This is a genomic window from Streptomyces eurocidicus (assembly GCF_002891295.1).
GTDB classification, from domain to species: domain Bacteria; phylum Actinomycetota; class Actinomycetes; order Streptomycetales; family Streptomycetaceae; genus Streptomyces; species Streptomyces eurocidicus.
Genome location: NZ_LGUI01000006.1, coordinates 1 through 115343, shown reverse-complemented (window position 1 = coordinate 115343; position 115343 = coordinate 1). Strand labels below are relative to the sequence as shown.

Here is a 115343-nt window from a genome sequence, read left to right as displayed (position 1 = left end):
CCGTCCCACGGACTCCTCGCTCTCCGTCGTGGTGGCCGCGGCGGTCTGACGGGGCGCCGGGCCGCGACGCCGGATCCCATCGTCCGTACGACATATGGCGCTGTGCGGCGGGCGATTCGGGGGAGACCCGGCCGTGCGCGCATATCTGCTGGTATGGCCACGGGGGGAAAGGGGGAAGACACGAGGTCTGGGCCCGGATCGAGGCCGTGGCCTCTACAGTTCCCGGGGATGGGTTGTGGCACCGGCCGGAAGGATGTGCGCTGTGAGTGAGCCTGTTCGGGGTTGCGTGCTGCTGTTGGACGGCACACCCGACCGGTCCCGGGGGGCGGTGCCGAACCCCACGGCGCACGCGCTGGCGGGCGCGGACCCCCGCCGCTTCCTCGCGACCCCGTCCGTCGACGTCGTGCAGCTGCCCGGGATCTCCGGCCCGCAGAGCGTGCTCGCCTATCTCCAGCACGCCGCGGCCGGTCCGGGCCCCTTGCTGGTCTGGGTGACCGGACGGCTGATGGTGCCGTCGCGCCGCGCCAAGGAGCTGCACCTGGGGCTCTCGGGCAGCACCCCGGGCTCGGTCCGTTACACGGGCCTGCCCTGGGCGTGGCTCACGCGGACGCTGCGCGCCCACCCGGGACCCCTGGTGGTGCTGGCCGACATCGAGGCGGACACCGCCGCCTGGCCCGAGGTGGCCGCCGCCGCGAGCGGCGGGCAACTGGCCGACGGGGTGCCCCTGTTCGGCGTCGTCACGCCCGCCCCGGCCACGCCGTTCCGCGAAGCGGGCCCGTACACCTCCGCGTTCCTCGACGTCCTGCGCGCCGGCGACCCCGGCGGGGGGCCCGTGCTCGACGTGGCGGCGGTGCACCGGCAGGCGCTGGACCTGGCGGCGCCGGGGGAGCGGACCCTGACCCTCCAGTACGGCCCCGTGGGCCCCTTGCTGGCCAACCCGGCCGCCGCACCGGCCCCGGTGACCGCGCCCGCACCGATGCCGGTGTCCACGCCCGTACCCCTGGCCGTGCCGGCGCGGGAGCCCGCCCCGGCACCCGCGCGCGTGCCCGAGCAGCCCGTGCGGGACAGGGAACCCGCGCGGGACCCGGGCAGGGTGCGGGCCCCGGAGCCCGCACGCGACGCGGAGCCGGTGCACGGACCGGATTCCGTACGCGCCACCGAGCCGGTACGGGCCACCGGGTCCGTACGCGCTTCCGGGCCCCCGCGCACGGCGAACCCCGTACCCGCCGCCCCCGCGCCGGCGGCCGCGGTGCCGGCGCGGGACGATCTGCTGCCCGGCATCCTGGCCGCCGCCCGCGCCGGACGGCACAACGAGGCCGCGGCGATGGCCGCCGCCTGGGAGCAGCAGGCCCTCCGCACATACGGCCCGGACAGCCCCGAGGCCGGTCTGTGGACCGAGGTCCGCGCCGACCTCGCCCGGCTCGCCGGGGACCACGGCCGGGCCGCGGGGCTGTGGATGTCCGCCGCACGGGCCCGGCTGGCCCGCGGCGGCCCGGCGGACGGCGAGGCGCTCGCCGCGGTGAAGCGGGCGCACTACTGCTGGCAGCACAGCGGAGGGCAGGCGCCCGGCCTGGCCACCGACCTGCTCGCGCTCTGGGAGCAGGTCCCCGGGGGCCGGGACGCCGCCGAGGACGTCCGCACGCGCCTGCGGGCCCTGCGGGAGGCGCCGCCCGCCGCCGCCCGCTGACCGGGCGGACCGCTACGCCCCGGCGGGCTCCAGACCGTAGACGCGCCGCGCGTTGCCCGAGGCGATCAGGTCCGCCACGCGCCGGGCGTCCCCTGCGGTCCAGGCGCCGTCGTCCACCCAGCCCGACAGCAGGCGGCCGAGGGCCCGGCCGAAAAGGCGGGTCGCGGTGAGATAGAGCTCGGGCAGGCCGTAGGCGTCGGACGAGAACATCAGCTTCCCGAACGGCGCCAGTTCGAGGGTCTCGGCCAGGACGTCGAGGGCGCGGGCCCCGACGTGCGGGACGGCGAGGCCGATGTCGGTGTGGACATGGGCGTAGGCGTGGCTGAGATAGGCGGCGTTGCGGTGGTAGGGGTAAGTGTGCAGGAGGACCACCGGGCAGCCGGTGGGGCGCACGGCGCGCAGGAAGTCGGTGAGGAGCAGGGGGTCGCAGCGGTGCAGCCGTAGGTCGGGGTCGCCGAACCCGGTGTGGAACTGGAGCGGGCGGCCCGTGGCGACGGCGGTCCAGAGCAGGTGGCGCAGCAGGACCGGGTCGGTCAGCCGGCCGCCCGGCCGTCGGCCGGCGAGCCAGCGGTCCGCGGCCCGGCGGACCTCCTGGTCGGTGGGTGGTTCCGGCGCGAAGTCCAGTCCGTGGCGGTAGCCGATCACCGACTTGAAGGCGATGGCGGTGCCGGCCGCGTCATGGACCCCGGAGGCCAGCAGGGTGACGAGCTCCTGGGCGCTGCCGGCCGCGTCGGCGGCGGCCTCCGCGAGGGTCTCCAGCCGTACGATCTCGTGGGCGCGCGCACCGGAGACGGTGGCGAGCCGGGCCGGTGTGGTCAGCCCGCCGGACAGGCCCGTGTCGACGAGGAGATCCGTGATGCCGGTGGCGCGGAGCAGCCGCCGGGTCGTCTCGTCCGTGCCCAGCTCGGTGCGCCGGGCCAGGTAGTCGGCCGCCGGGCAGTGGGCGGGGAGCCCGAGCGCGGGCGGGCACCAGCGGCGCAGCGCGAACCCCAGCTGGGTGTCGAAGAAGGTGGTGCCGGGGGCCGCCGGAGCGTCGGACTCGGTGAGGTAGGAGGCGAACCGCGCCTCCGTCAGGGCATGGCGCGCGACGCCGTGGCAGTGGTGGTCCACCAGGCGGGCGGGGGCTTCGATCGTGTCCATCGGTGCCGTCCTTTCGCGTCTCCGGTCCTTCTCGCCTGCTCTCTCAGGTGCCCTCCTACCCCGGCGGCCCCCTCAGTAGCGGCCGCGGAGGGCGTCCGCGAGCGCCTGCGGGTCCTTGCCCTCGGTCAGCGCGTGCTCGCCCCGGCGGATGGCGAGGAGCGCCTCGAAGAGGGGAGTGCCGAGCGCGTCGCGCAGCAGGGCGGAGCGGGTGAAGTGGCCGAGCGCCTCGGGCAGGGAGGTGGGCAGGCGCGGAGCGGAGCCGGTGGTACCGGGATTCCCGGCGACCGGGGCCGGGAGCGCCAGACCGTCGTCGAGCCCGGCGAGGCCGGCGGCGATGACGCTCCCGATGACCAGATAGGGGTTGGCGGCCGGGTCGAAGCACTTGATCTCGGCGTTGGCCGCGTCGGGGTCGTGCGGCGGTCCCGGGATGAACCGCAGCGCCGCCTCGCGGTTCTCCACGCCCCAGCAGTGATGGGCGCCGGCCCACCGCGAGGGGGTGAGCCGCAGATAGCTCGCGGGCAGCGGCGCGCCCAGGGCCAGCAGGGCGGGCAGCTCCCGGAGGATCCCGGCGAGGAACGACTCGCACACGGTGGTCATGGCCTGGGGGCCCGCGCCGCCCCGGCACAGGTTCACGCCGTCCCGCCACAGACTCAGGTGCAGATGGGCGCCGTTGCCGACCGTTCCCGCCCGTGTGACGGGCGCGAAGGAAGCCCTCAGCGCGTGCCGGGCGGAGACGGCGCGGACGGTCTCGCGGACGAGGACGGTGTGATCGGCGGCGGTCACCGGATCGGTGGCGGCGGTGGAGACCTCGAACTGGCCCGGGGCGTACTCGGGGTGGAGCTGGAGCACCTCGATGTCCTGGGCGGCCAGCGCCTGGAGGATGTCGTCGAGGTAGTCGGAGAGCTCCACCAGACGCGTCATGCCGTAGGCGGGGCCGGGCCCCGCGTACGGCTCCTCTTCGCCCGCGGCCGTGCCCGTACGGGTGGTGACGGTCCATTCGGTCTCGATGCCCATGCGCAGGTGCAGGCCGTGGGCGGTCGCGCGGGCGGTCATGCGCCGGGCGAACTGGCGCTGGCACGCGGTGTAGGGGGTGCCGTCCTGTTCGTAGCGGTCCGTGGGGGCCCAGGCCCAGCCGGGCTGCGCCGCGAGCGGGGTGAGGAGGGAGAGGTCGGGGAAGATCCGCAGATCGCCGTCGGGGCCGCCGAGGTGGGGGCTGGTGACGGCGGAGTCGTCGGAGAGGAAGACGTCGAAGACGGGGGAGGCTCCGGCGCCCCAGCGCGCGGTGTGCGGGAGCCGGGCGGTGGGGATGGTCTTGACGCGGGTGATCCCGGAGTTGTCGACCCAGGTGAGGGCGATGCCGTGGATGTTCCGCGCGGTCAGGCGCGCCGCTTCCTGGCGGGCCGCCGAGGCGGCTCTCTCCCGCTCCCGGCGCTGTTCCTCCCCTCGGTCCCGGCCCTGCTCCTGGCTCTGGTTCCGTACCTGGTCCGGCTCGTGCACGGCTGCTCCTCGCTGCCCGCGTTCCCGGCCGGGCGGACGGTGCTGCTCGGCACCGTCCGCCCGGCGGTCGTCACTCCTGCTCTGTCACCCTTCCCGCATTCCCGCGTTCCTGATCACCTTCCTGATCAGGGAGCTGCGGCCGGCCGGGAACCCCGGGCATACCGGGGTGCGGGTGCGATCGGGGTGGTGGCGGGCGAGCCGGGTGCTGCCGGGTGTGGTCAGGTGTGTCCGGGGAGCGGGTGGGATCGACGGTGTACCGGGGTGGAGCAGCCCGGGCACCAGTAGCCGTCGCCGTGGACATAGGCCCAGCCGAGCTCCTTGATGTGGGGAGTGGCGGTGTGGGCGTGGTGGAGGAGGTACCCCCACAGATCGTCGTCGCGGGAGGGGCCGGGGTCGGGGATGACGAGGTCGAAGGTGGTCCGGGCGTCGCAGCCGCGGTGGTCGCAAGCCAGGTAGAACCGGACGGGCCCGGGGGTTTTCCCTGCGGTGGTCAAGCTCATGCGGTCAACTCTCGGGGCACTTCCCGGGCGGCAGGGGGGTGATCGGGAAAAGTCTCCCCCGCATCGGTGATGCCAGGTGTGAGCCGGGTGCCGGACGGGTAGCCCCATTCGTCCCGGTGCGTGCGGTACGGGGGGTACAGACGGTTTGGAGGGGCATATGGCGCCCGGAAAGGCCGACTTGACGAGGGGTCACCGACTCAGTCCGTCAGGAAGAGGTCACCGTCGAGGGGGATCTGGGGCAGGCGGTTGTTGCTCACCACCGCGAGCCGGTGGCCGTGTTCGGTGGGCTGCCATTGACCGCCGGCGAGCGGCAGCAGGGCGATGCCGGGGGCGGGCCCGGTGGTGAAGTCCAGATCGCCGGCGACGGTGGACAGTTTGGTGCGGCCGAGGGCCTCGGCCACGGCACGCCGGTCGGTGGGGTCCGCCGCGGTGCCGAGGGCGTGCGTGGCGACCTCCAGCAGGGCGTGGGCCAGGCCGAGAGGCTGGAGCCAGGCGCGGCCGGTCGCCGACCGGTAGGCGTCGGCGAGCTGGGCGGCGGTGCTGCCGTCGAGGGAGGAGCGGTAGGGGTGCCGGGGTGTCCAGTAGACCAGTGTGGCCACTTGCTCGGAGGGGCCGGAGGGGCTCGGCGGCCCGGAGTGGGGTGCCGGGGGCACGGCGCGGGGCGCCGTGGCCGCCCGGCGGGTATCGGGTGGGTAGGCGAGCCATCGGGAGCAGGTGACCAGCCGGGGCCTTAGCCCGGCGGTGTGCGCCTGGCGGAGGAAGAGCGTGAGGTCGGCGCCGGTGGCGGCGCTGGTGACGATGTCCGTCCCCGCCTCGTGGAACCGCCGGACGTGCTCCGCGAAGCCGCCGCCCGGTTCGGCGTAGCCGCCGGGGTCGACCAGGGTGTGGCCGCGGGCGTGCGCGGCGGGCGCGAAGCCGTGCCGGGGGTGGCGCAGCAGCCGTCCCTGCCGGCCGTCGTTCCACAGGCAGCCGACGGTCCGCGCGGTTCCGGCGTGTTCCCACATGTCGGCGAAGACGTCCGCGATGTCGTCCAGCCCCCACGCGAAGTGGTACGTCCAGCCGGGTGCCCGGCCCCGGTCGCCGCCCTGGGTGAGGACGTACGCCTGCCAGGGGAAGGTGGTGGACAGGCAGGGCACCCCGATGTCCCGGCAGGCGGTGGCCACGGCCGGCAGCACCTGGGTGCCGGCCATGGTCACCACGATGCGGGCCCCGTCCCGCGCGACGAGTTCGGCGACCGCCCGGCGGGCCCGGCCGGGCTCGGAGCGGCTGTCGCGCACGGCGAGCCGCAGGGGGTACGCGCGGCCGTCGTGGGTGAGGCGGGTGAGGCGTGGGGCGAGGTGCTCCAGGACGAAGGCGAGGGGGTGCCCCAGGCTCCCGAGCCGCCCGGTGAGCGGCACCACGGCCCCGACGCACAGCTCCTTCCCGTCCCGCGGTCCACCCGCCCCGGTGCGCGGTCCGTCCTTCTCGCGCGGTCCACCCATGGGCGTCAACCTCCCGGTGCCGTAACCTTTTTGCGGCCAGGGTCCTCCATGCGGAGGCCGTCGCGGCGGGCGCCGGGCGAGACCTTGCTCGTACGAGTGACGGGGCCGGGAGCCGTGGGGCGGGTGGTCACCGAGGGCCGTCCCGGAGGGCCGGGTTCAGTGGCGTACGGTCCAGTGGTCGTTGGCGCCCGCCTGGAGGAAGCGCAGGGGCGGGCAGAGGAAGTCGCGGCCGTCCGGGCGGGCGTCGGTCCAGGGCGAGTCGGCCGGCCGGGCGGGCCGCCAGACGCCCTTGCCGCGCAGCTGGACGGCGCTGCTGTCGAAGACGGTGTCGCGTGCCTCGGTGCAGTAATAGCCCGTGCCCGTCGCGGGGTTGACGCTCGCGTAGACCTCGAACATGTCCCAGCCGTGGTCGAGCTCGCTGAGGTCCTTGCCGGACTGGCGGAAGAGGAGCTCCCAGGCGGCGGTGCGATGGTTGAAGAGGTAGGCCGACCAGCGGTTGGCGGCGGGGTCGTCCTGGACCAGCTGCACGCTGTACGCGGGGCGGCCCGTGGCGGTGGTGGTGTAGGCGGCGAGGAACGCCTGGTCCACGGTGAGGACCTTGGCGGGGCCGCCGGGGCTGGAGCACCAGTCCCAGGCCCAGATCTCGGTGCCGGTGTTCCAGTAGGCGGTGACCACTTCCATGCAGGACCGCCCGCCCTTGGTGGTGGGCGCGTAGGTGAAGTTGTCGGCGTCGGTGACGTGGTAGCCGGGGTCGACGCTGTGGGTGGCCGTCACGCCGTCGTGGGTGCCGGGCTGCGGGAAGACGCCCCACCAGTTGTGGGTGAGACCGGCCGCCGCCGACGTGCCGGTGGTCAGCCGCGGGTGGTGGGTGAAGGGGGCCGCGCCGTCCGCCGTCCGCGCCTGTGCCCGGCGTCCTTCGGCGAAGGTGCGGACGGCCCGGTCGCGGCCGGCCGACGGCCGGCGGGCGGGGTCGCGCGCGAGGGTGACGGTGCCTCGGTGCGGGGCGTCGGGGGAGGGTCCGGCGGATGCGGCGGCCGGGGTGGGTGCCGGCGTCCCGGCCGCGGTGGGGGCGGCGGTGAGCGCGGTGACGGTGAGTGTGGCGCAGGCGGTGAGCAGGGCGGCGGCCAGGCGGTTGCGGCGTCTGTTCATGGGGGGCTCCTCCGGTGCCGGATTCCAGCGCCGAAAATGTCCATGACAACTCTTGAGAAGTCAAGAAGCACGGACCGCCACGGAAGGCACGGGGGTCACGAGGGGGACGACGCGCACGCGCCCCGGGCCGCCGCACGCTCGTGACGCGCGGCCACCCGGGGCGCGGGTGGAGAGGCGGGGGCGCCGGGTCAGCCGGCGGTCGCGTACACCCGGGACGCGAACTCGGCGATCTGCTCGTCGGTGAGGTTCTTCGCGAGGTCCGCTTCCGTGATCATGCCGCACAGGCGGTGCCCGTTCCGGACGTCGATCACCGGCAGGCGCTTGATCTGGTGCCGCTCCATGGTCTCCAGGGCCTCGGTCGCGTCGGCCTCGGCGTCCACCCAGTGCAGCGCCCCGGCCAGCTCGCCCGCCCGCACCTCGGAAGCCTTACGGTCCTCGGCCACGCACCGTACGACGATGTCGCGGTCGGTGATGACGCCCTTGAGGCGCTTGTCGTCCCCGCAGATGGGCAGGCAGCCGACCTTGAGGTCGCGCATCATCCGCGAGGCGTCCAGCAGTGACTCGTGCTCGCCCACGCACTGCACGCCCTTGGTGGACATGATGTCGCGGGCCATGAGCTTCTTCCTCGTAGCCATGATCGCTCCAGTCTTCCGTCGCACGGGATCCCCGGTCCTTCCTCCATCGCAACACGGATGGAGCAGCCCCGCCACGCGCGTTCCGCACCGTGCCCGGGCGGGGCGTCCGCTCGGGCCGGCGGGTCACGGAGCACCCGGAGATCACCGTGACGGCCGGGGACCCCCCTCCGCGTACGAGCGGACAATCGGTCTCGCGAAGGCCCTCATCACTCTTTCGTGGCTACCGGCGGCGGCCGCCGATTTCTCGCGGCGGGCAGGGAAGGCTCCTCGTGACAGCCGGTGACAACACGGAGGGCGCGCATGGGCCGTTCGGCGGTCGGGAGCGGACGCGAGGTGGCGATCACAGGGGCAGGCCGCCGCCTCCCCGGCGGCTTCGGCTCCCGCACGGCCACCGAGCCGGTCGTCACCCCCCGGCGCGAACTCGCCCGTGAACTCACCCGCGAGGTCCCCGTGATGGACGCCGTCGACGATCCCGCCGACCGCTTCCCGACCCCGCCCGGCGCCCGCACCGGCGGCCCATGACCCTCATGGACCCCGAGCGACCCGCGCCCCGCGACGCCCCGCCGGACGGCGGAACCCGGTGGCCACGCACGGCCTCCACCGTCCTCTGCCTGGGATTCTTCGTCCTGGGCGTGGACGTGACCGTCCTCAACGTCGCCGTCCCCGCCCTCCAGCGCGACCTGGACGCCACCCTGGCCCAGGTCCAGTGGATCGCCCTCGGCTACGCCCTCGCCCTCGGCACCGCCGTCCTCCCGGCCGGGGCCGTGACCGACCGGATCGGCCGGCGGCGCTCCTTCGTCGCCGGCCTCGCCGTCTGCGGGGCGGCCTCCGCCCTCGGCGCCCTCGCCCGGCACCCCGGGCAACTGATCGCCGCACGCTGCGGCATGGGCCTCGGCGCCGCCCTGCTGCTGCCCGCGGCGCTCTCCCTCGTCGGCGACCTCCACCCCGCCGCCGCGTCCCGGCGCCGGGCGATCGCCGCCGGGGCCGCCGCCGGGGCCTTCGGCGGTCTGACCGGGCCGGTCATCGGGGGCTTCCTGGTCGAGGAGTTCTCCTGGCGCGCCGGTCTCTGGGCCAACGTCCCGCTGACGGCCGCCGCCCTCGCCCTCGCGCCCGCCCTGGTCCCCGGACCCCGCGCCGCCCCCGGCGCGGCGCGCGCCGACGTCGGCGGACTCGCCCTGTCCGCCACCGGGTTCCTCGCCCTCGTCTGGGCGGTCGTCGAGAGCCCCGGCCGGGGGTGGACCGACCCGGCCGTGCTGACCGGTTACGGCGCCGCGGCCGTCCTGCTGATCTGCTTCGTCGGTTGGGAGCGGCGGAGCCGGCACCCCATGCTCCCGCTGTCCCCGCTGCGGGACGTCCGGGTGGGCACGGGCGCGGCGTGCCTGGCCCTGATGTCCCTGGCCCTGTTCGGCGCGCTGTTCGTCCTGACCCTCTATCTGCAAGGGGTGCAGGGATGTTCGCCCTGGCAGGCGGGGGTGCGCGTGCTGCCGCTGCCCGCCGCCCTGGCCGTGGGCGCGGGCGCCGCGCTGCCGCTCCTCGCCCGCTTCGGCGAGCGCCTCCCCGTGGTCCTCGGCCTCACCCTCGTCACCTGCGCCTTCGCCGTCCAGGCCGGCACCCGCCCCGGGTCCGGCTACGGCCGGGTCGTCACCTTCGAGCTCGTCGCGGGCCTCGGCGCGGGGCTGGTCGCCCGCGCGGCCGCCGAGGCCGTCATGGGCGCGGTCCCCCGCGAGCGGGCCGGCCTCGGCTCGGCCGTCAACGACGCCACGCGTCAGCTGGGGGCGGCGCTGGGCGTGGCGGTGCAGGGGTCGGTGCTGTCGGCGGTCTACACGTCGCGGCTGGGCGAGGGGGACGGCGGCGTGGTGCCATTGCCCGTCGCGGGAGCGTCCGGGGGGCCGCCGGCCGTCGCGCGGGAGGCGTTCGTGGCCGCGGTGACCACGACGGCGGTGACCGCCGCGGTCGTCTCCCTGGCGGCGACCACGGCGGCCTGGTACTGGCTGCCGGCGGGGGCGCCGGACGCCGCGGACTGAGCGCGCGGCCCGCCGGCCGGTGGTCGGCGGTCAGTCCCCGGACGGGCTGAGCTGGTGGCGCTCCAACGCGTCCCGGTACGCCCGCGCCGCCGGTGAACGGTACGCCGCCGCGACCCGCAGCAGCCCGTTGATCTCCTCCGCCAGATCGTCCGCCCCGGCGCCCGTCAGGTCCGCCGCCTGGGCCCGTGGCTCCTCGCCCGCGCGCCGGGCGTGGAGGGCGGCCGTCAGCCAGCAGGCCGTCACATGCGCCTCGACGAGCTGTTCGGGCACCGCGTGCTCGCGGACGTGGCGGCGTACGACGCCGAGCGTGGCGGGCGGGACGTAGTCGCGCAGCACGATCATCGCGTCCCGGATCTCGATCACCCGGCGGTACAGCAGGAGTTGCAGCGGGACGGCCACCGTGCCGAGCCGGTTGCCCGGCCGGAGCACGACGTCGGGCGTGGCCGCCGTCAGGTCCTGCCAGAGGGGGTCGAGACCGCGGTACGACCTGCGGTCCGCGAGGTGGGCCCTGAGCCGCGCCGCCGCCGGCAGGGCGACGCCGAGCGCCATGAACGCCGCCTCCACGCCCGTCACCGGGGAGAACAGCGGGGCGAACACCGAGGAACGCGTGTGCAGATAGAAGAGCTTGAGGACCCAGAGCAGCGACGCCAGCAGTATGCCCGTCCCGAACAGCCGCAGCCCGTAGCGCAGCAGCCGGGGCGTGCCCGTCCTGCCGTAGCCCCAGCAGACGAAACCGCAGGTCGTGTCCGCCGCGAGGTGGAAGGCGAAGAAGACCCACCAATAGGTGTCCGGCACACCGGGGATGTCGGGCGAGGGGGCGATCCGGTTACGGGCGTGGGCGGGCGCCCCCAGGTCCAGCAGGACCAGGGCCGCCATCACGGCCGCGGCGGCGCCGAAGAGCACGCCCCCGTGCCGCCGCCTGCCCGCGGCCCCGAGGATGAACCACAGCACCGCCGCGGCGTCGACGATGCTGAACAGGTGCTTGGTCAGGTCGATCCAGTGCGGCCCCGGCACGATCCGGCCCAGGACGGCGGTGACCGGCTCCAGGTGCAGCGACATCGCGAGCGCGATCATCACCACCGCGAACCACAGCGGCCGTTGCTCGCGGTGGCGCACCCCCTGCGGCGCCCGGACGACGGCCGCCGCCCACAGCGCGGCGATCCCCGCGTCCTCTAGCCAGGTGAACACGAGGCCCCCGCCGGCCGGGCCCGCCGCAGCCCCATCGCGGACTCCAGGCCGCCGAGCATCCCCGGCAGCGGCCCCGGCCCCGGCACCCGCCCGGCGGCCTCCAGGAGCAGGGTCGCGATCATCTCGGCCTCCCGCTCCTGCTCGTCCCCGTAGCGGACGCGAGGCAGGGCGGTCCGGACCGACCGCGGGTCGGCGAGGTCGAGGTGCCGCTCAGGCCGGACGTCCTCGGCCACCGACCGGTGGCCGCAGACCAGATGCCCGATCTCGTGGACGATGATGTGCTCCTGGTGCAGGGGGCTGGTCCGCGCGTCGTAGAGGATGACGTCCTCCCGCTCCGCCGACAGCAGGAGCCCCGACGGGGTGCCGGGGACGGTCGGCGTGGGCAGCGCGAGCAGCCGCAGCGGCCGGTCGCGGCGCTCCGCGAGGCGGGCGCACAACGTGTGTACGGAGAAAGGATCCGGCACGGGGAGCGAACCGATGACCTTCCGGCACCGGCGGCGCAGGTTCCGCCAGCGCACCCCCGTCGCGTCCGCACGGGGCACGGGCGTGGGCGGGCACCTCACCAGGAAGCCGTAGGCGGTCATCGGACCGCCCCGGAGACGTCGATCGGCAGCATCACGAGCCCCCTTGTACTCGGCCTGAGGCGATGTGATCGTAGATCGTTCCGCCCGGTCCGGCTAGGGTGCCCGACGCCCCGTGCGGCCACCTTCCTGAGTGCCTGTCACCCCCTATGCGGGGTTGGTGACGGTGGTGACCGTGTGGGTGCGAGGATTCGTGTTCTGTCTGTGATTGGGAGGGTTTTTTATGTCACGTGTGGATGCCGGCATGGGTGCGGGCGCGGGGGCGGGTACGGGGCTGCTCGCGGGGAAGACGGTGCTGGTGTCGGGGGCGTCGAGCGGCATCGGCGCCGCGTCGGCCAGGGTCTTCGCACGGGAGGGCGCCCGTGTGGTGCTGGCCGCGCGCCGGGAGGAGCGGCTGGCCGCGCTGGCCGGCGAGGTGCGCGAGGCCGGCGGCGAGGCGGAGTACGTGGTGACGGATGTGTCCCGGGGCGACGACGCGCGGCGCGCGGTCGACTTCGCGGTGGACCGCTTCGGCCGGCTGGACGCCGCGTTCAACAACGCGGGGATCGGCTGGGACCAGATGCCGCTGCACCTGATGGACGACTCGGCCTATGACGCGATCATGGACACGAACGTCCGTGGCGTATGGAACCTGATGCGGTACGAACTCGCCGCCATGCTGGAGAACGGCGGGGGATCCATCGTCAACAACAGCAGCGTCGGGGGCTTCCAGGCGATCCCGGCCGCCGCCCCCTACGTGGCGTCGAAGCACGCCGTGCTGGGTCTGACGAAGGCCGCCGCCGCCGAGTACGCCTCGAAGGGCGTCCGGGTGAACGCCGTGGCGCCGGGGACGACGCGCAGCGAGATCATCGAGGGCTGGTTCGAACGGAACCCGCACCTGGAGAAGGAGCTGCACAAGGCGACGCCGCAGGGGCGCACGGCCGAGCCGGAGGAGATAGCGGAGGCCGCGGCCTGGCTGTGCAGTGACCGGTCGTCCTTCGTGACCGGGGTGACGCTGCCGGTGGACGGCGGGTACACGACGGTCTGACCCCGGTGACCGCCGTCGCCCTTGGAACGGAGCAGTCCGCTCCAGGGCGACGGCGCCCCCGGGCCGCTAAGGCTTCACCGAGTCCGTCCCCGCCCGCTCCTTCCGCCACAGCCCCCGGGTGAAGTCCGGGATCTCCTGCGGCACCCCCTTCGCCTTGATGGAGGCGGTGCTCAGCGGGACGGGCGCGGTCCAGGTGGCCGCGTCGTACACGTCGAAGTCGGGCACCAGGCCGAGCCGCATGCACTGCACCAGCCGGAACAGCATGATGTAGTCCATCCCGCCGTGCCCGCCGGGTGGGTTCGCGTGGTCCTTCCACAGCCAGTGGTCCCACTTCGCGTACTTCTCGAAGTCCCCCCACTCGTCGTTCGACATGTCCGGCTCCAGATAGATCCGGGCCGGGTAGTCCTCGAAGACGCCCTTCGTGCCGCCCAGGATGTTCACCCGGCTGTAGGGGTGGGGGTTGGAGACCGCGTGCTCCAGCCGGATCACCCGGCCCTTCGCCGTCTGGACGAGGCTGATCGACATGTCGCTCTCGATGTACGTCTCCTTCCAGCTGGGGTCGCCCGCCGGCATGTGCTGCGCGCGGTACGCGGCCAGCCCGAGGGCGGGGGAGCCGAAGGTGGTGATCCGTACGGCGCGGTCACCGCGGTTGACGTCCAGGTAGTTGGCGGCCGGGCCGAAGCCGTGGTTGGGGTAGAGGTCGCCCTTGAGCCGGGTGTGCCAGAGCCGCCGCCACGGGCCCGTGTAGTACGTGGGGGAGAACATCAGGCCGCGCAGATCGTGGATGTAGGCCCCCGCCGCGTGCAGCAGGTCCCCGAACAGGCCCTCGTGGGCCATGCGCAGCACCCGCATCTCATTCCTGCCGTAACAGCAGTTCTCCAGCTGGATGCAGTGCCGCCGGTTGCGCTCCGACAGGTCGACCAGCCGCCACAGCTGGTCCAGCTCCATGGCGATCGGGCATTCGACGCCGACGTGCTTGCCGTGCGTCAGCGCCGCCTCGGCCATCGGGAAGTGCCACTCCCAGGGCGTCGCGACATAGACGAAGTCCACGTCGCCGCGCCCGCACAGCTGCTCGTAGTCGTCCTCGCCGTTGGTGTAGAGCGCCGGTGCGGGCTGCCCCGCCGCCTTGACCTTGGCGGCGTTCTTCTCGGCTCGCTCCCTGATCTTGTCGCACAGCGCGACGATCCGGACCCCGGGGAGGGAGAGGAAGAGCTCGGTCATGTAGTCGCCCCGGTTGCCCAGGCCGACGATGCCGATCCGGAGCGTGTCCCGCCGCTCGAACGGCACACCGATCATGGTCTTGCCCTGCCGCGCCGGCCAGGCCGCCTCGTCCGCCGCCGGCCGCGCCGCACCACCGGTCGCGGCGTTCGCCGCCCCCGGCCCGCCGAGCCCCAGCCCGAGCCCGGCCCCGGCGGCTCCCGCCGTCCACAGCACGGAGCGGCGGCTGATCCCGGAATCCTCACGCTGGTCCTGCGGAGCTGACTCGTGCATCAATCCTCCAAGGGAGCTGATGATGAGCTGCGCGTGCGTGAACCTCGGCAAGGACCTTTACGGGTGGGGCACACGGAGCGCAAGAGGCAGGAAGAAGACTTCCGGGCTCGCGTGGACGCGAAACCCCGGGTGGTACGTGTGCAAGGGGGTGCGGGCACGGAAAAGGTCCGCGCCCCCGGAGGAGGGCGCGGACGTCGGAAAGGTGGTCTAGCGGCGGTCCCGTGAGGGCGGCACCACGCACCTCGGGGGGCATCTGCGGGCTTCGGCGCGGTCGCGCCGGAGCGCCGCCCAGGCCGGCGGCCCTCCTCACGGTGGACGGCGTCCTTCCAGGATCCGTCGGGGGAGGTCCCGGGCGCATGGGGCAGCGGTCTCGTTCCGGCCCCGGATCCGCTCGTCCCGTGCGCCCGGGGCGCGGCCGGCGGGCCGCCGTCAGGGGTGGAACGGACCGGTGACGGTCGTCCGGAAGACGAGCTCGCCGGCCTGGTGGCCGGAGACCTCGACCGCGAGGGTGCCGGCGCCCCGGGTGGTGCGGGCGGTGAGGTGGCAGGGCTGGTCGAACTCGACGTAGCGGTCGAACGTGGTCCGTGTGTCGGCCGGCAGAAAGGTGTGCGGAGCGGTGATGAGGGTGGCGATCTGCTGGGCGGCCTCGATGAGGGCGAGCCCGGGTACGTGGTCGACCGGGTGGTCGTAGAGGGCGGTGTCCGAGAAGTCGGTGCGCAGGACCCAGCGGTCCGGCCGGTCCGTGGCGCCGACGGCGATCTGGTGCGGACCGGTGCGGCCGAGGACGGAGGGGTCCACCGGTACGGGCGCGGGGAGCGGCGGCTGGACGTCGACGGCGCGGGCGTAGGCGCCCCGCAGCCGGCGGTAGACGGCGGGCGGGATCCATTCGAAGGCGGTGTCGGCGGTGCCGACGGCCCGGCCCGCGCTGGTGACGGTCATCCGGAGGCGGACCCCGGTCGGCCGGCCGCCGCGGTGGCCGGTCTCCTCGGCGGTCACGTCGATGTCCAGCGCCGTGGGGCGGTCCGGGGAGCCCGGCCAGGCGGGGTCGATCGCGAAGTCGAAGGTGCGGAGCAGTGTGGCGTGGGCGAGCGGCGCGCCGTATTCCGCGTGGGCGAGGAGCAGCGCCGCCTGGCGTATGGTCTGGGCGACGACGATGCCGTCGTGATGTGTGCCGTGGCCGGGACGGGGGACGCTGGTCCCCGCGGGCCACGCGGCGGTGACGGCGAAGCGGTGGGCGCCGAGGCGCTGCCTGCCGGTGCAGAGGACGGCGTCGTCGTGGCAGAGGTGGACCAGCTCCTTGGCGACCCCGAGGTGCACGGGGAAGAGGACGCGGTCGGAGACGGGGAGGACGCCGGAGTCGTGGCCGGAGACATGGGGGGTGCGGTCGGTGACGGAGGTGCCGGTGCGGTGGGTCAGGCCGGGGTTGGGGCTGAGGAGTGCGTAGGACACGGAGTTATCCCCTTTGAGACAAGCGGTACCTGGGCCACCGGTCGTCGTGCCGACCGGTGATAAGATACGTACTATCCGGTTTGGTTTTCAATCGGTTGATGGAGAGACGAACGGCGGCCCGCCCGCGCTGGTGGCCGGGGCGGTGTGCCCAGTGACAGCGACACAGGAGGTGTCCCGGTGGCGAAGCAGGCACGGGCGATCCAGACCCGCCGCATGATTCTGGAAGCGGCCGGCGCCGTCTTCGACGAGTTCGGGTACGAGTCGGCGACGATCGCCGAGATCCTCGCGCGGGCCGGTGTGACCAAGGGCGCGTTGTACTTCCACTTCGCGTCCAAGGAGGAGCTGGCCCGCGGCGTGCTGGGCGAGGCGCTGACCACGGAGGGCGTCCTGCCGCAGGAGTCCAGGCTCCAGGAGTGGGTGGACATCGGGATGGTGCTGGCCCACCGGCTGCCCAAGGAGCCCCTGCTGAGCGCGTCGATCAGACTGTCCGCGGACCGCAAGGCCCGGGACCTGTTCGGCACTTCCTGGGAAGGCTGGATCGACTTCATCGCGGCACAGCTCGCCGCGGCCAAGGACCAGGGGGAGTTGCTGCCGCACGTCGACGTCCGGCAGGGCGCGAACCTGTTCGTCGGCGCGTGGACGGGCATCGAGATCGTCTCCACCGCGCTGGAGGACGGCGAGAGCCTGGAGTCGAAGATCGCCGGCCTCTACGACTACTTCCTGCCGGCGATCGCCGTGCCCGGCGCGCTGCGCGGCCTGGACACCGCTCCCGACCGGGGTGCCCGGGTCTGGGAGGTCTACCGGACGCGGCAGGCCGAGGAGCCGGGCGAAGCGACGGCGGTCATGGGCGGGAAGTAGCCGGATCCGCCCCCGGCGGCCGTCGTCCCCCCTGCCCGCGCCCCCGGCGGGCCGGCGCCGCGTTCCGCGCCGCCGGTTCCGCCGGTCTTCCGTGCCGTCTTCCGTTCCGTGTGCCATCCGCCCCCCTCCCGCTCCGCCCCGGCCCGCCCCCGTGCCCCGCGCGTCCCCCGGGCGGTACGCCGCCCGGAGCCCCGTCAGGGGTGGGGCTGCGGACGGACGGCCAGCGGTACGTGGATGTTGACGCGCGTTCCCTCGCCGGGCGCGGTCTCCAGGGTCAACCGGCCGCCGATGTCCTCGATCCGCTCGGTCATCGAGCGCAGCCCCTGCCCCCGCCGGCCGTCGGTGGCCGTGAGGTCGAAGCCCGTTCCGTGGTCCTCGACGCGGGCGTGCGCCCAGCGGCGGGTGACGCGGGTGGTGACCTCGATCCGGCCGGGCCCGGCGTGCGTAAGGCTGTTGGCCAGGCATTCGCGCAGGGCCAGGAAGAGCTCCCGGCGGGAGGCGTCCGAGACGAGCCCCTCGTCCCCGGTGCTGGTGACCGTCACCTCGGTGTGCGCGGGCGCCGCCTCGGCGGCGAACTCCCGCAGGGCCTCCGCCAGCGGCGGCAGCGACGTCTGTTCCCGGAGGTCACCGGCGAGGGTACGGCTGTGGCCCAGGGCCTCGCGCACCAGACGGCGCGCCTGCGCCAGATCGCGCCGGGCCCCTTCGCTCCCGTCCGGGGCCTCGGCCGGTGCCGCGTGGGCGGTCCCGGCCGGTGCCTCGCCGGCGGTGCGCGGTTCGAGGTGGCGCAGGGCCCGGGAGAGCGGCGCCGCGAGCTGATCGTGCAACTCGCGGGCGAGGCGGCGCCGTTCGCGCCAGAGCTGTTCCGCCTCCGCGGCGGGGTACGGGCGGGCGGCGCCCGTACCGTCCGCCGCGCCCAGGACGCGTATCACCTGGGAGGCGCGGCGCGCCGCGAGCGCGCTGTCGCCGTGGGCGCCCTCGCGGGCCTCCCGCAGGGCGCACTCCAGCAGTACGGCCCAGGCCGCCTCGGCCGTCGGGCCCTCCTCCCGGGCTTCCCCCGGCCCGGTCGGCCCGTCCCCCGCCGACCGCCAGGAGGCCGGCGGCCGCGAGCCCGCCAGGGTGAGGCGCGCCCAGTCCAGCAGCGCGGTCCGCAGACCGGGCCGGGCGGCCGGCGAGCCGCCCAGGGCCGTCGGCAGGGCCACCGTGAAGCGGCGCAGGACGGCTTCGGCGTCCACGCCCTCGGCGTCCGTCTCCCCGGCCCCGGCCTTCGCCAGGGTGAGGGCCGGGCGCCGCTGGGCGGGAATCCTCGCCGCGCCGCCGAGGTGCCGCGCGGTGTGCGCGGGCTCCCGGGTGACCGGCAGCGACCTGCTGAGCCCGTCCCGTAGTGCCGCCATGAAGCCTTCCCCCACCATGGCTTCGAGCAGTCCGGCCCCCGACTGACCTGCGGGTCGGATAAAGGTGTCCACGATTCCCCCTCGTGAATGTGCCCGAACCCGGCTACGGGAGCCGGGTCTTCCAGGACGCGAGCGCACGCCTGCCGGAAGGTTTCGCCAACCGGGCGGTGTGCCCGGTGCGACGCTCTCCGACGCCTCGGACGTTAACAAACCGGCCAGCCTGTTTGTCAAGGGTGGTCGACGTCCCGGCGGCACACCGGGATGTGCTACCGGGAGAAGCGTGCCCGTTTTTGGGCATTGACGGAAACCGGTGCGTCGGTTTTGCTTGGGCGTGCCACCGCGCGGGGCCCGGCCGGTGGGCCGGGCGTACGCGGGAACCGGCCAGCTTGCATCCCGTGCGGAACATGACGGGGCCCCAGGGTCACGGGTCCGAATTCCCGTGGCCCTGGGGCCGTTGTGCGGATCTCGCGCGCGGTGCCGCCCGCGCCCCTCGGGGCGCCGCGGGTGCGCGGCCGCCCCTCCCTCTCGTGCGCGCCTCGGCGCACGCCACCCCCGGAAAGAGGAAGGGGCCGGCGGATCAGGTGGTCGTGGGCAGCGCTAGGCGCGCGCCGGACTCCGGCGCGCCCCCGTCCCCGGCGGCCTCGGTGACCGCCTCGGTGCCGGCGGCCTGGAGGCGCGCGAGCGCCTCGGACGTGGCCAGGGAAGGCAGCAGCGCCTGCCACAGGCCGGTGACGGTGGGCCGGGAGAGCCAGGCGCGGTCGTGCCGGGCGAGGGCCTCGAAGCCGGTGGTGGCTCCCACGATCGTCGCCGTCATGTCCTCCTGGGCGGCTCCCGGCAGGAGCGTTCCTTCGTCGGCGGCCTGCCGCAGGGCGCGGCGCACACAGACGGCCCACTGCCCGCGCAGATCGGACTCGGGCGTCTGCGGGGTGCGGCCGTTGAGCCGGAAGCCCGCCCGCACCACGATGTCCCAGCGCAGCTGCTGGGCGAAGAGGTGGGAGGCGTCGATGAGGGACTGCAGGGCGCCCGTGCTCCGGCGGTGCACGGTCCGCGCGACCGCGTGCAGCGTACGGGCGGCCTCCGCTTCGACGGCCGCGGCCATGGCCGCCTTGGTGTCGAAGTGGAAGTGCAGCGCGCCCGAACTCACGCCCGCTCCCGCGCTGATGCCCGACAGCTTCGCCCGGGTGTACCCGTGCTGGTCGAACGCCTGGGCCGCGGAGCGGATCAGCGCGTGCCGGGTGTTGATGGCCCTTTCCTGTTTGGTCACCGGGGGCTCCTGCTGCAGCTCATGACAACGATGGCGGGCCGCGCGAGGGCGGTGGCCCGCGGCCCACGCGTCCGGCGTGGGGCGAGGTGTGAGGGGTGGCACAACATCATGGAAACATGAAACCAACTAACTGGTTTTATTTCTAGTTGTGCGGGCCGACGAAAACGACTGTGTGTGGAGCGCGTGTCGCGTACGGTGCCTGTCTCCGGTGTCCGGCGCCCCCTGTGGTGGCGCCTTCGTGACGTGCGGTGACGTGGTCGTACGGGCGTCGCGACCGGACCGCTCCGGGGTCACCGACCCCCGCTGTGAGCGCTGTTGAGAGTGTCTGAAATACCTCTTGTGTGTCCGGAGGGCGCGGAAACTCAAAGCTTTGACAAACCGACAAGCCGGTTTGTAATCTCAGGTTGAACGGTCGACTCGCGGCCCAGCGCCGCGCGGACGTGCAGGAGCAGCGGATGAACCAGCAAGCCAGCAGCCTTCTCGACCCCCACATACGCGCCTCAAGAGTGCCCAGGCCGCGGACGGCGTCCCCGGCCGCGCCCGCGCCCCTCCCGCAACCCCGGCCAGGGGACGCGCTCCGGGTGCTGGTCATCGAGAGCGACGTCCGGGCGGCCGAGTCCCTCACCCAGGGGCTCCGCCGGCACGGCTACGAGACCGAGACGGTCGGCACCGGGAGCAAGGCCCTCCAGGTCTATCGCGGCGCGGACCTCGTCCTCCTCGACCTGGAACTGCCCGACCTGGACGGGCTGGAGGTCTGCCGGGCGATCAGGCTCGCCAGCGACATCCCGCTGATCGCTGTCACGGCCCGCGCCAGCGAGCTCGACCGGGTCCTGGGCCTCCAGGCGGGCGCGGACGACTACGTCGTCAAGCCCTACGGCTTCCGCGAGCTGATGGCCCGTATCGAGGCGGTCATGCGCCGGGTGCGCCCGGAGGCCCCGGCCGCCCAGGTCATCACCAGCGGCCCGCTGACGATCGACGCCGGCACCCGCGAGATCCGCCTGGACGGGCGGCCCGTCGAGGTGACCCGCAAGGAGTTCGACCTGCTCCACCTGCTCGCCTCCCGGCCCGAGAAGGTCGTCTCGCGCAAGCAGCTGATGACCCAGGTCTGGGACGACTCCTGGTCGCGGCCCGGCCGCACCATCGACACCCACGTCAGCAGCCTGCGCGGAAAGCTCGGCTCCGCCAGCTGGATCATCACCGTCCGCGGTGTCGGATTCCGTTTCGGTCACGCCTGACAGGACGCTCACGACGGCCGGGCCGTCACACCCGGAATCGCGCGTTGACGCGATTCTGACGAAGTTTCACCAAGGTCTGATGGGGGATACCTTGACGTTTCGTTTCGCGCTGAAGAAGCTTTTCGTACCACCACGAATTCCACGACCGCGGCCGCCGTCCGCCGGTGACCGGCAGGATTTTCCGCCGGTATCCCGCCCCGCACACCAGGGCGGCCCGCGCCACCGCGCCTAGGACCGCGATCGCCGCACCGGGCCGCCGCCATCGACATGTGCGCCGCCGGCCCGTACCCGGAATTCTCCGACAAACCTCCGCGAGGCGAAACTTCCATGAACGCCACCACCGCCACGGCCTCCGCCGCAACCGAAGAGGCCACCGCCGAAGAGACCCCCGCCACCCCGCTCACGGGCCCGCTGGTGCTGTCCGCCCCCGGCGAGCAGGAGCTGCGGGACCGCGCCGGGCGGCTGCGCGAGCAGCTCCTGCGCACCGGCGACGCGCCCGCCCCGGACGCCCCGGACGCGCACCGCGCCGTCGTCCTCGCCACCGACGCGGCCGAGGCCGTCCGCGCCCTGGACGCCCTGATCGAGGGCGCCCCCGCCGCCGGCACCGTCACCGGGAGCGCGGGCGAAGGCCGCCTGGCCTACCTCTTCACCGGCCAGGGCGCCCAGCGCCCCGGCATGGGCGCCGAGCTCCACCGCGCCTTCCCCGTCTACGCGGCCGCCTTCGACGAGGTCTGCGCCGCCCTCGACGCGCACCTTCCGCACCCGCTGCGCGAGGTCATCGACGACCCGGACCCGGCCCGCCTGGCCCGCACCGAGTACACCCAGCCCGCCACCTTCGCCGTCGAGGTGGCCCTCTTCCGGCTGCTGGAGAGCTTCGGGCTCCGCCCCGGCGTGCTGACCGGGCACTCCATCGGCGAGATCGCCGCCGCGCACGCCGCCGGCGTGCTGACCCTGGCCGACGCCGCCCGCCTGGTGGCCGGCCGCGGCCGGCTGATGCAGGCCCTGCCCGAGGGCGGCGTCATGGTCGCCGTCCTCGCCGCCGAGGCGGACGTCCTCCCGCTGCTCGAAGGCCGCACCGCGACCGTGGGCATCGCCGCCGTCAACGGACCCAACTCCGTCGTCCTGGCCGGCGAGCGGGCCGCCGTCGAGGAGATCGCCGCCCTGCTCAAGGCCGAGGGCCGCAAGACCCGCGCGCTGCCCGTCAGCCACGCCTTCCACTCGCCGCTGATGGAAGACGTCCTGGCCCCCTTCCACGCCCTGATCGAGGACACCGCCTTCGGCGAGCCCACGATCCCGCTGGTCTCCACCCTGACCGGCCGCCCGGTGGGCGACGAGATCCGCACCCCCGGCTACTGGGTACGGCACGTCCGCGGCGCCGTCCGCTTCGCGGACGCCGTGCGCACACTGGAGGACCAGGGCGTGACCACCTTCGTGGAGATCGGCCCCGACGCGCCCCTGACGGGGCTCGCGAAGTCCTGCCTGGCCGCCCCCGAGGAGGCCGCCCTGGTCCCCACCCTGCGCCGCGCCCGCTCCGAGGTGCGTACGCTCACGGCCGCCCTGGCCCAGGCGCACGTCCGCGGCACGGACGTCGACTGGCAGGCGTTCCGGGACGGCGGAGCCGGCCTCGCGCGGAGTTGACGCGCGCCGGTGGAAATTCACCAAAGCCTGAACCGCAACATCTTGATCCGTGGGGTCCCGGGCGAGGAACCTTTATGTCAGCGTCCCCCAAGTGCCTCTTGAGCACCGACCCCATATCCGAATCAAATCCCCGTATTCGTTGTGCCTGTGCCCACCGACGGATCACCTCTGGAGAAGAGAAACATCGTGCGTAAGGTGCTCATCGCCAACCGAGGCGAAATCGCTGTCCGCGTCGCTCGTGCGTGCCGGGACGCCGGGATCGGAAGTGTGGCGGTCTACGCCGATCCGGATCGTGACGCGTTGCATGTCCGTGCGGCCGACGAGGCGTACGCGCTGGGCGGTGACACCCCGGCGACGAGTTACCTGGATGTGGCCAAGGTCCTCGCCGCGGCCGCGGAGTCGGGTGCGGACGCTGTTCACCCGGGTTACGGATTCCTGTCGGAGAACGCTGATTTCGCGCAGGCGGTCCTGGACGCGGGGCTGACGTGGATCGGTCCGCCGCCGCAGGCGATCCGGGATCTGGGTGACAAGGTGGCGGCCCGTCATATCGCGCAGCGCGCGGGTGCCCCTTTGGTGGCCGGTACGCCGGATCCGGTGTCGGGTGCGGAGGAGGTCGTGGCCTTCGCGGAGGAGCATGGTCTGCCGATCGCGATCAAGGCCGCGTTCGGTGGTGGCGGGCGTGGTCTGAAGGTCGCCCGCACGCTTCAGGAGGTGCCTGAGCTCTACGATTCCGCGGTGCGTGAGGCGGTGGCCGCGTTCGGGCGTGGTGAGTGCTTCGTCGAGCGTTATCTGGACCGTCCCCGGCATGTGGAGACGCAGTGCCTGGCGGACAAGCACGGCAATGTGGTGGTGGTCTCCACGCGTGACTGCTCGCTGCAGCGCCGGCACCAGAAGCTGGTCGAGGAGGCTCCGGCGCCGTTCTTGTCGGCGGAGCAGAACGCGGAGCTCTACCGTGCCTCGAAGGCCATTTTGAAGGAGGCCGGGTACGAGGGTGCGGGGACGTGTGAGTTCCTGGTGGGCCAGGACGGGACGATCTCGTTCCTGGAGGTCAACACCCGTCTGCAGGTCGAGCACCCGGTGACGGAGGAGGTCACGGGTATCGATCTGGTGCGGGAGATGTTCCGTATCGCTGATGGTGAGGAGCTCGGTTACGGTGACCCGGCGGTGCGGGGGCACTCGTTCGAGTTCCGTATCAATGGTGAGGACCCGGGCCGTAACTTCCTGCCCGCTCCGGGCACGGTGACGCGTTTCGATGCTCCGTCGGGTCCGGGTGTGCGGCTGGACGCGGGGGTGGAGTCGGGTTCGGTGATCGGCCCGGCGTGGGACTCGCTGCTGGCGAAGCTGATCGTGACCGGTGCCAGCCGTGAGCAGGCGCTGCAGCGTGCGGCGCGTGCGCTGGGTGAGTTCACGGTCGAGGGTATGGCTACCGCGATCCCCTTCCACCGTGCGGTCGTGACCGAGGAGGCGTTCGTCTCCGATCCGTTCAGGGTTCACACGCGGTGGATCGAGACGGAGTTCGAGAACACGATCCCCGCGTTCGCGGGTGCGGTCGTGGAGGACGAGGAGGAGGCCCCGGGCCGGGAGACGGTCGTGGTGGAGGTGGGTGGCAAGCGGCTGGAGGTGTCGCTGCCGTCCTCGCTGGGCATGACGATCGCCCGGACGGCTGCTGCGGGTGGGGCGAAGCCGAAGCGTCGTGCGGCGAAGAAGGCGGGTTCGGCGGCGTCGGGTGACGCGCTGGCCTCGCCGATGCAGGGCACGATCGTGAAGGTCGCGGTCGAGGAGGGCCAGGAGGTCGCCGAGGGCGATCTGATCGTGGTCCTGGAAGCGATGAAGATGGAGCAGCCGCTGAACGCGCACCGCGCGGGCACGGTCAAGGGCATCACCGCCGAGGTCGGTGCCTCCGTCTCCTCCGGCGCCGTCATCTGCGAGATCAAGGACTGAACGGCCGTGTCCGTCCCCACACTCCCGGCCCCCACGGCCACGGCGCCGCCCGGCCCGTACGCGCCGCCGGTCGCGCCCTCCCCGGCGGACACGGTGCACGGCACGGTCGAGCGGTGGGCGGCCGCCTTCCCGCACCGCACCGCGGTCCGCGCCCATGACGCCACCCTGACCTACGCGGCGCTCGACCAGCGGGCCAACCACCTGGCGCACCGCCTGCGCGCCCTCGGCGTCCGGGAGGGCGACACGGTCGCGGTGTGCCTCGAACCCTCCGCCCGGCAGGTCACCGCGCTGCTGGCGGTCCTCAAGGCCGGCGGCGCCTACCTCGCCCTCGGCCCCGGGGAGCACCCCCGGGGCGGTGACCGCGCGGCGCTGCTCCACAACACCGGCGCCCGCGCCGTCATCACCCAGGAGCTGTTCGCCGGGGAGTGGAACGAACGGATCCATACCCTCCTCGTGGGCCCGTCCACGCTGCCCGCCCCGCGCGGGGCCGTGCCGCCGGCGACCGAGGTCCCGGCGCACGGACCGGCCTACGTTCTGCCCGTCACCGGTCCCGCCTCCGCGCCCTGGGGGGTGTGCGTGCCGCACAGGGCGCTCACCGCCCTGGCCGAGGACGCCCGCTTCCTGCCCGTACGCCCCGGCGACGTCGCCCTCAGCGCGTACGGGCCGGACGGCGGGTCGGCGCTGGGCCTGTGGGCGCCGCTGATGGCCGGTGCGCAGCTGCTCGTCGCCCCCCGGGGGCTCGGGCCGCGCGAACTGGCCACGCTGATACGGGAGGAGAGGGTCACGGTGGCGCGCCTGGGCGCGCCGGCCTTCCGTGAGATGGCGAAGGAGGGGCTCGTGGCGCTCAAGGGGCTGCGGTGTCTGGTGGTGACGACGGCTTCGCTGTCGAGTGAGGAATTGAGTGCGGTGCGGCGGGAGTTGCCGAAGGTTTCGCTGGTGGAGACGGTGACGCTCTGACGTCGTGGTTCCAGTCCGCCCCGGTGTCCCTTGTCCAGGGGCCGGGGCGGATTCTTTTTCCCCACCCCGCCCTTTCCCGGATCGGGGGCTGACGCCCCCGCCCCCCTTCCGCGCTTCGCGCGGTGGCCTCAAAGGCCGGCCGGGCTGACATTCAGCCCGGCCGGCCTTTGAGGTCCTGCGTCCGGGGCGCTGCCCCGGTCCGCGCGGGTTCAGCCCGCCTTGGCCGTCCCCGCGCGCGCATCCAGCGTCTCCTGGACATCCGCCTCGTGGTAGTACGTACGGCCCGACCGGCTCAGCCTCCGCCAGTCCCGCTCGCTCGCGTAGCGGTAGACGCTGCCCGGCGCGATGCCCCACAGCCGGGCGATGTCCCCGGCGCTCAGCCAGCGGACCCGCGCGGCCCCCTCGCCCCGCCGGGCCGCCGCGATGCGGCGGCCGAGCCCGAGCCACTGGCTGCCGGGCCACTGGTGCGCGGGGTCGGTGTCACAGGTGATGGCGGTGGGGCTGGTGTCCCCGGGGCGGAGCGTCGCCGTCAGGCTCCCCGGGCAGCCCGCCTCCACACAGGGGCCGACCGCGACCCGGCGGGTCGTACCGGGTTCGATCACATGACGCGCGCGCCGCACCGCCTTGGCGACCTCCCGGGAGAGGGCGTCGGCCGCCGGGTGGCCGGTCAGCCAGCCGGCGTGCAGCAGCAGGAAGCGCGTCAGCGCCGCCGGCTCGCGCGGCGGGCCGGTGCGCAGCCGCCGCTCGTCCGCCACCAGCCCCGACCAGGAGCCCAGCACGCCCAGGATCGCCGAACGGGCATCGGAAGCCGCCGCGTTGAAGGGCATGCCGGGCAGCGGGCCGCCCGAGACCTTCTCCTGGGAGCGCTCCGAGCCGCCGAGCAGCCGGCCGCACTCCTCGTACAGCCCCGGCAGCCCGGCCAGCTCCCGCACCAGGCGGGCCCGGCAGACCTCGCACAGCACCGACCCGGCCGTGACGGGCCGGGCCGCGGGCTCGCCGGTCTCCGTGGCACCGCGCCGGGCGCAGCCCGCGCCCCGGCACGGCGCGCCGATCGGTTCCCGATTCATGTTCATCTTTGTTTCCCCCATGGTTCGTTTCCGCCCGCCCTTGCCCTTCGGAAAAGGAAATGGCGGTACCGGCGAAACATAATTACGCCGGGTCGTACGGGCAAGGAAGAAGGGGCCGCTTTGTATGGACCTGATGGAATTTTCGCTTCCTTGACAGAGCTTCACACACACCTGAACATCAGGCCCTTGACGGGCGGGGGTCCGGGCGAAGAAGCTGTTGTCCAGTATCCGCAGAGCTGTCGGAAAGCCGGGCCGCAGGGCCCCAATCACCCTTCAGCTACGGATACTTGGCCGCCACCGAACTGCCGGTGCGGATCTTGCAAGGCTCTGACATTTCCTCACCAAAACCTGGATCAAGGCACCTTGACTCCGGACGGGGAAAGCGAAGAAGCTCTTTACCAGCGTCACCGAACTGTTTGCGCGGCCGGTTGCACCGGCCTTCGGGCGCTGCTTTTCATCCGGCCGCCGACGCGGCCCCCTCGAAGGAATATTCACACCCAAGGAGAGGTCCATGGACGCTGCCGTGATAATCGCGGGCGCCGGTCCGGCCGGGCTTATGCTCGCCGGTGAACTGCGGCTCGCGGGAGTGGAGGTCATCGTCCTGGAGAAGCTCCCGAAGCGCACGGGGGAGTCCCGTGGACTGGGCTTCACCGCCCGCACCATGGAGATCTTCGACCAGCGCGGGCTGCTCTCCCGCTTCGGTGACATCGAGACCAGCAACCAGGGCCACTTCGGCGGCCTGCCGGTCGACTTCGCGGTGCTGGAAGGCGCGCAGCAGGCGGCCAAGTCCATCCCGCAGTCGCACACCGAGACCGTGCTGGAGGAGTGGGTCACCGAGCTGGGCACCGACCTGCGGCGCAGCCACGAGGTGCTCTCCTTCACCGACGAGGGCGACCACGTCGCCGTCGAGGTCCGCGGCCCCGAGGGCGTCCACACCCTCACCGCCCGCTACCTGATCGGCTGTGACGGCGGCCGCAGCCTCATCCGCAAGGCGGCCGGCTTCGACTTCCCCGGCACCGCGGCCACCCTGGAGATGTTCCTCGCCGACATCCGCGGCGTCGACCTCGAACCGCGCATGATCGGCGAGACCCTGCCCGGCGGCATGGTGATGGTCGGCCCGCTGCCCGGCGGCACCACCCGCATCATCGTCTGCGAGCGCGGCACCCCGCCGCAGCGGCGCACCACGCCGCCCTCCTTCGAGGAGGTCGCCGCCGCCTGGAAGCGCCTGACCGGCACCGACATCTCGCACGGCACGGCGGAGTGGGTCTCCTCCTTCGGCGACGCGACCCGCCAGGTCACCGAGTACCGCCGCGGCCGGGTCATCCTGGCCGGCGACGCCGCGCACATCCACCTGCCCGCCGGCGGCCAGGGCATGAACACCAGCATCCAGGACGCGGTCAACCTCGGCTGGAAGCTCGCCGCCGTCGTCAGCGGCCGGTCCCCGGAGTCCCTGCTCGACACGTACCACGACGAGCGCCACCCGGTGGGTCAGCGGCTGCTGATGAACACCCGCGCCCAGGGCCTGCTCTTCCTCTCCGGCCCGGAGGTCCAGCCGCTGCGCGACGTGCTCAACGAGCTCATCGCCTACGAGCCGGTCAGCCGCCACCTGGCCGGCATGGTCAGCGGCCTGGAGATCAGCTACCACGTCGGCCGCGGCGACCACCCCCTCCTGGGCAAGCGCATGCCGCGCCTGGAGCTGGTCACCCCCGACCGCAAGACGTCCAGCACCGAGCTCCTGCACGCCGGCCGCGGCCTGCTGCTCGACCTGGAGGACAACGCCACGCTGCGCGCCCGCGCCGCGGGCTTCTCCGACCGCATCGACATCGTCACCGCCGCCCCGCACGGCGTGCCGGCCGGGCACCCGCTGGAGGGCACCGCCGCCGTCCTGGTGCGCCCCGACGGCTACGTCGCCTGGGCCGCGCCGGGCAGCCACCACGACCTGCCCATGGCTCTGGAGCGCTGGTTCGGCGCGGCCCGCGTCTGACGCGTCCGTAACCCGAGCACCCGCCCCGCACCCCCGGAGACCGCCATGACGCCCACCCCCGACGCGACCCCCGACGCGCCCGCCGCCGTACCCACGGCAGCGGAGCGGCAGGCCGTCGCACGGGCAGCCCGCGCCCTCCTCGCCCGCCAGGGCTGGCAGCGCACCACGGCCGAGGCGATCGCCGCGTCCGCCGGGGTGAGCCGGGACGAGGTCCGCGCCTGGGCCGGGGACACCGGGCAACTGCTGCTCTCCGTCCTGCTGGACTCCTCGGCCTCCGTCGCCGCCCACCTGGCCGACGTGGCCGTCGCCCGGCCCGGCCCGGGGGAGTCGGTCGACCTGGGCACCGAGCTCACCGACCTCGCCCACGCCTGGCTGTCCGCCCTGGACGCCTTCCCCGAGCACTTCGCGATCGTCCGGCACCTCGCCGCGGAGATCACCGAACTGCCCTCGGGCGTGGCCGAGAAATGGCAGACGGCGGGCCCCCGCCAGGCACATTCCGACCTCGCCCACCGCCTGCGGGCGGTGGCCGACTCCGGCCTGCTGGACATCGACGACGCCGACCGGGCCGCCGTCCGCTTCGTCCAGCTGACCACCCTCGCGGTGGTCCAGGCGTCCTTCCACGGCGCCCTGCCACTGGCCGAGGAGCACACCGCCGTGCTCGTCGCCCAGGGCGTCGAGGACTTCCTGCGGCTCTACCGCACCGGCCGCTGACCGGCCGGCCCCGACTTCTTCTTCCCGAAACCGCTTCCCGAAGAGAGAGAACCACCATGCACAGCACCCTGATCGTGGCCCGTATGGACCCCGGCCACAGCGTCGACGTAGCCAAGCTCTTCGGTGACTTCGACGCCACCGAGATGCCGCACCGCATGGGCACCAGGCGCCGCCAGCTGTTCTCCTACCGCGGTCTGTACTTCCACCTCCAGGACTTCGACACGGACAACGGCGGCGAGCTCATCGAGGAGGCCAAGTCCGACCCGCGCTTCGTCGGGATCAGCGAGGACCTCAAGCCGTTCATCACGGCCTACGACCCGGCGACCTGGCGGTCGCCGAAGGACGCCATGGCCACCCGCTTCTACGACTGGACGGCCGGCAAGTGAAGCCGACCGACCACCCGACGTACGACACGAGGGGAGGCGACCTGTAGTGGGGCGCCGAGTAGTAATCACCGGAATCGGAGTGCTGGCGCCGGGTGGCATCGGCACCAAGAACTTCTGGAGCCTGCTGAGCGAGGGCCGCACGGCCACCCGCGGGATCACCTTCTTCGACCCGTCGCCGTTCCGCTCCAAGGTCGCGGCCGAGGCGGACTTCGACCCGGAGCTGTACGGGCTCAGCCCGCAGGAGATCCGGCGGATGGACCGCGCCGCCCAGTTCGGCGTCGTCACCGCCCGTGAGGCCCTGGCCGACAGCGGCCTGGACCTGGCCGGCCTCGACCCCTACCGCACCGGTGTCACCATCGGCAGCGCGGTCGGCGCCACCACCGGCCTGGACAACGAGTACCGCGTCGTCAGCGACGGCGGCCGACTGGACCTGGTCGACCACAGGTACACCCCGCAGCACCTCTACAACCACTTCGTGCCCAGCTCGTTCGCCGCCGAGGTCGCCTGGGCGACCGGCGCCGAGGGCCCGGCCACCGTGGTCTCCACGGGCTGCACCTCCGGCATCGACTCCGTCGGCCACGCCGTCGAGCTCATCCGCGAGGGCACCGCCGATGTGATGATCACCGGTGCGACCGACGCCCCGATCTCGCCGATCACCATGGCCTGCTTCGACGCGATCAAGGCCACCACGCCCCGCAACGACGACCCCGAGCACGCCTCGCGGCCGTTCGACGGCACCCGCAACGGCTTCGTCCTGGGCGAGGGCTCCGCCTGCTTCGTCCTGGAGGAGCTGGAGAGCGCCCGTAAGCGCGGCGCCCGCATCTACGCCGAGATCGCCGGCTACGCCTCGCGCTGCAACGCCTTCCACATGACGGGCCTGCGCCCCGACGGCCGGGAGATGGCCGAGGCCATCAAGGTCGCCCTGGACGAGGCCCGGATGAACCCCGAGGGCATCGACTACATCAACGCGCACGGCTCGGGCACCAAGCAGAACGACCGCCACGAGACCGCGGCGTTCAAGCTGAGCCTCGGCGACCACGCGTACCGCACCCCGGTCAGCTCCATCAAGTCCATGGTCGGCCACTCGCTCGGCGCCATCGGCTCGATCGAGATCGCCGCCTCGGTGCTGGCGATGGAGAACAACGTGGTGCCGCCCACCGCGAACCTGCACACCCCCGACCCCGAGTGCGACCTGGACTACGTCCCGCTCACCGCCCGGGAGCACACCACCGACGCCGTGCTGACCGTGGGCAGCGGTTTCGGCGGCTTCCAGAGCGCCATGGTCCTGGCCCGTCCCGAAAGGAGCCTGGCGTGACCGCCAAGGTAGTCATCACCGGCATCGGCGTCGCCACCCCCAACGGACTGGGCGTGGACGACTACTGGGCCGCCACGCGCGTCGGCAAGAACGCGATCGGCCCCGTCACCCGCTTCGACGCCGAGCAGTACCCGTCCAAGCTGGCCGGCGAGATCCACGACTTCACGGCCGAGGATCACCTGCCCAGCCGGCTGATCCCGCAGACCGACCGTATGACGCGGCTGGCGCTCGTCGCCGCCGACTGCGCCTTCGAGGACGCCGGCGTCAAGCCCGGCGACATCCCCGAGTTCGACATGGGCGTCGTCACCGCCAGCGCCTCCGGCGGCTTCGAGTTCGGCCAGAACGAGCTGAAGAAGCTGTGGGGCCAGGGCAGCCAGTACGTCTCCGCCTACCAGTCCTTCGCCTGGTTCTACGCGGTCAACAGCGGCCAGATCTCCATCCGCAACGGGATGCGCGGCCCCAGCGGTGTCGTCGTCAGCGACCAGGCCGGTGGCCTCGACGCCATCGCCCAGGCCCGCCGGCAGATCCGCAAGGGCAGCAAGCTCATCTTCTCCGGCGGCTTCGACGCCTCCATCTGCCCCTGGGGCTGGGTCGCCCAGCTCGCCGGCGGCCTGATGAGCACCGACGAGAACCCGGAGCGGGCCTACCTCCCCTTCGACACGGACGCCAACGGCTACGTGCCCGGCGAGGGCGGCGCGCTGCTCATCCTGGAGGACGCCGAGGCCGCCCGCGGCCGCGGTGCCACCAACATCTACGGTGAGATCGCCGGTTACGGCGCGACCTTCGACCCCAAGCCCGGCAGCGGCCGCGAGCCCGGCCTGCGCCGTGCCATCGAGGCCGCCCTGGCCGACGCGGGCCTGGAGCCGGGCGACATCGACGTCGTCTTCGCCGACGCCGCCGGCACGCCCGAGCTGGACCGCATCGAGGCCGACGCCATCAGCGCCGTCTTCGGCGCCGGCCGCGTCCCGGTCACCGCCCCCAAGACGATGACCGGCCGCCTGTACTCCGGTGCCGCCCCGGTGGACGTCGTCGCCGCGGTGCTGGCCATGCGCGAGGGCCTCATCCCGCCCACCACCAACGTCACGCTCTCGCCCGAGTACGACATCGACCTGGTCACCGGCTCGGCCCGCCCGGCTCCCGTGCGCGCCGCCCTGGTCCTCGCCCGCGGCTACGGCGGCTTCAACTCCGCCGTCGTCGTCCGCGCCGCCGACTAGTTCCGGCAGACCCGCGTCCGCCGCGGCCCTCGTACCCCCGCTCGGAGGGCCGCGGCGGGCGCACCCCGCACTTCCCCACCAGCCGCACCGCGGCGTCGAACATCTGTGAAAGGACCGTCATGGCCCAGGAATTCACCATCGAGGACCTCAAGCGCATCCTGCTCGAGGGCGCCGGCGCCGACGAGGGCGTCGACCTCGACAGCGACATCCTCGACACCGACTTCGAGGAGCTCGGCTACGAGTCGCTGGCGCTGCTGGAGACCGGCGGCCGCATCGAGCGCGAGTACGGCATCTCCTTCGACGACGACACCCTCGCCGAGAACCGCACCCCGCGCGCCCTCGTCGCGACCGTCAACGCCCTGCTGAAGGACGCCGTCGGCGTCTGATCCCCCGGCGGGCCCGGACACCGGCCGCCCTTCCCGGCCGGCGTACGGGCCTCCCCTCGGGCGCCGTGGCCACGGGTCACCCCCTGACCACGGCGCCCGCCCCTCCCGGGCACACCACCCGGCACCCATGACTTCGACACCTCAGGAGCAGCACCCCATGACCAGCACCCCTCGCGTCGCTCTCGTCACCGGCGGCACCAGCGGCATCGGCCTCGCCGTCGCCCGTCTGCTGGCCTCGCAGAACCACCAGGTCTTCATCGGCGCTCGCAACGCCGACAACGTCGCCGAGACCGTCAAGCAGCTCCAGTCCGAGGGCCTCGACGTCGACGGCACCACCCTCGACGTCCGCTCCACCGAGGACGCCCGCGCCTTCGTCCAGGCCGCCGTCGACCGCTTCGGCACCGTCGACGTCCTGGTCAACAACGCCGGCCGCAGCGGCGGCGGCGTCACGGCCGACATCGACGACGAGCTGTGGCACGACGTCATCGACACCAACCTCAACAGCGTCTTCCGCCTCACCCGTGAGGTCCTCACCACCGGCGGCCTGCGCAACAAGGACCGCGGCCGCATCATCAACATCGCCTCGACCGCCGGCAAGCAGGGTGTCGTCCTGGGCGCCCCGTACTCCGCCTCCAAGCACGGCGTCGTCGGCTTCACCAAGGCGCTGGGCAACGAGCTCGCCCCGACCGGCATCACCGTGAACGCCGTCTGCCCCGGCTACGTCGAGACGCCGATGGCCCAGCGCGTCCGCCAGGGCTACGCCGCCGCGTACGACGCCACCGAGGACGCGATCCTCCAGAAGTTCCAGTCGAAGATCCCGCTGGGCCGCTACTCCACCCCGGAGGAGGTCGCCGGCCTGGTCGGTTACCTCGCCTCCGACACGGCCGCCTCCATCACCGCGCAGGCCCTCAACGTCTGCGGCGGCCTCGGCAACTTCTAGCAGTCCCGCAGTCCCACCCCGTTCCGACCGACCCGCCACCGACTGGCACACACCAAGGAGTTCCGGACATGCCGCAGTCCCCGCTGCGTGAGGTGGAGCACGAGATCACCGTCTCGGCCCCGGCCGCCGCCGTCTACCGCCTGATCGCCGACGTCGCGAACTGGCCGCGCATCTTCCCGCCCACCATCTACGTCGACCACGTCGAGCAGGGCGAGAACACCGAGCGCATCCGCATCTGGGCCACCGCCAACGGCGAGGCCAAGAACTGGACCAGCCGCCGCACGCTGGACCCCGAGGCCCTGCGCATCACCTTCCGCCAGGAGGTCTCCACCCCGCCGGTCGCCACCATGGGCGGCACCTGGATCATCGAGCCGCTCTCCGAGGGCACCTCCCGGGTCCGGCTGCTGCACGACTACACGGCCGTCGACGAGGCCCCCGAGTCGCTGGCGTGGATCGACGAGGCCGTCGACCGCAACTCGCGCTCCGAGCTCGCCGCGCTGAAGAGCAACGTCGAACTCGCCCACGCCGCCGAGGAGGTGACCTTCTCCTTCGAGGACACCGTCCAGATCAACGGCTCGGCCAAGGACGTCTACGACTTCATCAACGAGGCGCACCTGTGGTCCGAGCGCCTCCCGCACGTGGCCACCGTCCGGCTGGAGGAGGACACCCCCGGGCTGCAGAGCCTGGAGATGGACACCCGCGCCAAGGACGGCTCGACCCACACCACCAAGTCCTACCGGGTCACCTTCCCCAGCCACAAGATCGCCTACAAGCAGGTCACCCTGCCGGCGCTCATGACGCTGCACACCGGCTACTGGACGTTCGCCGAGAACGAGGACGGCGTCGCCGCCTCCTCCCAGCACACCGTCACCCTCAACACCGAGAACATCACCAAGATCCTCGGTCCGGACGCCGGCATCGCCGAGGCCAGGGCCTACGTCCACACCGCCCTGAGCACCAACAGCACCGCGACGCTGAACCACGCCAAGGCCCACGCCGAGCAGCAGCGCTGACCATGGCCGACCACCCTTTCACCGAAACCCAGGTGATCGTGGTCGGTGCGGGGCCCGTGGGACTGATGCTCGCCGGCGAGCTCCGGCTCGCCGGCGCGGACGTCATCGTCGTCGAGCAGCGCACCGAGCCCAGCACCGACTCGCGGGCCACCACCCTGCACGCCCGCACCATGGAGATCCTGGACAGCCGGGGCCTGCTGGAGAAGCTCGGCACCGTGCCCGGCGAGCCCATGGGCCACTTCGGCGGCATCCCCCTCGACCTCACCCTTCCCAGCCCCCACCCCGGGCAGTGGAAGGTCCCGCAGATCCGCACCGAGGAACTGCTCCAGGAGTGGGCGACCGGCCTCGGCGCGGTCGTCCTGCGCGGCCACCGGCTGCGCGCCCTGGACATCACCGGGGACTACGCGGGCGCCGAGGTCGAGGGCCCCGACGGGACGGTCCACCTGCGCGCCAAGTGCCTGGTCGGCTGCGACGGCGAGGACAGCGCGGTCCGCGCCCTGGGCGGCTTCGACTTCCCCGGCACCGTCGCCACCCGTGAGCTGCTGCGCGCCGACGTCGCCGGCATCGACATCCCCGCGCGCCGCTTCCAGCGGCTGCCCGGGGGCCTCGCGATCGCCGCCCGCCGGCCCGACGGCGTCACCCGCGTCATGGTCTGCGAGTTCGACCGCGAGGACGGACCCCGCACCGGCGACCTCGACTTCGCCGAGATCGTCGGCGCCTGGCGGCGCGTCACCGGCGAGGACATCGGCTCCGGCACCCCGCTGTGGGTCAACGCCTTCACCGACGGCTCCCGCCAGGCGGCGACCTACCGGGACTACCGGCTCTTCCTCGCCGGCGACGCCGCCCACCAGCAGATGCCCATCGGCGGACAGGCCCTCAACCTCGGCCTGCAGGACGCCGTCAACCTCGGCTGGAAGCTGGCCGCCCAGGTCGCCGGCCGGGGCCCCGACGGGCTCCTGGACAGCTACCACACCGAGCGGCACGCCGTCGGCGGCCGCACCCTGAGCAACATCCGGGCCCAGGCCCTGCTGCTGCTCGGCGGCGGCGAGGTCGAGGCCGCCCGTGAGGTGCTGGCCGAGCTGATCGCGGACGAAGGCGTCCGCACCCACCTCGCCGGCATGGTCTCCGGGCTCGACGTCCGCTACGACGTCGGGGAGGGCACCCACGCCCTGCTCGGCGCCCGGCTGCCGCACCGGCCGCTGGACACCGCCGACGGACCCGCCACCACCACCTCCCTGCTGCGCACCGGCAAGGGCCTGCTCCTGGACCTCACGGGGACCGGCCGGTTCGCCCCCACCGCCGGGCCCTGGTCCGCCCTGGTCCGCACCGCCACCGCCACCCTCGTGGCGAACGAGCGGCCGGACGAGTGGCCCGAGGGGACCGACGCACTCCTGGTGCGCCCCGACGGACACGTGGTCTGGGCGGCCGCCGAAGGCGACACCGACGTCGCCGGCCTCACCACCGCCCTCACCCGCTGGTTCGGCGACCCGGCGCTGCTCGCCGCGGCACCCGCCGCCGCACCCGCACCCGTATCAGCTTCAGCACCTTCCGCTTCAGTGACCGACAGGAGTACCGCCATGGGCAGGCTCAACGGCAAGACCGCGCTCGTCACCGGCTCCAGCCGCGGCATGGGCCGCGCCACCGCGATCCGGCTGGCACAGGAAGGCGCGCTCGTCGCCGTCCACTACACCAACGGCAAGGAGGCGGCCGACGACGTCGTCGCCACCATCGAGAAGGACGGCGGCCGCGCCTTCGCCGTCCGCGCCGAACTGGGCGTCACCGGCGACGTCCACGAACTGTTCCTCGGCGTGGAGCAGGGCCTGAAGGACCGCACCGGCTCCACCGAGCTGAACATCCTCGTCAACAACGCCGGCGTCATGGGCGGCGTCGCGGCCGAGGACACCACCCCGGAGCAGTTCGACCGCCTCTACGCCGTCAACGCCAAGGCGCCGTTCTTCATCATCCAGCGCGCCCTGAAGAACATGCCGAGCGGCGGCCGCATCATCAACATCTCCTCCGGCCTCACCAAGGTGGCCAACCCCGAGGAGATCGCCTACGCGATGACCAAGGGCGCCGTCGAGCAGCTCGCCCTGCACTTCGCCAAGCTCCTCGGCCCGCGCAACATCACCATCAACAGCGTCGCCCCGGGCATCACCCGCAACGGCAACCCGGCGTTCGACATCCCCGAGGTCGTCGACCAGATGGCGGCCCTGTCCGCCTTCAACCGGGTCGGCGAGCCGCAGGACGTCGCCGACGTCGTCGCCTTCCTGGCCACCGACGACGCCCGCTGGATCACCGGCGCCTTCGTCGACGCCACCGGCGGCACCCTCCTCGGCTGAGGCAGCCCCCGCGGGCGCCCGGCGCGCCCCGCGGACCCGGCGGGGCCGGCCGCATCCCCCTGCGGCCGGCCCCCCGCCCGTTTCCCCGCGCCCCCGCCTTCTCCCTCTTTCCTTCTTTCCCACAGGATTTCGGAAAAGGACCATGAACCGCTCGTCGACCCTCCCCTTCCCCGTCGCCGCGGCGCCCTCCGACCGGTGGAGCCCCCGCCTGTGGGGCCTGCTGCTGGTCCTCGCCGGCAACATGCTCATCGACGCCCTAGAGGTGTCCGTGGCCGTCGTGGCCCTGCCGTCGATCGGTGACGACCTCGGCCTGGCCGCCGCCACCGCGCAGTGGACGATGAGCGGCTTCGCCCTCGGCTTCGGCGCCCTGATGCTCTTCGGCGCCCGCGTCGTCACCCACCTCGGCCGGCGCCGGATGTACCTCGTGGCGCTCCTCGCGTTCGCGGCCGCCTCCCTCGTCGCCGCTCTGACCGGCGACCCGTCGGTGCTGATCGCCACCCGGTTCGTCAAGGGCTTCTGCGCCGCCCTGACGGCGCCCACCGGCCTGGCCATCCTCGCCACCGCCTTCCCCGAGGGCCGGGAACGCGACCGCGCCGTCTCCGTCTACACCCTGGCCGGGGCCAGCGGATTCACCGCCGGACTGCTCCTGTCCGGCGCCCTGACCACCGTCAGCTGGCGCCTGACCTTCCTCTTCCCGGCCCCCGTGGTCCTGCTCCTCTTCGTCTTCTGCCTGCGCCTCGTGCCCGCCGACCCGCCCGCGGACACCACCGGCCCGCGCCGCTACGACCTCGCCGGCGCCCTCACCCTCCTCGCCGCGCTGAGCTCCCTGGTGTACGCCCTCACCGGCCTGCCCCACCACGGCCCCGGCACCGCGCGCACCCTCGTGCCGCTGGCCGCGACCGCCGTGCTCCTGGGCGCGTTCCTCTACATCGAGCGCACCACCGCCCAGCCCCTGATCCGCCCCGCCGTCCTGACGGAACGCGCCATGCTGCGCTCGGCGCTCGGTGCCGCCTGCCTCAACGGCTCGTACCTGGGCCTGCTGTTCGTCGTCACCTTCCAGGCGCACGACGCGCTGGGCTACGGACCCATGCGGACGGCGCTGGCCATCCTCCCGGCGAGCCTGCCGCTGGCCGTCACCGCGCTGGCCTCGGGACGGCTCGTACGCCGCTTCGGCGCCCCCCGGCTGATCACCGTCGGTGCCCTCGCCCCCCTGGCCGGGTACGCCTACTACCTGCGGCTGCCCGCCTCCCCGGACTACCTCACCGACATCCTGCCGACCATGCTGCTGGTCGGAGCGGGCTTCGTCGCCTCCTTCGCCGCCCTCAATATGCAGGCCGTCTCGGGCTTCCCGCCCGAGCGGCGCGGCGAGGCGGGCGGCGCCTACCAGACGGCCGTCCAGCTCGGTGCCGCCCTGATGGTCGCCGCGACCTCGGCCCTCCTCGCCGCGCACGAGGCGCCCGCCGGCGCCTCCCCGCAGGAGGTCATGGCCGCCTACCGGCCCGCGATGTGGCTGGTGACCGCCGTCGGCCTGACCGGCCTGCTGGTCGCCCTCACCGGAGTGGCGCGCCGGCCCCGGCCCGCCACCCGCTGAGCACCCCGCCGTCTCCGGCGCCCCTCGCCTTGTCCGTTCCGCCCCTTCCGCTGTTTGGGAGACCCATGAACACGTACCAGAACACCTACGACTGGGACTCGGTCGCCCTCGACCTCGACTACGACGCGGAGTTCGACGTCGACTTCGACGAGGCGTTCGCGTTCGACCTGGAGGCCGCCGAGGCCGCCCCGGTGACCGTGCCGGACCTGGCCGTCCTGGCCCACTCCGACTACGCCGAGCGCTCCCGGATCCTCGACGCCTACGTGCGCCAGGAGATCGGCCGGGTGCTGGGCGTCGCCCCCGAGAGCGTCGACACCACCGGGCGGCCCATGAACAGCCTGGGCGTGGGCTCCATCAACGGCATGGAGCTCCAGGCCCGGATGGAGGCCGCCCTGGGCGTGGAGCTCAAGCTCCAGTCGCTGCTGCGCGCCAACAGCGCCGCCGAGCTCGTCGACTGCCTGGCCCGTCAGCTCGGCCCCGGGGACGGCCCCCTCCAGCGGTCCGCGGCGCCCGCGGCCACGGTATGACGGCCACCGCCGTCGCCCCCGCCCCGACGGTGGTCGGGCAGGACCGGCTCGACCTGTGGCTGATCGCCACCCCGGGGCCGGAGGCGGTGCGCGACCGGCTGGACACCTCCGAGCTGGACGCGGCGGAACGCAAGCGGACCGCCTCCTTCATCCGGCCGTCCGACGCCGCCACCTACGCCACCGCGCACATCGCGCTGCGCCGGCTGCTCGGGGCCTATCTGGGCGTGCCGCCCGCGGACGTCCCCTTCGTCCGCGAGCCCTGCCCCGGCTGCCAGGGCCCGCACGGCAGACCCGCCGTCGCCCACCCGGACCCGCCGCTGCACTTCTCCCTCTCCCACAGCCACGGCATGGTCCTGGTGGGCGTGGCCGGCCGTACGGTCGGTGCGGACGTGGAGCGGCTGCCCCGGCCCCAGACGGTCGCGGTCTGCACCCCGGCCCTGCACCCGCAGGAGCGCGAGGAGCTCGACGCGCTGCCCCCGCCGGACCGGCAGGCCGCCTTCGGCCGGCTGTGGACCCGCAAGGAGGCGTACCTCAAGGGCCTCGGTACCGGCCTCGGCCGCAGCCCCGCCGCCGACTACCTCGGCGCCGACCCGGCCCGCCGCCCGGCGGGCTGGACCCTCCTGGACATCCCCGGCGGCCCCCGCCACCACGCGGCCGCCGCCCTCCTGGGCGACCCGCCCGTCACCACCACCGTGCGCCGGCTGCCGGCCCGGGCCCTCCTGCCGGGCGCCGCCGCCCCGGACGTACGGGCCGACGCCGGCCCGGCCCTCTGACCACCTCCTCCGGAAGCGAGATCCCATGCCTGTCGCAGGAAAGACCACGCCGAACCAGGTGGACCACCCGCGCGAGTGGACCCTGCGCGAACGCGTCGAGGAACTGAACCTCATCAGGGACGAGGTCCACCAGGGACCCGACCCCGCCGCCACCGAACGCCAGCACGCCAAGGGCAAGCTGACGGCCCGGGAGCGCATCGCCCTCCTCCTGGACGAGGGTTCCTTCACCGAGGTCGAGCCGCTCCGCCGGCACCGCGCCAGCGGCTTCGGCCTGGAGAACAAGAAACCCTACACGGACGGTGTGATCACCGGTTGGGGCACGGTCCACGGCCGGACGGTGTTCGTCTACGCCCATGACTTCCGGATCTTCGGCGGTGCGCTGGGCGAGGCCCACGCCACCAAGATCCACAAGATCATGGACATGGCGCTCGCCGCGGGGGCGCCGCTCGTCTCGCTGAACGACGGCGCGGGTGCCCGTATCCAGGAGGGCGTCTCGGCGCTGGCCGGTTACGGCGGCATCTTCCAGCGGAACACCAAGGCGTCCGGCGTCATCCCGCAGATCTCCGTGATGCTCGGCCCCTGCGCCGGTGGCGCGGCCTACAGCCCGGCGCTGACCGACTTCGTCTTCATGGTCCGCGAGACCTCCCAGATGTTCATCACCGGCCCCGACGTCGTCCGCGCCGTCACCGGCGAGGAGATCAGCCAGAACGGCCTCGGCGGCGCCGACGTCCACTCCGCGACCTCGGGCGTCTCCCACTTCGCCTACGACGACGAGGAGAGCTGCCTGGAGGACGTGCGCTTCCTGCTCTCCCTGCTGCCCGCCAACAACCGCGAGCTGCCGCCCGCGACGCCCGGCCAGGACCCGGCCGACCGGCGCACCGAGGCCCTCCTCGACCTGGTCCCCGACGACCCGGGCCGCAGCTACGACATCCGCTCGGTCATCGAGGAGATCGTCGACGACTCCGAGTACTTCGAGATCCACCCGGCCTGGGCCACCAACATCGTCTGCGCCCTGGCCCGCCTCGACGGCCACGTCGTCGGCATCGTCGCCAACCAGCCCGCCTCGTACGCCGGCGTCCTGGACATCGAGTCCAGCGAGAAGGCCGCCCGCTTCGTCCAGTTCTGCGATGCCTTCAACATCCCGCTGGTCACCCTCGTCGACGTGCCCGGCTTCCTGCCCGGCGTCGACCAGGAGCACAACGGCATCATCCGGCGCGGCGCCAAGCTGCTCTACGCCTACTGCAACGCCACCGTGCCCCGGATCTCCCTGGTCCTGCGCAAGGCTTACGGCGGCGCCTACATCGTCATGGACTCCCGCTCCATCGGCGCCGACCTGGCGCTCGCCTGGCCGAGCAACGAGATCGCCGTCATGGGCGCCGAGGGCGCGGCCAACGTCATCTTCCGCCGCGAGATCAACGGCTCCGACGACCCCGAGGCGGTCCGGCAGCAGAAGATCAAGGAGTACAAGGCGGAGCTGATGCACCCGTACTACGCCGCCGAGCGCGGCCTGGTCGACGACGTCATCGACCCGGGCGAGACCCGCCAGGTGCTCATCCGCTCGCTGGCCATGCTCCGCAGCAAGCACGCCGACCTGCCCTCGCGCAAGCACGGCAACCCGCCGCAGTGACCGTACCGACCGCGCCGTGACCGCAGTGCCGGAGGCACCCATGACCACCGATCCCCTCATCCGCGTCGAGAAGGGCCACGCCGGGCCCGAGGAACTGGCCGCGCTGACGGCCGTGCTCCTCGCCGTCACGGCCACAGCCGGCACCGAGCCCGACGACCTGGCCCGCCACTACCGGGCCACCGCCCGCTGGGGGCGCCACGAGCGCACCGACCGCACCCCGGGCCCGCGCAGCTGGCGCGCCCGGCCGACCGGCCCGGGGGAGCGGTCCTGAACCCGGCGCCCCGCCCCGCCGGCCGGCTCCGGACCCGGCGGCGGGCCCGCGAATTCCGGGACGCCCACCGGGAAGTGCACAGGAAGAAGTGAAACCTCTGTCCGATCCGCGATAAATCAGGGGCGATCGATCGAACGGACCGAGAAGTTCCGGGAATATGGTCCGCAGGCGGCCCGGCGCCCGGCGATTCCCCTTCCGGAGCGCGGCCGCCCTTCGCGGCACCGATGACGCGCGACACCCATGAAACGAAACAGGCGTTGACCCGACCCCGGCCACCGGCCGGCTGCCGAGAACCGTCCGGGCGACGCGGCATCCGGCCGGCCGGGGGAGCGCGGACGGGGCGGGAAACACAGAGGAGACCAACCGTGGTGACCCATACGAACGACACCGTGCGAGCGGAGCCGCCGCGGCAGCCGGCCGGCGCGCGCCCGCTCCTGATCACCCTGCTGCTGTCCAGCATGCTCACGACCATGGCCGGTGCCATCATCGCGCCGTCCCTGCCCGCGATGGAGAAGCACTTCTCCTCCGTGGACAACGCCGACTTCCTGGTCCGCATGGTCCTCACCGTCCCCGCGCTGATGATCGCCCTGGGCGCGCCCCTGGTGGGCACGCTGGTGGACCGGATAGGCCGCAAGCCCGTCCTGGCCGCCTCCGTCGGCCTGTTCGGCTTCGCCGGCGGCTCCGGCCTGGTGCTCGACAACCTCTACGCCATCCTCGCGGGCCGGCTCCTGCTGGGCGTCGCGGTGGCCGGCATCATGACCGCCACCACCACGCTCGTCACCGACCACTACCCCGGGGAGTCCCGCTCGCGGGTGCTGGGCCTCCAGGCGGGCTTCATGGGCTTCGGCGGCGTGGCCTTCCTCTCGCTGGGCGGCGTCCTGGCCGACATCGACTGGCGCGGGCCCTTCGCGATCTACCTCGTGGCCATGCCGCTCACCCTGCTCGTCCTGCGCTTCGTCGTCGAACCGCCCCGGGCGGCGGCGGTCCCCGGCGCGAACGGCGACGCGGCCGGCGGCCGCTTCCCCAAGCTGGCCTACGGCATCTACGCCCTGGTCCTGATCTCCCAGGTGATGTTCTATCTGATCCCCTCCCAGCTGCCCTTCTACCTGGAGGACATCGGCGGCATCGGGGCCAGCGGCGCCGGACTCGCGATCGCCCTGATGAGCCTGGCCAACGCCCTGGTCGGTCTCAACTACGGCAAGATCAACAAGCGGTTCGGCTTCAAGCAGGTGGCCGTCGCCACCTTCGCCCTGCTCGCCGCCGGTTACCTCGCCATCGGCGCCACCTCGGCCGTCCCGCTGGTCCTCGTGGGCCTGGTGGTCCTCGGCTCCGGCGTCGGCCTGCTGATCCCCAACTTCAACACCTGGCTGGCCTCCCGCACCCCCGTCGCCCTCCGCGGCCGGGTCATGGGCGGCGTCACCTCCTGCATGTTCCTGGGCCAGTTCCTCTCCCCGGCCCTGAGCCAGCCCGCCACCGGCCCGCTCGGCATCGACGGCGTCTACCTCGCCGCGGGCGCCCTGGGCGCCACCGTGGCCGTCGTCCTGCTGCTCCTGCGCACCGGCTCCCCGGACGCCGCCCCCGCGGGCGCCCCGGAGGCGGCTCCCCGGGCCACGGCCGGGCGCCCCTGACGCCCCGCCGGGGCCCCCTCCGATCCGACCCGCAGTACCCCAAGGCACCTAAGGAACCATGACCACCGTGAGCGACCGTTCCACGCCCCGCCGCGTCGACATCGTCCTCGACATCATCTGCGCCCACTCCTACATCGGCTACACGCGCTTCGCCCGCGCCGCGCGCCGCTTCCGCGACGAGGGCGGTGAGGTGGAGGTCCGCTTCCACCCCTACCAGCTCGACCCGGACGCGTCGCCCGCCGGCGAGCCGCTCCTCGCCGCCCTGGAGCGCAAGTTCGGCGGCGGAGTGCGCGCCGAGACCACCCGGGTGGCCGCCCACGCCGCGCACGACGGGCTGGTCCTGGACTACGAGCACGCCGTGCACACCACCACCCTCGAGGCCCACCGCCACCTCGTCCTGGCCGCCGGCCAGGGCAAGGCCGAGGAGCTCGCCGAGCGCCTGTTCCGCGCGTACTTCACCGACGCCGTGAACATCTCCGACCCCGCCGTCCTCGCCCGGCTCGCCGACGAGACGGGCGTCAGGACCGGCGAGGACCCCACCGAGGGCGCCGAGGAGGTACGGGCCGGCCTGGAGCGCGTACGCCGCGGCAACGTCCGCGCCGTACCGGTCTTCCTCTTCGAGAACGGCCCCACCTTCACCGGCGCCCAGTCGGAGGAGAGCTATCTGGCGGCCCTCCGTACCACCGTCTGAGAACAGGGAAAAGACAATTCCCTGTCAACTCTTCCCGCCCGGCTTGACCTGACCGGGGGGCGGCGGGGGAGGGTTGATCCCACCTTCACCGATTCCCCGGCCATCGCTTTCCAGCCTTTTCCCCATCCCGCGTTACCGGTCTTTCCGACCCGCGTTTCCGCACCACCCGAAGGAGCACATCTTGTCCGCTAGCACCGCGCCCCTGAAGCTCGCCGTCATCGTGGCCAGCGTCCGAGAGGGCCGCTTCGGCCCGACGGTGGCGAACTGGTTCGTCAAGCAGGCCGGTCTGCGCGACGACTTCGAGGTCGACGTCATCGACCTGGCCGACCACGAGCTGCCCTACGTGCTCTCGCAGCAGCCCTCCGCCGAGGTCGTCGAGGCCCTCTCGAAGGTCACCCCGCGACTGGAGCAGGCCGACGCCTTCGTCGTCGTCACGCCGGAGTACAACCACAGCTTCCCGGCCTCGCTCAAGAGCCTGATCGACTGGCACTACACGCAGTGGCAGGGCAAGCCGGTCGGCTTCGTCTCCTACGGCGGCCTCGCCGGCGGCCTGCGCTCCGCCGAGCAGCTGCGCCCGATCTTCGCCGAGCTGCACGCCGTCACCATCCGTGAGGCCGTCAGCTTCCACATGGCGTGGGAGAAGTTCGACGAGAACGGCGAGCCCAAGGACCAGTCCGGCCCGGCCGGTGCCGCCAAGGCGCTGCTGGACCAGCTCGGCTGGTGGGCGGACGGCCTGCGCGAGCAGCGCGCCCGTCGCCCCTACGGCAAGTAAGTCCGCGGGGCCGGCGGGAACAGCACTCCCGCCCGGCCGCCGGCACCCCCGCGCACCCGCGCGGACCACACCCCCGGTGACGGACCCGGCGGCCCCCTCACGGGCCGCCGGGTCCGCGGCGTTTCCGCCCCGGACGCCCCACTCCTTCGCGGGCCGGGGGGACCGGCGGCCGCCACGCCCCACCGCGCGACGCCCCCGTCGTCGACGCGCCACGCCACCACCGTCACAGCGGACAGCGGCGGGCGCCCGGACCGGTCAAACCGGCCCCGGGCGCCCGCCGCTGTCCGCATATGGCCCCGCATATGGCCCCGCATATGGCCCCGCATATGGCCCCGCATATGGCCCCGCATATGGCCCCGCATATGGCCCCGCCCTCACGGGACCGAACCGAGGAGACACACCGTGCCCGCACCCGACCGGCCCACCGCCCACCCGCGCGTCCGCCGCAGGGAACGCCCCGCCCGCCGCGCCACGTTGCGCGCCCGCGCCCGCCGTGCCGCGCTGCGCCTGGTCACCCACCCCACGCCGGCCACGAACCCGCTCCGGAGCGCCCAGTGACGATCACCGACACTGCCGTCCGGCCCGTCCGTCCCGCCGACCCGGCGGGCACCGCCGGCCGCGCCCTCTTCCACGACGCCGTCGGCCGCGTACTCCTGGCCGGCGAGGACGAGGACACCACCCCCGAGCCGCACATCTTCCGCGGCATCGACTGACGCACCGCCGGACCCCCGGAACCGTTCCCGCACTCCGCCCCGATGGGTTCATCCGGGCGCTGGACCAACTGGAGTACGCACCACATGGCACAGCTGATCCAACCCACCGTCCCGGACGTGCGCGACATCGTCCTGGACGCCGCCGGCACCTCACTGTCGGGCCTGCTCATCGAGCCCCGGCACACGCCCCCGCGGGCCCTCGTCGTGGCGGTGCACGGCGGTGGCATGCGCGCGGGCTACTTCCACGGCCAGACCCACCCCACCCAGTCGCTGATGACCCTCGGCGCCCGCCTGGGCTTCACCGTCCTCGCCGTCGACCGCCCCGGCTACGGACTCTCCGCCGCCCGCTTCCCCGAGGGGCAGACCCTCGCCGAGCAGTCCCACATCCTGCACGCCGCCCTGGCCGGGTTCGCCCGCACCCACGACACCGGCGCGGGCACCTTCCTCATGGCCCACTCCTACGGCGGAAAGCTCGCCCTGCACGCCGCGGCCGACGACCGCGGGGCCGACCTCATCGGCCTGGACATCTCCGGCATCAGCCACCGCTACGCCGTCGACGTACGCCAGTTCCAGGACTTCCACGGGCTGAAGACCTGGCCCCTGCACTGGGGCAAGCTCGCCCTCTACCCGCCGGGCACCTTCCGCCAGGCGAAGCCGCTGGTGACCCCCATGCCCCCGCGCGAGGCCGGCGAGGCCCGCCGCTGGGCCGAGGAGTTCCCCCGCCTCGCCGCCCGGGTGACCGTGCCGGTCCGTTTCACCTTCGCCGAGCACGAGGGGTGGTGGCACCACGACGACGAGACCCTCGCCTCCATGCGCCGCCTGCTGAGCGCCGCGCCGAGGGCCGTCTTCGACCGCCAGCCCAACGCCGGGCACAACATCAGCCTCGGCTGGGCGGCGCGCTCGTACCACCTGCGCGCGCTGGCCTTCGTGGAGGAATGCCTCATGGAACGCGAGGTGCCCACCCCGGTCGCCCGCGTCACCACCCTGGCCGCCGCCCGCGCGGCCGCGCGCCCGGCCCCGGCCCAGGGAGCGGGCCCGGGCGAGGGAGCCGTGCCCCTGCCGCCGCTCGTCCCCGGCCCGCGCCGGCCCGCCGGAGCGGCCTGAACACCCGCCCGGCCGCCGCCCGGCCGGTGCCGGTCGGCACCGGCCGGGCCCTCGGGTCCGGCCCCTCACCTCAGTCCCCTCCACCCACCGGGATCCCATGCAGCCCTTCATCGAACACGCCCGCACCCTCGGTCGACGCATCGCCCAGCACGGCCACCACCGCGCCGAGTTCGGCCGCCTCGCCGCCGGGCAGTCGCCCGCGGCCCTCTTCGTGACCTGCTCCGACTCCCGGGTGATCCCCTCGCTGATCACCGGTGCCCGGCCCGGCGACCTCTTCGAGCTCCGCACCGCCGGGAACGCCGTGCCCCCCTACACCGGGCACCGGCCCACCGGCGAGTGCGCCACCATCGAGTACGCCGTCGACGTCCTCGAGGTCCCCGACATCATCGTCTGCGGCCACTCGCACTGCGGCGCCGTCGGCGCCCGCGCCCGCGGCGACGACCTCACCGCCCTCCCGGCCGTCGCCGGCTGGCTCGCCGCCCACCTGCCCGACGGCCTCGGCACCCACGGCCACGACCGGGACCCCGGCGTGCACGCCGCCGCCCAGCGCAACGTCCGCGCCCAGCTGGAGACGCTGCGCGCCTACCCGAGCGTCCGCGACCGGCTGGCCGCCGGGACGCTGCGCCTGCACGGCTGGTTCTACGGCGTGGACACCGGGCTCGTCCTCGCCCACGACCCGGGACTGGACGCCTTCCTCCCGCTCTGAGGCCCGCCCCCGGCACATGCTCCACCCACACCACAAGGAGACCCCCATGACCGACCACGCCCACGAGATCGCCGAGCTGCGCCGCGAGCTGCGGACCGTCACCGACCGCGCCGCCCTCACCACCCTGCTCGACCGCTTCGCCGCCGGCCTCGACAGCACGGACCCCGACCGGAACGACGAGGAGTGGTACCGCTCGCTGTTCACCGAGGACGTCCGCCTGGAGCTGCCCAACGGCGTCCACGAAGGCATCACGGGTCTGCCGGAGTTCCTCGGCGCCCCCAAGCGGGCCTGGGCCCGCACCCACCACCTCGTCACCAACCCGATCGTCACCCTCGACGGCGACCGGGCCGCCGGCCGCGCCAACGCCCACGCCACCCACGTCCCGCACCCCGCCGAGGACGGCACCACCGGCCCGCTGTTCGTCGGCGGCGCCCGCTACGACTTCACCGCCGTGCGGACCGCCGAGGGCTGGCGCGCCAACGCCCTGACCGCCTCCGTCGTCTGGGTCGAGGGTGCCCCCGGGGCCTGACCGTACGCGCCGCGCCCGCCCGTTCAGACCCGGCCGGGCGCGGGCAGCGGCGGCGCCTTCGTCAGATGGCTGCGGGTACGCAGCCCGAAGGCGGCCGTCGCGGCCAGCCACATCACCGCGAACCACAGCGGTCCCAACAGCAGATGCCCGTAAGGAACCGCCCCCGAGAAGCCCGCGGCCACGCTCACCTGCGTCGGCCCGTACTCCGGCAGCAGCTGCACCCCGTCCTTGCTCGCCCCCGGGTTGCTGACCGGGTTCTGCAGCATCGTGTCCATCAGGCTCGTCATGATGATGACGAACATCCCCTCCAGCTCACGGCGGAGGAACGCCCCGAGCAGGATCCCGATGCCGCCGTAGCCGACCGCGGCGCTGAACAGCCCCGCCGCCAGCAGCGCCGGCCGCACCGGATCCCAGTACCAGCAGATCACCGCCGTCGCGTACAGGGCCGTGGCCGCCGACGCCAGCAGCATCGCGGCCACCTTCGCGACCAGCAACGGGACCCTCGGGTACCCGGCGAGGGCCAGCCGGCGGTCGAAGGCCAGCGACTTGAAGGTGGTCATGAACATCATGAAGCCGACGATCAGCGTGACGGCGTTGACCGCCCCGGAGATCATGGTCAGCCGTCCGGCGTCCACCGTCACCGTCCGCCCGGTGGCGCGCAGCAGGAAGCGGCTGGGCGCGGACGCGACGAACCAGTGCACCATCGACAGCCAGAACGGGATGTAGAAGACCACCAGGACCAGCGCCAGCCGGTTCCGCGCGTGCTCCAGCAGCGCGAAGCCGACCGCCGTCGTGAGCCGCCGCCGGGCCGTCCTCACCGGGCCGCCTCCGCCCCGACCGCCGACGCGGGGTCCCCGCACGAGGGTTCGGGCACCGGGGCCGGGCACCACGGGCGGACCGCACCGTCGTGCAGCCGGTACAGCCTGTCCAGCCGCCCGGTGTCCCAGGCGAGGTGGGACACCACCAGCACGCACCGCCCCCGCTCCCGCAGCCGCCGCGCCACCTGCCAGAACCGCAGGTACGTCTCCCAGTCGAAGCCCTGGTACGGCTCGTCCAGCAGCAGCACCTCGGGGTCGTGCATCAGCGCCAGCGTCAGATTCAGCTTCTGCCGGGTGCCGCCGCTCAGTTCACCCGCCCGGGTGTATCGGTACTCCCCGAACCGGAGCTCCTCCAGCAGCTCCTCCGCCCGCCGGGTGTCCGGCAGACCGTAGGCGACCCGGAAGTACCGCAGGTGCTGTGCGACGGTCAGACAGTCGTTCAGCACCGCCTCCTGAGGGCAGTGCCCCAGCGTCCCCCGGACCACCGCCTCGCCGCCGTCCGCCGCCGACTGCCCCGACAGGATCCGCAGCAGCGTGCTCTTCCCCGCCCCGTTCTCGCCGACCACCCCGGTCAGCGTGCCCGGTTCGAGGTCGAAGGAGACACCGCGCAGCACATGGCGGGAACGGTAGGACTTGTGCACGTCGCGCACGTGCAGAGCGGGGGGACGGCCAGGCATGGCGCACACCCTAGCGACGGCCGGGACACCCGGACGCCCACCACGGCGGGCGGGTGCCCGCTCCCGCGCGCCCGTCACCGGAACGCGTCAATCTGCCGCCCGCGCCCGTGTTGGAGGCGTGGGCCCGCGCGCGGAGCTGGAAGGGTGGAGCGCCGGGCACGCCTCCCGGTGCCCGCTTCCGCACCGCACCCCGCGAGGATCCGTGAACCTCGATACCACCTCAGGGACCGGCAGGGCTCCGGCCGTCGTGTTCTCCGGTTACTACACCAGCCGTGTCCATGACCTCTGGCCCCGGGACGACGACGCCCTGGACGACCTCGCGCGCTACGCCCTGCTGCCGCACGGCAAGCTGCTGCGCCCCCGTCTGCTCCTGCTGTGCGTGGCGGCGCTCGACGGCGACCTGGCGCAGGCCGCGGCGGTCGCCGCCGCGCTGGAGAGCCATCACACCGCGAGCCTGGTCCACGACGACCTCATCGACGGCGACGCCGAGCGCCGCGGCCGCCCCTCCGTGCACGCCCGCTACGGCACCGGGCAGGCGCTGCTGGCCGGGGACGCCCTGCTGTGCCGCTCGTTCGCCGAGGTCGCCGAGTGCCACCGGCACGGCGTCGCCCCGGATCTGCTCCTGGACGTCATCGCCCTCGCGGGCCTCACCGGGGTGGAGATCTGCCGCGGCCAGCTCCTGGAGGAGCGGCTGCGCCGCGACCTCGCCTGCGGGCTCGACGCCTATCTCGCCATGGTGACCATGAAGACCGCCGCCCTGCTCAGCGCCACCTGCCGCACCGCGGCGCTGCTCTCCGGCGCGGACGAGGAGACCACCACCGCCCTGACGGTCTACGGCGAGACCCTGGGCATCGCCTTCCAGATGCGCGACGACCTGCTGCCCTACCGGGACGCCGAGACCGTCCGCGGCGCGGGCAAGCCGCTCTCCAGTGACCTCCGCAACGGCCGCCCGACGCTTCCCCTGCTGCTGGCCGTGGAACGCGCGCTCCCGCGCCAGGCCCGGCGGTTGCGCCGGCTCTTCGCCCGCGCCGCCCACAGCGCGCGGGCCCGCGGCCGGCTGACGACCCTGCTCCATGAGCTCGGCGCGGTCGAGGCGGCCACGGCGGTCCTGGAGTCCTACGTGGAGAAGGCCCGCGCGCACCTGGACCACCTCCCCGCCACCCCCCACCGCGAACAACTGCACCGCCTCACCTACGCGATGGGCACGGGCTGAATTTCAGCCCGTTCTTCAGCCTGTCCGGCGTTTGAGGACACCGCGCGGAGCGCGGAAAAGGGGGCCCGGGGGCGTCAGCCCCCGGTTACGGGAAGGGGCGGGCAGGGGAAGAAACCCCCGCCCCGAACTCCCGCACCGCGCCCGACACGATCGCCTCCAGCCGCGCGTGATGCGCCCCACGCCAGTACACCCGGTCGCAGACGACACACTGCGCGAACACGTCGTACGTGGCGCGCGTACCGTCCTCCAGCCGCCCGCCCACCGCTTCCTTGTCCGCGTCGCGCAGCGGGCCGTTGCAGTTCGTGCAGCGCGTCCACGGCGCGAGCCGGGGCGTGAAGCGGCCCAGCACGTCCCGCAGCTGCTCATCCGGCTTGTCGCTGTAGACGTACGCGCCCGCCCAGATCTCCCGGCGCCGCAGCAGGCCCCGGTCACGCGAGAGCATCACCCGCCGCTCGGCCGCCGAGAGCGCGGCCAGTGCCGCGTCCCCGATGTCCTCGCTCTCGTAGGCGGCGTCCACGCCGAGCAGCCGGAGCCGGCGCGCGAGCGTGCCCAGGTGCACATCGAGCAGGAAGCGCAGCGGCGCGCCCGGCACCTCCTGCGGGCGGGTCACCGCGCGCACCTCGACGGACTCCCCGGCCGAGGGGATGTGCGAGACCGTCACGGGGCGGCCGTCGACGAGGATCTCGCCCGCCTCCGTGAGCGGGACGCCGAAGGACTCGACGACGTGGCCGAGCGTGGAGGAGCCGTCCGTGACGAGCGGCACGCGGGCGCCGCGCCGGTCGGCGGGGGCGAAGAGGCGCAGCTCAGGGGCGAGGGTCAGATCGATTCGAGGGCCGTTCACCCCTCCAGCATGCCACCGCCCCGGCCCGCCCCTCACGGCGCGGTGGGGGTGCCCTCCGCCCAGGGCCCCCGGCCCCTCAGAACGCTTACCCGGCCGCCGATTTCGACGGTTCCGTCGGCGAGCGGGCGGGTGCGGATCCGCGAGCCCCGGCCCTGGCGGATGTCCAGGGCGCGGCCCAGCTCCCCGGTGAGGACCAGCGCGGCGGCGCCCGTCGCCTCGTCCTCGTCGATGCCGTCACCGCGGCGCGGGAAGCCACGCGCCCGTACCCGTCCGGCCGCCTCGTCCTCCCATGCCCACGCGTACAGCCAGCCCTCGCCGCCGGGCGGCGTCGGCAGCGCGTCGACGGCGGCCGGTGACGTGTACCGCCGGGTGCGCCGCCCGGCCGCCCACGCCGGATCGGCGCGCACCCAGGTGAACTCGCCGTCCCGGCGCACCGGGACGGCCCCGGCGGGCGGGTGGAGCACCCGGGCGTCCAGCAGCCGGCCGACGCCGATGAGCGGGTGCCCGGCGAAGGGGAGCCGGGCGCTGGGCGTCCAGATGTCGACGACGCCGCGCCGGGCGTCGTCGACGAACACGGTCTCGCTGTGACCGAGCGCGGCGGCGAGCTCCCGCCGCGCTCGCTCGCCGGGCACCGTCGCGCCGTCGCGCACCACGGCGAGGGTGTTGCCACCCTGCCCGCCGGGTCCGCCGAAGACGACGAGCACCTCGATATCGATCATGCGGGCATTCAACATCACCCGCCGTCGGGGCCGGTCCGCCGGGTGCCGGCGGGGGAGGCGGGAGCGGCGGCCGGGGCGACGGGCGCCTTCTGCCGGAGGAGCCGCAGGAGGCGGGCGAAGGCTCCCGTGGGGCGGCGGACGACCCGGAGCGGCCGCCGCGCCGCCGTGGCGTCAGGCAGCCGTGCGCCGGCGGTCCCGGCCGGGGCGGGTGCGAGGGGGGCGGTGGGCTCCGCGGGTGCCGCCGGTCCTTCGGGGCGTGGGGCGACCGGGGGTTCGGGGCTGCTTTCGCGGTACGCCTGCGCGCGCAGATAGGCGCTCAGGGCACGTGCGGGGTCGAGCGGCATGGTGGGCCTCTCTCTGGCTCGTCCGGCTGGTGTGCGAGGGATGCGGATGACGGGCCGGAAGCGGCCCGGACCGGCCGGAGGCAGCCCGCGGCACGGCCCCTGGCGGGCCGGTGACCGGTGGTCGGGCGTACTCCGGCGGTGTTCCTCAGCAGCGCAGGACGGTGTGGTGCGCGGGGGTGCCGGACGGCGGGGCGCCCGTGGCCCGGGGGGCGGACGGGGCCGCGCCGGGGCCGGGCTGCAGACCGGCGGGCGGCAGGACGGACCCACCGCCCCGCCTGCCGGGGCGCCTTCCCTCCCGGATCGCGCACGCGACGGAGACGTCGGTCTCGGAGGCGTATTCGTCGGCCGGGGTGAACTCCAGGGACACCGAGCCCGGTTCGCGCTCGCTTCCGCTCGCGGCAGTGGCGGCCTCTCCGCCGGGAGCCAGCAGGAGCAGGGCGATCAGCACGGCGGCCGCGCCGCGCGAGACGGACTGCGACAGAGCGCGACCCCACTCAGGCATGTGCCCAGGGTAATTTGGCGATTACTTTGCGTGCATTCCCGCATTCGGGTGATATTTCGGCGAATCGCCTGCCGAGGGGCGGTGCGCTTGGCGAGGCCCTGACAGCCGGGGGCGGGTGGTGGCGCACCCAAGGGCCGCCCTCTCGCGCAGCCGCCCCTCACCTCGCCGGGGGTGTGTCCACCACGAGTGCCGGCGGCACCTCGCACCGTGCGCGGTCGGCGCGGTCGGCGCGGTCGGCGCGGTCGGCGCGGTCGGCGCGGTGCGGCCGGTCCGGCGGGTGCGGACGGGTGCGACTGGGCCCCCGCCGGTCACCCGGCGGCCGTGGCTACGCGCGCCAGTGCGGCGGGCGCGTCAGGGACGAGGGCAGCCGGGTGGCGGCGTCGCCCCTGGCCGCGTTCACCTGCATCTGGGTGAGGAAGATGCTGCCGGTCAGGTCGGCGCCCGACAGATCGGCGTCGCGCAGGTCGGCCCCGATGAGGTCGGCGAGCCGCAGGTCGGCGCCCTTGAGGTCGGCGGCGATGAGGTACGCGCCGCGCAGGCTGGCGCCCCGGAGGTCGGCACCGCGCAGCCGGGCGCCCATGAGATCGGCGCCCCGGTGGTTCTTCTTCCTGCCCTTGACCCCGGCCCGGACGAGCTCGCTCGTCCGCAGCAGCAGCTCGTTGACCGTGTGCCGGTGCTCCGCGACGTCGATCTCCCCCAGGGCGGCGGGGTTGTGCAGGGTGAGGCGCTCGGTCTCCTCCAGCGCGCGGCGCAGGTCGCCGTGGACCGGGCGGGCCGGTGCGAGGGCGAGCGCCTCGGTCAGGTACCAGAGCAGCTCGTGGAGCTGTCGCATCACGGGGAAGGACTCGAACATCTGCCGGGCGGTGTCCCGGTCCGCGCGCCAGTCGCGGCCGCCGAAGGTGACCTGGGAGACCTTCTGCCCCGCGCCGAAGCAGTCGTAGACGGTGCAGCCGGTGTAGCCGCTCCCGCGCAGCTTCGCGTGGATGCCGCAGCGGAAGTCCTGCTGGAGGTTGCCGCACGGCTGGCCGGCGGCCTTGGTCACCGCGAAGTCCGAGGACGCGGAGAACGGCAGGGCGACACAGCACAGGCCGAAGCAGCTCCCGCAGTCGGCTCGCAGCCCGAGGCGGGCCCGGTCGGCTTCGGCGGCTTCGGCGCCCTGGTGTTTCGCGGTCACGATGAAAGGTTTCCTTTAACTCCGGAGGACGGTCCGGAGTGAGTCCATCCCGGCGCGTTCGCGCAGGTCCAGCCATTTTACGGGCTCGGGCCCGGACCCCGGCGGCGGGCGGACCCCCGCCGGGCGCCCCCTGGGGGCCAGGGGGGAGGAGTTCGCCCGGCGGGGTGGTGAGGATCACGGCGAGGCGCCCGGTGCGAGGGGGCGGCGGGCCGGTCAGCGCACGGCCACCGGGACCTCCGCCGGCCGGTCGGCCCGCCCGTGGTGGCGGCTGATGTTGCGCTCCAGCAGGGCCAGGCACTCGGCGACCCCGACGCTCGCCTCCGTGTGCACGGGCAGCCGTCCCTCGTCCGTCTTCAGCTCCGCGAGGGCCGTGTCCATCGCGGACTGCGCGGCGAACAGGCACGGCGTGCTGTAGATCGCCACGTCCACGCCGAGCGCGCCGAGCTCCGGCAGCGAGAGGCGCGGCGACTTGCCGCCGGCGATCTGGTTGAACAGCAGCGGCTTGTCGCCGATGACGTCGCGGACCTTGCGTATCCAGTCGACGCTGCGTACGCCGTCGACCAGCAGGACGTCCGCGTCGGTCGCCGCGAGGGCCTTGGCGCGGCGGAGGATCTCCGCCTCCTCCGTGGCGTCGGTGCGGGCGACGACCACGAGGTCGCGGCGGGAGTCGAGGACCATGCCGAGCTTGTCGAGGTACTCGGGCAGGGGCAGGATCCGCTTGCCGTCCACGTGCCCGCAGCGGCGGGGCCGCTGCTGGTCCTCCAGGATCACGCCGGACGCCCCGGCGGCCTCCAGCTGCTGCACGGCGTGGCAGGCGGTCTCGGGGTCCACGTAGCCGTCGTCGATGTCGACCAGCAGGTGCTGGGCCGGGAAGGCCAGCCGCAGCCGCTGGACGAAGGCGACGATGTCCGGCCAGGCGATGAAGCCGATGTCCGGCAGGCCGTAGTGGGACGCGGCGAAGCCGAAGCCGGAGACGAACATCCCGTCGTAGTGCCGGGCCGCGACGGAGGCGGAGAACATGTCGAAGACGCCGATGAGCGGTGTGGTGCCGTCCGCCGCGATGGCGGTGCGTAGCCGAGCGGGGTGGTTCACGGTACCCTCCGGGAAACTGGGTTGCGTGGGTGCGCCGTTGCGGCCGCCGTCGTCGAAGTCCGTGGCCGGCACCGGCGTTTTATGACCTGGTGGCCCGGGTGCGGCGCCGCTCGCTACGGCGCTCCCCGGGCTTTCCCTTGCCTGGGCGCGGTGTGTGCTGCCGTGCTGACTGTCCGTCGGTTCTGGCGCGAGGCTAGTCAAGGGATGGTCATGGAGCAATATAGGCAGGGTAAAGCAGGAGTGGAGCTGCCGCTTTCACGCCGCCCCCATCCGCCTCACCCGTCCCGCCTGCCGCGGTCGGCGCCCGCTTTCCGGCGCCCCCTCCGTACCCCTGATCCCCGGAATTCCATGACCGGCATCCGGAACAAGGGCCTCCAGCCAGGGGCGTCGTACGCGAACGCTCCTGGAGCCCGCCCGCCGTGCCGGCGGGCCCCCGCCGCCGTGCGGACCTCCGGCGCGCCGCCGGGCACTTGCCGTGGATCGGCCGGATCTCGCTCGGCCTGTCAGCCCCCTGAGGGGCGGCCGGATTCGCCGCCCCGAGACCGGACGACCGGGGCCGCCGCCCGGAAATCGCATGATCGTTGCAGGTGGGAGCGGGTTACGGCCATCATGCCCCCATGCATAGCGACCTTTTCGCCACAGAGAACATGGTCAAGCCCGCCACCACGGCGGGTATGAGCCTCCAGAACGCCAAGTCCATCGTCTACGCCGTGAACGGCGAGTGCTACGCCCGCCAGGGATCGATGATCGCCTTCCGCGGCAACCTGCAGTTCGAGAAGCAGGGCCAGGGCGTGGGCAAGTTCCTCAAGCGCGCCATGACCGGCGAGGGCCTGGCCCTGATGGCGGTGCGCGGCCAGGGCGAGGTGTGGTTCGCGCACGAGGCCGCCAACTGCTTCATCGTCGACATCGCGCCCGGTGAGAGCCTGACCGTCAACGGCCGCAACGTCCTGTGTTTCGACCCCACGCTCTCCTACGAGATCAAGGTCGTGAAGGGCGCGGGCATGACCGGCGGCGGCCTCTTCAACAGCGTCTTCACCGGCCACGGCAAGCTCGGCGTGATGTGCGAGGGCAACCCCATCGTCATCCCCGTCTCCGCGCAGGCCCCGGTGTTCGTCGACACCGACGCCGTCGTCGGCTGGTCCACCCACCTCCAGACCTCCCTGCACCGCTCGCAGAGCCTGGGCTCCATGCTGCGCGGCGGCTCCGGCGAGGCCGTCCAGCTCAAGCTGGAGGGCGAGGGCTTTGTGATCGTCCGGCCGAGCGAGGCGAAGCCGCAGCCGGCGAGCAACGGCTGACGGCACGGCCGCGCCGCGCCCGTGCCGCCCGGCCCGGAGGACCGGGCGGCACCGGAGCGGTACCGGCGGGGCGGCGCCCCTGGCGGCGCCCCGCGCCGCACGATCGGCGGCGCGACGGTCGTGGCCCCGGGCGATCTGGGTGAACATGTGCTGGTACGGCCTGACACCTGACCGAGGAGGGGCCGAGATGGCCTTTATGACGACGGTGCTCGCCGCGTCGCTGGCCCTGACGCCGGGCGTGAGCACCCTGAGCACCACGAACAGCACCAGCCCCGTGGAGGGCACCCAGCACAGCGCGGTGACCGTGATCGAGACCTTCCGGGCGGCCACCGGCACCGGGAGCGGAGCCGTGACGTACGACCCCAAGTCCGTACCGCTCGGCAGCCACGTGGAGGTGCGGGAGCGGACGAGCGACCGCGGCACCTGGTTCGAACTCCGGCTGGAGGGCGTCCAGGCCGAACGGACCTTCGGCGCCCACGTCCACCGGAAACCCTGCGGCACCGACCCCGCGACCTCGGGCGGCCACTACCAGAACGTCACGGACCCGGTGCAGCCCTCCGTCGACCCGGCCTACGCCAACAAGCGCAACGAGGCGTGGCTGGACCTGACCACGGACGCGCACGGCAGGGCCCGTTCGCAGACGTCCGTGCGCTGGTGGGTCCGGGCCGGCGAGGCCCGCTCCGTCGTGGTGCACGAACACGCGACAGACACCAGGCCCGGTCACGCCGGAACCGCGGGCGCCCGGCTGGCCTGTGTCAACGTGTCGTTCCTGTAGGCCGATCCATGGCGAGACGGGACAGGGGCAAAGGCGCGTCCACGGGCCGCCACGGCCGCGAGGAGGCGGCGAAGGCCCACGAGGAACCGGGCCCCGGCCGGACACCCGGCCGGGCGGGGGAGCGGGACACCCGCGAACGCCTGGCGGAGGTGCGCCGCAAGGCCGACGACGACGTCGACCCGCACGAGTGGCCCGACCAGGGCGACGGCACCGCCACCCCGGTGTGAGCCGGGGTGGTACGGCGTGCCCCGGCGCGGGAGGCGGTAGGGGTACGGTCCGGACCGTACCCCTACCGCCTCCCCGGCAGTGGCCTCCCGGCGCCTTCTAAGCCGGCTCGGCGAAGTCCGGTGAGGTCAGGCGGCGCCCCGAAGGGGCGCGGGGAACTGCGCGACCAGCCACGACGCACCCGCGGATGACTCGCCGGAGTTCCAGCGGAGCGCTCAGCACCCCCTCAGCACGGCCTCCGCCGCCTCCCGGCCCACCAGCTCGTGGAGCAGCCGGGTGGCGGGCAGGGCCGGGTCGAGATAGACGTACTCGCGGCGGCGCTCGACGACGGAGAGCATCCTGCGGAGCGTGTCCGTCGCCTCCTCCCGGCGGCCGGCGTGGAACTGCGCCTGACCCAGCAGCCCCAGGTGCAGCGGGAGACGCAGATGCGTCCGGGACGGGCACAGTTCGTCCAGCGAGGTGCGCATCAGGGCCAGGCCCTCCTCCTCCCGGCCCGAGTGCGTCAGCGCCCACCCCGCGGGCAGGCTCAGCATCGCCTTCCAGTAGAGCAGCCCGTGCTCGCCCGCCACCCGGGCCCCCTCGCCGCCGGAGGCGAGCGCCGTGCCGACGTCCCCCTCCCAGGCGGCCACGACCGCGTCCACGTACAGCGCGAACGCCCGGTCCGAGGGCCTGCTCTCGTAGTCGGTCAGGCGCAGCAGCTGGTCGCGCCGCTCGGCCGCCGTCCGCCGGTCGCCCAGCAGCCAGTGGGTGAACGTGTCGTACGAGCGGCAGGAGACGCGCGGGTCGTGCTGGAACGTCCTCGCCAGCGAGTGCCCCTCCCTGGCGAAACGATCCGCCATGTCGACGCCGTGCTCCAGCTCCGCCAGCGCCTCGGGCAGCCGGCCGCGCACGTGCAGCACGATGCCCTCCCCGTACGCCGCGCCGAGCACCGCCACCGGCTGCCGGGTCCGCCCGGCGAGGTCCCGCAGCAGCCCGGAGAACTGCCGGGAGTCGTCGTAGCGGCCGGTGACGAGGAGCGCCGCGCACAGCGCCCACAGCACCGACGGGTCCTCGGGGCTGTGCGTGACCGCGCTCAGGGCGCGGCCCCGGCCCAGCGCCGCCTCGGCCTCGGCGTCGCCGTAGCCCCGGATGGTGGCCAGCACCTGCCCCAGCTGGATGTGCAGCCGCTGCTCCAGGCCCGGGGCCGAGGGGTCGTCGGCGGGCAGGAAACCGGCCAGGTGCACCGCGCGCCGCAGCCAGGTCTCGACCTGCTCGTACGCCAGGTGGTGCTCGGCCCGCTCGGCGGCGCGCAGCAGCCGGGGCAGCGTCTCCCCGGGCGCCAGCGCGTCCTTGGCGTGCCAGGAGTGGTGGGCCACCCGCTCGATCTCCTCGTCCCCCATCTGCCCGCGGCCGCGGGCGCACAGCGCCTCGGCGACCCTCGCGTGCAGCCGGTGCCGCTCCTCGCGGGCCGGCTCCTCGGCGAGCGTCTCCTGGACCAGCGCGTGGGCGAAGTGCAGCCGGCCCGGGTGGTGCGGGTCCTCCCCGAGCAGTCCGGCCCGTATCGCCGACTCCAGTGCCTCGGCGACCGGTTCGTCCCCGTCGGCGGTGCGGTGCAGCAGGTCCGTGTCCACCTCGGTGCCGATGACCGCGCACAGCCTCAGCACCCGCAGGACCGGCTCGGGCAGCGCCGAGAACCGCTGCCGCAGCGCCTCGCGGACGCCCGTCGGCACCTGGGCGAGGAGGACGGCCGAGGCGCCGGGGTCGTGCAGGTGCCGGACGTCGCCGAGGAGGGACAGGAGCTGCATGACGAAGTACGGATTGCCCTTGCTCCGCCGGTGCAGCGCCTCGACGACCTCCGCGCCCACGCCCGGCCCGGCCTGCGCCTCGACCAGGGTCGCGACGGCCTGCCGGGGCAGCCCGTCGAGCCGGAGGGTCTCGCTGCGGGGGCCGCGGACCACCTCGGCCAGCAGCCGGCGCATCGTGGCGTCGGACTCGATCTCGAAGTCACGGGCCGTCAGCACGATGCTCAGCGGATGGCCCAGACGGCGGACGCCGAGCAGCCTGAGCAGGTCCAGGGAGGCGGTGTCGGCCCAGTGCAGATCCTCCAGGAGCAGCACCAGCGGGCTCTCCGCGGCCAGGGCCAGGAGGACCTCGCAGACCGCGTCATGGGTGAGGAACCGCGCCTGGGCCCAGTCGACCTCGGGGCCCGGCGCGCCGCCGGGCCCGGCCGACCGCTCGGGCATCAGCGGCCCGAGCAGCGCGCCGAACGGCGCCGTCGCCGCGCGGAAGGCGTCCGGCCGGGTGGCCGACAGCCTGCGCAGGACCTGTGTCCACAGCCAGTAGGGCGGGACGCCCTCGCCGGGGAAGCAGTGGCTCCAGACCACTTCGAGGCGCTCGTCCGCGGTCTCCAGGCGCGGGGCGAGCTCCATCAGTAACCGGGTCTTGCCGACGCCGGCGGGGCCGAGCACGGACACCACGTGGCCGTGGCCGGTGAGCGCCCCGGCGGCGGCCGCCGCCAGGCGGTGCAGCTCCTGGTCCCGGCCGGTGAACGGCCAGGGCGCCGAGGGGTCCGGGACGTCGGCGCCGGGGTCCTCGGCCCGCGCGGGGGCAGCCGCCGGGGCCGGTACGGGGGTGCGCGCCGGCCGGCCCGTACCCCCGTACGGCGCGGGCACGGCGGACGCCGGGGAACGGGTGGGCCGGGCAGGCGGGGTGAGCGGGGCGGGAGAAGCGGAAGGGGCGGAGGCGGCCGGTGCGGCCGTCGCGCCGCCCGGCCCGCCGTCGCCCAGCTCCTGCCGCAGGATGGCGGTGCGGACCCGCTGGAGCTCCACGGCGGTGTCCACGCCGAACTCCTCGACCAGGTGGCTGCGCGTCCGCTCGTACACCTCCAGCGCCTCCGCCTGCCGCCCCAGGCGGGTGAGCGCCGTCATCAGGTGGCCGACGAGCCGCTCGCGCATCGGGTGGTTGCGCACCTCCCGGTCCAGGTCGGCCGCCACCTCCGCGGCCGCGCCCAGGGTGAGGCGGGCCTCGGCGTAGGACTCCAGCGCGGCCAGCCGGACCTGTTCCAGCCGGGCGGTCTCGTCGGCCAGCGGCGGGTGGGCGGAGAACTCCGTGTACGGGGAGCCGTGCCACAGCTCCAGGGCCTCGGCGAGCCGGTCCCGCGCGGCGAGCGGATCCCGCTGTTCCAGGGACCGGCGCCCGGTGGACACCAGGTCCTCGAAACGGCAGAAGTCCACCTGTTCCGGGGCGAGCCGGAGCACATAGCCGGGCGCCCGGTAGCGCAGCACCGACGCGGCGCCCGGCCCGGCCGTCGGATCGAGGACCCGGCGCAGGTGGGAGACATGGCTCTGGAGCGTGGCGACGGGCTGGCGGGGCGGTTCGTCCCCCCACAGCTCGTCGACGATCAGCTCGGTGGGGACGACCCGGCCCAGCCGGATGAGCAGCAGCGCGAGCAGGGCGCGCCGGCGCGGCGGGCCGAGCGGCAGGTCCTGCCCGTCGAACCGGGCGGACATGGGTCCGAGCACCCGCAGCAGCGGCCCGGCCGGGTCCGTCCGCTCCGGCGACGGGCCCGGCGTCCGGAGTGCGTGCATGTCGGTCCTCATCGTTCTCGGGCGTGCGGCGGTGCCGGCGGTGGGCCGGTCGACGTCGTGTCGCCGAACCCCTCCAGAACGTGATCTTGGCATATCGGACAGGCCGTTCCAAGGCCGTCAAACCAGCAATTGGCAAGCAATCGGCAAGCGCCCCGCAAGAGTTGCGACAAGGGAACTACAGAGCTTTGCAAGATACCGCCAGCGCCCGCACCAGGGGCCCGCAAGGAGCCCGTCGCACGATGACCGGCGTCGGACCACCCGCCGGCCGAACCGCACCGCGGGGGATCCGGTACCGAGCTGAGAGGCGCCATGGCGTTCGCGATTCTCTTCCCCGGGCAGGGGGCGCAGTCCCGAGGGATGGGCGAGGACGTCTTCGGCCGCTACCCCGGCCTCACCCGGTTCGCCGGCGAGCTCCTGGGGTACGACCTCGCCGCCCTCTGCCGCGACGACCCCGGTGACGCGCTGTCGCGCACGGAGTACACCCAGCCCGCGCTCTACACCGTCAACGCGCTGCGCATGTTCGAGCGCGAGCACCGGGAGGAACGGCGCGCCGACTACTACCTCGGGCACAGCCTGGGGGAGTACAACGCGCTGCTGGCGGCGGGTGTCATCGACTTCGAGACCGGCCTCCGGCTCGTCAAGCGGCGCGGGGAGCTGATGGCCGCGGCGTCCGGCGGCGGCATGACCGCGGTCATGGACCTGCCGGTCCACCGGCTGCGGGAGATCCTCGCGGCGGACGGCGTCGAGGGCGTCGACGTGGCGGGTTTCAACACCGACACGCAGATCGTCGTCGCCGCTCCGGCCGAGGTGCTCCGCGCCGCCCACGAGGCGTTCGCCCGCCGGGACGTCCGCTTCGCCCCGCTGCGCGTCAGCGCGCCTTTCCACTCGCGCTACATGGAACCCGCGCGCGCCGCGTACGAGGACTACCTCCGGGAATTCACCTTCCGCGAACCGGCGACCCCCGTGATCGCCAATGTCACGGGCCGCCCCTACGAGCGGGGGGACGTCGTCCGCCTGCTGAGCGACCAGCTCGTCGAGCCGGTGCGCTGGACCGACGGCGTCCGCCACCTGCTGACCCTGGACCCCGGAGTGGAATGCCAGGAAGTGGGCGGAAAGTCGCTCCTCCGCATGGTGCAGAAGATCCGCCGGTCCGCCGACCGGACCCCCCTCCGCGAGACCAGGACGTAAGACATGGACAGAACAGACAGGATCCGGCAGTTCATCGAGGACCGCTTCCTCGTGGAATTCGGCGGCGAGGTGACGGACGGCAGCGACCTCTTCAAGGCCGGGGTCATGGACTCCTTCGGCTACATCCAGCTGATGGGTTTCCTGGAGGAGGAGTTCTCGATCGCCGTCACGGACGAGGAGATCCTCACCGACGTCTTCGTCTCCCTCGACGCGATCGACGCCTTCGTGGCCCGGAAGCTCTCCGGCGGGGCCGCGGGGCGGGGGGACGCCTCATGTGCGGGATAGCCGGCTTCCTCGCGCCGTCGCTGCACCCCGACGCCATGCCCGGCGTCGTCACCTCGATGCTGTCGCTCATCCGGCACCGGGGCCCGGACGAGACGGGCTACTACCTCGACGACGGCTTCGCGATGGGCACGGTCCGCCTCGCGATCGTCGACCTCGCGTCCGGGTCGCAGCCGATGTCCGACCCCACCGGACGCCACTGGATCTCCTTCAACGGCGAGCTGTACAACCACGTCGAACTGCGCGAGGAGCTGCGGGCCCTGGGCCGGCCGTTCCGCACGCACTGCGACACCGAGGTCGTCCTGCAGGCGTGGCTCCAGTGGGGTGCCGGGTGCCTCACGCGCTTCAACGGCGCCTTCGCCTTCGCGATCAGGGACGCGGTCAGCGGCGAGCTCGTCCTGGCCCGCGACCGCTACGGCAAGCGCCCCCTCTTCTACACCGAGCACGACGGCGGCCTCCTCTTCGCGTCGGAGATGAAGGCGTTCCGCGCCTTCCCCGGCTTCCGCTTCACGCTCGACCCGCGCGAGCTCGCCTCGGTCTTCGCCGTGTGGACGCCGCTGCCCGACCGCACCCCCTTCGAGGGCGTCCGGCAGCTCCCCATGGGCGGCGTCCTCACCGTCCGGGACGGCCGCCGCACCCTGCGCACGTACGAGGAACTCGCCGTCGACGCCCCGCCCTTCGAGGGCTCCGAGGAGGACGCCGCCGCGTTCGTCCGCGAGACGCTGCGCGCGAGCGTCGAGCTGCGCCTGCGCAGCGACGTCGAGGTCGGCGTCTACCTGAGCGGCGGCCTCGACTCGTCCGTCGTCACCAAGCTGGCGACGGACCTCTCCCGGGGCGAGGTGCGGACGTTCTCGGTCGCCTTCGAGAACGCGGAGTTCGACGAGTCCGGCAGCCAGCGGGTCGTGGCCTCGCACCTGGGCACCCGGCACTCGTCCGTCACCGTGTCCGGCGCCGACATCGCGGAGCACTTCCCCGCCGCCGTCCACCACGCCGAGGTCCCCTCCTTCCGCACCGCGTTCGTCCCCATGTACCTGCTGTCCCGCCATGTGCGCGACTCCGGCGTCAAGACCGTCCTGAGCGGCGAGGGCGCCGACGAGGCGTTCCTCGGCTACTCGCTGTTCCGCGAGACGATGCTGCGCGCCTCCTGGCACGAGCTGTCCGGCGAGGAGCGGAAGGCGGGCCTCGCGCGCCTCCACCCCGAGCTCGCCCACTTCGGGCCCGCGCACCAAAAGCACATGGCGGGCCTCTTCCAGCAGTTCTCCGAAGAACGCCTCCCCGGCCTCTTCTCCCACGAACTCCGCTACCAGAACGGCCGGTTCGCCGCCCGCCTGCTCAAGGACCGCGGCGTCGACCCCTTCGCCGACGCCCTGGAGATGGTGCGCGCCGCGCCCGGCTACGCCGGGCTGAGCGCCGTCCAGAAGGCACAGTGGCTCGAGTACAAGACGCTCCTCGCCGGCTACCTCCTCTCCACCCAGGGCGAGCGCATGGGCCTGGCGCACGGCGTCGAGAACCGCTGCCCGTTCCTCGACCCCGCCGTGGTCCGGGCCGCCGCCTCCGTGAACCTCCGCTTCGACGACGGGTCCGAGGAGAAGGCCATCCTCAAGAAGGCGTTCCGCGGCGAGCTGCCCGCCTCCAGCCTGGCCCGCCGGAAACAGCCCTACCGCGCCCCCGGCAGCGCCGTGTTCAAGGACCACCGGCCCGACTACCTGGAACTGGTGCTCTCCGGCACCGAGCTCGGAAAGCTCGACTGGGTCGACCCCGTCTTCGCCCAAAAGCTCGTGGCGAAGGTCATGACCACCCCCGCCGACGAGATCAGCACCAAGGAGGACCAGGCGTTCGTCTACCTGCTCTCCACCGCGGTCCTCGACCGGCGGTTCGTGCGGGACACCGGATGGCCGGACGCCGTACCGGAAGCCGATCTCAAGATACGGACGGTCGTCGACAATCGGCGGGCCTTGCCGCGCGTCGGAGGAATGCGATGAGCACGAACACAGCTCCGGAGAACCCGGAACACCCGGAGCACGACGCGGAGGGCACCGGCGACATCGCGATCATCGGACTCGCCCTGCGCCTGCCCGGCGCGGACACCCTGGAGGAGCTCTGGCGGCACCTCGTCGCCGGCCGTTCGCTCATCTCCGAGGTGCCGGCCGAACGCTGGTCGAAGGAGCGGTACTTCGGCGACCCCCGGCGCGGTGCCGAGAAGACGAACAGCGTCTGGGGCGGCTTCGTCGAGGGCGCCGACCGCTTCGACGCCTCCTTCTTCCAGATCTCCCCCCGCGAGGCGGAGACCATGGACCCGCAGCAGCGGTTCGCCCTCGAACTGGCCTGGCGGGCCATCGAGGACGCCGGATACCGCCCGAGCGCGTTCGCGGGCACCCGGACGGGCGTCTTCATGGGCGTCTGCCACGCCGACTACGCCGAGCTGATGGAGCGCGAGAAGGCGCCGACCGACGCCTATTTCCCCACCGGCACGGCCTACTCGATCATCTCCAACCGGGTCTCGTACTTCCTCGACCTCCAAGGCCCCAGCATCACCAACGACACCGCCTGCTCCAGCTCGCTGGTGTCCGTCTACGAGGCCGTCTCCGCCCTGCGCAACGGCGACTGCTCCGTGGCCCTGGCCGGCGGGGTGAACCTCTGCTGGTCGCCCAAGCACTTCGTCGCGTTCAGCCAGGCGAGCATGCTCTCCCGCACCGGCGAGTGCCGCGCCTTCGACCAGGGCGCCGACGGCTACGTACGCGGTGAGGGCGGCGCGGTGCTGCTCCTGAAGCCCCTCGCGCGGGCGCTCGCGGACCGCGACCCGGTGCACGCCGTCATCAAGGGCGTCGCGACCAACCACGGCGGCCGGACCAGCTCGCTGACGGTCACCAACCCGGCCGCGCAGGCGAGCCTGATCGAAGGGCTCTACACCCGGGCCGGCATCCGGCCGGAGACCGTGACGTACGTCGAGGCGCACGGCCCCGGCACACCGGTCGGTGACCCGATCGAGATCATCGCGCTCAAGCGTGCCTTCCACGCGCTCCACGAGGCGCAGGGCACCCGCCCGGAGCCGGAGTCCTGCGGGATCGGCTCGGTCAAGACCAACATCGGGCACCTCGAAGGGGCCGCCGGCGTCGCCGGGATGGCCAAGGTGATCGGCGCCCTCGCCGGCCGGCGGCTCCCCGCGACCGTCAACTTCGAGGTCCGCAACAAGCTCATCAAGCTCGACGGCAGCCCCTTCCACATCGTCCGCGACACCCAGCCCTGGGCCGAGCCGCCCACCGGGGCCGACGGGCTGCCCGCGCCGCGCCGCGCCGGCGTCAGCTCCTTCGGCTTCGGCGGCACCAACGCCCACGTCGTGCTGGAGGAGGCCCCCGCCGGAGCCCCGCGGCGGCCCGCCGCCGACATGGGCCCGCACCTCGTCCCCCTCTCGGCGAAGACCCCGGACCGGCTGCGCGCCGTGGCCGAGGGCCTCCTCGCCCACCTCCGCCCGCCGGAGCCCGGCGACGCCGCCGAGGCGCTCCGGCCGCCCCAGGACCTCGCCGACATCGCGTACACCCTGCGGGCCGGCCGCGAGCCGATGCCCGCCCGCGTCGCGTTCGTCGTCGCCTCCGTGCCCGAACTCACCGAGCTGCTCGAAGCGTTCCTGGCCGGCGCGGCCGCCGGGGCCGAAGCGCACCCCGGCGCGACCGTACGGGCCGGGGGCGCCTCCGCACTCCTGGAGACGGCCGGGCGCTGGGCACGCGGCGGGACGGAGGACCTGCCGGAGCCGCACACCGCCGCCGGGGCCGCGCGGCCCCGCCGCGTCCGCCTCCCCGCGTACCCCTTCGCCCGCGAGCGACACTGGTTCAAGGCCCCGGACACAGCCCCCGCGCCCGGCCCGGCCGCCCTCCACCCGCTCCTCCACCGCAACACCTCCGGCCTGGCCGGACAGCGCTACACCTCCACCTTCACCGGCGACGAGCCGTTCCTCGCGGCGCACCGGGTGGGCGGCGCCCGCGTCCTGCCCGCCGTCGCCTACCTGGAGATGGCCCGCGCGGCGGTCGCCGACGCCACGGGCGCCCCGGCCGGCACGTGCCCGGCGATCCGTATCGACGAGGTCGTCTGGCCGCGCCCGCTCGTCGCCGGTGCCGCGCCGCTGGACGTCCACGTCGGCCTGACCCCCCGGGCCGGGGCCGAAGGGACGGCCGGAGAGCTCGCGTTCGAGGTGACCACCACCCCCGGCGACGCCACGACGGCCGTGGTCCACGGCCGCGGCACCGCCGCGCTCCTCCCGCCCGAGGAGCCGGAGACCCTCGACCTCGGCGCGCTCCGCGCCGCCTGCCGCACCCCCCACGCCCCCGAGGACGCCTACGCCGCCTTCCGGGCCCAGGGCCTCGACTACGGGCCCGCGATGCGCGGCCTGAGCGAGATCCTCCTGGGCGAGGAGCAGCTGCTCGCCCGTATCCGGGCGAATGCCCCCGGGACCGGCCCGGACGAGGGCTGCGTCCTGCCCCCGAACGTGCTGGACGCCGCCTTCCAGGCATCCGTCGTCCTCCTGGCGCGCGACGGAGCCCCGGCCGGACCCGCCATGCCGTTCGCGCTGGAGCGGATCGACATCCACCGCCCGTGCGCGGCGGTGACCTGGGCCTGGGTCCGCCGGCGGCCGGGCGGCGGCGCGGCCGCCGCGTTCGACATCGACCTCTGCGACGCGGACGGCGTCGTCGGCGTACGGCTGCGCGGCCTGGTCCAGCGGACCGGCGCGCCGAGGACGGAGCCCCAGGCTGCCGCCGGACCGCACGTCGTCACGGCCACCTGCCGGTGGACGGACGCGCCCGCCGCGCCCGGAGTGGCGGAGACCGGCCCGGAGACGGTGCACGCCCTCCTCACCGGGAAGGCCGCGGCCCTGACCCCCGAGCTCGCGGGCGCCCCCGGCCTGACGCTCACGCGCCTCCCCGACATCACGCCCGGGCACGTCGCCGACGGCGTCGACACCGTGCTCGGCCTCGTCCTCGACCGCGTCCAGCAGGTCCTGGCGGCCCGCCCGAGGGCGCCGCACCGCTTCGTCGTCCTCGTCGACGACCGTGTGCCCCGGCACTTCCACGCACCGCTCACCGGCCTCCTCGCCACCGTGGCCCTGGAGAACCCCCTGGTCTCGGGGCGCGTCGTCCGCGTCGCCGGCCTCGACACCATGGCCGCCGGGCGGATCGCGGACATCCTCCGCGCCGAGGGCGCCGACCCGGAGCCCGACACCGAGATCCGGCACACGGCCGACGGCACGCGCCGGGCGTGGCGCCCCGCCGGCATCGCGCTCGGGACGGGCCCCGAGGTCCCGCCGCTGAAGGAAGGCGGCGTGTACTGGGTGACCGGCGGTCTCGGCGGTCTCGGCCGGCACGTCGCCCGCTACTTCGCCCGGTGCCCCGGCGTGACCGTCGTCCTCAGCGGGCGCTCGGCCCCCGGCCCCGCGAGCGAGGAGGCCCTCGCCGCGCTGCGGGCCGCCGGCGTCGACGCCCACCACCTCCCCGCCGACACGGGCAGCGCCGACGACGTCGCGCGCGCCGTCCGCGCCATCGTCCGCGAGCACGGGTCGCTCGACGGCATCGTCCACGCCGCGGGGATCCTCCGCGACGCCTACCTGCTCCGCAAGGAGGCGTCCGACGTCCCCGCCGTGCTGGAGCCCAAGGTGCGCGGCGTCCTCCACCTCGACGCGGCGACGCGCGCCCTCGCGCTCGACTTCTTCGTCGTCTTCTCCTCCGTCGCGGGCGTCTACGGCAACCCCGGCCAGGCGGACTACGCGGCGGCGAACGCCTTCCTCGACGCCTTCGCGCACCACCGGCAGGCCCTCGTCGACGCCGGGGAACGCACGGGCCGGACGGCCGCCGTGAGCTGGCCGCTGTGGGCGGACGGCGGGATGACCGTCGACGACGTGACGCGCGAGTCGATGCGCGCGCGGCGCGGCTGGGAACCCCTCCCCACGGAGGAGGGCCTCCGGGTCCTCGGGCGCGTCCTGGGCGACGCGCCGGAACACGTCGTCGTCGCCTACGGAGCCGGCGCGACCCTCGCGCACCTGCCGGCGGGCCCGTCCCCGCGACCCGTCGCCGCCGCCCCCGCCGGGGCGGCCGCCCCGGACGCCGACGCGCTCCAGGAGCGCGCCGAGGACCTCCTCAAGGAGCTCCTCGGCGAGGTCATCCACCGCGACCCCGCCACCATGGACGCGACGGTCAACCTCATCGAGTACGGGATCGACTCCCTCAGCATCCTGGAGATGACCGCCCGCCTCGAAGAGCGCTTCGGACCGCTCTCGAAGACCCTCTTCTTCGAGTACGTGAACATCGAGGGAGTCGCGGGCCACTTCGTGGAAACGCACCGCGAGCGGCTGGAAACCGTCCTGGGCACGTCCCCCGCCGCCCGGGAGACCCCCGCGCCGGTCACGCCCGCGCCGGTCACGCCCGCGCCGGCACCCGCACCGGCACCCGCACCGGCACCCGTTCCCGCCACGGCCCCCACGGCGGCGCGCGACGACCGTCACGACATCGCCGTCATCGGCATCTCCGGCCGGTACCCCGGAGCCGGGACCCTCGACGAACTCTGGTCGCTCCTCGAAGAGGGCCGCCACACCTTCGAGGAGGTCCCGCGCGACCGCTGGGACCACGACGCCGTGTACAGCCCCGACCGCTCCGTCCCCGGCAGGAGCGCCATCCGCACCGGGACGTTCCTGCGCGACATCGACATGTTCGACCCCCGCTACTTCCGCGTCTCCAAGCGCGAGGCGGAGCGGATGTCGCCCGAGGTGCGCCTGTTCCTCCAGGCCGGGGTCGAGGCGCTGGAGGACGCGGGCTACTCGCGGGAGACCATCCAGCGGCAGTACCAGGGCGACGTGGCCGTCCTCGCCGGGACGATGAGCAACCACTACAACCTCTACGGCTTCCAGAACAGCCTGACCCGGGGGTCCCCGGCCACCGGCAGCTACACGGGGACGCTCCCCAACATGCTGTCCTACTTCTACGGGCTCACCGGACCGTCGATCTTCCTGGACACCATGTGCTCGGCGTCCTCGACCTGTATCCACCAGGCCGTGCAGATGCTGCGGGCGGGCGAGTGCCGGATGGCCGTCGCCGGCGGCGTCAACCTCCTCCTGCACCCGTACAACCTCATCACCTCCTCGCAGGAGCACTTCACCACGGCGACCTCCGACGTCATCCGCAGCTTCGGCCTCGGCGCCGACGGGACGATCCTCGGAGAAGGCGTCGGCGCCGTCGTCCTCAAGCCGCTCGTCGACGCCGAGCGCGACGGCGACCACATCCACGCCGTCATCAAGGGCACCGCGCTCAGCAACGCGGGCGTGCGCAACGGCTTCACCGTCCCCAACCCGCACATGCAGGCGCGCGCCGTCGAGAAGGCGCTGGACGACGCCGGGGTCGACGCCCGGACGATCAGCTACGTCGAGGGCCACGGCTCGGGCACCTCGCTCGGCGACCCGATCGAGGTCAAGGCGCTGACCACCGCCTTCGGTAAGCACACCCGGGACACCGGGTTCTGCGCCCTCGGCTCGGTCAAGTCGAACGCGGGCCACCTCCTGGCGGCCGCCGGCATGATCGGCTTCGCGAAGGTGGTCCTCCAGCTCCGCGCGGGCAAGCTCGCCCCGTCCCTGCACAGCGACGAACTCAACCCCGACATCGCCTTCGCGGACACCCCCTTCCGCGTCCAGCGCGAACTCGCCGACTGGAAGCCGGCCGTCACGACGGACGGCGGGCGCGAGACCGTACACCCCCGGCGCGCCGGCCTCACCTCGATCGGCGCGGGCGGGATGAACTCGCACATCATCGTCGAGGAGTACCGGGGCGCACCGGACGAGCCCCACGAGCATGACGGGCGCGAGCAGCTCTTCGTCTTCTCGGCGATGACCGACGCCGCCCTCGCCACCTGCCTCACCCGCTTCCGCGCCCACCTGGCCGGCGCGGCGGAGAGCGCGCTGCCGTCGATCGCGCACACCCTCCGCGTCGGCAAGAACGAACTGCCGCGCCGCTGGGCGTTCCTCGCCGCGGACCGGCGGGCGGCGCTCGCCGCCGTCGACCGCTTCCTCGCGGGCGACCGCGACACCGACGCCGCGCTCACGAGCCACGACCCCCGCGCCGGCACGGCCCGCGCGCTCGGCACGGCGTGGCTGAGCGGGAAGCGGACCGACTGGAGCGAGCTCACCGGCCCGCGCCCGCCCCGGCGCGTCCCCCTGCCCGCCTACCCCTTCGAGCGGGTGCGCTGCTGGGCGGAGGAGGAGCCGGACGCGCCCTCCGTGACCGCGCCGCTCGCGCTCCGCGAGAAGCTCCACCCCTTCCTCGGCCGCAACGCCTCCGACGTCGGCGGCCTCCGCTACGTCCTCGACGTCCGCCTCGACGACCTCCTCGACTACGGCCACCGGCACGACGGGGAACCGGACGTCACCCCGGCGTTCGCCGCCGACCTGGCCCTGGCCGCGGCCAAGGCGTCCGGGTTCGCCGCCGCGCCCGTCGTACGCGGCCTCCGGCTGCCCCGCCCGGTGCCGTGGGCCGCCACCGCCCGCCTGGTCACCTCCCTCGCCGTCACGGGCGCCGAAATGGCCTCCGGCGTCGTGACCGCCGAGGACGCGGCCGGCGCGAGCACCGTCGTCGCGGAGTTCGACGTCCACCCCGGCGGCGCGTGGACGCACCGCCCGGAGTGCCTCCCGGCCGACGCGCCGGCACGGGACGCCGTACGCGCCCTGACCCGGGACGAGTTCCTCGCGGAGCTCGCCGAGGGCGGTCTGGACCACGACCCGCTGTACTCCGGCGTCCGCGACGCGTACTGGCTGCCCGACGGCCGGCTGGTCCTCGCCCTCACCGCCCCGAGGCTCCGGCAGGACCACGGCGCACGCCACCTCACCCTCGCACCACACGTCCTCACCGCCGTCGCCCAGGGCCTCCGGCTGGTGGCCAAGCGCGCGCACGCGCCGCACTGGTCCCGGACCGCCCCGTACGGGATCGACGAGGTCAGGGTCTCCGGAACCCCCGCCGACGTGGCGTACGCGCTCGTCGAACCGGCACCCGGGACCGGCGCCCGCCACGGCCGCGTACTGCTGCTGGACCACGACGGCCGGACCGTCGGGGAGCTCGCGGGAGTGCGGTGCGGTGACGACGGACAGCCCCGGAAGGAAACCGACGTGAACCTTCGGGAGCGCCCCGAACCCCTCCGGGAGCCGCGTCCCGCCACGGCGCCCGCCCAAGAGGCGGAACCCGCCGCCGGGATCGTCCCGTTCGCCGTCGCCGAGCTCCGCGAACTCGCCTCCGCCATCCTGAAGTTCGCCCCCGACGAGCTGGACGACCGCACGACGTTCGACGCCTTCGGCTTCGACTCGATCTCGCTCGTCACCTTCTCCGAGCGGGTCCGCGAGCGCTTCGGGGTCACCCTGAGCCCGGCGGTCTTCTTCGACCTGCGGACGCTCGGCGCGCTGGGCCGCCACCTCGCGGAGGAGTTCCCCGACGCCCTCCGCGAGGCGCACGCCCGGTCGCTCCCGGCCGCCGGCGCCCCCCGGACGGCCACCCCGCCCCGCCCGGCTACCCCGGCCACCGGCGCGCCCGAGCCCGCGCCCATGCCCATCGCCGTCGTCGGCGCCGCGGGCCGCTTCCCCGGCGCGCCCGACCTCGACACGTACTGGGCGAACCTGGCCGAAGGGAAGGACTCCGTCACGGACCTCCCCGCCGACCGCTACGGCGCGGCCTACGCCCAGGTCGTCGCGGCCGCCGACTTCCCCAAGCGCGCGGGCCTCCTCGACGGCGCCGACGGGTTCGACGCGGGGTTCTTCCGGATCTTCCCGCGCGAGGCCGAGCTGATGGACCCCCAGCACCGGCTGGCCCTGGAGACGGTCTGGAACGCCGTCGAGCACAGCGCGTACACCCCCGCCACCCTGCCGAGGAACACCGGGGTCTTCCTCGGCGTCTCCGGCAACGACTACGCGACGCAGCTCACCACCCACGGCATCGCGCCCGACGCCTTCACCTCCACGGGCAACGCGCACTCCATGCTCGCCAACCGGATCTCGTACGTCCTCGACGTGCGGGGCCCGAGCGAGCCGGTCGACACCGCCTGTTCGAGCTCGCTCGTCGCGGTCCACCGCGCGATGGAGGCGATCCGGTCGGGCGCCTGCGACGCCGCGATCGCCGGCGGTGTGAACCTCCTCCTGAGCGTCGACACGTTCGTGAGCGCGCACCGGGCCGGGATGCTGAGCCCCGACGGCCGGTGCAAGACCTTCGCGAGCGACGCGGACGGCTATGTGCGGGGCGAGGGCGTCGGCGCGGTCGTCCTGAAGCCCCTCGCCGCCGCCGAGCGGGACGGCGACGCCGTCCTCGGCGTGCTCGTCGGCAGCGCCGAGAACCACGGCGGGCGCGCCAATTCGCTGACCGCGCCCAGCGCCGACGCGCAGGCCGACCTGGTCGCCGCCGCCATGGGCGCCGTCGACCCCGACACCGTCGGCTACGTCGAGGCCCACGGCACCGGCACCGCCCTCGGCGACCCCGTCGAGGTGCGCGCGCTCACCACCGCGTACCGCCGGCTGGGAGCCCGCGGCCGGGGCACGTGCGGGCTCGGCTCGGTGAAGACGAACATCGGCCACCTGGAGGCGGCGGCGGGCATCGCCGGACTGCTGAAGGTGCTGCTGGCGATGCGGCACCGCGTCCTCCCCGCGACGCTCAACTGCCGCGAGACCAACCCGTACATCGAGCTCGACGGCGGACCCTTCCGCATCGTGCGCGAGCCGGAGCCCTGGCGGCGGCCGCGCGACCGCGACGGCGCGCCCGCGCCGCGCCGGGCCGGCGTGAGCAGCTTCGGCTTCGGCGGCGCGAACTGCCACGTCGTGGTCGAGGAGTACGAGGACCACCAGGGCGACGACGGGTACAAGGAGTACGAGGCTGTGGACGCCACCCACGAGACCGGCGCCGAGGCGCTGATCCCGCTGTCGGCCCGCACGAGCGGACAGCTCCACGAGCGCGCGGGGGACCTCCTCGCGTACCTGGAGAAGACGGACGGGCCCGCCGGGCTCCACTCGATCGCGTGGACCCTCCAGACCGGGCGCGTGCCCATGGCCGAACGCGTCGGCTGGGTGGTCGCCTCGCGCGGCGAACTCGCCGCCAGGTTGCGAGAGTTCCTCGCCGGGGACGGCCGCGCGCCGGGCGGCGCGCGGGGCCGGGCCGCCCACGACGGGGGCCCCACCGCGCGGGTCCCCGCGCCGGACGCGCGGCCCGGTGCCACGGCGGGCGGCGACCTCACGTCGCTCCTGACCCGCTGGACCGAAGGCGAGGCCGTCGACTGGCGCGCCCTCCACGGGACCCGCCCGCCGAAGCGGGCGCACCTGCCGGTGTACCCGTTCGCGTACGAGCGCCACTGGATCCCGGAGCCCCGGGAGACCGGCGGCACGGCGCTCGCGCCGGGAGCCGCCGGGGGTGTGCCTGCCGGGGGTGTGCCTGCCGGGGGTGTGCCTGCCGGGGGTGTGCCCGCCGGGCCGGGAGTCCTTCTCGCCCTTGACCTGTCCGGCCCGCGCCCCGTCCACGGTCGCGACGGCGTGCCCACGCCGCCCGCCGAGGTGTCGGCCATCACCGACGCGGCCACGCCGCCCGCCACCGGCACCGTGCTCCTCGTCCCCGCCTGGACGCCGAAGCCCACCGCCGCGCACCGCACGGGCGAACGTCCGTACACCCACCGCGTCGTGATCCTCTGCGGCGCCCTCGCCCAGGCGCGCCCGGACGTCGAGCGGAGCGTCCCCGGCGTCGGCTGCGTCACCGTCACCACCACGGCGCGGCGCCTCGACAACCGTTTCACGGACGTCTCACGGCAGGTCTTCGAGGCCGTACGCGGCCTCGTCGCCGAGGAGCGCGACGGCACGACGCTCGTCCAGGTCGTCACGCCGGCCGACGGCGACGACGCCGTCGGCACGGCCCTCGCCGGTCTCCTGCGCACCCTGACCCTGGAACACCCCCGGATCACCGGGCAGTCGATCGGCGTCGACGGCACCCCCACGGGCGAAGCCGTCGCCGCGCTCGTCGCGGAGAACGCGCCGGGTGCCCACGAGGACACCGTCGTCCGCTACCGCGACGGCGAGCGCTCCGTACGCGACTGGACCCCGGCGCCGTCCCCCGGGGGCGCGGCGGACGCCCCGTGGCGCGCGGGCGGCGTCTATCTGATCACCGGCGGGGCGGGCGGCGTCGGCGCCGTCCTCGCGCGGCGGATCGCCCGCGACGTCGCCCGGCCGGTCCTCGTCCTCGCCGGACGGCGGCCACGGGACGGGCGCGTCGACGCGCTCCTCGGCGAGCTGCGGGCCATGGGCGCCGAGGCCCGCTACGAGCGGGCGGACGTCTCCCGCTGGGAGGAGGCCCGCCACCTGGTCGCACGGATCCGCGAGGACGCGGGCGGGATCCACGGCATCGTGCACTCCGCCGGAGTGATCCACGACGCCGCGCTGGCGCGGCAGACCCCGGAGGAGTGGACCGAGGTCCTCGCGCCGAAGGTCGCCGGCACGGTCCACCTCGACCGGGCCACCGAGGCGGCGCCGCTGGAGTTCTTCCTGACCTTCTCGTCCGGCGCCGCCGTCACCGGCAACCGCGGCCAGGGGGCGTACGCCACCGCGAACGCGTTCCTCGACGAGTTCGCCGCGCTGCGCACCGCGCGCGTCGCGGCGGGGGAGCGGTCCGGGCGGACGCTGTCCGTGGCCTGGCCGCTGTGGAAGGACGGCGGGATGGCCGTCGACGACGCCGCGCGCGCCGCCCTCCGGCGCGACCGGGGCCTGGTTCCCATGGAGTCGGCCGACGGCGTCGCGGCCCTCCTGGACGCGTGGCGGCTCGGTGCCGACCGGGTGTGGGTGCACCACGGCGACACGGCGCGGGTGCCCGGCGGGGAACCGGCTCCGGCCCGGGCCGCCGACGACGGCGAGGCCGGGGAGACGGACCGGACGACGAACGGCACGGCGGCGACGGCAGCCGCCGTACGCGACGCCCTCCGCCTCCTCGTGGACCTCTTCGCCCGCGTCACCAGGTCCGCCCCCGGCACCGTCGGCGCCGACGAGCCGCTGGGCGCCCTGGGACTCGACTCGATCATGGTGGTGCAGTTGAACAAGGAGCTCTCCGCCGTGTACGGCGACGTCTCGAAGACCCTCTTCTACGAACGGCCGACGCTGCGCGCGGTGGCCGAGCACCTCGCGGCGGAGCACGCGCCGAGGCCCCCGCGCGCGGACGGCGGCACCGTACCGTCCGGGCGCCCCGCCGAGCCGGTGGACCGGCGGCCCTCGACGGCCCGCGGTACCGTCGCCGCCGCGCCGGTACCGCCCGCCGCGCGTGAGCCGATCGCCGTCATCGGGATGAGCGGCCGCTACCCGGGCGCCGGGAACGTCGCCGAGTTCTGGGAGAACCTCAAGGCCGGGCGGGACCTCGTCGGCGAGATCCCGGCCGACCGCTGGCCGCTGGAGGGCTTCTTCGAGCCGGACCGCGAGAAGGCCGTCGCGACCGGCCGCAGCTACAGCAAGTGGGGCGGTTTCGTCGAGGACTTCGCTGCCTTCGACCCCCTCTTCTTCAAGATCGCACCGCGTGACGCCTATGCGATGGACCCCCAGGAGCGGCTGTTCCTCCAGGCGTCCTGGGAGGTGCTGGAGGACGCGGGCTACACCCGTGAGGAGCTCGCGCGCCGCCACGGCCGGCGGGTCGGCGTCTTCGCGGGCGTCACCAAGTCGGGCCACGCCCGGCACGGCGCCGGACGGCTGCCCTCGGGCGGAACGGTCGTGCCCGGCCTGTCCTTCGCGTCGGTCAGCGCGCGCACCTCGTACGTCCTCGACCTGCGCGGCCCCAGCCTGACGGTCGACACCATGTGCTCGGCGTCGCTCACCGCGATCCACGAGGCGTGCGAGAACCTCCACCGGGGCTCCTGCGAGGTCGCCCTCGCCGGCGGCGTCAACCTCTACACGCACCCGCTCGACTACATCGAACTGTGCCGCTCCACGATGCTGTCGTCGGACGGGCGCTGCCGGAGCCTCGGCGCCGGCGGTGACGGCTTCGTCCCCGGCGAGGGCGTCGGCTGTGTCCTGCTGAAGCCCCTCTCCCGCGCCCTCGCCGACGGCGACCGGGTGCTCGCGGTGATCCGGGGGACGAGCGTCAACCACGGCGGGCGGACCCACGGGTACACCGTCCCGAACCCGGGCGCCCAGGCGGAGCTGGTCCGCGACGCCCTGGACCGCGCGGGCGTCTCGGCCCGCGACGTGAGCTATGTGGAGGCGCACGGCACCGGCACGGAGCTGGGCGACCCGATCGAGGTGAAGGGCCTCACGACCGCGTTCGAACAGGACACGGACGACAAGGGGTTCTGCGCGATCGGGTCCGTGAAGTCCGCCATCGGCCACCTGGAGGCCGCGGCCGGCGTCGCCGGTCTCACCAAGGCCGTCCTGCAACTGAGCCACGGCCGGCTCGTGCCGAGCCTGCACGCCGAGGAGCCGAACCCCCACATCGACCTCGACCGGACGCCGTTCTTCGTCCAGCGCGAACTCGCCCCCTGGCGGCCGGAGCGCGGCCCGCGCGTCGCGGCGGTCTCGTCGTTCGGCGCGGGCGGCTCGAACGCGCACGTGATCCTGGAGGAGTACGAGGAGTACGAGGACGCCGCCGACGACCGGGGCACGGCGGCCGACGGCACCGAGCACGTCGTCGTCCTCTCCGCGCGGACGCCCGAGCGGCTCCGCGCCGCCGCCGCCCGTCTGGCGGACTTCCTCGACCACGAGGAGGGCCTGGGCCGGACCGTCCGCCCGGCCGACCTCGCGCACACCCTCCGGACCGGCCGCGAGGCCATGAAGGAGCGCCTCGCCGTCGTCGTGGTTTCGACGGCCGAACTGCGCCGCGTGCTGCGCGCGTACCTCGGCACGGGCGAGCCGGTGCCGGGCCTCCACCTCGGCACGGCCGGCGGCGCCCACGGCGCCCTCGCCGCCGACGCCGACCTCCGGGAGCTCCTCGTCGCGCGCTGGGCCGCCGCCGGGAAGCTCGACAAGCTCGCCGCCCTGTGGGCCGGCGGCGTGGACCTCGACTGGCGCGCCCTCGGCGGCCCCGTCGCCCGGCGGATCTCCCTGCCGACGTACCCCTTCGCCCGCGACCGGTTCTGGATCGGCGACCTGGAGCCGGCGGACGGGAACCACCCTCACCGGGCCCCCGGCACGGCCTCGGCGACCACGATGACGGAGCCCGCCGCGTCGACGGGGTCCGCCGAGCCTACGGAGCCCGCCGAGCCGACGGAGCCCCCGGCCCCGCACCCCCGGCCCGGTACCCCGGTGACGCCCGGCGACCGCGCCCCGCTCGACTCCTACGTCCCCCGGGTCGTCCGCGAGAAGATCGCGGCCGCGCTCGCCATGGACGAGGACGGCATCGACGGCGCACTCGCCTTCGCCGACTACGGCGTCGACTCCATCCTCGCCGTCCGCATCGTCCACGAGCTCAACGAAGCGCTCTCGCTGACCCTTCCGACCAGCGTCCTCTTCGACCACAGCTCGGCCGACCGGCTCACCGCGCACCTGCTCGCGGAGCACGCCGACCGCATCGCCCTTCCGGCCGCCCGGCCCGCCGCTACCGCCGCGCCCGCCGTGGAGCGGCCGCGCGACACCACCCGCCCGCCGTCCGGCGCAGTGCGGGAACCGATCGCGATCGTCGGGATGAGCGGCCGGTTCGCGGGCGCGAACTCGCTCGACGAGCTGTGGCGGCACCTCGCCGACGGCGACGAACTCGTCACCGAGGCGACCCGCTGGGACCTCCAGGGCGGTGACGACGCGTCGGACCGCTGCACACGCGGCGGGTTCCTCGACCGCATCGACACCTTCGACCCGATGTTCTTCAACATCTCCGGCGTCGAGGCCGCCGTCATGGACCCGCAGCAGCGACTCCTCCTGGAGGAGTCGTGGAAGGCCCTGGAGGACGCCGGATACGCGGGCCGGACGGGCGACCGCCGCGTCGGCGTCTACACCGGCTGCTGGGACGGCGACTACCAGGAGGTCGTCGGGGAGGACGCGCCCGCCCAGGCGTTCTGGGGCAACACGGCCTCCTTCGTCCCCGGCCGCGTCGCCTACTTCCTCGACCTCAAGGGCCCCGCGATCGCGGTCGACACCTCCTGTTCGAGCTCGCTCGTCGCCATCGACCTCGCCTGCAAGGACCTCTGGTCGGGCGAGACCGGCATGGCCCTCGCGGGCGGCGTCTTCGTCCAGACCACCCCGAGGCTGTACGAGCTCGCCGGGCGCGCCGGAATGCTGTCGCCGACCGGCCGCTGTCACACCTTCGACCACCGCGCCGACGGGTTCGTACCCGGTGAGGCGGTCGGCGTCCTCGTCCTCAAGCGGCTGTCCGACGCCCTCGCCGACGGGGACCACGTCCACGGCGTGATCCGCGGGTCCGGCGTCAACCACGACGGCGCGACCAACGGGATCACGGCGCCCAGCTCCGTGTCACAGGAGCGCCTGCTCCGCGACGTCTACGAGTCGTTCGACGTCGACGTCGAACGGATCGGGCTCGTCGAGGCGCACGGCACCGGCACCAGGCTCGGCGACCCCATCGAGTTCCGGGCGCTCACCCGGGCGTTCCGCGCGGACACCGACAGGACCGGCTACTGCGCCGTCGGCTCGGTCAAGACCAACCTCGGCCACACCCAGTTCGCGGCCGGCGTCACCGGCGTGTTCAAGGTCCTCCTCGCCATGCGGCACCGACTCGTACCCGCCTCGCTCCACTTCGAGACGGCGAACGAGGCCGTCCCCCTCGACGGCAGCCCCTTCTACCTCAGCACCCGCACCCACCCCTGGGAGACGCCCGGCGGCGGCCCGCGCCTCGGCGTCGTCAGCTCCTTCGGCGCCAGCGGCACCAACGCCCACCTCGTCCTCGAAGAGGCCCCGGCCACGCCCCGCGTCCCCGCGCCGCGCCCCGCCCACCTCGTCGTCCTCTCCGCCCGCTCCCGTGAGCAGCTCGTCCGGCAGGTCGCCGACCTCGCCGAGCACTGCCGCCGCGAGACCGCCCTGGACACCGGCGACGCCGCCTGGACGCTCCTCGTCGGCAGGGAGCGCTTCGCCCACCGCTTCGCGTGCGTCGCCGCCGACCGCGCCGAGCTCCTGAGCATCCTCGATGAAGGGCCGGACGGCCCGCGGGCGTTCACCGGCGAGGCCGTGACCTCCCGGAGGAAGAGCACGGGAAGCGCCGCCGACCGGGACCGGGGCGAGGAGTGCCTGCGCCGCTGCGCCTCGCCGAGCGGCACCGACCACACCTACCGTACGGACCTCGGCACCCTCGCCGGGCTCTATGTCCGGGGCACCGCGCTCGACTACGAGCGGCTGTTCCCGGCCGGCGCCCACCTGCGCGTACCGCTGCCCACCTACCCGTTCGCCCGCGAGAGGCACTGGGCCGCGCCCACGCCCCCGGCCGCCGCGCGCGCCGCCGAGCACATCACCCCTCCCGCCCCGTCCCACCCCCTCGTATCCGCGACGTCTCCCGTACAGGGCGAGCCCGGCGCGCCGACCGACACGACGGCGCCCACCGCCGAGGAGACACGCCCCCTCACCGGTACCGGCCGCGAGGCCGAGCCCGTACCCGCGCTCCACTCGCCCGTCTGGGACGCCGTGCCCCCCGGGACGTTCGGGGTCGCCGTACCGTGCCGCAGGCAGCGGGTCCTCGTCGTCGGGGGCACCGCCGAGCAGCGCGCCGCGCTCACCGTCTCCTACCCGTTCGCCGAGCACTGGCGCCTCGCCCCCGGTGCCCCGGCCGACGAGGTCGCCCGCGCCGTCGAGGCCGCCGGCCCGATCGACCACCTCCTGTGGCTCGCCCCCGGCACGGAGCTCGCACCGGACGACGCCGCCGGCTTCGTCGCCGCCCAGGAGGACGGCGTCATCGCCGCCTTCCGCATGATCAAGGCCCTGGTGCGCACCGGGCACGACACCCGCCCCCTGGGCATCACCCTGGTGACCCACCGCGCCCTCGCGACCCACGCGTACGAGGACATCCGGCCCACCCACGCGGGTCTCCACGGCCTGTTCGGCTCGCTCGGCCGCGAGCACACCGGCTGGACCGTCCGGCGCGTCGACCTCGACGGCACCGACTGGCCCACGGACCTCACCGCCCTCCCCGCCCACTCGGGCGGCGACACCTGGGTCCGGCGCACGGGCCAGTGGCTCGCCCGCCGGCTCGCCCCCCGCGAGGCCGGTCCCCGGCCCGCGGCCCCGTACCGCGAGGGCGGCGTCTACGTCGTCGTCGGCGGCGCGGGCGGCCTCGGCACGGCATGGACCCGGCACGTCGTCGAGGAGTACGGCGCCAAGGTCGTATGGCTCGGCCGCCGCGCCCGGGATGCCGCCATCGACGCCAAACTGCGCGCGGTCCGCGGCGAGGTGAGCTACCTCTCCGCCGACGCCACCGACCCCGCCGCCCTCCGCCGCGCCCGCGCCGAGATCACCGCCCGCCACGGGCGGATCCACGGAGTCGTCCAGGCGGCGCTCGCTCCCATGGACGCGGAGCTGCTGGCCGGCATGGACGAGGCCCGGCTCCGCGCGAGCCTCGCGGCGAAGGTCGACGCGACCGTCGCCATGGCCCGGGTCTTCGCCGACGAGGCACTCGACTTCGCCCTGTTCTTCTCCTCGATCCAGTCGTTCGCACCCGTCGCGGGCCAGGGGAACTACGCGGCGGGCTGCGCCTTCGGCGACTCCTACGCCCACTTCCTGTCCCGGCGCGCGCCCTTCCCCGCCAAGGTGATGAACTGGGGCTGGTGGGGGAGCGCCGGCACGGCCACCTCCGCGTTCCACCAGGAGCGCATGACCCGGTCGGGACTCCTCTCGATCGAGCCCCCGGAGGCCATGGCGGCCCTCGACACCCTCCTCGGCGGCCCGCAGGACCAGCTGACCTTCGTCAGGACGGCGAGGCCCGGCGTGCTGGAAGCCGTCGACCCGGCCACCCGCACGACCGTGTACCCGCGCGACACGTCCCCGGTCGAGCCCGGCGTGGTCACGGCCCGCCCCCTCGACCCCGCCGAGCGGAAGGCCCTCCGCGCGGTCGCCGAGTGGCGCGCCGAGGAGTGGGACCCGCTCCTCGCCCGGCTGCTCCGCGCCCACCTCGACGCCCTCGGCGCCACCCCCGGCCCCGGCGACGCGCACACCGATGTCACGGCCCTGCGCGAGCGCGCCGGCATCCACGAGCGGTACACGTCCTGGCTGGAGCACTCGCTCCGCGCCGTGCCCGCCTCGGCCCCCTCCCTCGACGAGGTCACCCGCGAGTGGGACGGCCGTCGCGCGGCCTGGTCGGCCGGACCCGACGGGAAGGCCCGGCAGGAGCTCGTCGACACCATGCTCCGCGCCCTGCCCGGCATCCTCACCGGCACGGTCCGGCCCACGGACGTGATGTTCCCGCGCGGCTCCGCCGGACTCGTCGAGGGCTGCTACCGGAACGACCGGGTGGCGGACACCTACAACCGCGCCATGTGCGACGCCGCCGTGGCGATCGTGACCGAGCGGCTGGACCAGGACCCCGGCGCGCGGCTGCGGGTCCTGGAGATCGGCGCCGGCACCGGCGGGACGAGCGCCGGGATGTTCGCCGCGCTGCGCCCCTACCGCGAGCACATCGAGACGTACACCTTCACCGACCTGTCGCAGGCGTTCCTCAACGACGCGCGTGCCTCGTACGGGGCCGACGTGCCGTACCTCACGTGCACCCGGCTGGACGCCGAACGGCCCCTCGAAGGCCAGGGGATCGACCCCGGCAGCTATGACCTCGTCATCGCCGCCAACGTCCTGCACGCCACCCGCGACATCCGGAACACCCTCCGCAACGCGAAGGCGGCCCTCCGGGACGGGGGATGGCTCCTGCTCAACGAGCTCTCCGGGTTCGACCTCTTCGGACACCTCACCTTCGGGCTGCTGGAGGGCTGGTGGCTCTCCGAGGACACCTCGCTGCGCGTCCCCGGCTCACCCGCGCTGTCGCCCGGCACCTGGCGCGAGGTGCTGGAGGGCGAGGGCTTCCCGTCGGTCGTCATGGTCCTCCCCGAGGCGCGTGACCTCGGCCAGCAGATCATCGCCGCCCGGAGCGACGGCATCGCCCGGCAGAAGGCCGCGGGCCGTACGTCCCGCCCGGCGGCCGGGACGGCCGAGGAGCCGCGCGGCGGCGCGACGCCGAACCACTCCCGCGCGGCGGCCGCGACGACGGCACCGCCCGTCGCCGGGCCTCCGGCGCCGGAGCCGGTACGCGTCCCCGCGCCCGCTCCGGAGCTCCGCGAGAACGCCGGGACGCACACCGTCACGGAGGGCGGGACCGGCACTCGCGCCGAGGCGGGTACGGGCAGCCGCGACGTCGCCGCGGATACGAGTACCGAGGTGGACATGGGCGGTCGTCCCGCCGCCGTGGGCTCCCGCGCCGAGGCGGGTACGGGCAGCCGCGACGTCGCCACGGGCACGAGTACCGAGGTGGACATGGGCGGTCGTCCCGCCGCTGCGGGCTCCCGCGCCGAGGCGGGTACGGGCAGCCGCGACGTCGCCGCGGGCACGAGCACCGAGGCGGGCACGGGCGGTCGTCCCGCCGCCGCGGGCTCCCGCACCGAGGCCGGTACGGGCAGCCCCGCCACAGCCGCGGGCACGCGCGCCGAGGCCGCCTCGGGCGGTCGCGTGGCCACCACGGACGCCGGTACGGACAACCCCGCCGCCGCGGACACCCGCACCGAGGCCATGACCGGCTACCTCCGCGACAAGGCGGCCGCCACACTGAGGATCCCGGCCGGGAGGATCGCCCCGTCGGTGCCCCTCGCCGACTACGGCATGGACTCCATCCTCGTCCTCCAGTTCGCCGCCGCCCTGCGCGAGGACCTCGGCGAGGTGCCGACCACGCTCCTCTTCGACCTGGAGAGCGTCGAGGAGCTCGCCGAGCACTTCCTCGGTACCGGCACCGACCGGGTGGACGCGCTCGTCACGAGCCTGCTGCCCGCCCCGGCCGAGGAACGGGCGCCGGAACGGCCCGCCGCCGCGCCCGGCCCCGAGCGGTCGGGCCTGTCCCAGGCCCAGCTGGGGCTCTGGCTCACCCAGCGGATCTCCCCGGACACCACGGTCTACCACGTCCCCCTCGTCTTCGAGGTGCGCGGCGAGCTCGACGAGCCCGCGCTCGAAGCGGCGGTCGGCTCCCTGACCGGCAGGCACCCGGTGCTCGGCGCGGTCTTCCGCGAGGACGACGGCGTGCCGTACATGGAGACCGGCGGATCGCGCGCCATCCCCGTCGAACGCGCCGAGCTCGTCGCGGAGTCGCACGCCGAGCGGGTCGCCCAGGTCCGCGCGAGGGTGGCCGCCCCCTTCGACCTGGCGGCCGGGCCCCTGGTCCGCGTCCACCTCATGACCTTCGTGACGCCGGACGGCACGGAGGAGCCGCGCCGCGTGCTGCTGCTGACGGCGCACCACATCGTCGTCGACGGGATCTCGGCCGGGCTCCTCGTCCGCTCGCTGACCGACGCTTACCGCGCCGCCGTGCGCGGAGAGGCCCCTGAGGGTCCCGGGGGAGGCGTCGAGAGCGCCGGATACGCCGAGTTCACGGCCTGGGAGGCCGCGATGCTCGACGGCCCCGTGGGCGAGGCGCACCTCGCCCACTGGGCCCACGAGCTGCGCGCGCCCCGGCGGGCGCTCGACCTGCCCGGCGACCGGCCCCTCGACCCGGCCGCCGCGCCGCGCGGCGAAGAGGTCACCGTGAAGCTCACCCCCGAGCTCTCCGCGGCGCTCACGGCCCGCGCCCGTGAGCGACGGGCCGGCCTGGCCGTGGTCTTCCTCGCCTCGTACATGGCGTTCCTGCACCGGATGACGGGGGAGTCCGACCTCGTCGTCGGCCTCCCGGCCGCCGGCCGGCCCGAGGCCCGCTTCCGCGACGTCGTCGGCCACTTCGTGAACCTGCTCCCGATCCGCTGCGCCGTCGACGGCGACGACACCTACGGGAACCTCCTCGCATCGGTGCGGCGCGCGGTGCTGGGCGGCCTCGAACACGCCGCCTACCCGTTCCCGGCGATCGTCCGCGCCCTCGGCGCACGGCGCGAGGGAACCCGCTCGCCACTGGTGCGCACCAGCCTCTCGTACCAGAACTTCGAAGAGGCCGCGCTGTTCACCGACGGCAGGGAGGCCGCCCCCGGCGAGCTCGGCCTCCGGGTGTTCGAGGGCGTGCGGCAGGAGAGCGAGTTCGAGCTGGAGGCGGAGATCCTCCAGGAGAGCGACGGCTTCCGGCTGTACCTGAAGTACGACGCCAACCGCTTCGACGCGACGACGGCCCGAGGGCTGCTCGACGCGTGGCGCGCCGTGCTGGAGCGCGTGGCGCACGAACCGGACGGGCGCGTCGGCGACGCGGCGCCGTCCACCGGGCAGGCGGCCGCGGCGGAGCCGCTGTGCGCGCTCTTCGCCGAGGTCCTGGGGCTCCGGCGGGTGGGGCCCGGAGACGACTTCTTCACCCTGGGCGGCGACTCGCTCCAGGCCACCCGGCTGGCCGCACGGGCCGGCCGTGCCCTCGGCGTACGGCTGTCGACGCGGGAGGTGTTCGAGGCGCCGACCCCCGCGGCGCTGGCGGCCCTGGCGACGCGGCCCGTACGCGAGGCCGTCCCCGCGCGGCCGGTGCTCCGCAGGATGTTCCGAGAAGGAGATGCTTCATGATCCCGTTGTCGTTCGCGCAGCAGCGGCTGTGGTTCCTGCACAAGCTGGAGGGGCCCGGCGCCACGCACAACATCCCCTTCGCGCTCCGGCTGACGGGAGAACTGGACGCGGAGGCCCTGGAGTCGGCCCTCCGTGATGTGATCGGCAGGCACGAGAGCCTGCGTACCGTCTTCCCGGAGACCGAGGGCGTCCCCCGGCAGCTGGTCCTGGACCCGGTCGAGGCGTGGCCCGGCATGAAGGTCGTGCCCGTCCCCGAGGACGGCCTGGCCGCCGAGGTGGAGGGCGCGGCACGGTACGCGTTCGACCTGACCTGCGAACCGCCCCTGCGGGCGACGCTGCTGCGGCTGTCGGAACGGCGGCACGTCCTCGTCGTCGCGCTGCACCGGATCGCCGGCGACGGCTGGTCGCTGGGCCCCCTGGCCCGCGACCTGTCCACGGCCTACGCGGCCCGGCGCGCGGGCGGGGCGCCGGACTGGGCGGAACTCCCCGTTCGGTACACGGACTACACCCTGTGGCAGCGCGAGCTGCTCGCCGGGGACGACCCCGACGGCCTGCTGGCCCGGCAGAGCGCCCACTGGCGGCAGGCGCTCGACGGCGCGCCGGAGGAACTCGCCCTGCCGCACGACCGGCCCCGCCCCGCCGTGGCCTCCCACCAGGGCGGACGGGTGTCCTTCGAGGTCGGTCCCGGGCTGCACGCCGGACTGCGGCGGGTCGCCCGCGAGCACGGCACCACCCTGTTCCTGGTCCTCCAGGCCGGTCTCGCGGCGATGCTCTCCCGCATGGGCGCCGGCGAGGACGTCCCCGTCGGCTTCGACGTGGCCGGCCGGCCGGAGGAGGCCCTGGAGGACCTCGTCGGCCTCTTCGCCAACACCCTGGTCCTGCGCACCGACGTCTCCGGCGACCCCACGTTCACCGAGCTGCTGGGCCGGGTGCGGGAACGCGCCCAGGACGCCTACGGGAACCAGGACGTGCCCTACGAGCACCTGGTCACGGCCCTCGCACCGGCCGCACCGGCCGCCCGCCACCCCCTCTTCCAGGTGGCGCTGCTGCTCCGGCACCAGCGGGCCGAGTTCGCGTTCCCCGGCCTGCGGGCCCACCCGGAGTGGCCGGGCACCGGCACCTGCCGCTTCGACCTGTCCTTCGCCCTGGCCGAGCGGCTGGGCGCGGACGGCGCGCCCGCCGGGCTGGACGGCTCCCTGGAGTACGCCGCCGAACTCTTCGACCACCCCACGGCCGTGGCGCTGGCCGCCCGTCTGACCCGGGTCCTGGAGCAGGCCGTCGCCGAGCCGGGCGCGCCCGTGGGCCGCCTGGACCTGCTGTCCGCCCGCGAGCGCCACGACGTCCTGGAAGGCTGGAACGACACCGCCCGCGAGGGCGGCGTGGGCGATGTCGTCGAGTGCGTACGGGAACTCGCCGAGGCCCGCCCCGACCACATCGCCGTCGTGGACGGCGACGGCGAGGTCGGCTACGCGGCCCTGGCCGCCCGCGCCGCCGGTGTGACGGCCGGGCTGCGGGACCTCCCCGAGTGGGGCCGCGGCCGGGTGGTCGGTCTGCTGGCCGGGCCCGGCACCGGGTTCGTCGCGGGCGTCCTCGGCGTGCTGGGCGCCGCGGGCGCGTTCGTCCCGCTGGACCCCGCCGCTCCCGCCGGCCGCTCCGCGGGCGTCGTCGCCGACGGCGGCGTGCGCGTCCTGCTGGCTGAGGAGGGGCTGGAGTCCCTCGCCGCGCGGATCGTCTCCGAGGCCGGCACCGAGGTGTCGGTGCTGCCGCTGCGCCCCGCCGGCGACGACCTGCCGCGTCCCTGGGAAGTGGCCCCGGCCTCCCCGCTGGACCTCGCCTACGTGATCTTCACCTCCGGTTCGACCGGCCGCCCCAAGGGCGCCATGGTCCACCGGGGCGGCATGGCCAACCACCTCTCCGCGAAGGTCGCCGACCTCGGGCTGACCGCCGAGGACACCGTCGTCCAGAACGCCCCCCTCACCTTCGACGTCGCCGTCTGGCAGATGCTCGCCCCGCTGGCCATCGGCGGCCGCGCCCGCGTCGTCGACCACGCCACCGCGGCCGACCCCGAAGCCCTGTTCGGCGTCGTGGTGGACGAGGCCGTCACCGTCCTGGAGGTCGTCCCCTCCCTGCTGCGCACCGCCCTCGACGCCTGGGACGCCGGACTGCGCGCCCCCGAACCGACCGCGCTCCGCCGGCTGATGGTCACCGGCGAGGAACTGCCGCCCGAGCTGTGCGACCGCTGGTTCGCCCGCTACCCGCACATCCCCGTCGTCAACGCCTACGGGCCCACCGAGTGTTCCGACGACGTGGCGCACGCCGTCCTCACCGGCCCCGTGACCGGCGCCCGCACCCCCATCGGCAAGCCCGTCCGCAACACCCGCTTCTACGTCCTGGACGAGCGACTGCGCCCGGTCCCCGTCGGCGTCCCCGGCGAGCTGTACGTCGCCGGGCACGGCGTCGGCCGCGGCTATGTGTCCGACCCGGTGCGCACCGCCGCCGTGTTCGTGGCCGACCCCTACGCCCCGGCCCCCGGCGCGCGCATGTACCGCACCGGAGACCAGGTGCGGTGGCGGGCCGACGGGCAGCTGGAGTTCCTCGGCCGCCGGGACTTCCAGATCAAGGTCCGCGGCCACCGCGTCGAACTCGGCGAGATCGAGGCCGCCCTGCGCGGCGCGCCCGGCGTCACCGGCGCCGTCGCCTCCCTCGTCCACGACCCCGCCGGCCGGCCCCAGCTGTGCGGCTACGTCACCGGCGGCACCGACCCGGCGGCCGTCCGCGCCCATGTGGCCGGACACCTGCCCGGCTACATGGTCCCCGCCGTCGTGACGGTCCTGCCCGCCCTGCCGCTGACCGCGCACGGCAAGATCGACCGCAAGGCCCTGCCCGCCCCGGACCTCACCGCCGTCACCGCCACCACCTCACGGCCCCCGCGCACCCCGGCCGAGGAGATGCTCTGCGGCCTCTTCGCCGAGGTCCTCGGCCTCGACGCGGTCGGCGCCGAAGACGGCTTCTTCGACCTCGGCGGCCACTCGCTCCTGGCCACCCGGCTGGCCTCCCGCGTACGCACCGCCTTCGGGGCCGAACTGCCCATCCGGGACGTCTTCGAGGCACCCACCCCCGCCGGGCTGGCCCTCCGCCTGGACGCCGCCGCGGCGGCGCGCCCCGCACTGACGCGCCGGCCCCGCCCCGAGCCGGTCCCGCTGTCGTACGCGCAGCAGCGGCTGTGGTTCCTCCACAAGCTGGAGGGCCCCGGCGCCACCTACAACATGCCCGTGACCGTCCGGCTGTCGGGCGAGCTGGACACCGCGGCCCTGGAGTCGGCCCTCCGTGACGTGATCGGCAGGCACGAGAGCCTGCGCACCGTCTTCCCGGAGACCGAGGGCGTCCCCCGGCAGCTGGTCCTGGACCCGGTCGAGGCGTGGCCCGGCATGAAGGTCGTGCCCGTCCCCGAGGGCGGCCTGGCCGCGGAGATCGCGACCGCGGCCCGGCACGGCTTCGACCTGTCCTGTGAACCGCCGGTCCGCACCACCCTGCTGCGGGTCTCCGAGCGGGAGCACGTACTCCTGTTCGTCCTGCACCACGTCGCCGGCGACGGCTGGTCCCTCGGCCCGCTGTCCCGCGACCTCTCCGAGGCGTACCGTGCGCGGCACGCCGGACACGGCCCCGGCTGGACGGAACTGCCCGTCCAGTACGCCGACTACACGCTGTGGCAGCGCGAACTGCTGGGCGCCGAGGACGACCCCGACGGCCTGATGTCCCGCCAGGTCGCCTACTGGCGCGAGGAGCTGGCCGGCGCCCCCGAGGAACTGGCCCTGCCCTACGACCGGGCGCGCCCCGCCGTCGCCTCCCACCGCGGCGACTACGTGCCGTTCGAGATGGGCCCCGAGCTCCACGAGGGCCTCCACCGGGTGGCGCGCGAGCACGGCGCCACCCCGTCCATGGTGCTCCAGGCCGGGCTGGCCGCCCTGCTGTCCCGGCTCGGCGCCGGCGCGGACGTCCCGGTCGGCTTCGGCGTCGCGGGCCGCCTGGACGACGCGCTCGACGGGCTGGTGGGCTTCTTCGTCAACAGCCTCGTGCTGCGCGCCGACCTCTCCGGCGACCCCACGTTCGCCGAACTCCTCGGCCGCGTACGGCGGTCGGCGCTGGCCGCGTACGCCCACCAGGACGTCCCGTTCGAGCACCTCGTGGAGACCCTCGCCCCGGTCCGCTCGGCCGCCCGGCACCCGCTCTTCCAGGTCGCGCTGGTGCTCCAGAACAACCGGCGCGCCGAGATCGACCTGCCCGGTCTGCGGACCCGGACGGAATGGGCGGGCACCGGCACCTCCCGGCTCGACCTCTTCTTCTCCCTCGACGAGCGGGAGGACGCCGACGGCCGCCCCCGGGGCCTGGACGGCGTCGTGGAGTACGCCACCGAGCTGTTCGACCGGGCGACGGTCGAAGGGATCGTCGGCGGTCTGCTGAGGGTGCTGGAACAGGCCGTCGCCGACCCCGGCACCCCCGTGGAGCGGCTGGACCCGCTCTCCGCGCGGGACCGCCACGACGTGCTCGACGGCTGGAACGACACCACCGTGGAGCTGTCCGGCCCGGCGACCCTCTCCGGCCTCTTCGAGGACCTGGCCGCCCGTACGCCCGCCGCGGTGGCGGTCGACCACGGCGGCGAGGAGACGACCTACGCCGGACTGGACGCCCGCGCCGGCCGGCTGGCACGGCGCCTGACCGCCGCCGGCGTGGGCCGCGGGGACCTCGTGGCACTCGCCCTGCCGCGCTCCACCGGACTGATCGTCGCGGTGCTGGGCGTGCTCAAGGCCGGCGCCGCCTACCTGCCCGTGGACCCCGGGTACCCGGACGAGCGGATCCGCTTCATGCTCTCCGACGCCGCCCCGAAGCTGCTGCTGACGGACGGCCCGACCGCGAACGCGCTCCCCGCGACCGGTGTGGAGCACTGGCTCCTCGACGACCCGGCGACCGCCGGGGCACCGGACGCGCCCGCACGGCACCCGCGCCCGGACGACCCGGCGTACGTCATCTACACCTCCGGCTCGACCGGCCGCCCCAAGGGCGTCGTCGTCCCCCACAAGGGCCTGCCCGCCCTCGCCGCCGCCATGGCGGCCAACCTCGGGGTCGACGCGACGAGCCGGGTGCTCCAGCTCGCCTCGCCCAGCTTCGACGCCTCCGTCTGGGACCTCCTCATGGCCCTGGCCGGCGGCGGCACCCTGGTCCTGCCCGACACCGACGGGGCGCTCGCCGGCGAAGCGCTCGCCGGGACCCTCGCGGCACACCGGATCACCCATCTGTCGATCACCCCCACGGCGCTGGAGGCCGTGCCCCCGGGCGCCGAGGCCACGCTCGGCTCCCTGCGCACCGTCGTGACCGGGGGCGAGATCTGCCCCGCGCCCCTGGTCGAGCGGTGGGCCCCCGGCCGGCTGATGGTCAACGTCTACGGGCCGACCGAGGCCACGATATGCGCCACCATGAGCGGCGCCCTGTCGGCCGGGACCGTCGGCACCGGACCGGTGCCCATCGGCCGCCCGATCACCAACGCCCGCGTGTACGTCCTGGACGCCGGGCTGCGCCCGGTGCCGCCGGGCGTGGCCGGCGACCTGTACCTGGCGGGCCCCGGCCTCCTCGCCCACGGCTACCTGAACCGGCCGGGCCTGACGGCGGGACGCTTCGTCGCCTGCCCGTTCGGCGCCCCCGGCGAGCGGATGTACCGCACCGGCGACGTCGTGGCCTGGACGCCCGGCGGGCAACTGGTGTTCCGGGGCCGGGCCGACGAGCAGGTGAAGATCCGCGGTCACCGGGTCGAGCTCGGCGAGGTCGAGGCGCGCCTCCTGGAACACCCCTCGGTGGACCGGGCCGCGGTCGTGGCCCGCGAGGAGACCCCGGGCGACGTCCGGCTGGTCGCGTACGTCGTGCCCGCCTCCGGCGCGGACGCCCCCGGCGGGGAACTCGTGGACGAATGGCGGGACATCCACGACCAGGTGTACGCGGCCGCCGGGCCGGCCCCCTGGGGCGAGGACTTCCGCGGCTGGGACAGCACCTACGACGGTGAGCCGATCCCGCTGGAGCAGATGCGGGAGTGGCGGGACGCGACGGTCGCCCGGATCGCCGAGCTGCGGCCGCGCCGCGTGCTGGAGATCGGCGTCGGCGCCGGCCTGCTGCTGTCCCGGCTGGCCGGACACTGCGAGACCTACTGGGGCACCGACTTCTCCCCGGCCGCGGTGGCGAGGCTCACCGCCCACGTCGCCGCCGACCCGCGGCTCGCCGGGAAGGTCGAGCTGCGCTGCCGGCCCGCCGACGACGTCGACGGACTCCCGGCCGGCTTCTTCGACACCGTCGTGATCAACTCCGTGGCGCAGTACTTCCCCGACGCCGGCTATCTGTCCGAGGTCCTCGGCAAGTGCCTCGGCCTGCTCGCACCGGGCGGCGCCGTGTACGTCGGCGACGTCCGCAACCTGCGGACGCGGCGCGCCCTCCAGGCGGGCGTGGCGGGCCACCGGCCGGCCGCCGACGCCCCCGGGCAGGACGGGACCGACGCGGCGGACGCGCTCGACCACGCGATCGACGCCGAGTCCGAACTCCTGGTCGCCCCGGAGTACTTCACCGCCCTGGCCGCCGGCGACGACCGGGTCACCGGAGTCGACATCCGTCTCAAGCGCGGCCTGCACCACAACGAGCTGACCCGGCACCGCTACGAGGCGGTGCTCCGCAAGGCGTCCGGCACGGACGCCGACGCGCCCCTGCCGGCCGACGGCCTGGAGGAGCTCCCCTGGGAGCGGCTCGCCACCGGCGGCGCGGGGGCCGACGGCGTCGCCGCCCTCGCGGCCCGGCTGGCCACCGGCGGCACCGGACTGCGGATCACCGGCGTGCCCAACGGCCGCCTGCTGGCCGAGTTCTCCGCCCTGGCCGGACTCGGCCGCCCCGGCGACGTGCCCGCGACACCCGTCCAGGGCCCGGGAGCGGACCCGGAGGCGCTCTGCCGGCTCGGCGAGGCACTCGGCCTGCGCCCCGTCGCCACCTGGTCGCCCGCCCGCCACGACACCTTCGACATCGCCTTCCTGCCCGCCGGCACCACCAGGCCGGTGGCCGCCCGCACCCATCCGGAGGCCGATCCCGACCCCGCCGCGCACGTCAGCACGCCGCTGGGCGCCCGCGCCCGCCGGGACCCGGGCACCTCCGCCGCACCCGCCCTGAAGCGGCATCTCGCCGAGGTCCTGCCGGCGTTCATGGTCCCGTCCGCCTACGTCACCCTCGACGAGCTGCCCATGACGGTGAACGGCAAGCTGGACCGCCGGGCCCTGCCCGCGCCCGGCCCGGCCGGCGCGTCCGCCGGGCGCGCCGCGCGCACCCCCGTCGAGGAACTCCTCTGCGGCGCGTTCGCCGACGTCCTCGGCCTGCCCTCCGTGAGCGCCGACGACAACTTCTTCGACCTCGGCGGCCACTCGCTGCTGGCGACCCGGCTGGTCAGCCGGATCAGGTCGGCGCTGGGCGCCGAGCTGGGCATCCGCGACCTGTTCGGCGCGCCCACCGCGGCCGAGCTGGCCGGGCTGGTCGCCGAACGGCGCCCGGACGCGGGCCGCCCCGCGCCGGCCCCGTACGACCGCCCCGAGCGCGTCCCGCTCTCCCCGGCCCAGGACCGCACCTTCCGGATCGGGCTGGGCAACGGGGCGGCCTCCAGCGCCCTGAAGAACATGCCCGTCGCCCTCCGGCTCACCGGCGCCACGGACCGGGCGGCGCTGGAAGCGGCGCTGACGGACGTCGTCGACCGGCACGAAGCGCTGCGGACGCTCTTCCCCGGCCCCGACGGCGACCGGTACCAGCGGGTCCTGGCGCCCGAGGACGCCCGGGTCACCCTGCCCGTCGTCACCGTCGCCGAGGCCGACCTCGCCGACCGGGTCCGCGACGCCGCCCACCACGAGTTCGACCTGCGGACGGAACCGCCCTTCCGGGCCGAGCTGTTCGAGGTCACCGAGGACGAGCACGTCCTGGTGCTGGTGTGGCACCACATCGCCGGTGACGGCTGGTCCGTCGGCGTGCTCCTCGGCGACCTCGCCACCGCGTACGCCGCCCGGCGCACGGGCACCGGGCCCGGCTGGGAACCGCTCGCCCTCCAGTACCCCGACTACACCCTCTGGCTGCGGGACCTGCTGGGCGACGGAGCCGACCCGGAGAGCCTCGCCGTGCGCGGGCACGCCTTCTGGAGCCGGGCCCTGGCGGACCTGCCGGTGGAGGCGACCCTGCCCCTGGACCGGCCGCGGCCGGACCGGCCCACCCACCGGGGCGCGACCGTCCCCTTCGAGATCGCCCCGGACGTCCACCGCGGCCTCCGGGAACTGGCCGCCGGGCAGGACACCACCCTGTTCATGGTGCTGCACACCGCCCTGGCCACCGCCCTGACCCTGACCGGCGCCGGCACCGACATCCCCGTCGGCACCCCGATCGCGGGCCGGGTGGACGAGGGGCTCGACGACCTCGTCGGCCTCTTCACCAACTACCTGGTGCTACGGCTCGACACCTCGGGCGACCCCGCCTTCACGGACCTCCTCCGCCGGGCCAGGGACGCCGACTTCGCCGCCTACGAGCACCAGGAGTACCCCTTCACCGGCATGGTCGACGCCTGCGACCCGCCCCGGCACCCGGGGCGCCACCCGCTGTTCCAGACCATGCTCGTCCTGCAGAACTACGCCGGATCCGCCATGGAGATGCCCGGCCTGACGGCGGAGCTGTTCCCCGTGGACCATGTGGCGGCCCGCATCGACTTCTCCCTCCTGCTGACCGAGACACCCGGCGACGGAGCGAGCGGACACGTGGAGTACGCCAACGAGCTGTTCGACCGGGAGACCGTCGAACGCTTCTGCGCGGTGCTCACCGACGTCCTGCGGGCCGCCGCGGAACGCCCCGAACTCCCCATCGGCCGGATGGCCCCGGCCCCCGCGCCCGCTCCGCATCCCCTGACCGCCGCGACCCCCGAAGGAGTCCAGCTGTGAACCCGTTCGACGACGCCGACGCGAAGTTCCTCGTCCTGACCAACGCGGAGGGCCAGCACTCGCTCTGGCCCGCCTTCGCCGAGGTCCCGGCCGGCTGGACCGCCGTGTTCGGCGAGGACGGCCACGCGGCCTGCGTGGACCACATCGAGGCGAACTGGACCGACATGCGGCCCAAGAGCCTGGCCGACTCGACGGACCCGCAGTGCTGACCGGGGAACCCGGCATCCTGTCGACCATAGGCGCGACGCCGCTGGTCGAACTCGTCAGGCTCTTCCCGGACAGCCCCATCCGCGTGTACGCGAAGCTCGAAGGGTTCAACCCGGCGGGCAGCATCAAGGACCGGCCCGCCCTGAGCATGCTGGGGGACCGCATCCGGCGCGGCGACCTCGTGCCGGGCGAGTCGGTGGTCGTGGAGTCCAGCTCGGGCAACCTCGGCATCGGCCTGGCCCAGGTCTGCCGGTACTACGGCCTGCGCTTCATCTGTGTCGTCGACCCCAGGGCGAACAAGCAGAACATCGACATCATGCGCGCCCTCGGCGCCGAGGTGGAGATGGTGACCGAGCCCGACCGGGAGAGCGGCGACTACCTGCCCGCCCGGGTGGCCCGGGTGCGCGAGCTGACCCTGACCGTCCCCGGCGCGTACTGGCCCAACCAGTACGGCAACACCCTCAACGCCCTCGCGCACCGGACCACGATGCGGGAGATCGACGAGGCGCTGCCCGCGGGCCTGGACTACCTGATCTGCTCGGCGAGCTCCTGCGGCACCCTTCGCGGCTGCGCGGACTACATCCGCGCGCACCGGCTCCCCGTGAAGATCGTGGCCGTGGACGCGCTGGGCAGCGCCATCTTCGACCCCAGCCCGCCCTCGGTGCCCCGGCTGCTGCCCGGGCACGGGGCCGCGACCCGGCCCCCGCTGCACACACCGGACCTGGCCGACTCCGTCGTCCACGTCGGCGACCTCGACTGCGTCATCGGCTGCCGCCGGCTGGCCGCGACCGAGGCGATCCTCGCCGGCGGCTCGTCCGGCGCGGTCGTCAGCGCCCTCGACAGCCTGCGCCACGTCATCCCGGACGGATCCACCTGCGCGATCATCCTGCCCGACCGCGGCGAGCGCTACCTCAGCACCATCTACAACGACGCCTGGGTCGCGGAGAACTTCGGCCGGATCCCCCGGCCGCACGACCTCGCGGCTGACCTCCCGGCGATCCCGACAATGGAGAAGATCTCATGCTCGTCATAGGCAACCACACCGTCCGCCGCACCCTGGACGGCAAGGAGCACGAGGTGCTCGACGCGGTCCGCGACGCCTACGTGGCACACGCCGTCGGCGACACCGCCGTGCCCCACTCCGTCTTCCTCCGCTTCCCGGCCGACGACACCAACCGGATCATCGGCCTCCCCGCCTACCTGGGCGGCGGCGCCCAGGTCGCCGGGATGAAGTGGATCTCCTCCTTCCCCGGCAATGTGGCGTCCGGCCTCCAGCGCGCCTCCGCCGCGATCATCCTCAACTCCCTGACCACCGGACAGCCCGAGGCGCTGATCGAGGGCTCCATCATCTCCGCGCGCCGCACCGCGGCGAGCGCCGCGCTGGCCGCCCGGACGATGCCCGGTGAGACCCCGGACACCGGAGCCTCCCTCATCGGCTGCGGGGTCATCAACGCCGAGGTCCTGCGCTTCCTGCGGGTCGTCGCCCCCGAACTCCGCACCGTGCGCCTCTTCGACCTCGACCGCGCCCGGGCGGAGGCGTTCGCCGAGGCCCACGCCGGCGGCCTGACCGTGGAGTACGCAGACTCGGCCGACGACGCCCTCGCGGCCCACCGCCTCGTCTCCGTCGCCACGACCGCGTCCACGCCGCACACCGGCCTCGACCACTGCCGGCCGGGCACGCTGGTCCTGCACCTCTCGCTGCGCGACCTCACCCCCGAGGCGATCCTCGGCAGCGTCAACGTCGTCGACGACGCCGACCACGTCTGCCGCGCCTCGACCTCCCTCCACCTCGCGGAACAGCGCGCCGGCAACCGCGACTTCATCACGGCCGCCCTGGGCGACACCCTCGCCACGGGCCGCCCCCACCCCCGCGACCCGCGCAAGGTCACGGTCTTCTCCCCGTTCGGCCTGGGCATCCTGGACCTGGCCCTGGCCGACCTGGTCCGAGGAGAGGCGGAGAAGGCCGGCACGGCGATCCGCCTGACGGACTTCCTGCCGGAGGCGTGACGGTGCGGACGGGCTGATTTCAGCCCGTCTGGGGGCACCTCCCAGCGGTAGCTGGGGGAGTTTGAGGACACCGCGCGGAGCGCGGAACGGGGTCTGGGGCGCCGGCCCCGGTTACGGGAAGGGGCGGGGTGGGGAAAAATCCTCCGCCCCGCTACGGCACCCGCACCGGAACCCGCCGAGGCCCCCGCACCAGCAACCCCGGCCGATACGGCAACCCGGAAGGATCCGCCGCCAGCTCAAGCCCCCGCAACGCCGAGAACAGCCGGGGCAGCGCCACCGCCCCCTCCAGCCGGGCCAGCCGCGACCCCAGGCAGAAGTGCGGCCCGTGCCCGAACGCCAAGTGCGCCGCGGCCCGCTCGCCCGCGCCGTCCCCCGCGTCCAGATACCGGCCGGGAAGGAACGCGTCCGGCGAAGCGAACCGCTCCGGATCGCGGTTGGCGGAGGCCAGCACCACCAGGACCGAGGCACCGGCCGGTATCACCGTGCCCCCGCCCAGGTCCACCTCCGTCGCCGCGCGCCGCCACGTCGTGCCCTCCAGCGGGCTCGCGTGCCGCAGCGTCTCCTCCACCACGGCGGCCCACCGCTCCGGGCCGCCGTGGTGCGCCGCGGCGAGTTCGCCGGGGTGGGTGAGCAGCAGCAGCGACGCCGAGGCCAGCAGGTTCATGGTCGTCTCGTAGCCGGCGAACAGCAGCAGGAACGCCATGGCGAGCAGTTCCCCGTCGTCCAGCCCGCCCTCGTCCGTGTCCCGGACCAGCGTGCTGAAGAGGTCCTCGCCCGGCTCCCGCCGCTTCCGCGCGATCAGCTCGGTGAAGTAGGCGTGCAGGCGCACCCACGCCTCGTCGGCCTCGCCCGCCGCCAGCGCGTCGGCGGGCGACCCGACCCGGTAGGTCCAGGCCCGCAGGTCCGCGCGGTCGGCCTCCGGCACCCCCAGCACCTCGCCGATGACCAGCACCGGCAGCGGGAACGCGAAGGAGTCCACCAGGTCCGCGGTCCCGCCCGCCGCCAGCTCCCCGGCGACCTCCGCGACCAGCTTGTCCGTCAGCTCCTCGATCCGGGAGCGCAGCGCGTCGACCCGGCGCGGGGTGAACGCCGCGGTGGTGAACCGCCGCAGCCGGGAGTGGTCGGGGGCGTCCGAGTTGAGCATGTGCCGGGCCAGGCACGCGCGGGCCCGCTGCGCCGGCGAGTCGGGCCGGGGGCGGCCCGCGCCGCTCGGCGGCACATTCGAGAACCGCGCGTCCGCGAGGACCTCCCGGGCCTGCCGGTAGCCCGTGACCAGCCAGGCGTGGGTACCGTTGGCCAGCGCCACCCGTGCCGCGGGGCGGCCCTCGGCGCGCAGCCGCGCGTAGTACGGGTACGGGTCGCGGGCGAAGCCGGGGTCGGCGGGGTTCAGGAGATCATGCACGGGCCTCATCCTCGCCTTTTCCGGCCGCGGCCACAGCGGGCGCCGACGCCAGCGCTGACCCTGCCACACCTGTTCGATTCCTACAAAGCGTCCCGCCGGCCGCCCCGTACACCCCGGGCTCCTGGAACCGTCCCGTGGCGCCGCCCGTTCTCCCAGGAAGTACGGACTCCCGGGAAGTACGGCCTCCACGGGAAGCACGGCGGAGCGACGACGGGCGGAGCGGCGATGAGCGACCTGACGGCCGGCGGGAACCGGGCGATGCCGGACGGCGCGCTCTCCATACGGGTGCCCGGACCGTTCGACCTGTCGGTGCTCATCACCGGCGAGGAGGGCCGGACCGCCGGTGACGGCGACTTCGTCTTCTATAACCAGCCGACGGCCCCCGGCACCCGGCTGCGTCAGGACACCGTCACCGTGGACCCCGCGCGGCTGCGCCGGGGCGCCGCGAAGGTGACCGTCGTCGTCAGCCCCGCCGACCCCGGCACACCGCTCGCGGCGCTGCCCACCCCCGTGATGACGGTCACCGGGCCCGGGGGCGGGGTGCTGGCCCGGTTCACCCCGCCGCGCCCGACGCGGGAGACCGTCCTGCTGCTCGCCGAGCTGTACCGCCGGGGGACCGGATGGAAGCTCCGGGCCCTGGGACAGGGCTACGCGGAGGGACTGGCCGGAGTGGCCCGCGACTTCGGCATCGAGGTCGCGGAAGAAGTCGTGGAGGAAGCCGGGGAAGAAGGGGGAGGAGCCGGCCACGGCGGGGCGTACGGCGACGCCGCGCGGGACCGCGGCACGCCTCACGGTGCCACGCCCCACCCGCCCGGCACGCCCGAGGAGGCCGGGCTCCTCGCACTGGTCGCCGCGGAGCGGGCCCGGGCCGGCGCCCGCTCCGTCACGGCCGACGCGCGGCTGTCGGCGGCCGCCCGGGCCCACGCGGCGGACATGGCCGCGCACGGGCGCCTGGGCGTGGAGAGCGCGGCCGGGACCTCACTGTTCCAGCGGATCACCGCCGGCGGGTACGCCTATCTCACCCTCGCCGAACACCTGGTGTCCGGCCCCCGTACGCCCGCCGGGTTCATGGACTACTGCCTGCGCGACACGGAGCGCGGCGCCCCCGTCCGCGACCCGGCGTTCGCGCACGTCGGCGTCGGCCACGCCGTCCACGCCGGGTCGGGGGAGGCGTACTGGACGGTGGTGTGGGCGGAGCCGTTCTCCCGGGCCGGTCTGGCGCGGGTGACGGCGGAGGTGCTCGCGCTCACCGTCGCCGAGCGGCGGGCGGCCGGCCTCCGCCCGCTGGCCGCCGACCCCGGGCTGACCACGGCCGCCCAGGGCCACAGCGCCGACATGGCCGGGCGGGGCTTCTACTCCCACACCACCCCGGAAGGGTGCGAGCCCTGGGACCGGGCCGCGGCCGCCGGGGCCGCGCACCGGGGCATCGGCGAGAACATCGCCTGCGGCCAGCGCACCCCGGCCGAGGTCGTCCAGGGCTGGATGAACAGCCCCGGACACCGTGCGAACATCCTCAAACCGGACTTCACCCACCTCGGCGTCGGCTATGCCACCGGGGGTTCCGCCGGTACGTACTGGACCCAGCTCTTCGGGGCCGGGTAGGCGGTCGTGGCGGGTGCGGAGCTCAGACGAGGCGGATGCCCAGAGCGTAGGCGGTGATCGAGGACGGGTCGGACCAGAGGTGGTCCTTGGACGCCGCGGTGAAGCTCGGGGTCTGTGAGGTGGCCGGTTCGAGGCGCCACAGCAGATTGCCCGCGCCACGCCAGTGCACATCGCCACCACCGCCCGTCAGCGCGTACCCCGGCGTCACCGAGGCGACGGCGGCCGGGTGCGCGGTCTGGCCGGAGTCGGCGCGGGTGATGGACGACACGACCCGCCCGACGGGGAGGTCACGCCGCAGGGCGATGGCGAACGCCCTGATGTTGGCCGGGTCGGACTGCCCGTGGTCCTTCGACCGGGCCTTCCAGGAGAACTCCGTCGACGGGAACGAGGCCGTGGCGAGGTTCCCGGCACCGTGCCAGTCCACCCGGAAGCCGCCGCCCACGAGGACGTAGTCGTTCGACGACGGGATGCCCGCCTCGGCCTCCGGGTGCGGGGCTGTGCCGCTGTCCGCGCGGGACACATAGACGGACCGCAGGAGCTGGGCGCGGCTCAAACCGGCGATCTTCAGGCCGATGACGTACGAGACGAGGGCGTGCGGATGCGCCTGGAGGTGGTCCTTCGAGCTGACGGTCCAGCCCGACAGGTCGTCGGTGGGGTAGGAGGCGGTCAGCAGCGCCCCGGGGTTGGCGTCGGTCGCCGTGGCGCCACCGCCGATGGCGATCATCTCCCCGTCGCCGACGAGGGTGGTCTTGTCGTACCAGTGCTGCTGGGGAGGGTTCCCGTAGTGCGAGAACACGGACACTGTCACTCGCCCGGAGGCGTCGTGAAAGGTGTTGAGGGGCGTTCCGACGGAGCTGAACGCCCGCCGCGGCGACGCCGTGCCCGCCGCGAGGGCCGTCCCGCCGCCCAGCGCTCCCACCGCGGCGACGCCCGCCGCGGCCGTCGCCGCCCGGAGTACTTCTCTTCTGGATCTCATGGTCCTGCCTCTCGTCACATGTCGCACCATGACATCTCTTCAGCAGCGGACCCTAGCCCTGGGCGCGGGCGCTCCAGTAGCCCTGGAAATGGCCGTTGAGGGCCGAGTACCGGCCGCTTCTCCGGAGGGAGCCCCCGGCGGTACGGCGCCGCCGGCGCGCCGTGTCCGCCCGGAGTCCTTCCGGTGGCAAACACGGAAACGGCGCGGCATCCGGGTACGGCCTCGCCGAAGGGTTCGTCCGTGCCGTTCCCCGGCGGCGAGGCGGCGCCGACGGGCACACGCCGTACCCGGCCGCAGGGCCGTGGTGTGGCCGTTCCCGGCAGCAACGCAACCCCCGGATCGAGTGAGCATCCACGGCCGGGTGAATCGCACAAGCCCCGCCGGGCGCCCGCCCCCGGGATCGCTGGCCGATTGACGACCCCTCGAATTCCCGCGCGAGAAAACGCCCTTCGGTGGCCGTGACTCCCCCGATCGGGCGTCGTTTTTCCGATCGCTCGTCCGATCCGGAGTCAACGAGGAGGCGCAGTGCATCACCACCACGACCGTCACGCGAACACCGAGGGAGCGCGGTCGCCGTTCGAACAGGACGGCCCGCCGCCCGCGGGCGGCGGGCCCCGCGACCGCTGCCGGGAGACGCGGACGAGCCGTCCGGCGCGCTACACGTGCGTGATCGACGTGATGGTCCTGCTGCACCGCGACGACGGCCGCGTGCTCCTGCTCCGCCGCGCCGGGGACGTGTACGCGAGCGGCCTCCTCGCCCCGCCCGGCGGCCACCTCGAAGCGGACGAGACCGTCGTCGACGGAGCCCTGCGCGAGGTCCGCGAGGAGGTCGGACTGCGCCTCGATCCGGACGAGTTGGAGTTCTGCCACCTCGTCCACCACCGCGGCCCCCGAGGGGAAGCCCGGCTCGGGGTCGTCTTCACCGCGCAGCGCTGGGAGGGCGAGCCGCGCAATCTGGAACCGGCCAAGTGCTCGGCGCTGGTGTGGGCCGACCCCGCGTGCCCGCCCGCCGACTGCGTGCCGTACACGGCCGCCGTGCTGACCCGGTTCGTCACCGGGGCGCTGCTGTCCACGCACGGCTGGGCGGTCTGAGGGCGCGCACCCGCCACGCCGTCGTCCCGTGCCAGGACGGGACCCATTGAGGAATCCAGCCGGAGAAGGGAATCCACTCACCATGAACCGCACCGTGACCAGCCGCCCCCGAAGCCCGAAGCCGCCCGCCGCCCACGCGGCGATCGGCGTGGGCGTGATCGTCCTCGACCCGCGGGAACGGATCCTGCTGGGGCACCACCACGCCGGCGTCTGGGAGCTGCCCGGCGGCTCGGTCGAGCCGGGGGAGTCCCTCCAGGCGGCCGCCGTACGGGAACTGCGCGAGGAGACCTCGCTGGTCGCCTCGCCGGCCGACGCCGAGGTGACGGTCCTGCTCCTCGACGACGCCGGGGGCGTCAGCCGGCTGACGGCCGCCGTGCTCGTCACCGCGTACGAGGGCACGCCGGTCGCCGCCGAACCCCATCTCGTGGCCAGGTGGCAGTGGTTCCAGCCGGACGCGCTGCCCGGCCCGCTGTTCGTCCCGTCGGCACAGGCCCTCACGGCCTGGCGCCCCGGCCTGGCCGTCGACCACCCTCCGGCCCACCGCTACCCGATCGCGTTCTGAGAATCCCCAGGAGAATCAGGGGCAATACGGTTATTTCACCCGTCGGTCGTCCCCCTGAGCAGAGACCCCCACCCCCTGAAGTGCAAGCCCCAACTCCCCTTCCTCTTTCCGGATGCCAAGGGATATCTCTGGACGGGTGCGCGCGGCCCGCCGAGCCGGGCGCACCCGAAAGGAGCCCACCATGAAGGACGATCTGACGGACCGGTCCGCAGGACAGCCGGCCGCCGCCGGAACCGGCGACTGGTACGTCGACTCCAGGTGCACCAACTGCGACGTCGCCCGCCAACTCGCCCCCGGACTCATCGAGGAGGTCGGCGGCCGCGCGGAGGTCGTACGGCAGCCGCGTGACGCGGCGGAGGTCCGGCAGATGTACGCGGCCGCCCACGCCTGCCACACCCGCTCGATCCGGCTCGGGGCCGGGCGGCTCGACCCCGCGCAGGACCCGTTCCCGCTCGCCCTGGACGACCGCGTCCACCTGTGCGGGCACAACTCCACCCACACCGCCGGCGCCAACTCCTACCTCCTGCGCCGCCCTTCCGGCACCATGATGATGATCGACACACCCCGGTGGAGCACCGCGCTCGCGGCGCGCTACGAGGCGCTGGGGCCCGTCACCGACGTCCTCCTCACCCACTACGACCATGCCGCGCACGGCCGCGCGTACGCCGACCGCTTCGGCGCCCGCCTGTGGATCCACGAGTGGGACCTCGAAGCGGCGCCGGACGCCGACCGCGTGCTGCGCGGGACGGAGCCGACCGTGATCGCCGACGGTGTGATCGCGTATCCGCTGCCGGGCCACACCCGGGGCAGCGTGCTGTACGTCGCCGACGAGCGCTACTGCTTCAGCGGCGACAGCCTGTACTGGTCCCGTACGACGGCCGACGTGGAGGTGGTGGAGAGCGTCGTCTGGTACTCCATGACCGAACTGAGCGCCTCCCTGGACCGGATCGAGGGCCTGCTGCGCTTCGAGTGGCTGCTGCCGGGCCACGGCGACCGCAAGCGGCTCCCCGCCCCCGAGATGGTCCGGCGGCTGCGGGAGCTGACGGCGCGGACCCGGACGCTCCAGGAGCGGCCCGTCGACTTCACCGCCGTGCGCTGGTGACGTCCCGGCACCGGGTGGCGTCCCACTCGTGCCGGAGGACGGAGTAGGTCACCACGTCGTGCCAGCGCCCGCCGGTGCGGACCCAGTCGCGCATCCGGCCCTCCTGGGACATGCCCGCCCCGGTGATCGTGCCGTGCGTGACGGGGTGGTCATGGCGGCGCAGGCCCCAGATGCGGTGCAGCCCCAGGCGCTCGAAGCCCAGGCCGATCATCAGCCGCAGGGCCTCGCTGCCGTAGCCCCTGGACCACACCTCCGGGACGAGGACGAGCTCGTTGAGCCAGCCGGAGAGGTGGTGCGGGGGCTCCAGGGTCATCCCCACCGTCCCGATCATGAGGGGGTCGCCCGATGTGGTGACGGCCATCTCGTACCGGGTGCGGGGCGCGTCGAAGGCCGCCCCGCGGCGCTCCTCGTACTTGGCGGCGGCCTCGTCGGCGCCCAGGGAGTCGAAGCGCAGATAGCGCGTGACCCGCGGGTCGCCGTACAGGCGGGTGAGCACGGGAAGGTCCTCGGACGTCAACTCCCGGAGGCACAGCCGGTCTCCGGTCACCGTGGCGGGGTACATTCTCGCGGTTTCCTCTGTTTCGACCGGGTGCGAGCCCTCGACCTGCGTACAGTCCGCTGCATGTCTGTGACGGCCCGGCACTTCAGCGACGTGGACAAGGCCCCGAGCCCGGCGGCGTACGAGGCGTACCTGGAGCTGGCCGAGCGCTCCGCGCCCGTCACGGCCCTGCGCGCCCACATCGCCCAACGACTCGGCCGGCCGCCGGGACACGGCGTCGACGTCGGATGCGGCACCGGCCACGCGGTCGCGGAGCTCCGCGCGGCGGGCCTGACCGTCACCGGCCTGGACCGCAGCGACTCCCTCGTACGGACGGCTCGCACCCGCTTCGCCGTGCACGGCTGTGTCGTCGGTGACGCCATGGCCCTGCCCTTCCCGGCCGGACGCGTCGGCTGGTACCGCGCGGAGCGGCTCCTCATCCACCTCCCCGACGCCGGGCAGGCCCTGGAGGAGGCCCGCCGGGTGCTCCGCCCCGGCGGCCGCGTCGCCCTGGCCGACCCGGACTTCGCCACGCTCGCCGTCGCCTCGGACCACCCCGCCACGACGGGCCCCGCCACCGAGGCGTTCACCGAGGCCCTGGCCGACGGCCGCGCCGGGGCCCACCACGGCGCCCTCCTGCGCCGCGCGGGCTTCACGGACCTCACCCGGAGCACGTTCCGGCTGGCCTTCACGACCCTCGCCGAGGCATGGCCCCTGCTGATGGAACCGGCTTGCGCGGCGGGAGTGGGAGCGGGGGTCCTCGGGGTGGAGCAGGTGGCGGCGTTGCGCGGGGAACAGGAGGCCCGCGACGTGCTGGGGCTGGTGGAGGCGTCGTGCGCGGTGCACGTGACCACGGCGCTCCGCCCGTGAGGGGCCCTGTCGCGAACTCCGCCGGTGCGGCGAAACGTCCCGGACCGGAACATCACCTCATCAGGTGGCCTCGCCGGTGGGCGACGGCTCGCCCTGCCCGGCGGCCGGTCTACTGGGGGCCGGCCGGCCGCGCGCGAGGCGCGTGGGGCCTTGTGGACTCCTGCCGACAATTGAGGAATGTGATGAGGAAGATCGTCGCCATCGTGCTCGCCGCTCTCGCCTTCAGTGCCGCCGCCGTCCCGGCGAGCGCCGCCCCGACCGGGGTCGGCTCCCACTGCGGCACGTACCTCTGTGTCATGACGGCCCATCACAACAGGTTCGTCCAGGACATCACGGTCAGGACCAGGGACGGCCTGCCGGGGACGCTGCGGTCCTACTGGGGGGACTTCCACTCGCCCAAGGTCAACGCGGCGTCCCACAGGTGGGCGGTCGGCCGTGAGCAGGCGGGCGCGAAGCTCGTCTGCGGCGGTCTGGAGCGGGACGGCCGGAACATCGAGGACACCTGCGTCACCATCTGACCCGGGGCAGGACGGGCGGGACGGGCAGGACGGGACGGGCGGGGCAAGGCGGGACGGGACGGGCGGTCAGCCGTGGGCCCAGGCGCTGACCCCCAGCTTGCCCGTCGTCCCCAGGTCGATCAGCGACGGCACCGTGAGCCGGTCGGCTCCGGCGGACGGGGCGAGCGATACGTAGGCCCCGTTCGCGGGAGTCCCGTCCGTCACGGTGTTCCGCCACACCAGGCCCGTCACCGCCTGCTCGCCGGGCCGCAGGGCCACCCGCACCGGACCCGCGTCGAAACGGTCGTCGGTCATGATGTCCGCCGCGCCGTGCAGGACCTCCACGGCCAGCTGCTTCCTGCCGGCGTCGAGGACGCGGACGTCCGGGTAGCCGTTGAGCACCCGGGTGGTCCCACCGCAGTTGGTCAGCTTGAGGGTCATCACCCGCAAGCCCATGGCGGCGTTGGCCTCCTCGGCCACGAGGGACATGCCCGAGGCGGGGCAGACCGGTGACGGCTGCGCCGACGCGGAGGGCGTGGGGCCGTCGATCGTGAGCGGGGGTATGGCGGGGATGGACACGGTGGGCGAGGAGGCCGTGGGGGAGGGCGCGGCGGCCGGCCGGGCGCGCTCCGCGGCGGGCGCGTCCGAGTGCGCCGTACCGCAGGCGGTGAGCAGGCCCGTGGCCGTGAGCAGCGCGGCGAGGCCCAGCGCCGATGTCCGGGGCGCCCGGGGTGTACGGGCCGTACGGGGCGAGCCGGCCGTGTCAGGGATGGTGGGGTTCATCCCGTCATCATCCCAACTCTCCATCCGCCCCCACCAGGGTGCCCACCGCACAGTCGTACCGGGGTGCTACCGGTACGGGGGGATATCCCCCCCGTGGAACGGCCGGACAGCGGGATGGTCCCGGCCGGGGCGCTTCGACGATCGTGGATCCCACGGAGAACGTGACGTGCCGCGTCACGTACAGGGAGGACAGATCGTGCGACGCAAGAGTTCACCGGCCGGGGCCGTCACCGCGGCCATGGCGCTGGCCCTCGCCGGCGGGACCGTACTGACCGCCACCGGAGCCACGGCGGCCCCGGCGCCCTCGCGTCCGGCCACCGACGGAGTCTGGCGCATGGACGGCTACGGCACCGTACTGGCCCTCGCGGACGGACACCTGCGGGAGTATCAGACCACCGCGGTGAGCTGTATGAAGAGCGACTCCGCCGAGCGGACCGGAACGGGCGCGGGGCCGGTCGCCTCGTACACGACCGGCGGCGGAGTCGTCCTCACCGTGCGGGCCCTGCCGGGAGGCGACCGGGCGACGCTGCACGCGGACGGCGCGGTCGGCGACCGGCGGCTGCGGCGTATCGCGGCCCTTCCCGACTCCTGCGGGCAGCCGGTGGACCCCAAGGACTCGCTCGCCGCCTTCGACGTCTTCTGGCGGTCCTTCGAGGAGAACTACCCCTTCTTCGCCGCCAAGGGCGTCGACTGGCACAAGACGCGCGACCGGTACCGCCCCCAGGTGCGCGCCGACACGCCCAAGGACCGGCTCTTCGACCTGTTCGCCGAGATGGTCGAGCCGCTGAACGACGCGCACGTCGCCGTTCAGGACGGCAAGCGGATCTTCGCCCGGGCCCGCCCCGGCACGGTCATGCCCGGCGAGGAACTGGATCAGCGGGCCAAGCGGCACATCGTCGAACACGACCTCAAGGGGCGCCGGACGCACGAGTTCGCCAACGGCCGGATCACCTACGCCGACCTGCCCGGCGGACAGGGCTATCTGCGCATCTCCGGATTCGGCGGCTACGCGGCCGAAGGCGCCCCGTACGCCACCCAACTCACCGAACTGGACCGGGCGCTGGACGCGGTGTTCACCCGTGAACGCGTCGCGTCCCTGCGCGGTCTCGTCATCGACCTGCGGGTCAACGGCGGCGGTTCCGACGCCATGGGGCTGCGCATCGCCGGGCGGCTCACCGACACCCCGTACCTCGCGTACTCCAAGCGGGCCCGCAACGACCCCGCGGACGCGACCCGGCACACCCGCCCGCAGCCGCTGTACGTGCGGCCGGCGAAGGCGCCCCGGTACACCGGCCCGGTCGCCGTGCTGACCGGCGGCTCCACCGTCAGCGCCGGCGAGACCTTCACCCAGGCCCTCATGGACCGGCCGGGCGGGTCGGTGCGGATCGGGCAGCACACACAGGGCGTGTTCTCCGACGTCATGACCCGCGTACTCCCCGACGGCATGGTCGCGTGGCTGCCGAACGAGGAGTTCCTGAACCGCTCGGGCCGCTCCTACGACGGGCCCGGCATCCCGCCGAGCGCCGGCATGGAGGTGCCGGTCCTCACCGAGGAGGAGTTCAGGACCGGCCGTGACGCGGCCTTCGACAGGGCGGTGGAGGTGCTGCGGGGGCGGAAGGCGTAGCGGCGGGGGCGGACGGGTCGCGCTCAGAAGCCGGGGGGCGTCTCCGACCAGACGCAGACCGCCGGGACCGCGCCCGGGTTGTGATAGCGGTGCGGGGTGGTCGACTCGAAGCTGACGCTGTCGCCCGGTGTCAGGTGGTAGTGGACGCCGTCGACCCAGTAGTCGAGCTCGCCGCTGAGCAGGAGGCCGACCTCCTCGCCCGCGTGGGTGTGGGGGCGGTCCCCGGAGGACGCCCCCGGCGCCACCTCCAGGAGCATCATCTCCAGCCGGCCGACGGGGTCGGGGTTGAGCAGCGTGTAGGTGACGCCCGCCACCCCGGCCCGGGTGAGCTCCACCCGCTGGTCGGGCCGGGTCACGATGCGCCGCTCGCCGTCGATCTCCCGGAAGAGGCGGCTGAGGGAGAGGCCCAGGGCGTCGACGATCGTGCGCAGTGTGTTGATGGTGGGGCTGTTGACGTCGCGCTCGACATTGCTGAGATAGCTGCGCGACAGCCCGGTCCGGTCGGCCAGCTGTTCCAGCGTGTAGCCCTTCTCCAGGCGCGCGCGGCGGAGGTGCCCGCCGATGCCGTCCTCGCGAGCCGTCCGCCCGGGGGCGGGCCGGTGGTCGTCGGCCGTCACCTGGGACCCTCTTTCGTCTGTGGGTTTTCGTCCGTGGGCATGTCTGGTAAAGACGATGCCGCATCCAGCATAGTGGACGTCGGATGTCGAGAATGCTCTACGCTCCATCCGATATAGCGCACATGCGACCGTACGTCCGGAGGCCCCATGAACCACGATCCCGTGCTGCCCGTGCTGCCCGAGCTGCGGCTGAGCCTGCGCGCGCTGGAACACAACGTGGCACTCATGGCCGCCTGGTGCCGTGAGCAGGGCGTCGAACTGGCCCCGCACATCAAGACGACCATGACCCGGCCCGTGGTGGAGCGGCAGCTGGCCGCCGGCGCCTGGGGGGTCACGGTCGCCACCGCGCGGCAGGCCGGGATCGCCCTGGAATGGGGCGCCCGCCGCATCCTGATCGCCAACGAGGTGGTGCACGGCCCCGACCTCGCCGCCCTGCGGCGGTATCTCGACACCACGCCCGGCCTGGAGCTCCACTGCCTCGTCGACTCCCACGCCGGTCTCGACCTCGCCCGTGCGGCGATGCGGGGCGCCCGGAACCCCCTCCGCGTCCTGATCGACGTGGGCGCCCCGGAAGGGCGCACCGGGGTCCGGGAACCCGCCGCCGCCCACGCCCTCGGCGAGGCCGTCGCCGCCCCCTCCTCCCCGGGGCTGCTGCTGGCCGGTGTCGCGGGCTACGAAGGGGTGCGCCCCAACACCCGGGACGCCGGGAACCTCGCCGACGTCGACGCGCACTGCCGCCGGACGGCCGAGGTCCTCCACGGCCTGGCGCCCCTGGTCCGGGGCGGGCGCCCCGTCCTCAGCATGGGCGGCTCCGCGTTCCCCGACCGGGCCGTCGCGGCCCACCACGCGCTCGCCGCCCGCCCGGACGCACCGGCCCCGGTGTTCGTCCTGCGCTCGGGCTGCTACGTCACCCACGACCACGGCACCTACCGGCACGTCTCGCCCTTCCCCGGCCTGGAGGCGGCACTGACCGTCCGGGCCGCCGTCCTCTCCGCCCCCGAGCCGGGACGGGCCGTCATCGGCGCCGGCAAACGCGAACTGCCCTACGACGCCGGCCTCCCCGTCCTCCTCCGCGCCCGCGCCCCACGAGGCCCGTTCCACCCGGTGACCGGCACCGCGACGCAGATCTTCGACCACCACCTGACCGTCACGGACGCGCACGACCTGCGGGTGGGCGACGAGGTCGAGCTCGGCATCTCCCACCCGTGCTCGGCGTTCGACAAGTGGCCGGACATCACGGTCGTGGACGGGGAGGGGACGGTACGGGAGACATGGCACCCGCGGTTCCGCTGAGGGGGTGCCGTCGAGCGGGGCTTTTCCCCACCCCGCCCCTTCCCCAGTGCTCATGAGTAGGTGTTCTGAGGCCGGTACATGACCGGACGGGGCTTGGGTGGTGCGGGTCAGGTGCGGTTGCCCAGAGGTGGGCGAAGTCGTCGACGGCGGCGGGCCGCTCAAGGAAGGGGCCCCGCCCGTCCGCCTCACGGGAAGCGCACGAGCGGGGCCCGACAAGGGGGAATGGTCACCCGTTGCCGGGCGGCGTGGACCTCATGGCACGCAGTTCCGCAAGGTGGCGCTGATACAGCGGCCCCGCGACGAACGAGGCGTTGGCCGGGGCCGGTGCGGCTTCCTCGATCAGATGCTGCGCTGCCGCCTTTACGGCCGCCCCCCACACCAGGACGTGTTGCTGCGCCGTCCGCCCGCACTCCTGCGGTTCTCCGGGGAGGCACAGAGGCAGGGACGGCCCGATCTTGTTCGCCGCATGACGCAGGTATCCAGCGATCAACGCCCACTCTTCTTCTGATCGCTGTGTCGGCTGTGTGGCGTGGTCACCATTCAGCCACGTGTGGAAGTCGTCACCGTGATCCACCGGTCCTCCTTGCTCAGTGACTCATGCGGGTGCGCCGATCGTAGCCCTCGCCGGCTCGACGCCTGCCTCCTTCGGATCGCACACGCCCACCGAAGGAACGCACGGGCCGCACGGTCCGCAGCTCGGAAGGAACTGCGGCGGCGTGCAGCTCTCGGCCGCCTCCAGCCCGTGGGCTGCCGCGATCTCCGCGCGAGCGTTGATCGTCCGAGCGCTGTTCCATACCTCGGTGAGCGAGGCCGCCTGCACGTTGCCCAAGGTGATGAACCGTCCCAGCACACACGGCCACACGTCCCCCTCGGGACCGATGGCAACCTGCCCGAGTGCGCAGTGCCCGCACAGGTCACCGACTGAGGGAGCAGCCCCCTTGCCGGCCCGTCCGAACGCCCGGGTCCTGTCCCCGCCGACGTGCCCGACCCCGATCGCTTGAAGGTCGGTGACAGCCTCGCGGACACGCTGTTCTGCGTTCACGACGACCACACCGCCGCGAATGGGGATGCCGAGATCCACGGCTTTGCGGATGTTCGCCCGGGTCTTCTTGTGCGAGCCACGGAGGTTCGTCACGTTGTCGTGCTCGGCCGCATCGTCGGAGTAGTACGACGTCGCTAGCTTGACGCCGCACGCCTTGAACGTCTCCCACAGCGGGTCACGGATGGCGGTCATGTTGGAGAATACTTCGATGCCGAGTCCCGCGCCGTGCGCGTGGATGATCAGCTCGGAAAGGTGCGGGTACAGGGTCGGCTCACCGCCGATGAACTGAACGTCGCGGCCGCCGATAGCGGTGAACTGGTCGATGACGTGCCGCCAGTCCGGAACGGTCATGGTGCCGTGCGTCCCCTTGGGGCCCGAATCGGCGTAGCACTGGACGCAGGATTCGTTACAGAACCCTGTCACCTCCAGCCACGCGAACCGGAGTTCCCTGGGGCCCATGCGCGTGCGTAACCTGGTCTCGCCCATGGGGAGCCTTCCTCACTCTGGGGATCTTGGGTCTCGGCCCGGTGGGGAAGCGGCAACTTCCCCGCTGGCACGCTGCCGTATGTGGCTGACGGTTCTTCCTGTCGGACCTCTCGGCCGCGCGACGTGCTTCCCGGTTCCCGTTGGGGTCGGGCTGTACACCCTTCTTCGCTTTCGGTGGGTGCATGGCGTCGCCGACGGGCCATCAAGGGACGTCCCTGTGGGGCATGAGGTCCAGGTGCCCGCCCCAGCTCTCGTGGTACTCCACTTCCTCCCTCAGCGCTTTGCGGTGGGCGGCCCGGTCACCCTGCACGGCGGCCCATTGCGCTCGACCGAGAGCGGCGTTGATGGCGCCCCGGTATCGATCGCAGATGCCGCAATCCTCCCGCGTGGGGTAGGTCGGCGGACTGCTGGAGAGGGGCACGCTTACGGGGGTCAGTCTTCGGATGGAGGGGCGGCCGAGCCCAAGCCCTCTTTGATCGAATTCAGCCCGGGTGTCCGTTCTGGGCGTCTCCTGCTTATGCTCTGTCATGGCTGCCTGACTCCTCAGGTGGTCCATGCCCCCGGGTGTTCGCCGCGTCGCGGGGGTCCTTACGTCTGGCCATACTTCGACGTGTAGTGCTTACGCGGGAGTTGACCGGGGTTGACTACTCTGGAACCACCACTGGTCAACCCCTCAGAGGTTCACGATGAGTGACTTTGCTGATCTCGCCCGCAGGGCGCTGCGGGACAGCGGCTATTCCATGAAAGCCGCGGCGCGCGAGATGAACTACGACGTCGCCTATCTGTCCCGAGTGCTCAACGGAAAGCAGAATCCGTCAGGAAGGCTTGCCGCATCACTGGATGAACTTGTAGGGGCGGGAGGCGCATTGGCTGCGACCGTGCTTGACGATGATGAAAAGTCGAGGGTTGCCCGCAGTGCCGCTAACCCTTCCCGGCTGGACGCCGGTACCGTTGACGCGCTTGCAGGAATCTTGGCCGCATATCGGCGGTTGGATGATTGCGTAAAGCCAAGTGCGGTAATCCCGGCGACCATGGCGCAGATGAGGGAGGTTACCCGGATGTTCCGGGGCTCCCGAGGGTTTCACAGGAAGCGCCTGGCGGAAGTGGCGTCTGAGTGGGTCCAGTTCTCGGGGTGGATGCTTGCCCAAGCCCGCAAGGATGGTGAAGCGGTCGGGCTTCTCAACGACGCTTTAGAGCTGGCAGATGAGATCGGCAATGGGACTCTCGCAGCTCAGGCTCTGAATTTCAAGGGCTATGTCGCCCGGCAGCAGAACAGGCCCCAGGGAATCGCTCGCTGGTTCCACGCCGCAGCCAACACCCCTGGTGCGCACCCTTCCCAACGCATTGGCGACTTCCTCCAAGCGGCAGCCGGAATGGCAGCAATGGGTGAACTGGATGCAGCGCTACGCATGGTAGAGAAAGCCGAGAGGTTGACGGATAAAGCAGCATCCGAGCCTCCGCCGGGTACAGCCTACTGGCTGACTCCCGAATTCAACCGCCTGAATATGGGACTGTGCACTCTCGCGCTTGGGCGCTACAGCGAAGCGGTCGACCACCTGAGGGCCGGGCTTGCCGGGCTTCCCGAGGAGCTTCGAGATGCCCCTTGGTCATGGGAGCACAAGGAGGCTCTACGCAGGGCCGCGGAGGCGGCTTAAAGGTCAGCGCAAACCCCCAGCGGGGCCGGTGCTCACGCTGCCGGCGCCCGCTGAAGGGCAGCCAGGCCCGGCTGGCCAGAGCTTCCCGGAAAGGGCCGCACGCCGCTCTCCCCGGCGCAGGGGAATCCCGGGCAACCCCACTCCCCGGGGCGTCTCCCGCACCCTCAGGGGTCGGCTAGGCGGCGGGGCCTGGAGCGTCCTGGTGGACACGGACGCGTGCTCCGGGGGCGGGGGTGTGCCCGGGACGGTCCTCTGCGGTGAGGGAGTCCGCCATGGTGGCGGCCTCTTCGATGGCGGGGGCCAAGTCCCCAGTGATCGTGAAGGGGCCGGGCCGGGCAGGGAAAAGCCCCGCGCGGCGGCAGCCGCGCCCAACGTCCCGCCGTCTCCCCCTCACGAGAACCGCTGGACCACCGTCGGCCTGATCAGCCCCGACTCGTACGCGAGCGTGACCGCCTGCGCCCGGCTCGTCAGATCCAGCTTCGTCATGATCCGGTTGACGTGCGTCTTGACCGTGGAGATGCTGACGGTCAGCCGCGTGGCGATCTCCGGGTTCGTCAGCCCCCTGCCCACGAGCCCCAGGATGTCCCGCTCCCGCCGTGTCAGGGGCGCCAGCCGCTCCTCCGTTTCCACGGTGGAGGTGGAGGTGGCGGGGGAGGCGGGGTCGGAGGCGGGGGCCGGGGCGGCCGCGGGCGCCGCGTGCCGGGTGGTGTACGCCTCGATGAGACGGCGGGTGACCGTCGGCGCGAACAGCATGTCCCCCGCCGCGACCGTCCGGATGGCGGTGAACAGCCGCTCCGGCGGGGTGTCCTTCAGCAGAAACCCGCTGGCACCGGCCCGGAGCGCCGCGTAGACGTATTCGTCGAGGTCGTAGGTGGTCAGGATCAGGATGCGGGGGCGCGGGCCGGGCGCCTCGGCGAGGATCCGCCCGGTGGCGGCGACGCCGTTGAGCCCGCGCAGCCGGATGTCCATCAGGACGATGTCGGGGTGGTGTTCACCGGCCATGGCCACGGCCTGCTCACCGCTCTCGGCCTGCCCGCACACCTCCAGATCGGGTGTGGCCCGCAGCAGGGCGGCCAGGCCCTCACGGATCAGGATCTCGTCGTCGACGACGAGGACACGGGTCCTCCGCTGGGTCATGGCCCTGCTTCCTCTCCCCACCCCGCCCGGTGCCGGCCGGGCCCGTCCCCGCGCGCGGCCGTCCGGTACCGGTGTCCGCGCGGTCCGCACCGGCCGTCGGGGCGGGCAGCGGAAGCGTCAGCAGCACCCCGTACCCCCCTTGTCGCCGCGGCCCCGCGGCGAACGTACCGCCGTACAGCTTGGCGCGCTCCCGCATCCCCATCAATCCATGGCCGCCGCCGGGCACCCGTTCCACGCCGGTGCCCGCCGCGCCGCCCCCGTCGTCGTCCACCCGGATGGTCAGCAGGTCCCCGCGGTAGCGCAGTTCCACGGCCGCGTGGGCGGCGGGAGCGTGCTTGAGGACGTTGGTCAGTGCCTCCTGGACGATCCGGTACGCGGACAGGTCGCCGCCCGGCGGCAAGGGGCGAGCGGTGCCGATGACGGACAGTTCGGCGCGGACGCCCGCCGCGCGCACCCGTTCCACCAGCTCGGGCAGGTCTCCCAGGCCGGGCGTCGAGCCCTCGGGAGACGCCACGGGAGCCGCCGGGCCGTCGCAGGCGGCCGGCGGCAGACGCAGCACCCCGAGGAGGCCGCGCATCTCCTCCAGCGACTGCCGGGCGGTGTCGGCCACGGTGCCCAGGGCCGTACGGGCCGTGTCGGGCGCGGTGTCGAACACATAGCGGGCCAGGCCGCTCTGAACGGCGATCACGGACAGGTGGTGGGCGACGACGTCGTGGAGTTCGCGGGCGATGCGCATGCGCTCCTCGGTCACCTCGTGACGGGCCCGGGCGGCCTGTTCGAGCTGGAGACGGCGGGTCAGGACGCGCAGTTGCCCGTTGCGTTCGGCCAGTCGGCGCGCGCCGGCGCCGAAGGCCCAGGCCAGGCCGAGGACCAGGACGGTCTGCGCGGTGGCCACCACGACCGAGACGACGTGGAGGGACAGCCCTCCGTACTCCCACACGCACGCGGTCAGCAGCGCCCCGGGGAGGACCCGGCGGAACGGGAGTTCGGTGGCGACGGTGAAGAAGGCCAGCACGGGCGGCCAGACATTGGCCGAGGGCTGGTAGCCGCCGGCCGAGTACAACGTCAGCCCCGCGCAGGAGACGACCAGGACCGTACGGGGAGCGGCGCGGCGGAAGGCGACGGGCAGTCCGGTCAACGCGCTCAGCGCGATGGCCCACGGGCCGAAGGGGGGCCATGGAGCGCCGGGGTGGTACTGCAGCGCGAAGGTGATCGTCAGGGACGTCATGGCGACGGCGACGACCGCGTCGACGAGACGCCGTTGGACCGGCCCTGTCCCCAAGCGCATGGGCGCAGCGTATCGACGCGGGCCCGCGGGGGCGTCGGGCCGGGGGACGACCGGGCGGCCCGGGCGGCTCCACCCCTGGGGTGAGGCACGGGCTACGGAGCCCCGGTTCTCCACCCTGGGGCCGACGCGCCCGCACCCGGGGGCGCCGGCACCTCCGTGCGTACCCCTCGTACGTACACCACCGGGTTGACGACCGACTCCCGGCCGCCCGGCTAGGTTTTCCGTCGGAACATCCGAGGCACGACAAGTGACCCGCGCCGGGACCGGCGACCACCGGCTCCCGGACCGCGATACGGAAGGGATCACCATGTCACCGCGCAGGCGCACGAGCATCGGACTGGCCATGGCCGCGGCGGTCGCCGGACTGACGACGGCGGTCGTCCCCGCGACGGCGGCCGGGACCTCCACGACGGCGGCGCAGGCCGCTCCCGGCAACTGTCCCAAGCTGTACTTCTGCGGCTACTCCAAGGCCAACTACCAAGGCACGCCGTGGAAGATCACCAAGTGCAACGTCTACTACGAGATACCGGACGGCTGGAACAGCGGCGGCTCCTGGTACAACAACCAGAGCGCCGGGACCGTCGCCCGGATGTACGACAAGAACAAGAAGCTCATCTACTCGACCCCGCCGGCACCGTCCGGGGACCCGACGGGCGACTGGGGACCCGTGTGGTACGTCAAGGCGTGCTGACGGTCGCCTGACGCGACCGCACCCGCCGCCTCGCGGCGAGGACGACGGGGGACCGCGAGGCGGGCGGGCGGCGTGCCCGGGGCGGCAACGCGCGGCCTTGGCGGTCGCGGGGCCGGGGAGTTGGCGAGAATTCGACGGGCGGGTGCGGGTG

Annotated in this window: 85 protein-coding genes (1 of these 85 running past the window's edge); 54 read left to right on the top strand and 31 right to left on the bottom strand. The window is 74.1% G+C overall.

What is annotated here, in order from left to right; translation table 11 throughout:
- Both AF335_RS19875 and AF335_RS19870 read left to right on the top strand, forming a co-directional pair.
- On the top strand, positions 1 to 49 hold the final stretch of the coding sequence (locus AF335_RS19875; RefSeq protein WP_102919781.1) for a methyltransferase. It extends 968 nt beyond the left edge of the window; 49 of the gene's 1017 nt are visible here — the last part of the coding sequence; the start codon falls outside the window, past its left edge; the stop codon is at positions 47 to 49.
- A gap of 213 nt (positions 50 to 262) precedes the next feature.
- Complete coding sequence (locus AF335_RS19870; protein WP_146045576.1) at positions 263 to 1687, top strand: hypothetical protein; 1425 nt, start codon at positions 263 to 265, stop codon at positions 1685 to 1687.
- Between the two features lie 12 nt (positions 1688 to 1699).
- Here AF335_RS19870 and AF335_RS19865 read toward each other — a convergent pair whose 3' ends face one another.
- The 6 genes from AF335_RS19865 to AF335_RS19840 form a co-directional block, all read right to left on the bottom strand.
- Positions 1700 to 2827 carry an amidohydrolase family protein gene (locus AF335_RS19865; RefSeq protein WP_102919779.1) on the bottom strand — a complete coding sequence of 376 codons (1128 nt, stop codon included), beginning with the start codon at positions 2825 to 2827 and terminating at the stop codon, positions 1700 to 1702.
- A gap of 72 nt (positions 2828 to 2899) precedes the next feature.
- On the bottom strand, positions 2900 to 4207 hold the full coding sequence (locus AF335_RS19860) for a type I glutamate--ammonia ligase (RefSeq protein ID WP_221505864.1): 1308 nt from the start codon (positions 4205 to 4207) through the stop codon (positions 2900 to 2902).
- A 335-nt stretch (positions 4208 to 4542) separates the two neighbouring features.
- A complete protein-coding gene (locus AF335_RS19855) occupies positions 4543 to 4824 on the bottom strand; it encodes a hypothetical protein (protein WP_102919778.1) in 282 nt (93 codons plus the stop codon).
- A gap of 197 nt (positions 4825 to 5021) precedes the next feature.
- Positions 5022 to 6305, bottom strand: a complete 1284-nt coding sequence (locus AF335_RS19850; RefSeq protein ID WP_102919777.1) for an ABC transporter substrate-binding protein — start codon at positions 6303 to 6305, stop codon at positions 5022 to 5024.
- Positions 6306 to 6461: 156 nt separating this feature from the next.
- A complete protein-coding gene (locus AF335_RS19845; RefSeq protein WP_102919776.1) occupies positions 6462 to 7454 on the bottom strand; it encodes a carbohydrate-binding protein in 993 nt (330 codons plus the stop codon).
- Between the two features lie 188 nt (positions 7455 to 7642).
- Positions 7643 to 8089, bottom strand: coding sequence for a CBS domain-containing protein (locus tag AF335_RS19840; protein WP_102919775.1), 447 nt, complete (start codon positions 8087 to 8089; stop codon positions 7643 to 7645).
- 300 nt (positions 8090 to 8389) lie between these two features.
- On the opposite strand from AF335_RS19840, the gene AF335_RS19835 reads away from it, so the two are divergent.
- Positions 8390 to 8611, top strand: coding sequence for a hypothetical protein (locus AF335_RS19835; protein ID WP_102919774.1), 222 nt, complete (start codon positions 8390 to 8392; stop codon positions 8609 to 8611).
- Positions 8608 to 10113 (top strand): MFS transporter, encoded by a 1506-nt coding sequence (locus tag AF335_RS19830; RefSeq protein ID WP_228773502.1) that lies wholly within the window; start codon positions 8608 to 8610, stop codon positions 10111 to 10113. The genes AF335_RS19835 and AF335_RS19830 overlap by 4 nt, the downstream gene beginning before the upstream one ends.
- Positions 10114 to 10143: 30 nt before the next feature.
- Here AF335_RS19830 and AF335_RS19825 read toward each other — a convergent pair whose 3' ends face one another.
- Both AF335_RS19825 and AF335_RS19820 read right to left on the bottom strand, forming a co-directional pair.
- The gene (locus AF335_RS19825) at positions 10144 to 11301 is read right to left on the bottom strand and encodes an MAB_1171c family putative transporter (protein WP_102919772.1); all 1158 of its coding nucleotides are present in this window, start codon (positions 11299 to 11301) and stop codon (positions 10144 to 10146) included.
- Entirely contained in the window at positions 11286 to 11885 is a 600-nt protein-coding gene (locus tag AF335_RS19820) for a M48 family metalloprotease (protein ID WP_102919771.1), read from the bottom strand. Before AF335_RS19820 ends, AF335_RS19825 begins: the two co-directional genes overlap by 16 nt.
- A gap of 220 nt (positions 11886 to 12105) precedes the next feature.
- On the opposite strand from AF335_RS19820, the gene AF335_RS19815 reads away from it, so the two are divergent.
- Positions 12106 to 12909, top strand: a complete 804-nt coding sequence (locus AF335_RS19815; RefSeq protein WP_228773503.1) for an SDR family NAD(P)-dependent oxidoreductase — start codon at positions 12106 to 12108, stop codon at positions 12907 to 12909.
- A 66-nt stretch (positions 12910 to 12975) separates the two neighbouring features.
- On the opposite strand, the gene AF335_RS19810 is transcribed toward AF335_RS19815, so the two are convergent.
- Together AF335_RS19810 and AF335_RS19805 are read right to left on the bottom strand one after the other, a co-directional pair.
- Positions 12976 to 14400, bottom strand: coding sequence for a Gfo/Idh/MocA family protein (locus AF335_RS19810; RefSeq protein ID WP_102919769.1), 1425 nt, complete (start codon positions 14398 to 14400; stop codon positions 12976 to 12978).
- A gap of 429 nt (positions 14401 to 14829) precedes the next feature.
- Positions 14830 to 15849 carry a ScbA/BarX family gamma-butyrolactone biosynthesis protein gene (locus tag AF335_RS19805; RefSeq protein ID WP_102919768.1) on the bottom strand — a complete coding sequence of 340 codons (1020 nt, stop codon included), beginning with the start codon at positions 15847 to 15849 and terminating at the stop codon, positions 14830 to 14832.
- Positions 15850 to 16026: 177 nt separating this feature from the next.
- Between AF335_RS19805 and AF335_RS19800 the strand changes: the two genes are divergently transcribed.
- Complete coding sequence (locus AF335_RS19800; protein WP_102919767.1) at positions 16027 to 16707, top strand: ScbR family autoregulator-binding transcription factor; 681 nt, start codon at positions 16027 to 16029, stop codon at positions 16705 to 16707.
- A 194-nt stretch (positions 16708 to 16901) separates the two neighbouring features.
- On the opposite strand, the gene AF335_RS19795 is transcribed toward AF335_RS19800, so the two are convergent.
- Together AF335_RS19795 and AF335_RS19790 are read right to left on the bottom strand one after the other, a co-directional pair.
- The gene (locus AF335_RS19795) at positions 16902 to 18170 is read right to left on the bottom strand and encodes an ATP-binding protein (RefSeq protein WP_146045575.1); all 1269 of its coding nucleotides are present in this window, start codon (positions 18168 to 18170) and stop codon (positions 16902 to 16904) included.
- Between the two features lie 505 nt (positions 18171 to 18675).
- The gene (locus AF335_RS19790) at positions 18676 to 19362 is read right to left on the bottom strand and encodes a ScbR family autoregulator-binding transcription factor (RefSeq protein ID WP_102919765.1); all 687 of its coding nucleotides are present in this window, start codon (positions 19360 to 19362) and stop codon (positions 18676 to 18678) included.
- A 455-nt stretch (positions 19363 to 19817) separates the two neighbouring features.
- Here AF335_RS19790 and AF335_RS19785 point away from each other — a divergent pair, with 455 nt between their 5' ends.
- The 4 genes from AF335_RS19785 to AF335_RS19770 all read left to right on the top strand — a co-directional run bounded on the left by AF335_RS19785 (position 19818) and on the right by AF335_RS19770 (position 25133).
- On the top strand, positions 19818 to 20597 hold the full coding sequence (locus AF335_RS19785) for a response regulator transcription factor (protein WP_102919764.1): 780 nt from the start codon (positions 19818 to 19820) through the stop codon (positions 20595 to 20597).
- Between the two features lie 327 nt (positions 20598 to 20924).
- Entirely contained in the window at positions 20925 to 22235 is a 1311-nt protein-coding gene (locus AF335_RS19780; RefSeq protein WP_170127757.1) for an acyltransferase domain-containing protein, read from the top strand.
- Positions 22236 to 22421: 186 nt separating this feature from the next.
- On the top strand, positions 22422 to 24176 hold the full coding sequence (locus AF335_RS19775; RefSeq protein ID WP_102919762.1) for an acetyl/propionyl/methylcrotonyl-CoA carboxylase subunit alpha: 1755 nt from the start codon (positions 22422 to 22424) through the stop codon (positions 24174 to 24176).
- 6 nt (positions 24177 to 24182) lie between these two features.
- A complete protein-coding gene (locus AF335_RS19770; RefSeq protein WP_102919761.1) occupies positions 24183 to 25133 on the top strand; it encodes an AMP-binding protein in 951 nt (316 codons plus the stop codon).
- 209 nt (positions 25134 to 25342) lie between these two features.
- Here AF335_RS19770 and AF335_RS35810 read toward each other — a convergent pair whose 3' ends face one another.
- Entirely contained in the window at positions 25343 to 26200 is an 858-nt protein-coding gene (locus AF335_RS35810; protein WP_221505294.1) for a helix-turn-helix domain-containing protein, read from the bottom strand.
- A gap of 511 nt (positions 26201 to 26711) precedes the next feature.
- Here AF335_RS35810 and AF335_RS19760 point away from each other — a divergent pair.
- From AF335_RS19760 to AF335_RS19665, 22 genes are all read left to right on the top strand, one after another.
- Positions 26712 to 28184: an FAD-dependent monooxygenase gene (locus AF335_RS19760; protein WP_102919760.1), complete on the top strand. Its 1473-nt coding sequence runs from the start codon at positions 26712 to 26714 to the stop codon at positions 28182 to 28184.
- A gap of 45 nt (positions 28185 to 28229) precedes the next feature.
- A complete protein-coding gene (locus AF335_RS19755) occupies positions 28230 to 28895 on the top strand; it encodes a TetR/AcrR family transcriptional regulator C-terminal domain-containing protein (RefSeq protein ID WP_102919759.1) in 666 nt (221 codons plus the stop codon).
- Positions 28896 to 28951: 56 nt separating this feature from the next.
- A complete protein-coding gene (locus AF335_RS19750; RefSeq protein WP_102919758.1) occupies positions 28952 to 29281 on the top strand; it encodes a TcmI family type II polyketide cyclase in 330 nt (109 codons plus the stop codon).
- A gap of 46 nt (positions 29282 to 29327) precedes the next feature.
- On the top strand, positions 29328 to 30596 hold the full coding sequence (locus AF335_RS19745; protein ID WP_102919757.1) for a beta-ketoacyl-[acyl-carrier-protein] synthase family protein: 1269 nt from the start codon (positions 29328 to 29330) through the stop codon (positions 30594 to 30596).
- Positions 30593 to 31810, top strand: coding sequence for a ketosynthase chain-length factor (locus AF335_RS19740; protein WP_102919756.1), 1218 nt, complete (start codon positions 30593 to 30595; stop codon positions 31808 to 31810). Before AF335_RS19745 ends, AF335_RS19740 begins: the two co-directional genes overlap by 4 nt.
- A 119-nt stretch (positions 31811 to 31929) precedes the next feature.
- Complete coding sequence (locus AF335_RS19735) at positions 31930 to 32196, top strand: acyl carrier protein (protein WP_102919755.1); 267 nt, start codon at positions 31930 to 31932, stop codon at positions 32194 to 32196.
- Between the two features lie 157 nt (positions 32197 to 32353).
- Positions 32354 to 33136 (top strand): 3-oxoacyl-ACP reductase FabG, encoded by a 783-nt coding sequence (gene fabG, locus AF335_RS19730; protein ID WP_102919754.1) that lies wholly within the window; start codon positions 32354 to 32356, stop codon positions 33134 to 33136.
- 68 nt (positions 33137 to 33204) lie between these two features.
- Positions 33205 to 34149 (top strand): aromatase/cyclase, encoded by a 945-nt coding sequence (locus AF335_RS19725; RefSeq protein ID WP_102919753.1) that lies wholly within the window; start codon positions 33205 to 33207, stop codon positions 34147 to 34149.
- 2 nt (positions 34150 to 34151) lie between these two features.
- A complete protein-coding gene (locus AF335_RS19720) occupies positions 34152 to 36488 on the top strand; it encodes an SDR family oxidoreductase (RefSeq protein ID WP_102919752.1) in 2337 nt (778 codons plus the stop codon).
- A gap of 142 nt (positions 36489 to 36630) precedes the next feature.
- Positions 36631 to 38079 (top strand): MFS transporter, encoded by a 1449-nt coding sequence (locus AF335_RS19715; protein ID WP_102919751.1) that lies wholly within the window; start codon positions 36631 to 36633, stop codon positions 38077 to 38079.
- Between the two features lie 65 nt (positions 38080 to 38144).
- Positions 38145 to 38606, top strand: coding sequence for an acyl carrier protein (locus tag AF335_RS19710; protein WP_102919750.1), 462 nt, complete (start codon positions 38145 to 38147; stop codon positions 38604 to 38606).
- Positions 38603 to 39379, top strand: a complete 777-nt coding sequence (locus tag AF335_RS19705; protein WP_102919749.1) for a 4'-phosphopantetheinyl transferase family protein — start codon at positions 38603 to 38605, stop codon at positions 39377 to 39379. The genes AF335_RS19710 and AF335_RS19705 overlap by 4 nt, the downstream gene beginning before the upstream one ends.
- Before the next feature lie 25 nt (positions 39380 to 39404).
- Positions 39405 to 41006, top strand: a complete 1602-nt coding sequence (locus tag AF335_RS19700; protein WP_102919748.1) for an acyl-CoA carboxylase subunit beta — start codon at positions 39405 to 39407, stop codon at positions 41004 to 41006.
- Between the two features lie 40 nt (positions 41007 to 41046).
- Entirely contained in the window at positions 41047 to 41277 is a 231-nt protein-coding gene (locus tag AF335_RS19695) for an acyl-CoA carboxylase epsilon subunit (RefSeq protein ID WP_102919747.1), read from the top strand.
- 365 nt (positions 41278 to 41642) lie between these two features.
- Positions 41643 to 42905, top strand: a complete 1263-nt coding sequence (locus tag AF335_RS19690; protein ID WP_211304124.1) for an MFS transporter — start codon at positions 41643 to 41645, stop codon at positions 42903 to 42905.
- A gap of 58 nt (positions 42906 to 42963) precedes the next feature.
- Entirely contained in the window at positions 42964 to 43596 is a 633-nt protein-coding gene (locus AF335_RS19685; RefSeq protein WP_102919746.1) for a DsbA family oxidoreductase, read from the top strand.
- A gap of 181 nt (positions 43597 to 43777) precedes the next feature.
- Positions 43778 to 44368 carry an NADPH-dependent FMN reductase gene (locus tag AF335_RS19680; RefSeq protein WP_221505268.1) on the top strand — a complete coding sequence of 197 codons (591 nt, stop codon included), beginning with the start codon at positions 43778 to 43780 and terminating at the stop codon, positions 44366 to 44368.
- Positions 44369 to 44770: 402 nt separating this feature from the next.
- Positions 44771 to 44926 (top strand): hypothetical protein, encoded by a 156-nt coding sequence (locus AF335_RS34745; protein WP_170127756.1) that lies wholly within the window; start codon positions 44771 to 44773, stop codon positions 44924 to 44926.
- Entirely contained in the window at positions 44923 to 45081 is a 159-nt protein-coding gene (locus AF335_RS34740; RefSeq protein WP_170127755.1) for a hypothetical protein, read from the top strand. The genes AF335_RS34745 and AF335_RS34740 overlap by 4 nt, the downstream gene beginning before the upstream one ends.
- An 84-nt stretch (positions 45082 to 45165) precedes the next feature.
- On the top strand, positions 45166 to 46185 hold the full coding sequence (locus AF335_RS19675) for an alpha/beta hydrolase (RefSeq protein WP_184743333.1): 1020 nt from the start codon (positions 45166 to 45168) through the stop codon (positions 46183 to 46185).
- A 97-nt stretch (positions 46186 to 46282) separates the two neighbouring features.
- Positions 46283 to 46891 (top strand): carbonic anhydrase, encoded by a 609-nt coding sequence (locus tag AF335_RS19670; RefSeq protein ID WP_102919745.1) that lies wholly within the window; start codon positions 46283 to 46285, stop codon positions 46889 to 46891.
- Between the two features lie 46 nt (positions 46892 to 46937).
- Complete coding sequence (locus AF335_RS19665; protein WP_170127754.1) at positions 46938 to 47420, top strand: nuclear transport factor 2 family protein; 483 nt, start codon at positions 46938 to 46940, stop codon at positions 47418 to 47420.
- 23 nt (positions 47421 to 47443) lie between these two features.
- Here the strand turns inward: AF335_RS19665 and AF335_RS19660 are convergent, their stop codons facing one another.
- Positions 47444 to 48238, bottom strand: a complete 795-nt coding sequence (locus AF335_RS19660) for a hypothetical protein (RefSeq protein ID WP_102920081.1) — start codon at positions 48236 to 48238, stop codon at positions 47444 to 47446.
- Positions 48235 to 48915: an ABC transporter ATP-binding protein gene (locus tag AF335_RS19655; RefSeq protein WP_102919743.1), complete on the bottom strand. Its 681-nt coding sequence runs from the start codon at positions 48913 to 48915 to the stop codon at positions 48235 to 48237. The genes AF335_RS19660 and AF335_RS19655 overlap by 4 nt, the downstream gene beginning before the upstream one ends.
- A gap of 202 nt (positions 48916 to 49117) precedes the next feature.
- Between AF335_RS19655 and AF335_RS19650 the strand changes: the two genes are divergently transcribed.
- The gene (locus AF335_RS19650) at positions 49118 to 50128 is read left to right on the top strand and encodes a polyprenyl synthetase family protein (RefSeq protein ID WP_170127753.1); all 1011 of its coding nucleotides are present in this window, start codon (positions 49118 to 49120) and stop codon (positions 50126 to 50128) included.
- A gap of 85 nt (positions 50129 to 50213) precedes the next feature.
- On the opposite strand, the gene AF335_RS19645 is transcribed toward AF335_RS19650, so the two are convergent.
- From AF335_RS19645 to AF335_RS19620, 6 genes are all read right to left on the bottom strand, one after another.
- Positions 50214 to 50969, bottom strand: coding sequence for a Mut7-C RNAse domain-containing protein (locus tag AF335_RS19645; protein WP_102919741.1), 756 nt, complete (start codon positions 50967 to 50969; stop codon positions 50214 to 50216).
- Between the two features lie 32 nt (positions 50970 to 51001).
- Complete coding sequence (locus AF335_RS19640; protein ID WP_102919740.1) at positions 51002 to 51688, bottom strand: PhzF family phenazine biosynthesis protein; 687 nt, start codon at positions 51686 to 51688, stop codon at positions 51002 to 51004.
- 14 nt (positions 51689 to 51702) lie between these two features.
- Positions 51703 to 52032 (bottom strand): hypothetical protein, encoded by a 330-nt coding sequence (locus AF335_RS19635; RefSeq protein ID WP_102919739.1) that lies wholly within the window; start codon positions 52030 to 52032, stop codon positions 51703 to 51705.
- A gap of 145 nt (positions 52033 to 52177) precedes the next feature.
- Positions 52178 to 52534 (bottom strand): hypothetical protein, encoded by a 357-nt coding sequence (locus AF335_RS19630; protein ID WP_102919738.1) that lies wholly within the window; start codon positions 52532 to 52534, stop codon positions 52178 to 52180.
- 325 nt (positions 52535 to 52859) lie between these two features.
- Positions 52860 to 53708 (bottom strand): pentapeptide repeat-containing protein, encoded by an 849-nt coding sequence (locus AF335_RS19625; RefSeq protein ID WP_102919737.1) that lies wholly within the window; start codon positions 53706 to 53708, stop codon positions 52860 to 52862.
- A gap of 213 nt (positions 53709 to 53921) precedes the next feature.
- On the bottom strand, positions 53922 to 54800 hold the full coding sequence (locus AF335_RS19620) for an isocitrate lyase/PEP mutase family protein (protein ID WP_102920080.1): 879 nt from the start codon (positions 54798 to 54800) through the stop codon (positions 53922 to 53924).
- Positions 54801 to 55417: 617 nt separating this feature from the next.
- Here AF335_RS19620 and AF335_RS19615 point away from each other — a divergent pair.
- The 3 genes from AF335_RS19615 to AF335_RS19605 all read left to right on the top strand — a co-directional run bounded on the left by AF335_RS19615 (position 55418) and on the right by AF335_RS19605 (position 57097).
- Positions 55418 to 56095, top strand: coding sequence for an AIM24 family protein (locus AF335_RS19615; protein ID WP_102919736.1), 678 nt, complete (start codon positions 55418 to 55420; stop codon positions 56093 to 56095).
- Between the two features lie 187 nt (positions 56096 to 56282).
- A complete protein-coding gene (locus tag AF335_RS19610; protein ID WP_228773179.1) occupies positions 56283 to 56870 on the top strand; it encodes a superoxide dismutase family protein in 588 nt (195 codons plus the stop codon).
- An 8-nt stretch (positions 56871 to 56878) separates the two neighbouring features.
- Positions 56879 to 57097 carry a hypothetical protein gene (locus AF335_RS19605; RefSeq protein ID WP_102919734.1) on the top strand — a complete coding sequence of 73 codons (219 nt, stop codon included), beginning with the start codon at positions 56879 to 56881 and terminating at the stop codon, positions 57095 to 57097.
- Between the two features lie 213 nt (positions 57098 to 57310).
- Here the strand turns inward: AF335_RS19605 and AF335_RS19600 are convergent, their stop codons facing one another.
- Positions 57311 to 60661 carry an ATP-binding protein gene (locus AF335_RS19600; RefSeq protein WP_228773178.1) on the bottom strand — a complete coding sequence of 1117 codons (3351 nt, stop codon included), beginning with the start codon at positions 60659 to 60661 and terminating at the stop codon, positions 57311 to 57313.
- 309 nt (positions 60662 to 60970) lie between these two features.
- Between AF335_RS19600 and AF335_RS19595 the strand changes: the two genes are divergently transcribed.
- From AF335_RS19595 to sbnB, 8 genes are read left to right on the top strand one after another with little or no spacing between them, the layout of a single operon-like run.
- A complete protein-coding gene (locus AF335_RS19595; RefSeq protein ID WP_102919733.1) occupies positions 60971 to 61849 on the top strand; it encodes an ACP S-malonyltransferase in 879 nt (292 codons plus the stop codon).
- Positions 61850 to 61852: 3 nt separating this feature from the next.
- Positions 61853 to 62134 carry an acyl carrier protein gene (locus AF335_RS19590; protein ID WP_102919732.1) on the top strand — a complete coding sequence of 94 codons (282 nt, stop codon included), beginning with the start codon at positions 61853 to 61855 and terminating at the stop codon, positions 62132 to 62134.
- Positions 62122 to 64113, top strand: a complete 1992-nt coding sequence (gene asnB / locus AF335_RS19585; RefSeq protein ID WP_102919731.1) for an asparagine synthase (glutamine-hydrolyzing) — start codon at positions 62122 to 62124, stop codon at positions 64111 to 64113. Before AF335_RS19590 ends, asnB begins: the two co-directional genes overlap by 13 nt.
- On the top strand, positions 64110 to 84734 hold the full coding sequence (locus tag AF335_RS35805; protein ID WP_267470715.1) for an SDR family NAD(P)-dependent oxidoreductase: 20625 nt from the start codon (positions 64110 to 64112) through the stop codon (positions 84732 to 84734). The genes asnB and AF335_RS35805 overlap by 4 nt, the downstream gene beginning before the upstream one ends.
- A complete protein-coding gene (locus tag AF335_RS19560; RefSeq protein WP_102919730.1) occupies positions 84731 to 93721 on the top strand; it encodes a non-ribosomal peptide synthetase in 8991 nt (2996 codons plus the stop codon). The genes AF335_RS35805 and AF335_RS19560 overlap by 4 nt, the downstream gene beginning before the upstream one ends.
- Positions 93718 to 93930 carry an MbtH family protein gene (locus tag AF335_RS19555; protein ID WP_102919729.1) on the top strand — a complete coding sequence of 71 codons (213 nt, stop codon included), beginning with the start codon at positions 93718 to 93720 and terminating at the stop codon, positions 93928 to 93930. Before AF335_RS19560 ends, AF335_RS19555 begins: the two co-directional genes overlap by 4 nt.
- Positions 93924 to 94961: a 2,3-diaminopropionate biosynthesis protein SbnA gene (gene sbnA, locus AF335_RS19550; protein ID WP_211304123.1), complete on the top strand. Its 1038-nt coding sequence runs from the start codon at positions 93924 to 93926 to the stop codon at positions 94959 to 94961. The genes AF335_RS19555 and sbnA overlap by 7 nt, the downstream gene beginning before the upstream one ends.
- Entirely contained in the window at positions 94949 to 95935 is a 987-nt protein-coding gene (sbnB, locus tag AF335_RS19545; protein ID WP_102919728.1) for a 2,3-diaminopropionate biosynthesis protein SbnB, read from the top strand. The genes sbnA and sbnB overlap by 13 nt, the downstream gene beginning before the upstream one ends.
- Positions 95936 to 96086: 151 nt before the next feature.
- Here the strand turns inward: sbnB and AF335_RS19540 are convergent, their stop codons facing one another.
- Entirely contained in the window at positions 96087 to 97337 is a 1251-nt protein-coding gene (locus AF335_RS19540; RefSeq protein WP_102919727.1) for a cytochrome P450 family protein, read from the bottom strand.
- A gap of 225 nt (positions 97338 to 97562) precedes the next feature.
- On the opposite strand from AF335_RS19540, the gene AF335_RS19535 reads away from it, so the two are divergent.
- On the top strand, positions 97563 to 98939 hold the full coding sequence (locus AF335_RS19535; protein WP_102919726.1) for a CAP domain-containing protein: 1377 nt from the start codon (positions 97563 to 97565) through the stop codon (positions 98937 to 98939).
- 22 nt (positions 98940 to 98961) lie between these two features.
- Here AF335_RS19535 and AF335_RS19530 read toward each other — a convergent pair whose 3' ends face one another.
- Positions 98962 to 99915: a hypothetical protein gene (locus AF335_RS19530; protein WP_146045573.1), complete on the bottom strand. Its 954-nt coding sequence runs from the start codon at positions 99913 to 99915 to the stop codon at positions 98962 to 98964.
- Positions 99916 to 100440: 525 nt separating this feature from the next.
- Here AF335_RS19530 and AF335_RS19525 point away from each other — a divergent pair.
- The 3 genes from AF335_RS19525 (at position 100441) to AF335_RS19515 (ending at position 102671) form a co-directional block, all read left to right on the top strand.
- Positions 100441 to 101007 (top strand): NUDIX domain-containing protein, encoded by a 567-nt coding sequence (locus AF335_RS19525; protein ID WP_244927096.1) that lies wholly within the window; start codon positions 100441 to 100443, stop codon positions 101005 to 101007.
- A gap of 82 nt (positions 101008 to 101089) precedes the next feature.
- Positions 101090 to 101569, top strand: coding sequence for a nucleotide triphosphate diphosphatase NUDT15 (locus AF335_RS19520; RefSeq protein WP_102919724.1), 480 nt, complete (start codon positions 101090 to 101092; stop codon positions 101567 to 101569).
- Positions 101570 to 101750: 181 nt separating this feature from the next.
- Positions 101751 to 102671 (top strand): MBL fold metallo-hydrolase, encoded by a 921-nt coding sequence (locus AF335_RS19515; RefSeq protein WP_102919723.1) that lies wholly within the window; start codon positions 101751 to 101753, stop codon positions 102669 to 102671.
- On the opposite strand, the gene AF335_RS19510 is transcribed toward AF335_RS19515, so the two are convergent.
- Positions 102652 to 103233, bottom strand: coding sequence for a GNAT family N-acetyltransferase (locus tag AF335_RS19510; RefSeq protein ID WP_102919722.1), 582 nt, complete (start codon positions 103231 to 103233; stop codon positions 102652 to 102654). The genes AF335_RS19515 and AF335_RS19510 overlap by 20 nt on opposite strands.
- Positions 103234 to 103293: 60 nt before the next feature.
- Here AF335_RS19510 and AF335_RS19505 point away from each other — a divergent pair, with 60 nt between their 5' ends.
- Entirely contained in the window at positions 103294 to 104079 is a 786-nt protein-coding gene (locus tag AF335_RS19505) for a methyltransferase domain-containing protein (protein WP_102919721.1), read from the top strand.
- A 182-nt stretch (positions 104080 to 104261) separates the two neighbouring features.
- Positions 104262 to 104597 (top strand): hypothetical protein, encoded by a 336-nt coding sequence (locus AF335_RS19500; protein WP_102919720.1) that lies wholly within the window; start codon positions 104262 to 104264, stop codon positions 104595 to 104597.
- A 66-nt stretch (positions 104598 to 104663) separates the two neighbouring features.
- On the opposite strand, the gene AF335_RS19495 is transcribed toward AF335_RS19500, so the two are convergent.
- Positions 104664 to 105359: a DUF4232 domain-containing protein gene (locus AF335_RS19495; RefSeq protein WP_146045572.1), complete on the bottom strand. Its 696-nt coding sequence runs from the start codon at positions 105357 to 105359 to the stop codon at positions 104664 to 104666.
- 238 nt (positions 105360 to 105597) lie between these two features.
- Here AF335_RS19495 and AF335_RS19490 point away from each other — a divergent pair, with 238 nt between their 5' ends.
- Positions 105598 to 106983 (top strand): S41 family peptidase, encoded by a 1386-nt coding sequence (locus AF335_RS19490; RefSeq protein ID WP_102920075.1) that lies wholly within the window; start codon positions 105598 to 105600, stop codon positions 106981 to 106983.
- A 23-nt stretch (positions 106984 to 107006) separates the two neighbouring features.
- On the opposite strand, the gene AF335_RS19485 is transcribed toward AF335_RS19490, so the two are convergent.
- Positions 107007 to 107600 carry a cupin domain-containing protein gene (locus AF335_RS19485; protein ID WP_211304122.1) on the bottom strand — a complete coding sequence of 198 codons (594 nt, stop codon included), beginning with the start codon at positions 107598 to 107600 and terminating at the stop codon, positions 107007 to 107009.
- A gap of 147 nt (positions 107601 to 107747) precedes the next feature.
- Here AF335_RS19485 and AF335_RS19480 point away from each other — a divergent pair, with 147 nt between their 5' ends.
- Complete coding sequence (locus AF335_RS19480) at positions 107748 to 108893, top strand: alanine racemase (RefSeq protein WP_102919717.1); 1146 nt, start codon at positions 107748 to 107750, stop codon at positions 108891 to 108893.
- A 226-nt stretch (positions 108894 to 109119) separates the two neighbouring features.
- On the opposite strand, the gene AF335_RS19475 is transcribed toward AF335_RS19480, so the two are convergent.
- Both AF335_RS19475 and AF335_RS19470 read right to left on the bottom strand, forming a co-directional pair.
- A complete protein-coding gene (locus AF335_RS19475; protein WP_102919716.1) occupies positions 109120 to 109467 on the bottom strand; it encodes a hypothetical protein in 348 nt (115 codons plus the stop codon).
- A 21-nt stretch (positions 109468 to 109488) separates the two neighbouring features.
- The gene (locus AF335_RS19470) at positions 109489 to 110421 is read right to left on the bottom strand and encodes a radical SAM/SPASM domain-containing protein (RefSeq protein ID WP_228773177.1); all 933 of its coding nucleotides are present in this window, start codon (positions 110419 to 110421) and stop codon (positions 109489 to 109491) included.
- A 686-nt stretch (positions 110422 to 111107) separates the two neighbouring features.
- On the opposite strand from AF335_RS19470, the gene AF335_RS19460 reads away from it, so the two are divergent.
- Complete coding sequence (locus AF335_RS19460) at positions 111108 to 112076, top strand: helix-turn-helix domain-containing protein (protein ID WP_102919714.1); 969 nt, start codon at positions 111108 to 111110, stop codon at positions 112074 to 112076.
- 390 nt (positions 112077 to 112466) lie between these two features.
- Here AF335_RS19460 and AF335_RS19455 read toward each other — a convergent pair whose 3' ends face one another.
- Both AF335_RS19455 and AF335_RS19450 read right to left on the bottom strand, forming a co-directional pair.
- Complete coding sequence (locus AF335_RS19455; RefSeq protein WP_102919713.1) at positions 112467 to 113213, bottom strand: response regulator; 747 nt, start codon at positions 113211 to 113213, stop codon at positions 112467 to 112469.
- Positions 113158 to 114501: a sensor histidine kinase gene (locus AF335_RS19450; protein ID WP_102919712.1), complete on the bottom strand. Its 1344-nt coding sequence runs from the start codon at positions 114499 to 114501 to the stop codon at positions 113158 to 113160. The genes AF335_RS19455 and AF335_RS19450 overlap by 56 nt, the downstream gene beginning before the upstream one ends.
- 307 nt (positions 114502 to 114808) lie before the next feature.
- Between AF335_RS19450 and AF335_RS19445 the strand changes: the two genes are divergently transcribed.
- Positions 114809 to 115192 carry a peptidase inhibitor family I36 protein gene (locus AF335_RS19445; RefSeq protein ID WP_146045571.1) on the top strand — a complete coding sequence of 128 codons (384 nt, stop codon included), beginning with the start codon at positions 114809 to 114811 and terminating at the stop codon, positions 115190 to 115192.
- Positions 115193 to 115343 lie beyond the last annotated feature (151 nt).

Excerpts from the sequence above, each read along its gene's own strand:
- AF335_RS19760 (WP_102919760.1), top strand. The coding sequence starts at position 26,712 with ATGGACGCTGCCGTGATAATCGCGGGCGCCGGTCCGGCCGGGCTTATG.
- AF335_RS19850 (WP_102919777.1), bottom strand. The coding sequence starts at position 6,305 with ATGGGTGGACCGCGCGAGAAGGACGGACCGCGCACCGGGGCGGGTGGA.
- AF335_RS19700 (WP_102919748.1), top strand. The coding sequence starts at position 39,405 with ATGCCTGTCGCAGGAAAGACCACGCCGAACCAGGTGGACCACCCGCGC.
- AF335_RS19615 (WP_102919736.1), top strand. The coding sequence starts at position 55,418 with ATGCATAGCGACCTTTTCGCCACAGAGAACATGGTCAAGCCCGCCACC.
- AF335_RS19755 (WP_102919759.1), top strand. The coding sequence starts at position 28,230 with ATGACGCCCACCCCCGACGCGACCCCCGACGCGCCCGCCGCCGTACCC.
- AF335_RS19630 (WP_102919738.1), bottom strand. The coding sequence starts at position 52,534 with ATGCCTGAGTGGGGTCGCGCTCTGTCGCAGTCCGTCTCGCGCGGCGCG.
- AF335_RS19480 (WP_102919717.1), top strand. The coding sequence starts at position 107,748 with ATGAACCACGATCCCGTGCTGCCCGTGCTGCCCGAGCTGCGGCTGAGC.
- AF335_RS19605 (WP_102919734.1), top strand. The coding sequence starts at position 56,879 with ATGGCGAGACGGGACAGGGGCAAAGGCGCGTCCACGGGCCGCCACGGC.
- AF335_RS19595 (WP_102919733.1), top strand. The coding sequence starts at position 60,971 with ATGGCGTTCGCGATTCTCTTCCCCGGGCAGGGGGCGCAGTCCCGAGGG.
- AF335_RS19670 (WP_102919745.1), top strand. The coding sequence starts at position 46,283 with ATGCAGCCCTTCATCGAACACGCCCGCACCCTCGGTCGACGCATCGCC.
- AF335_RS19520 (WP_102919724.1), top strand. The coding sequence starts at position 101,090 with ATGAACCGCACCGTGACCAGCCGCCCCCGAAGCCCGAAGCCGCCCGCC.
- AF335_RS19600 (WP_228773178.1), bottom strand. The coding sequence starts at position 60,661 with ATGCACGCACTCCGGACGCCGGGCCCGTCGCCGGAGCGGACGGACCCG.
- AF335_RS19610 (WP_228773179.1), top strand. The coding sequence starts at position 56,283 with ATGGCCTTTATGACGACGGTGCTCGCCGCGTCGCTGGCCCTGACGCCG.
- AF335_RS35805 (WP_267470715.1), top strand. The coding sequence starts at position 64,110 with ATGAGCACGAACACAGCTCCGGAGAACCCGGAACACCCGGAGCACGAC.
- AF335_RS19735 (WP_102919755.1), top strand. The coding sequence starts at position 31,930 with ATGGCCCAGGAATTCACCATCGAGGACCTCAAGCGCATCCTGCTCGAG.
- AF335_RS19590 (WP_102919732.1), top strand. The coding sequence starts at position 61,853 with ATGGACAGAACAGACAGGATCCGGCAGTTCATCGAGGACCGCTTCCTC.
- asnB (WP_102919731.1), top strand. The coding sequence starts at position 62,122 with ATGTGCGGGATAGCCGGCTTCCTCGCGCCGTCGCTGCACCCCGACGCC.
- AF335_RS19835 (WP_102919774.1), top strand. The coding sequence starts at position 8,390 with ATGGGCCGTTCGGCGGTCGGGAGCGGACGCGAGGTGGCGATCACAGGG.
- fabG (WP_102919754.1), top strand. The coding sequence starts at position 32,354 with ATGACCAGCACCCCTCGCGTCGCTCTCGTCACCGGCGGCACCAGCGGC.
- AF335_RS19865 (WP_102919779.1), bottom strand. The coding sequence starts at position 2,827 with ATGGACACGATCGAAGCCCCCGCCCGCCTGGTGGACCACCACTGCCAC.
- AF335_RS19780 (WP_170127757.1), top strand. The coding sequence starts at position 20,925 with ATGAACGCCACCACCGCCACGGCCTCCGCCGCAACCGAAGAGGCCACC.
- AF335_RS19720 (WP_102919752.1), top strand. The coding sequence starts at position 34,152 with ATGGCCGACCACCCTTTCACCGAAACCCAGGTGATCGTGGTCGGTGCG.
- AF335_RS19840 (WP_102919775.1), bottom strand. The coding sequence starts at position 8,089 with ATGGCTACGAGGAAGAAGCTCATGGCCCGCGACATCATGTCCACCAAG.
- AF335_RS19685 (WP_102919746.1), top strand. The coding sequence starts at position 42,964 with ATGACCACCGTGAGCGACCGTTCCACGCCCCGCCGCGTCGACATCGTC.
- AF335_RS19820 (WP_102919771.1), bottom strand. The coding sequence starts at position 11,885 with ATGACCGCCTACGGCTTCCTGGTGAGGTGCCCGCCCACGCCCGTGCCC.
- AF335_RS19530 (WP_146045573.1), bottom strand. The coding sequence starts at position 99,915 with ATGAGATCCAGAAGAGAAGTACTCCGGGCGGCGACGGCCGCGGCGGGC.
- AF335_RS19855 (WP_102919778.1), bottom strand. The coding sequence starts at position 4,824 with ATGAGCTTGACCACCGCAGGGAAAACCCCCGGGCCCGTCCGGTTCTAC.
- AF335_RS19710 (WP_102919750.1), top strand. The coding sequence starts at position 38,145 with ATGAACACGTACCAGAACACCTACGACTGGGACTCGGTCGCCCTCGAC.
- AF335_RS19460 (WP_102919714.1), top strand. The coding sequence starts at position 111,108 with ATGAGTGACTTTGCTGATCTCGCCCGCAGGGCGCTGCGGGACAGCGGC.
- AF335_RS19705 (WP_102919749.1), top strand. The coding sequence starts at position 38,603 with ATGACGGCCACCGCCGTCGCCCCCGCCCCGACGGTGGTCGGGCAGGAC.
- AF335_RS19665 (WP_170127754.1), top strand. The coding sequence starts at position 46,938 with ATGACCGACCACGCCCACGAGATCGCCGAGCTGCGCCGCGAGCTGCGG.
- AF335_RS19815 (WP_228773503.1), top strand. The coding sequence starts at position 12,106 with ATGTCACGTGTGGATGCCGGCATGGGTGCGGGCGCGGGGGCGGGTACG.
- AF335_RS19845 (WP_102919776.1), bottom strand. The coding sequence starts at position 7,454 with ATGAACAGACGCCGCAACCGCCTGGCCGCCGCCCTGCTCACCGCCTGC.
- AF335_RS19505 (WP_102919721.1), top strand. The coding sequence starts at position 103,294 with ATGTCTGTGACGGCCCGGCACTTCAGCGACGTGGACAAGGCCCCGAGC.
- AF335_RS19635 (WP_102919739.1), bottom strand. The coding sequence starts at position 52,032 with ATGCCGCTCGACCCCGCACGTGCCCTGAGCGCCTATCTGCGCGCGCAG.
- AF335_RS19535 (WP_102919726.1), top strand. The coding sequence starts at position 97,563 with ATGAGCGACCTGACGGCCGGCGGGAACCGGGCGATGCCGGACGGCGCG.
- AF335_RS19490 (WP_102920075.1), top strand. The coding sequence starts at position 105,598 with ATGGCGCTGGCCCTCGCCGGCGGGACCGTACTGACCGCCACCGGAGCC.
- AF335_RS19830 (WP_228773502.1), top strand. The coding sequence starts at position 8,608 with ATGACCCTCATGGACCCCGAGCGACCCGCGCCCCGCGACGCCCCGCCG.
- AF335_RS19675 (WP_184743333.1), top strand. The coding sequence starts at position 45,166 with ATGGCACAGCTGATCCAACCCACCGTCCCGGACGTGCGCGACATCGTC.
- AF335_RS19785 (WP_102919764.1), top strand. The coding sequence starts at position 19,818 with ATGAACCAGCAAGCCAGCAGCCTTCTCGACCCCCACATACGCGCCTCA.
- AF335_RS19470 (WP_228773177.1), bottom strand. The coding sequence starts at position 110,421 with ATGGGCGAGACCAGGTTACGCACGCGCATGGGCCCCAGGGAACTCCGG.
- AF335_RS19750 (WP_102919758.1), top strand. The coding sequence starts at position 28,952 with ATGCACAGCACCCTGATCGTGGCCCGTATGGACCCCGGCCACAGCGTC.
- AF335_RS19510 (WP_102919722.1), bottom strand. The coding sequence starts at position 103,233 with ATGTACCCCGCCACGGTGACCGGAGACCGGCTGTGCCTCCGGGAGTTG.
- AF335_RS19500 (WP_102919720.1), top strand. The coding sequence starts at position 104,262 with ATGAGGAAGATCGTCGCCATCGTGCTCGCCGCTCTCGCCTTCAGTGCC.
- AF335_RS19810 (WP_102919769.1), bottom strand. The coding sequence starts at position 14,400 with ATGCACGAGTCAGCTCCGCAGGACCAGCGTGAGGATTCCGGGATCAGC.
- AF335_RS19515 (WP_102919723.1), top strand. The coding sequence starts at position 101,751 with ATGAAGGACGATCTGACGGACCGGTCCGCAGGACAGCCGGCCGCCGCC.
- AF335_RS19450 (WP_102919712.1), bottom strand. The coding sequence starts at position 114,501 with ATGCGCTTGGGGACAGGGCCGGTCCAACGGCGTCTCGTCGACGCGGTC.
- AF335_RS19725 (WP_102919753.1), top strand. The coding sequence starts at position 33,205 with ATGCCGCAGTCCCCGCTGCGTGAGGTGGAGCACGAGATCACCGTCTCG.
- AF335_RS19445 (WP_146045571.1), top strand. The coding sequence starts at position 114,809 with ATGTCACCGCGCAGGCGCACGAGCATCGGACTGGCCATGGCCGCGGCG.
- AF335_RS35810 (WP_221505294.1), bottom strand. The coding sequence starts at position 26,200 with ATGAATCGGGAACCGATCGGCGCGCCGTGCCGGGGCGCGGGCTGCGCC.
- AF335_RS19715 (WP_102919751.1), top strand. The coding sequence starts at position 36,631 with ATGAACCGCTCGTCGACCCTCCCCTTCCCCGTCGCCGCGGCGCCCTCC.
- AF335_RS19655 (WP_102919743.1), bottom strand. The coding sequence starts at position 48,915 with ATGCCTGGCCGTCCCCCCGCTCTGCACGTGCGCGACGTGCACAAGTCC.
- AF335_RS19640 (WP_102919740.1), bottom strand. The coding sequence starts at position 51,688 with ATGATCGATATCGAGGTGCTCGTCGTCTTCGGCGGACCCGGCGGGCAG.
- AF335_RS19455 (WP_102919713.1), bottom strand. The coding sequence starts at position 113,213 with ATGACCCAGCGGAGGACCCGTGTCCTCGTCGTCGACGACGAGATCCTG.
- sbnB (WP_102919728.1), top strand. The coding sequence starts at position 94,949 with ATGCTCGTCATAGGCAACCACACCGTCCGCCGCACCCTGGACGGCAAG.
- AF335_RS19560 (WP_102919730.1), top strand. The coding sequence starts at position 84,731 with ATGATCCCGTTGTCGTTCGCGCAGCAGCGGCTGTGGTTCCTGCACAAG.
- AF335_RS19495 (WP_146045572.1), bottom strand. The coding sequence starts at position 105,359 with ATGAACCCCACCATCCCTGACACGGCCGGCTCGCCCCGTACGGCCCGT.
- AF335_RS19695 (WP_102919747.1), top strand. The coding sequence starts at position 41,047 with ATGACCACCGATCCCCTCATCCGCGTCGAGAAGGGCCACGCCGGGCCC.